Source organism: Streptomyces sp. NPDC004065 (genome assembly GCF_044903565.1).
In the GTDB taxonomy this organism is placed as follows: domain Bacteria; phylum Actinomycetota; class Actinomycetes; order Streptomycetales; family Streptomycetaceae; genus Streptomyces.
In genome coordinates this window covers 1-112,897 of the sequence record NZ_JBJDQT010000013.1, presented here as the reverse complement: position 1 = coordinate 112,897, position 112,897 = coordinate 1, and the positions used below count along the sequence as shown (strand labels likewise).

The window sequence follows — 112,897 nt, the reverse complement described above, 5'->3', positions numbered from 1 at the left end:
CCTGATCAACCCGCGCTCGGCGATCTCCGGCTCCACGGACCTGGAGGTCCGCGAGACCAAGCACCTGTTCCTGCTCCAGTCCAAGCTCCAGCACGAGGTCGAGGAGTGGGTGGCGCGCCACGAGGCGCACTGGCCCCAGCTGGCCTCCTCCATCGCCCGCAAGTGGCTGAACGAGGGCCTGCACGACCGCGCGATCACCCGCGACCTGGACTGGGGCGTCCCGGTGCCCGCGGACACCTGGCCGGAGCTGGCGGCCGAGGGCAAGGTCTTCTACGTCTGGTTCGACGCGCCGATCGAGTACATCGGCGCGACGAAGGAGTGGGCCGACCAGGACCCGGCCGCCCGCGACTGGAAGTCGTGGTGGTACGACGTCGACGACGAGGTCCGCTACACGGAGTTCATGGCGAAGGACAACGTCCCCTTCCACACCGTGATGTTCCCGGCCACCGAGCTGGGTGTGCGCGAGCCGTGGAAGAAGGTCGACTACGTCAAGGCGTTCAACTGGCTGACGTACTACGGCGGCAAGTTCTCCACCTCGCAGAAGCGGGGCGTCTTCACCGACCACGCCCTGGAGATCCTCCCGGCCGACTACTGGCGCTACTTCCTCATCGCCAACGCCCCCGAGTCCGACGACGCGTCCTTCACCTGGGAGCACTTCACGGCCACGGTGAACAAGGACCTGGCCGACACCCTGGGCAACTTCGTCAACCGCGTCCTGTCCTTCTCCCGCAAGCGCTTCGGCGAGGAGGTCCCGGCGGGCGGCGAGCCCGGCGAGGCGGAGGCGCGCCTGGGTGAGGAGATCGCCCGTCTCCTCGCCGAGTACGAGGAGCACATGGAGGCCCTCCAGTTCCGCAAGGCGGCCGCCGCGCTGCGCGCCCTGTGGTCGGCGGGCAACTCCTACCTCGAGGAGAAGGCCCCCTGGCTGGAGATCAAGACGGACAAGGACGGCGCGGCGCTCACCCTGCGCACCGCGATGAACCTGATCCACCTCTACGCGGTCGTCTCCGAGCCCTTCATCCCGGCGACGGCGAAGGCGATGCGGGCCGCGTTCTCCCTGCAGGACGACACGGCGACCTGGGTGACCGAGGACGAGGCGAAGTCCCTGACCTCGCTCCCGGCCGGCACCCCCTTCACCGTGCCCCCGGTCCTCTTCGCCAAGCTCACGGACGAGGACCTGGCCGCATACAAGGAGCGCTTCGGCGGCGAGGCGTGACCCGGCAGGCCGGGAAGCCGGCCGCGTAACGCCTCCACCACGTGCGGACGAGGCCCGGAACCCGACCCTGACGGGTCGGTCCGGGCCTCGGTCCGTTCCCCGGACCGCGTGAACGTTTATTCGCCCCCCGGAAGAGTGAATGCCCCGCGATCGCCCGGAAAACGGCTTCTTGATCAGCCTACGTTGCGCTCATGGTCACATCAGCTCACGAGGGCATGCACCGCATCTTCCAGGAGCGGCCCGAAATCCTCACCCCCGTGTTCGGGGTGCTGGGTGTCCCGTTGCCTGGAAAAGCCACCGTGGACGCCATCACCACCGACGCGACGGAGACACGGCCGCTGGAGCGTCGCCTGGACACCGTCCTGCGGGTCGGCCCGTCCGACGGGGACGACTTCCTGCTCGCCATCGAGTCACAGTCGAAGAAGGTCGAGAGCAAGGAGTCGAGTTGGGCCTACTACATCGCCTACCTCCAGGCCAAGCACAGGCTGCCGGTACTGCTTCTGGTCGTCTGCCAGGACCCCGCCACGGCCAAGTGGGCGGTCGGCCCGTTCGACTGCGGGACCCGGGGCTGGACAGCCCTGCGGACGTTTCCGCTGGTCGCCGGGCCGCACAACCTTCCCGTGATCACGGATCCCCGGACGGCGGCGAAGAACCTCGCCCTGGCGGTGCTCTCCGCCCTGGCTCACGCCCGCAGCCCGGAAAGCGAGGCCATACTGGAGGCGATCGACCGTGCCCTTCAGGAAACACTGCAGACCGACCCTGAGACCGCCGGCTACTTCTACGAGTTCCTGGACATCAACCTGGGTGACACTCCAGCCGGAGAAAAATGGAGGGAAATCATGTCTTTCGTCACTTACTTCCCCGGCCGAGGCACGGTCCGTGAGACGGCGTACCTCGAGGGCAAGGCCGAAGGCAAGGCCGAAGGCAGAGCCGAAGGAGAGGCGAAGGGGATCCTGCTCGTACTGGAGGTGCGCGGTATCCCCGTACCGGACGCCGTGCGCGAGCGCATCACCACCTGCACCGACCTGGACCGTCTCGACGCCTGGCTGGAGCGCGCCCGCACGGTCACCCGTGCGGAGGACCTGTTCGACGGGGACGCGGACACGCCGGAGGACACCGGTGACCGAGCCTGACCAGCCCCCACCCACCGACGCCGGGAAGGAAGAGGAAGAGGAAGCGGAGACAGGGGGGCAGCCGGAGCTGGCCGAGCTCCTCCAGTTCACGATGACGTGTCTTGCCCTGGGGATCCCCGCGAACAAGGTGCTGGCCGACTTCTACAGCGGGCTGGAGGACCTCAGACAGAGCGGCTCCGTCTCCATGCGGGAGCTGGCCGACCTGCACGCCAAGGTGGCGGGCAACGTGGAGCACGTCGGGCAGTGGACCCAGGGGTTCGTCGCGGGCTACGTCTCAGGATGGTCGGCGGCGGTCCTACGCCTCATGGAGACGCGGGACATCGAGGTGGAGAAGGACATGCGCCGTGCGATCACCACGTGCCCCGACGCCGGTTTCCTCACCCGCCTGTTCGACCGTGCGGTCACCGTCACCTCTGCAGACGAACTGCTCGGCCTGTTCGCCGCGGAACGCGCGACCCGGCACTGAGCGAGCGGGCCCGGAGTCCACGTCAGGACTCCGGGCTCCGCCGATCGAGGGCTCAGCTTCCGGACGCGTACGTCACGAAGTCCGCCCACGCGTGCGGCGCCAGCGCGAGGCGGGGGCCGGCGTCGCAGTACTTGGAATCACGGACGTGAATCGCGCCAGGAGTGGTCGCGACCTCCACACAGGAGTTGCCGTCGCCGCTGCTGCTGTAGCTGCTCTTGAACCACGCCAGCGCGGGGCCATCGCTGGGGGTAGGGTTGCCGCTCATGATTCTCCAAGCATCTGCTCGATGAACGCCCGCGACTCTCGGGGCGTGAGCGCCTGGGCCCGGATCATGCTATAGCGCAGGTCAAGGATGCGGATCTGCTTCGGATCAGTCACCGGGCGGCCGTTGAACGCCCCCTCGGAGCGCCCTACCGCCGTACCGTCCGAGAACTTCAGCGTCTCAATGATGCCGCCCGTGCCGAAGTGTTCCTCGACGTCTGTCGGCATGACCTGGACCGACACATTCCGCAACTCCCCCAGCTCAAGCAAGCGTTCGAGCTGTCGGCGCCACACCATTCTGCCCCCGACCGGGCGCCGGAGCGTCGACTCTTCCTGGACGAAGCTGAGCGTCGGCGCGGGTGACCGCTCGAAGATTGAACGGCGGGCCAGGCGCGCTGCCACCATGCGCTCTGTCTCCTCGTCCGAGTAGGCGGGAAGCCACGCGCCAAACAGCGCCCGCATGTGCTCCTCGGTCTGCAACAGACCCGCGATGTTGCTGTTCTCGTACACCCCGATCTCGACCGCACGGGCCTCCATCTGCGCCAGATCCCGCACCTTCTTCGGGTACCGGACCTTGGCCACGTCCTCCTTCATCGCGGCGAGCAGCCCGCCCGCCCCCAGCACCTCGTCCGCCCTGTCCAGATACTCGGGCCGGGGAATCCTCTTCCCGCTCTCGATCTTGTAGACGAGGTCCTCGCCGTACCCCACGGCCTTCCCGAAGTCGCCGGCGCGCATCCCCACGGCCTCCCGCCGCAGCTTCAACTGCCGCCCCACGGTGGCGACCACGGCCACGCCCCACTCGTCGTCCGGGTCCACCTCCCACCCCGGCTCGTCAGCCTCGGTCCTCAGCTGCCGTACCTCGCCGTCCACCGACATGCGCGCACCCCTCCGTCGTACCGCCTCACACCAGCCACGCCCTACCCGTACGCGACGGCCCGACAGGCCCGGACACCACCGGACAACGACCGGACAGTCACCGTACGCAACCACGGCGTCACTCCCCACGGTAAGCACATCCGGCCACGCTGAGTCACGTGAATCAGAAACTCACCGCCCCCGAACACCCCCTGCGCAACTTCAGCGTCCTGCTGTCCCCCACGCCCCGGGGCGCCCGCCTCGCCCGTCTGCTCGCCACCGAACAACTGCGCACGTGGGGAGTCCCCTTGGACCCGGCGCGGCTTGTCGTGGCCGAACTGGCGAACAACGCCGCCACCCACGGCCGCGTCCCCGGCCGGAACTTCCGGCTCCTGCTCTACGTGATCGGCGAGACCCTCCGCATCGAGGTCACCGACACGCGCAGTGACCGGCTTCCGCACCCACCCCCCGCCGGCCCGACCGCCGAATCCGGCCGCGGCCTGACCCTCGTCGCCGCTCTCGCCGACCGCTGGGGAGTCACCCACAGCCTGCCGCCCCGCAAGACCGTCTGGGCCGAACTCACCCTCCCCGCCCCGGAGTCACCGGAACACGACCGCCCACGCTCCGGTCCGGCCTGCGCTCCCCATGCACTACCCACTGGGGAGAAAGCACCCCGCCAAGCCCCACCCCTCCCTCCCGCCGGGCAAACTCACTCCCGCGAGTGAATATGCCCAAGTGAGCTGGATCCGGGACCGGTTGCCTGCCCTACGCTCGGCGCCAGCAGCACCCGACAACCCCAGAGACATGGAACGGCCCTCGCCGGGACTGGCATTCCCAGTGCGAGGGCCTGACCACCGAGGAAGAACGGACCTTCCCGATGGATACCGAAAACCCTAGCGCGCCCGCGCCCGCCCAGTCCCGTATCCGGGGCAAGAACCACCCCGACGGGCACCGGACCGCCGGCGTCGTCCACGACCACGTCCGCCACAGCGAGAACTTTACGGTGATCGGCAACGACCTGGCCCAGCACCGGGAGCTGTCCCTGCTCGCCATCGGACTGGCCTGCTACATCCAGTCGGTGCGGCCGGGCACCGCCGTCGACATCAAGACCCTCGCCGCCCGCTTCCCCGAGGGCCCGACCCGCATCGCCGCCGCGCTGCGCGAACTCGAAGCCCACGGCTACCTGCGCCGCACCCGCGAGCGCACCCCCACCGGCCGGATCGTCACCCGCACGGTCTCCTGCAACCGGCCCGGACACCGCGCCGCCCGGGAGACGACCACCCGCAAGCCCGCCGCCCGGCGCGCGGCGCCCGACGAACCCGCGCCCCGCAAGCACCGCCTCCCCGCCGTCCCCCGGCCCTCCTTCCCCGCCGCCGCCCTCCTCCAGACCGCCGTCGACGTCCTCGCCGGCCTGCGCCGCCACGACCCCCGCCTGCTCCTGTCCGCCGCCGACGCCGAACACCTCGCCCCGGGCGTCGCCGCCTGGCTGGAGCGCGACCTCACCCCCACCGCCGTACGCCACGCCCTGACCGCGAACCTGCCGAACGAGCCCCTGATCCGCCCCGCCGCCCTCCTCGCCCACCGCCTGACCGCCCAGCTCCCGCCCCCACCGCCCTTCCGTCCACCGGCCCCGCCGGCCCCCGAGCCCCGCCATCCCCTCCAGACCTGCGACGGCTGCGACCGCGCCTTCCGGGCCCCGGCCCCCGGCCGCTGCCGCGACTGCCGACCCGATCGATCTCCCGGGGGCCACCTAGCATGAAAGCGACGATCCTTGCCCCTGGGCACAGACGACGAGGAGCGAGCGCCATGACCATCGCCCCGGACAACCCGCAGCAGGGCGCCTCCCACCTGTACCGGGCCATGCGTGACTTCGTGGAGTCCACGGAGGGCGACCTCCCCGGCAAGTTCGAGATCACCAAAGAAGGAATCGTCCTCGACATGATGTCGCCTGTGCGGCCGCACGAGCTCACCGCGCTCCGCCTCCGGAAACGCCTGGAGAAGGTCATGCCCGAGGAGATCGTGGCCCACACGGGCGAACCGGACGTCGAGGTGGAGCCGGAAGGCATCATGCGCCGCCCCGACATCATGGTGATCGCCGAGGCGGACATGGAGGGGCAGGGGGCGTTCGACCCTCGTACGCTCATCGCCGCCATCGAAATCGTCTCCCGGTCCAACCCGGACAACGACTGGGTGACCAAGTTGCGCGACTACCCCCTGATCGGCGTCCCCGTTTACGCGATCTTCGACCCCCGCACCGGCACCGGCGCCGTCCTCACCGACATCCACCCCACCCCCGACGGCCCCCGCTACGCCACCCGCAAGGACTTCGTCTACGGCGAGGACGTCACCATCGCCGACTGGACCATCTCCACCAAGGACCTGCCCCGCTACGAAGAAGGCAGCAACGAGCAGTAGTGAGGCCCACCGACGGCGTACAGCGCCCCCTCCTGATTACGGCCCGGCCCGATACCCTGGCTGGGGTACTCCTTCAGGACACCATGAGCACACTGCCCGATCACGGCCGCGAGCTGATCCGAGTGGGAATACGCCTTCGGCGCTGAGGAAACCGCGCGTACGGCACCCGCCGCTTCCTCGGCAAGCACGCCGGCCCGCGGCTGCCCGTGGCAGCGGAAAGGCGCCCGGGGACGCGAGGTCCCGGGCGCCTTCGTGGGCCGTGGGCCGGTTACTTCGGCTGGGGCTTGCGTACCGTCAGGTGGAGTTCGCGCAGGCGGGACTCCTCCAGTTCCGTCGGTGCGCCCATCATCAGGTCCTGGGCGTTGCCGTTGAGCGGGAAGGCGATGGTCTCGCGGATGTTCGGCTCGTCGGCGAGCAGCATCACGATGCGGTCGACGCCCGGCGCGATGCCGCCGTGCGGCGGGGCGCCGAAGCGGAAGGCGCGCAGCATGCCCGCGAACTTCTCCTCGACCGTCTCACGGTCGTAGCCCGCGATCTCGAAGGCCTTGAGCATGATGTCCGGCTCGTGGTTCCGGATCGCGCCGGAGGACAGCTCGACGCCGTTGCAGACGATGTCGTACTGCCAGCCGAGGATGTCCAGCGGGTCCTGGGTCTCGAGGGCCTCCAGGCCGCCCTGCGGCATCGAGAAGGGGTTGTGGGAGAAGTCGATCCGGCCGGTCTCCTCGTCCCGCTCGTACATCGGGAAGTCGACGATCCAGCAGAAGCGGAAGACGCCCTCCTCGAAGTGGCCGGCGCGCCGGGCGGCCTCCACCCGCACCGCGCCCATGATCTTGGAGACCTCGTCGAACTCGCCCGCGCCGAAGAACACCGCGTGCCCGGCGGCCAGGGACAGCCGCTTGGTCAGCTCCGCGACGTTCTCCTCGGTGAGGAACTTGGCGATCGGGCCGGTCAGCGTGCCGTCCTCGCCGACCCGCACCCACGCCAGGCCCTTGGCGCCCTGCTCCACCGCGTACTCGCCGAGCTGGTCGAAGAACTTGCGGGGCTGGGAGGCGGTGTCCGGCACCGGCAGCGCGCGCACGTGCTTGCCGGCGAACGCCTTGAACCCGGAGCCCTCGAAGACGTCGGTGACATCCACCAGCTCCAGCTTGGCCCGCAGGTCCGGCTTGTCGGAGCCGTACTTCAGCATCGCCTCGCGGAACGGGATGCGCGGGAAGGGCGAGGTGACGTGGCGGCCGCCCCCGAACTCCTCGAACAGCTCGGTCATCAGCTTCTCGACCGGCTGGAAGACGTCCTCCTGCTCGACGAAGGACATCTCGATGTCGAGCTGGTAGAACTCGCCCGGCGAGCGGTCGGCGCGGGCGTCCTCGTCGCGGAAACAGGGCGCGATCTGGAAGTAGCGGTCGAACCCGGAGATCATCAGCAGCTGCTTGAACTGCTGCGGCGCCTGGGGGAGCGCGTAGAACTTGCCCGGGTGCACCCGCGAGGGCACCACGTAGTCGCGGGCGCCCTCGGGGGAGGTGGCGGACAGGATGGGCGTCGCCATCTCGTTGAAGCCCATCGCGGCCATCTTCTGGCGCATGGCCGAGATCACGGCCGTACGCAGCATGATGTTGCGGTGCATGCGCTCGCGGCGCAGGTCCAGGAAGCGGTACTCCAGGCGCCGCTCCTCGTTGACCCCGTCCTCGGCGTTGATCGTGAAGGGCAGCGGGGCGGCGGCGCCGAGCACCTCGACCTCGCCGACCTCGATCTCGATCTCACCGGTGGGCAGGTCCGGGTTCACGTTCTCCGTTCCACGTGAAACCACCTGGCCGTCGACCCGGACCACCGTCTCCTTGGACAGCTTGTCCAGGGCGTCGTAGGCGGGCGTGCCGGGACGGGCGACGAGCTGCGTGATCCCGTAGTGGTCGCGCAGATCGATGAAGAGGATGCCGCCCAGGTCGCGCCGATTGTGCAGCCAGCCACTGAGCCGGACGCCGGTGCCGACGTCAGAGGCGCGGAGCTCGCCGCAGGTGTGGGACCTGTACCGATGCATCGTCGTTCATCCAGTCTTCGCGGATCGGGGATCGCCGGGGCGCTCCCGGCTCGTCCGGGCGGGCACGGCCCGGACCCGTCAAGGGTACCGGCCGGGCCACGACCGGCTCGCCCTTATCGCCCGTCACCCCCGCCTGCCGCCCGTCACCCCCACCCGTGCACCCGTCACCCCCACCCATGCACCCGTCACCCCCGTCCGTGCGCCCGTACGTCATCGGTGGCAGTGTCCGATCGCATCTTCTTACAGTGGGGCAATGCGCACTGGTGAGCCCCTGCCCGCCGTGGGGGACGTCCTCGCCTCCCTCGCGACCGGGGTGTGGCACTGGGACACCGCCACCGGACTGGTGGCGGTCGACGCCGAGGCCGCCCGGCTGCTCGGGCTGCCCGAGCGGGCGACCACCCTGACGGAGGCCCAGGTACGCGCCCGTCTGCACCCGGTCGACTGGAACGAGATCACCGGCGTGGTGCAGCTCGCCGCCGCCGAGGGCACGCTCGCCGAGGTGCGCGTCCGGATCATGGACGAGCGCGGCCGGATCATCCGGGTGGTGCGCAGCCGCTCCAAGCCCGCCTTCGACGCCCACAAGAGGGCGTACGAGCTGATCGGCACCCTCCAGGAGGTCGCCGAGCCCACCCCGGGCTCCCCGGCCGGGCGCAGCGCGGTCACCGGTGACTGGCGGCGCTCGCGGGAGGCGTTCCTGCTGGACGCCGGCCGGGCGCTGGCCGAGGCGCGGTCCACCGCGGAGGTGCTGCGGGTCGCGGCCGGCCTGTCGATGCCCGGATTCTCCCCCGACGGGCTGGCCGTGTTCGGGGTGGAGGGCGACCGGCTGACGATCATCGGCCACCACGGCCAGCGGCCCGGCGACGAGGGGCCGTTCGTGCACATGTCGCTGGAGACGGACTATCCGGCCGCCGAGGTGGTCCGCACCGGCCGGGCCGTGTATCTCTCCTCCCCCGAGGAGTACAAGTCCCGCTACCCGCTGACCTGGCCGCTGGCCCAGCGCTTCAACCGGCAGTCCTGGGCGTTCCTGCCGCTGACCGCCTCCGGCCGCACGATGGGCGCGTGGATGGCGGCCTTCGCCTACCCGGTGGCCTTCACGCCCGACGAGCGCTCGGTGCTGACCACGGTGGCGCGCATGCTGGCGCAGGCCCTCTCGCGGGCGGGGACCGCCGAGTCCGAGCGCGAGCTGAGCGAGGGACTGCAGCGCTCGATGATGCCCACGCTGGGCCCCGAGGTCCCGGGCATGGACCTGGCGGCCCGCTACGTCCCCACCGGCGGAGGCCTGCAGGTGGGCGGCGACTGGTACGACATGATCCCGCTGCCCGGGGGGACCTCCAGGGGCGGGCACCGGCGCCGCGAGGGACGGTTCGCCCTGGTGATGGGGGATGTGCAGGGCCACGACGTGCGGGCCGCCGGGCTGATGGGGCAGCTGCGCATCGCCCTGCGCGCCTACGCCTCCGAGGGCCACCGCCCGGACGCGGTCCTCACCCGCGCCTCCCGCTTCCTGCACGGCATCACCGAGGCCGACGACACCGGCGATCTGCGCTTCGCGACCTGTCTGTACGCCGCGGTCGACCCCCACAACGGCGTGCTGGAGGTCGCCCGCGCGGGACATCCGGAGCCGGTGATCCGCATGGCGGACGGCACGGTGCTGCAACGGCCCACGGCGGGCGGGCTGCCGCTCGGCGTCGACCCGGACGCCGACTACCCGACGACCCGGTTCACGCTGCAGCCCGGCGAGACCATGATGATCTGCACGGACGGCCTGATCGAGACCGGCGGCCACGACCTGGACACCGGCTGGCAGCGCATCCGCACGATCCTGGAGCGGCACGAGGGCGACACCGAGTCGCTGGCCGACGCGCTCGTGCAGGCGGTGCACGGTCCCTCCTCGCACCACACCACCGGCCCGCTGGTCGACCGCCGCGAGGACGACATCGCCGTCCTGCTGCTGAGCAGGCGCCGCGACCGGGCCGACGGCGCCGCGGTGCGGGTCCAGACCCGGCGCACCCTGCTGACGGTCGCGCAGGCCGAGCCCGAGCGGGTCGCGGTGGCCCGCCAGCAGCTGCGGGAGCTGCTGCACGACTGGTCGTCCGAGGAACAGGTGGACTCGGCGGTGCTGCTGCTGTCGGAGATGCTCACCAACGTGCTCGTGCACACCGACGCGGACGCGCTGCTGATCGCCGACGTGAGCGGGGACAAGGGCGAGCGGCGGATGCGGGTGGAGGTGTCGGACGCCGGCGACGACCTGCCGCACAAGCGCAGGCCGGGCGAGCTGGCCTCCTCCGGGCGCGGCCTGGTGCTCATCGAACTGCTCGCCGACGCGTGGGGCGTGGACCCGCGGGGGCAGGGCAAGAGCATCTGGTTCGAGCTGTACGAGCGGCCGGCGGACAAGTCCTGACCACCTGGTCCTGACCACCTGGTCCCGGCCCCGGCCGCCGGCGGACAAGTCATGACCCGTACGGCTCCCCCCTTGCGGCTCCCCTGGGCCTCTACCCCTCCCCGGCGGCGTCCCGCGCCGCGTACCGGTCGTGCAGCTCGTGCGCGACGCCCCAGGCCGCGGCCGTCAGCGGCACCGCCAGCAGCATCCCCACGATCCCGGCGACCGACGCGCCCGCGGTGATCGCCAGCAGCACCACCGCGGGGTGCATCTGCACGGTGCGGCTCTGGATCACCGGTTGCAGCACGTGTCCCTCCAGCACCTGCACGGCGAGCACCACGCCCAGCGCCCACAGCGCGATCACGAACCCCCGGTCGGCGAGGGCGACCAGCACGGCGACTGCGCCGGAGAGGAACGCCCCGAGGTAGGGGATGTACGCGCCGACGAAGACGAGCGCGCCGAGGCCGAACGCGCCCGGCACCTTCAGCACGAGCAGGCCGACCGTGATGCACACCGCGTCGATGAGCGCGATCAGGGTGGTGCCGCGCATGAAGCCCTCCACCGCCGCGAAGGCCCGGTGCGCCATCGCCTCGGCGGCGTCGGCGCGGCCGTGCGGGGCGAGCGTGCGCAGGGCGCGGGCCGCCCGGGGGGAGTCGCGCAGGAAGAAGAAGACGAGCAGCAGGGCCAGTACGGCCATGGCGAGGTACTCGCCGACCACGCTGACCCCGCTGATGACGTTGGAGGCCGCGGTGCCGCCGAACCGGCTCAGCAGCTGCCTGCCGTGGGCGGCGAGGTCGTCCAGCGAGGTCCCGGCCGCGCCGAAGCGGGCCGCGAGGGCCCTGGCGGCGGCCCGCAGCGAGGAGACGATCTGGTCCCCGCTGTCCACCAGGGCGGCGACCACGATGTACACGGCCCCGCCGACGACCACCACCACGGCGACGCAGGTCACCGCCGCGGCGATCGAACGGTTGACCCCGGCCCGCACCAGCCGCGCGAACAGCGGCCGCAGCAGCGCCGTTCCGAGCAGCGCCAGCAGGACGGGCGTGACGGCGGTCCGGAACGTCACGCACAGCCGCACCGCGACCCAGACCACGCCGGACACCAGCAGCACGACGGCGCACCAGGCGGCGAGGCGCCGGACGGACTCGGGCAGCACGGACACCCCACCAGCGCACCACGCCCCGGCCGTCCTGTCCCGCACGGACACCCGCCCGGGTGACGCCGCCCACACGACCCCGCGCGGTGATCGGGGGACACCGTAGGGTGTACCTAAAGGTTTCCCAAAGTTATGCCCAAGAGACAGGGGGGGACGGCCGTGGGTGCTCCACGCCTGAGCAGTACACCGTTGCCGGGGATAGGTGTCCGCTACGACCTCACCACCCGGGAGCGCCGCCGCCTGTCGGTGGTCGCGCACCGCGACGGGACCCGGACGGTGAACGCCTACCGCACGGACGACCCCGACGCGTGCGCGCTGTCGGTGCGGCTGACCGCGGGGGAGACGGAGGCGCTGATCGACGCGCTGAAGCCGTCCCACCACAGCCCGAACCTGCTGTCCACCACCGAGCTGGGCCTGGTGGCCGAGCGCATCGAGCTGGCGGTCACCTCGCACTGGAACGGGCGGCTGCTGGGGGAGACCCGGATGCGCACCGAGACCGGCGCGTCCATCGTGGCCGTACTGCGCCGGGCCGAGGCGATCCCGTCGCCGGCTCCGGACTTCCGCCTGGCCGGAGGCGACACGCTCATCGTGATCGGCACCCGCGAGGGCGTGGAGGCGGCCGCCGCGATACTCGGGCGGGAGTGAGCGTATGCACTCCTCCCCCGTCTTCCTGATCGAATTCGGCTGCATCATCCTCGGCCTGGGGCTGCTCGGCCGTTTCGCGGGCCGCTTCCAGATCTCCCCCGTCCCGCTCTACCTGCTGGCCGGGCTCGCCTTCGGCGAGGGCGGGCTGCTGCCGCTGGGCGCCAGCGAGGAGTTCGTCGCCACCGGCGCCGAGATCGGCGTGATCCTCCTGCTGCTGATGCTCGGCCTGGAGTACACGGCCAGCGACCTGGTCTCCAACCTGCGGACGCAGTACCCGGCCGGCCTCGTCGACGCCGCGCTCAACGCCCTGCCCGGCGCCGTCATGGCGCTGCTGCTCGGCTGGGGCCCGGTCGCCGCCGTGGTCCTGGCGGGGGTGACCTGGATCTCCTCCTCGGGCGTGATCGCCAAGGTGCTCGGCGACCTGGGCCGGCTGGGCAACCGGGAAACACCGGTCATCCTCAGCATCCTGGTGCTGGAGGACCTGTCGATGGCGGTCTACCTGCCGATCGTCACCGCGCTGCTGGCGGGCGCCGGGTTCGCCGCCGGCAGCGTGACGCTGGCCGTCGCGCTCGGCGCGGCCGGACTGGTCCTGCTCCTCGCGGTGCGCCACGGCCGGCACATATCCCGCTTCGTCTCCAGCGACGACCCGGAGAAACTGCTGCTGGTCGTCCTCGGCGTGACCCTGGTGGTGGCCGGACTCGCCCAGCGGCTCCAGGTCTCGGCGGCCGTGGGCGCCTTCCTGGTCGGCATCGCCCTGTCCGGCGAGGTCGCCGAGGGCGCGCACAACCTGCTGGCGCCCCTGCGCGATCTGTTCGCCGCCGTCTTCTTCGTCTTCTTCGGCCTGCACACCGACCCGGCCAGCATTCCGCCCGTGCTGCTCCCGGCGGCGCTGCTGGCCGTGATCACCGCCCTGACGAAGATCGCCACGGGGTACTGGGCGGCGCGCCGGGCCGGCATCTCGGCCAAGGGACGCTGGCGGGCCGGCGGCACGCTCGTCGCCCGCGGCGAGTTCTCCATCGTCATCGCCGGGCTCGCCGTCACCGCCGGCATCGAGTCGTCCCTCGGCCCCCTGGCCACGGCGTACGTCCTGATCCTGGTGGTCGTGGGCCCGCTGACCGCCCGCTGGACCGAGCCCGCCGCCCGGTGGCTGACGCTGCGGCTGGGCAAGGCCCCCCGGCTCGAGGACGCGGGGACCGGGACCGCGATCGCGGAGCACGAGCCCCTCGGCGACCAGGACACGGTCGGCCGCCCCTGAGCCCGGCGTCCCCACGCCACGCCTCCGCCGCAGTCGGCGCCGGCCCACGGCGGCACCGACCCGGTCCACCACACCAGCTCCGTCCACCGCCCGCACCGACTCCGTCCGCCACCGCGCAGGCAGCGCGCGAAGGCGCGCCCGGCGCGGACCCCGCCCCCGTCACCCCCCGTCCTCACGCGCATGAGCCCCGTCCGTTCCGGGCGGGGCTCATGCGCGTGCGCACGGGGGGTGCGCGGTGGTGCGGTCAGTCCTGCGGGCCGGACTCCGTCATCCCGTGCACCGCCGGGATCGTGCCCAGGCGGCCCTTCTGGAAGTCCTCGAAGGCCTGCATGAGCTCCTCGCGGGTGTTCATGACGAACGGGCCGTAGTGGGCCATCGGCTCGCGGATCGGGCGGCCGCCCAGGAGGACGACCTCCAGGTCCGGCGTGCGGGAGTCCTGCTTCTCGTCCGCGCGGACGGTCAGCGAGGAGCCCGCGCCGAAGACGGCCGTCTGGCCGAGGCGGACCGGACGGCGTTCCGCGCCGACCGTGCCCTTGCCCGCCAGGACGTACGCGAGGCCGTTGAAGTCCTCCCGCCAGGGAAGGGTGATCTCCGCGCCCGGGGCCAGGGTCGCGTGGATCATCGTGATCGGGGTGTGCGTGATGCCGGGGCCCGCGTGCCCGTCCAGCTCACCGGCGATGACCCGCAGCAGCGCGCCGCCGTCGGGGGAGGTGAGCAGCTGGACGCTGCCGCCGCGGATGTCCTGGTAGCGCGGGGCCATCATCTTGTCCTTGGCCGGGAGGTTCACCCACAGCTGCAGGCCGTGGAAGAGACCGCCGGACATGACCAGGTGCTCCGGCGGCGCCTCGATGTGCAGCAGGCCCGAGCCCGCCGTCATCCACTGGGTGTCGCCGTTGGTGATGGTGCCGCCGCCGCCGTTGGAGTCCTGGTGGTCGAAGATCCCGTCGATGATGTAGGTGACGGTCTCGAAGCCGCGGTGCGGGTGCCACGGGGTCCCTTTCGGCTCCCCGGGCTGATACTCCACCTCACCCATCTGGTCCATCATGATGAACGGGTCGAGGTGGCGGTAGTTGATCCCGGCGAACGCCCGGCGCACCGGGAAGCCCTCGCCCTCGAAACCGCTCGGCGCGGTCGTCACGGTGAGCACGGGCCGGGCCACCGCGTCGGCCGGCGCGGCCACACGGGGGAGCGCCAGCGGGTTCTCGACGGTCACTGCAGGCATGTCGGTACCTCCTTGTGCGGCCAACTTTAGTTGAGCGTTGAACTTTCTGCTACCGGCAACAGAAGGAGCCCGGAGGACATTCCCTCCGGGCTCCCGTGCCGTGCCGGTTCAGCCGTACATCCGGCGCATCGCGAATTCGACCATCTGTTCGACGGCCTTCGCGTCGAAGACGATCCGGTGCTCCCCCTCCATGTCGAGCACGAAGCCGTACCCGGTGGGGAGCAGGTCGATCACCTCGGCGCCGGTGATCACGAAGTACTTCGACTCCTTGCCCGCGTACCGGCGCAACTCCTTGAGCGAGGTGAACATCGGGATCACCGGCTGCTGGGTGTTGTGCAGGGCGAGGAAGCCGGGGTTGTCGCCGCGCGGGCAGTACACCTTGGACGTGGCGAACACCTGCTGGAAGTCCTCGGCGGGCATCTGCCCCGTGGTGAACGCCCGCACGGCGTCCGCGAGCGAGGGCGGCGACGGCTCGGGATAGAGGGGCGCCTGCTGGCCGTACCCGCCGACACCACCGGGCATCTGCTGCTGCGGCGGGACGTATCCCTGCTGTGCGGCACCGCTGTCCATCGGCTGCCCGTATCCGTACATGCCGCCAAGCCTACTGACCCGCGCCAGGGGCCGTTCACCCATGGCGCGCACGGGCGCGAGAGGGCTCGGTCACAGATCACGGGCACGGGGTTGCTTCTTATTACCGACGGGTAGCATCATCGGAGCTACTTGTCCGTACGTGAACCAGTTGCGAGGAGTCAGTGCCTCGCCGAGTCCTTAGCGGGAGCCGTGGCCATGGGGCACTACAAGTCCAATCTGCGCGACATCGAGTTCAACCTCTTCGAAGTACTCGGCCGCGACAAGCTGTACGGCACGGGTCCGTTCGAGGAGATGGACGTCGAGACCGCGAAGAGCATCCTGGAGGAGCTGACCCGCCTGGCCGAGAACGAGCTGGCGGAGTCCTTCGCGGACGCGGACCGCAACCCGCCGGTCTTCGACCCGGAGACCAACACCGCGCCCGTCCCGGCGTCCTTCAAGAAGAGCTACCAGGCCTTCATGGACTCCGAGTACTGGCGTCTCGGCCTGCCCGAGGAGATCGGCGGCACCACCGCTCCCCGCTCACTGATCTGGGCCTACGCCGAGCTCATCCTCGGTGCCAACCCGGCCGTGTGGATGTACTCCTCCGGCCCCGCGTTCGCCGGCATCCTCTTCGAGGAGGGCAACGAGGTCCAGAAGCACATAGCGAAGATCGCCACCGAGAAGCAGTGGGGCTCCACGATGGTCCTCACCGAGCCGGACGCCGGCTCGGACGTGGGCGCCGGCCGCACCAAGGCCGTGCAGCAGGAGGACGGCTCCTGGCACATCGAGGGCGTGAAGCGCTTCATCACCTCCGGTGAGCACGACATGTCGGAGAACATCCTCCACTACGTGCTCGCGCGTCCCGAGGGCGCCGGCCCCGGCACCAAGGGCCTGTCCCTCTTCCTCGTCCCGAAGTACCTCTTCGACTTCGAGACCGGCGAGCTGGGCGAGCGCAACGGCGTCTACGCCACGAACGTCGAGCACAAGATGGGCCTGAAGGCCTCCAACACCTGCGAGATGACGTTCGGCGACAAGCACCCCGCCAAGGGCTGGCTGATCGGCGACAAGCACGACGGCATCCGCCAGATGTTCCGCATCATCGAGTTCGCCCGCATGATGGTCGGCACGAAGGCGATCTCCACCCTCTCCACCGGCTACCTCAACGCGCTGGAGTACGCCAAGGAGCGCGTCCAGGGCCCGGACCTGGCCAACTTCATGGACAAGACCGCGCCCAAGGTCACCATCACCCACCACCCCGACGTGCGCCGCGCCCTCATGACGCAGAAGGCGTACGCGGAGGGCATGCGCGCCCTGGTGATGTACACCGCCTCCGTCCAGGACGCCATCCAGGTCAAGGAGGCGGCCGGCGAGGACGCCAAGGCCGAGCACGCGCTCAACGACCTGCTCCTGCCGATCGTCAAGGGCTACGGCTCCGAGAAGGCCTACGAGCAGCTCGCCCAGGCGCTGCAGACCTTCGGCGGCTCCGGCTTCCTGCAGGAGTACCCGATCGAGCAGTACATCCGCGACGCCAAGATCGACACCCTCTACGAGGGCACCACCGCCATCCAGGGCCAGGACTTCTTCTTCCGCAAGATCGTCCGCAACCAGGGCGCGGCGCTGAACTCCCTCGCCGAGGAGATCAAGAAGTTCCTGGCGCTCGGCACCGGCGGCGCGGAGCTGGCCGGCGCCCGCGAGCACCTCGCCAAGGCGGCCGTCGAGCTGGAGGCCATCGTCGGCCTGCTGCTGACCGACCTCGCGGCCACCGAACAGGACGTCAAGAACATCTACAAGGTGGGCCTGAACACCACCCGCCTGCTGCTGGCCTCCGGTGACGTGGTCGTCGGCTACCTGCTGCTCAAGGGCGCCGCGATCGCCGCCGAGAAGCTCGAGACCGCCTCCGCCAAGGACAAGGCGTTCTACCAGGGCAAGATCGCCGCGGCGAAGTTCTTCGCGGCCAACGTCCTGCCGGGCGTCACCCTGGCCCGCAAGGTCTCCGAGAACGTCGACCTGGAGCTGATGGAGCTGGACGAGGCCGCGTTCTAGAGCGCGTCGCGCAACGTCGCGCGACACGGCCCGGGCCCCGCGCCCGAGGCGCCCGTCGCCGTCGTCGCCCGAGGCGCCCGTGGCCGTCGCACGAGGGTCCGCTCCCGCCGGGAGCGGACCCTCGTCCGTCGTTAAGGTGAACCCATGAGTACAAGCCAGCGCTTCGACCGCGGCCACACCGACGACCTGATGTCCTTCCTGGCGGCCAGCCCGTCGCCGTACCACGCCGTGGCGAACGCCGCCGAACGGCTGGAGAAGGCCGGCTTCCGGCAGGTCGCCGAGACGGACGCGTGGGACGGCACGAGTGGCGGCAAGTACGTCCTGCGCGGCGGCGCGATCGTGGCCTGGTACGTCCCCGAGGGCGCCGCGCCGCACACGCCCTTCCGCATCGTCGGCGCGCACACCGACTCGCCCAACCTGCGCGTCAAGCCGCTGCCCGACACCGGGGCGCACGGCTGGCGGCAGATCGCCGTGGAGATCTACGGCGGCCCGCTGATGAACTCCTGGCTGGATCGCGACCTGGGCCTGGCCGGCCGGCTCACGCTCCGGGACGGCTCCACCCGCCTGGTGAACGTCGACCGCCCGCTGCTGCGGGTCCCCCAGCTGGCCATCCACCTGGACCGCACCGTGTCCACCGAGGGCCTGAAGCTGGACAAGCAGCGCCATCTGCAGCCCGTGTGGGGCCTCGGCGACGACGTCCGCGACGGCGACCTGATCTCCTTCCTCGAGCAGGAGGCGGGCCTGCCGGCGGGCGGGACGGCCGGCTGGGACCTCATGACGCACTCCGTCGAACCGCCCGCCTACCTGGGCCGCGACCGGGAACTGGTGGCCGGCCCGCGCATGGACAACCTGCTGTCCGTGCACGCCGCCACCGCGGCCCTGGCGGCCGTGGCGACCGCCGACGGCGCGGCGTCCCTGCCGTACATCCCGGTCCTGGCCGCCTTCGACCACGAGGAGAACGGCTCCCAGTCGGACACCGGCGCGGACGGCCCGCTGCTCGGCACCGTGCTGGAGCGCTCGGTGTTCGCGCGCGGCGGCTCCTTCGAGGACCGGGCGCGCGCCTTCGCCGGCACCGTCTGCGTGTCCTCCGACACCGGCCACGCCGTCCACCCCAACTACGCCGAGCGGCACGACCCCACGCACCACCCGCGCGCGGGCGGCGGCCCTATCCTCAAGGTCAACGTCAACAACCGCTACGCGACCGACGGTTCGGGCCGCGCGGTGTGGGCGGCGGCCTGCGAGAAGGCCGGCGTGCCCTTCCAGTCCTTCGTCTCCAACAACTCCATGCCCTGCGGCACGACCATCGGCCCGATCACCGCGGCCCGGCACGGCATCCGCACCGTCGACATCGGCGTGGCCATCCTGTCCATGCACAGCGCCCGCGAACTGTGCTCCGCCGACGACCCGTTCCTGCTGGCCCGCGCCCTGACGGCGTTCCTGGAGGGCTGAGCGGACCCGCCCGGCGCGCACCCGCCCGGCGCGCACCGGGCCGCCCCGTGCGGATGGGCGCCGTCTCACCGGCCAGGCCCGGCGCGGCTGGGCGCCGGGGCCCAACGGCGAAGCGGCCGCGGCGGTCTGGCGCATGCTCACCCGGCGTGGGGGTACCCGGAGTCCACCGGAAGGGACCGGAACAGACCGGAACCACCGGACCCGACACCGGACTAGGAGGCGACACTCATGGGCCTCGGCGGGTGCATCATCCTCATCGCCGTGGGAGCCATCCTCACGTTCGCGACCGACTGGCACATGCAGGGGGTCAACCTCGACCTGGTCGGCGTCATCCTCATGATCGTCGGTCTGATCGGCGTCACGACGTTCAGCAGCATCGCCCGGCGCCGCCGTGTGATGGTGCCGCCCACGACCACGGTCGTCGAGGAGGAACGGCACCACCACACGCGCGACGGCTACAGCGACGGATACGGCGTGTGAGCCCACGCCCGCCCCACCTGGCACACCGGTGCCGCCCCGCCGGCGGCCCCCACGCCTCAGCCCGTCGGCCTACCCCTCGCGTCGGGCGGGGCGCGCCGGGGAAGCGGTGAGGGCATGAGATTCCTCGTGCGCGACCGCATCCTCGGGATCGGTGACGACTACTGGATCGAGAACGAGCGGGGCGAGAGGGTCTTCCTCGTCGACGGCAAGGCCATGCGGCTGCGGGACACCTTCGAGCTGAAGGACACCGAGGGCCGGGTGCTGATCGACATCCGCCGGAAGATGCTCTCCCTGCGCGACACCATGGTGATCGAGCGGGACGGCCGGGACCTGGCGACGATCCGGCGCAAACGGCTGTCGCTGCTGCGCAACCACTACCGCGTGACCCTGGTGGACGGCACCGAACTCGACGTCCACGGCAAGATCCTCGACCGCGAGTTCGCCGTCGAGTACGACGGCGAACTGCTGGCCGTGATCTCCCGCCGGTGGCTGAGCGTGGTGGACACCTACAGTGTCGACGTCGTACGGGAAGACGCCGATCCGGCGCTGCTGATCGCGGTGGCGGTGTGCGTGATCCACCTGGCGGACCGGGAGCGGGCGGAGCGGGGCTGACCCGTCCTGCCCGGTACGGCGAGCCCGGGTTCGGCGGGCGCGGGTACGGCGGGCCCCGTGGACCCGGGCACGGCGGGCCCCGGCGGGCGCGGCCGGGTCCCGGCGGGCCCGGGCCGCGTGCGGGGCCGGCTAGCGGCGCGGGGGTTCCAGGCCCAGGACACGGTCCTTCAGGGCGGGGAACTGTTCCCGGGTGGCGGCCACCCGGCCCGGGTCGAACTCGACCGTGAGCACCTCCTCGCCCGCGCCCGCCTCCGCCAGCACCTCGCCCCAGGGATCGACCACGACCGAGTGACCCGCCTGGGGGACCCCGGCGTGCGTCCCGGCCGTTCCGCACGCCAGTACGAACGCCTGGTCCTCCACCGCCCGCGCCCGGGCCAGCAGCGTCCAGTGCGCGCGCCGGCGCTCGGGCCAGCCGGCCGGGACCACCAGGGTCTGGGCCCCGGCGTCGACGAGCCCGCGGAACAGCTCGGGGAAACGCAGGTCGTAGCAGGTCGCGAGGCCGAGGGTGGTCTCCGGCAGGCGCACGGTCACCAGTTCGCGCCCCGCCCCCATCAGCACGGCCTCGCCCCGGTCGAAACCGAAGCGGTGGATCTTGCGGTACGCGGCCGCCAGGTCCCCGGAGGGACCGAAGACCAGGGAAGTGTTGTAGAGCGGGCCCTCGGGGTCCCGCTCGGGGATCGAGCCGGCGTGCAGCCAGACGCCCGCGTCGCTCGCCGCCTTCGCCATGGCCTCGTACGTCGGCCCTTCGAGCGGCTCGGCCTCCTCGCCGAAGCGTTCGAAGGCGAAGGCCCCGGTCGTCCACAGCTCCGGCAGCACGACGAGATCCGCCCCGGCCTGCTCACGTACCAGCGCGGCCGCCCGCCGCCGGCGCGATTCGACCGATTCGCCCTCGTCCACGGCAATCTGGATCAGCGAGGCGCGCACACTACCACCGTCCTGGCATTCGAGTCGTCCACACGGGCCTACGATCGTCACACGAAAGCACTGCCGGGGTGCCTCACAGCAGCGTAACTTGGGGGTCTCCCCCTGCTCGCAGCGGAGCGAGAGCCTGGGGGGAGGAGTCCAAGACGCCCGCCGACCGCCGCCACCTCCCACTGGCAATGCCGCGACAACCTGCCCGTGTACCGACCGCCGAGGGGTCCCGTTCCGTGAGTCTGCATCCCACCCTCCAGCCCTACGCCGATGCCTGGACCCACTCCGTCGAGGCGATATCCGAGCTGGTGCAGCCGCTCGTGGAGGGCGAGTGGAACCGGCGGACCCCCTGCCCCGGCTGGTCCGTCCGTGACATCGTCTCGCACGTCATCGGCATGGACTGCGAGCTGCTGGGCGATCCGCGGCCCATCCACTCGCTGCCGCGCGACCTGTTCCACGTCACCAACGAGCACCAGCGCTACATGGAGATGCAGGTCGACGTCCGCCGCCACCACACGGCGCCGGAGATGACCTCCGAGCTGGAGTACACGATCATCCGCCGCAACCGCCAGCTGCGGAACGAGAGCCGCGACCCCGGCACCAAGGTGCGCGGCCCGCTCGGCGCGGAGATCACCCTGGAGGAGGCGATGCGCTACCGCGCCTTCGACATCTGGGTGCACGAACAGGACCTGCGCGCGGCCCTCGGCCGTCCCGGGAACCTGGACTCGCCCGGCGCCCTCATCACCCGCGACCACCTGCTGGCCGAGCTGCCGGCCGTGGTCGCTGAGGCGGCCGGCGCCCCGCGCAGCTCGGCGGTGGTCTTCGACGTCCACGGCCCGGTGGAGTTCCTGCGCACGGTCCGCGTGGACATCCAGGGCCGCGGCACCCTCGAGACGGCCCCGGCCCTCGGCCCGGCCGCGGCCCTCACTCTCGACTGGGAGACCTATGTCCGCCTGGCCTGCGGCCGGGTCACCCCGGAAGCGGTCGCGGACCGGGTGAAGACCGAGGGCGACCAGGACCTGGCGACGGCGATACTGCGCCACTTCACGGTGACGCAGTAGCACGCCCGTGCCCGCACATCCGGGTACGGGCACGGGCAGAGCCCGGGCACGGGCGGCCTGAGCGCCCCTTCCGCACCCGGGCACGGGGGCACGGACACGGCGGCGTGAGGGCCACGCCCGGCGCCCGGCGGCGGCTTTCGGACGGGGCCACGGCAGCGGGTCCGCCCGGGGCCGCCGCAGGCGGGTCCGGGCCAGGCCCCACGGGCGGGCGGCGGAGCCCGGCAGCCGCGGCCCCGGGCGCGCCGCACCCGCGCCGGACGCCACGCCTACGCCGGCACGTGCACCGAGGACACCCTGCTCGCGACGAGCCGCTCCCGCTCCCGCGCGGCCGCCCGCCCGCGCAGCCGCAGAATGCGGCTGACCCCCAGGGCCTGCAGCACGAACACGGAGGAGAAGGCGACGACGTAGTCGTCCCCGGTCGCGTCCAGCAGCACGCCGACGGCGAACAGCGTGGTCATGGAGGCGATGAAGCCGCCCATGTTGGTGATCCCGGACGCCGTGCCCTGCCGCTCGGGCGGATTGGCCGGCCGCGCGAAGTCGAACCCGATCATCGACGCCGGCCCGCACGCCCCCAGCACCGCGCACAGCGCCACCAGCAGCCACATCGGCGCCCGCCCGCCGGGGTACGCCAGCGTCAGCGCCCACAGGAGCGCGGTCGCCGCCACCGTGCCCAGCGCGAGCGGCAGCCGGGCCGCGTGGTGGCGGGCGACGATCTGCCCGTAGACGAGCCCGACGGCCATGTTGGACAGCACGACGAGGGTCAGCAGCTCCCCGGCGGCCGCCCGGCCGAGGCCCTGCGCCTCGACCAGGAACGGCAGCCCCCACAGCAGCAGGAACACCATCGCCGGGAACTGGGTGGTGAAGTGCACCCACATCCCGAGCCGGGTCCCCGGCTCCCGCCACGCCGCGGCGATCTGCCGGCGCACGTAGGCGGAGCCCTGGTGGGGCAGCGGCTCCGGCTCGTGCCCCTCGGGATGGTCCTTCAGGAAGAGCACCAGCAGCACCAGCACCACCACTCCGGCGAGCGCGCTGCCCGCGAACGCCGCGGTCCAGCCCAGCCCGTGCAGCAGCCGCGCCAGGACCAGCGTGGAGACCAGGTTGCCCGCCATGCCGGCCAGACCGGCGAGCTGGCCGACCAGCGGCCCGCGCCGCGCCGGGAACCAGCGGGTGCCCAGGCGCAGCACGCTGATGAAGGTCAGGGCGTCCCCGCAGCCCAGCAGGGCGCGCGAGGCGAGCGCGGTGCCGTACGACGGCGAGAAGGCGAAGCCGAGCTGCCCGGCCGTGAACAGCACCGCGCCCAGGCCCAGCACCTTCTTGGTGCCGAGCCGGTCGACGAGCAGGCCCACCGGTATCTGCATGCCGGCGTAGACGAGCAGCTGGAGGATGGAGAACGTGGACAGCGCGGAGGCGCCCACGTGGAAGCGGTCGGCGGCGTCCAGGCCGGCGACGCCCAGCGACGTACGGAAGATGACGGCGACGAAGTAGACGGCGACGCCGATGCTCCACACCGCGACGGCACGCCGGCCCCCGGGCGGGTCACCGGGCAGCGCGGGGCGCGACACCGAGCCGGCGGCCCCGGAGTCCCCGGAGGCCGAACGGGCTGAACAGGCTGAACCGGCCGAACCGACCGAACCGGCCGGACCGGACTGTGCGGAACGCCCGGAGGACGGATCGGACGAAGCCCCGGACGGCGAATCGGACGGGGACCCGGAGGGCGAATCGGACGAGGACCCGGGCGGGAGACCGGAGGACGAACTCACCGGACCTCACCCCGCGCCAGATGGGAGAACCAGCTGACGTGCCGGTGGACGACCCCGACGGCCGCGTCGGCGTCCCCCGCCCGCAGCGCGTCCAGGATCTCTTCGTGCTCGGCGAGCGTCTTGGCGATCCGGTCGGGGTGGGAGTGCATCACGGCGACGCCCATCCGCAACTGCCGGTCGCGGAGCTGGTCGTAGAGCCGGGAGAGGATGTCGTTGCCGCCGCTGCGCACGATCTCGGCGTGGAAGCAGCGGTCGGTGACGGCGGCCGCGGCGAAGTCCCCGGCGGCGGCCTGCTCCTTCTGCCGGGCCAGCAGCTCCTCCAGCCGCTCGATCAGCCGGGGCGCCGCCGGTACGGCCTTCCTGGCCGCGTGCTCCTCCACCAGCTGCCGGGTCTCGACGACGTCGGCGATCTCCTGCGCGGAGACCGGCAGCACGAGGGCTCCCTTTTTCGGGTACAGCTTGATGAGCCCCTCCACCTCCAGCCGCAGCAGCGCCTCGCGCACGGGCGTGCGCGACACACCGACGGCCTCGGCCAGCTCGCCCTCGGTCAGCAGCGTGCCGCCCTCGTAGCGGCGCTCCAGGACGGCTTGTTTGACATGGGTGTACACACGGTCGGCAGCGGGGGGCTGCTTCACGGACTGCTTCACGGCCAGGCTCATGCCCACAGCATAGATACATCACGTACGCATGACGTGTTCCGTCCGGCATGCGGACCTCCCCGGTCCGTCCGGAAAGCTCCTCAGCGACCGCACAACCATCTGTGCTAGTTACGAGTCAGACAGATGCGGCCCCCCTTCGTGGGCACCCAACGGGCACTCAATTCGGCCGCACCATAGGGGCATTCGACGTATTCGGGGTACATCACTTGAAAACCGGCATCCAGGCCACCCACCGCCTCCGCAGAGCCGCCGCCGTCGCCGTCACCACGGGCGCCGTGCTGGCCACCGGGGCGCTCACCACCGTTCCGGCGCAGGCCGTCACCGCGCCGTCGATCGTGGCCAAGGGCGGCTACGCGATGAACAACGCGAACGGCTCGACGCTGTTCACGAAGAAGGCGGACACCCGGCTGTCCACCGGCTCCACCACGAAGATCATGACGGCGAAGGTCGTGCTGGCCCAGCCGAAGCTCAACCTCGACGCGAAGGTCACCATCCAGAAGGCGTACAGCGACTACGTCGTGAAGAACAACGCCTCCCAGGCCCACCTGATCGTGGGCGACAAGGTGACCGTCCGCCAGCTGCTGTACGGCCTGATGCTGCCCTCGGGCTGCGACGCCGCGTACGCGCTGGCCGACAAGTTCGGCTCCGGCTCGTCGCGGGACGCGCGCGTGAAGTCCTTCATCGGCAAGATGAACAGCGCCGCCACGAGCCTCGGCCTGAAGAACACCCACTTCGACTCCTTCGACGGCATCGGCAAGGGCAGCAACTACTCCACGCCGCGCGACCTGACGAAGATCGCCAGCAGTGCGATGAAGAGCAGCACCTTCCGCACGATCGTGAAGACCAAGTCGTACACGGCCAGGACCGTCACCAAGACGGGCAGCACCCGCACGATGGCCACGTGGACGAACACCAACACGCTGCTCAGCAGCTACAAGGGCGCCATCGGCGTGAAGACCGGCTCCGGCCCGGAGGCCAAGTACTGCCTGGTCTTCGCCGCGACCCGGAACAACAAGACGGTCATCGGCACGGTCCTGGCCTCCTCGTCCATCTCGCAGCGCGCGACGGACGCCACGAAGCTCCTCAACTACGGCTTCGCCCGCCTGGGCTGACCCACCCCGCCGAAGAGAAGGGCCCGCCGCGCACCGGCGGGCCCTTTCGCACGCGCGACTTCACGCGCCTTCACGCGCCTTCACGCGCGGCTTCACGCGCGCCTGCACGCGCAGCGCCCGGAGCGCCGCCCCAGGTGCCCGCCCCGGCGTGGCGAGGGCGCACGATCGTATGATCCTTGTCCGAACGGGAGTTGGTGCCGGCACAGGGGGGAGTACGGCATGGCGGTGCGCGAACCCGGCGGAGCACACGGCGCCCACGGCGCGGACCTGCGGGTGTCCGGCAAGGACCTGACGAGGCTCGCCGACGACCTGGACGACATGCAGGACCACCTGGACAAACAGGTGAAGCGCATGGACGGGCTGGTGGACCGTATCGAGGCGGGCTGGAAGGGGCCGGCGGCGACCGCGTACCGCGTGTTCCACCGCGCGGCGGCCGAGGACGCCGTCCGCATCCGCGAAGTGATGAAACTGCTGGAGCAGGCCGTGCGGATGAGCCGGGACGGCTTCTCCCGGCACGACCTGGACGTGCTGCAGCAGATGCGGTCCGTCCACGTGGACGTCGGCAGCGAGGCCGACCGGCTGTCCACTCCCGGTCCGGCCGCCGCACCGCAACCGCCGCGCAGCAGCCTCGACTCCTACTGAGGACGACGACAACACGCCATCGACACAAGGGGGAACATGTCGACCGGGCCCGCTGCCGACGACCACATAGCCGTCTCCTTCGCCACCCTCCACGAGCTGGCCACCGAGCTGGAGGACATCCTCAAGAAGCTCAACGGCAAGCTGGACGACCTCTACGACCGCGTCGAGCCGGTCGTCCTGTCCTGGAACGGCGAGGCCCGCGAGGTCTTCGTACAGAAACTCGACGAGTGGGACCATTCCGCCCAGGACCTCCAGGCGGCCCAGAAGTGGCTCCACGAGTACGTCACCACGGGACACGCAAACTACGCGGCGGCTCACAAGGCGGTCCTGCGCGGGTGGGGGGCCGCCTGATGGCCACGCCTCCCCCGCCGCAGCCGGCCCCGTCCGCGAGTCCCCCGGCCGGAGCGGGCGCAGGGGACGGCGACGACCCGTCGCCCCGGCCCGAGCCCGAGCCCAGTCCCGGCCCTTCGCCGGACCCCGACCCCCAGCCCCCGCCCCCACCGCCCACCGGACGGGACGGTCTGCCCTCGGACGCGCGCCGCCGCTGGGAACGCGACCAGCTGAAGCAGCCGCCGCCCGGCAGCGGTGGCGGATTCGACGTGAAGCCCGGCCACGTCTACTACACGTCCGCGGTGATCCGTGACGAGCAGGTCGGCTTCCACAAGAGGGCCACCCGGCTGGTGCACGACGTCGATCACCGCCAGGCGGCGGGCAAGGGCAGCGGCGCCGACGACTTCGCCGCCGCCTACGACGACGTGGCCAAGGAGTTCCTGGAGACCTGGTCCAGGTGCGTGGCCGGCATCGGCGGCGTGTCGGTCGGACTGACCGTCACCGCGAACCACTACCAGGCCGCCGACTGGTCCTCCCGGGGAATCCAGGGACCGCCCCCTCGCCGGGATCCCCCCATCGGCGTCGGCAAGGCGTCCTACGGCCCGGTCGCGTCGATCAAGTGGACCGGTACCGGGGACGACTCGGACGTGCCTTTCGTGGCGGCCATCGGCAACGTCCCCGACTTCCTGGCCGACCTCATCAGGCCGGCCATCGAGGAGGGACTGCGCCTCGGCAAGACCCACGAGATCACCCCGGGAGCTCGGACCGGCGACCTTCGCACCATCGGGGACGCCTGGGCGGCCGCCGGGGAGTCGGCCGGAAAGTCGGCCGATGCCTTCACCGGGCACATCGAGTATCTGACGGACAGCGGCAACAGCGACTGGCAGAGCGCGATGAACGCCTTCTGCCAGTCGATCTGGGGCAGCACCGCGTGGGGCGGCCGCCGCGGCACGGACAACGAGGCGGTGCCGCCGTCCCAGCCGGGCGGCCGTGACTGGCGTACGAACCCGAAGGCGGCGCCGTCGGCGCGCCGGCCGGTCATCGAGGTGCTGCAGAAGTCCGGCAAGGAGATCAAGCAGATCTTCCACGATGTCGCGGACGCCGCCGAGAAGTGCCGGAGAACCACCGAGCGTCTGGCGGTCGAGGCCGCGAAGGCGACCGTCAGGGACATGACGCCGGACGGCTTCTCGTGGGAGGAGTTCACGAAGCTGTCGGCGTACGCCACCTTCGCGGAAATCGTCCTGAAGTTCCGCTCGCACATGGACAAGTCGGGATGCGACGCCGCCGTCGAGGCCTGCCACAAGGCGTTCCACGACGGCGCGGACAGGCTGCGCAAACTGCTCCCGGAACTCCACGAGGCGGCCATCAGCGCTCCGGCCTACGAGGCGGAGGAGGCCCGCGCGGAGGCGTTCGGGGCGCGCTCCCTGACCGACTTCAAGCCGGGGCATGTGTGGACGCGGCCCGGTGACACGGACGACGGCGTCTACCGGGTGGACCTGGCGTCCACCGAGTGGCTGGAGAACTCCCACACCGCCTCGAAGCACGTCGGCCTCACCGACGACCAGCTGGCGCAGCGTCTGCGCGACGACCTGAAGAAGCCGCCCCGGCCGGGAACCGCCTGGCCGTACGGCCAGCCCAAAATCGCGGAGGCTTCCTCTTTCCGGGACATGGAGTCCGCACAGAAGCTGACTCAATACAATCTGGACAAGAATGACAACAGGATTTCGGACTGGATCAAGAGCAAGCCGGCGAACGGTGCGCGGCTGGACGTGAGCGTTTCGGAAACACCGTACGGCCACAGCGGACGCAGCATCGACAAGAGCGAGATCCAGAACGACCCGTTCCCGGCCGGCAGAGCGAGATACGTGGACGGTGTGGAGACCCGGCTCGTCTACAACGACGACCTCGATCCCCCTTTCACCGTCATGACGTCGATGCCGAAGAATCTGACCCAGAAGGCAGGAAGTTAGTATGACGCCCACCCACGGGAAAGCTGTCGAATACTGGCAGCTGGCCGGAGCCCGTACGCTTCTGTCGCCGTACGAGGGGTGGAGCAAGAGGATCCCCGACGACGCCGCCGAGTGGCGGGAGCACCTGTTCACTCTGGTGCGCGGACTGCGCACCGCGAGCGTGGACGGCGCACGGCATCCGGCCGAGATCTCCGCGGAACTGCGGCTGGCCGCGGACCTCTTCGAGGCCTTCCCCGACGGTTCGCACAAGGCGCTGAAGAACCTGCCCCGCGCGGCCACCGAGGAGCGCACACCCGGCGTCCTGCGCGAGATCGCCGACTACGTCGACAACTGGGGCGCGGACCTGGAGACGTTCTGCGCAAGGCCCATGGACACCTGGGAGTTGAGTCTCCGCTTCCCGCGCTTCAGTCAGATTCTGCCCATCTATTTCGGCCAGGACGGCGTCGCGATCAGCGACGACATGCACGACGCCACCTCCGAGGAGGGCATCCGCATGTACATCGAGGAGACCCATCCCCGATGCCCGTGGGACCTGCCGAGCGTGGTCGCCGAGTGCTACCAGGCCGTGGCCGTCTTCCACACCGAGGAGCAGATGGACCGGTTCTTCAGTTCGGCGGCCATGGCCGGCGGATCGGGCACGGAGGACTTCACCGACTTCTTCCCGCTCTTCGCCCGCCTGTGCATCGAGCATCTGCGAGAGTCCCACTCACCCCTGTGGGAGCCGCGCAAGTAGACATCGGGAACACCGGGACAGAACCGAGCAGGAGACGATCGACCCGCCATGCGCACCCGTTCCGCCACCTACCCCGACCGCGAGACCGCCCAGTGGGCCACCCAGCAGGTCGTCACCGCCAACGAACAGGTCATTCACCGCTGGCTCGCGCGGTCCACACGCTCCCGGCTGACCATCGAGGCGTCCTGGCCCTCCCGGCGCGAACCGGTCGGACGGGTGCTGTTGCAGGCCATGATGCTGGCCGGCCGGGGGGCGGTGGACGTGCGGGCCGCCCGGGTGATCCTCCGCCGGGACCCCTCCCGCCCCCACGGCTTCGCCGTGCACGCCACTTTCCCGATCCACCTGTAGCGGAACCCACGCGAAGGCTGACGCCCGTGCCCCTGAGCCCCCTCGAACACGACCGCCGTTACGGCGAGCTCGACCAGGTCCTGCGCGCCTACGCCGGGCAGCCCGCCGACGACACCCCCGAGCGGCCCGGCCAGGCCCTCACCGCCTACCTCCGCCACACCTGGCACACCCGCCCCTGGGCCCTGGCCACCGCCGAACAGCAGCTGCGCGAGTACGCGGACAACCCGCCCGGCCGGCTCCGGCTGCGCCTCGGCGAGTTCTACGCCGTCCCCGACGTCGGCCTGCCCGAGGACGGGATCCAGCAGTGGCTGCGCTGCCTGGCCGACCACATCAGGCACAGCATCGAGGAGGGCGAGGTGCCGCCCCCGGCGGCGCCCGCCACCCACTGGGAGTGGCACGCCCGCTTCCCCGAGCTGGGCCAGTTCCTCGGCGGCTGGTTCTCCCAGGACATGCCCGACGAGTTCGACGACCACGACGCCGCCGTCGACGACTACCGGGCCGGCACCGACCCCCAGGTGACCGCCCGTCTCGTCGGCGAGCTGCGTGAACTGCTCGCCCTGGACCTCGAGGAGTCCGACTACGCCCTGGCCGTGGCGGAACTGGGCATGGAGGTCGACCCGCCCGCGCCCTTCTCCCCGAGCGGCTGGCTCGCCCTGGTCGCCGGCCGCCTGAGCGGCCCGGGTCCGGACCACGGGTCACCGTCGTGACACGCGCCCCGGCCCCCGCCGCCTCGCGGCAGCCGGGGGCCGGGACGGCCGAGGGGACGGCCGCGGGGTGTGCGCGGTCGTCCCCTCGGGTCGGGCCGGGCTGTGCGGGCGGGGGCGTCAGGCCCAGGTGATCAGGCGCTTGGGCTGCTCCAGGATCGCCGCGACGTCCGCCAGGACCTTCGAGCCCAGTTCGCCGTCGACCAGGCGGTGGTCGAAGGACAGGGCCAGGGTGGTGACCTGGCGGGGCTTGACCTTGCCCTTGTGGACCCACGGCTGGGGCCTGATCGCACCGACCGCGAGGATCGCGGACTCGCCGGGGTTGAGGATCGGCGTGCCCGTGTCGACGCCGAAGACGCCGACGTTGGTGATGGTCACCGTGCCGCCCTGCATGGCGGCGGGAGACGTCCTGCCCTCCCTCGCCGTCGCCACCAGCTCGCCCAGCGCCTGGGCCAGTTGCGGCAGGGTCTTGGCGTGGGCGTCCTTGATGTTGGGGACGATCAGCCCGCGGGGGGTGGCCGCCGCGATGCCCAGGTTGACGTAGTGCTTGAGGACGATCTCCTGGCCGGCCTCGTCCCAGGAGGCGTTGATGTCCGGGTTGCGCTTGATCGCCACCAGCAGGGCCTTGGCGATCAGCAGCAGCGGGTTCACGCGCAGGCCGTTGAACTCCTTGTCCTGCTTCAGCTCCTCGACCAGCCGCATCGTGCGCGTCACGTCCACCGTCACGAACTCCGTGACGTGCGGGGCCGTGAACGCCGAGCCGACCATCGCCGCCGCCGTCGCCTTGCGGACGCCCTTGACCGGGACACGGGTCTCGCGCGCGCCGTCGTACGTCACGGCCGGCGCGGGGGCGGCCGGCGCGGCCGCGGGAACGGGCGCCGGCGCCGTCACGGGCTCGGGCGCCGTCCGCGGGGCGGACACGGTCGCGGCCACCGCCGCGTGGACGTCCTCGCGCGTGATGATGCCGTCCGGGCCGGACGGGACCACCGTCGACAGGTCCACGCCCAGGTCCTTGGCCAGCTTGCGCACCGGCGGCTTGGCCAGCGGGCGGCCGGCGACGGGCGCGGGCGCCGGGGACACGGCGGGCGCGGGCGCGGCGGCCGGGGCGGCGCCGTGGCCGTTCAGCTCGGTCTGGACGGCGGCGGACGCCTGGGGGACCTTCACCTCCGGGCCCTTGCGCGGGCGGCGCCTGGTCGAGGACGTGGAGACGCCGTAGCCGACCAGGACCGGCTGGCGGCCCTCCGGCTTGGGCTCCTGCTCCGCTTGCTGCGGCCGGTCCGGCGCCTGGGCGGGCACCTCGGCCGGGGCGGTGCCGCCCGCGACCGCCACCGCGATGATCGGCGTGCCCACGTCCACCGTGGTGCCCTCGGGGAAGTGCAGCTCACGCACCACGCCGTCGTAGGGGATGGGCAGTTCGACGGCGGCCTTGGCCGTCTCGACCTCGCACACCACCTGCCCGTCGGTGACGGTGTCGCCGGGCTGGACGTACCACTTGAGGATCTCCGCCTCGGTCAGGCCCTCGCCGACATCCGGCATCTTGAACTCGCGCACGGACGCTTCGGTCATCGTCGTCACGAACCTCTCCCTCAGTACGCCAGCGAGCGGTCGACGGCGTCGAGCACGCGGTCCAGGTCCGGCAGATACGTCTCCTCCAGGCGCGCCGGCGGATACGGCGCGTGGTAGCCGCCGACCCGCAGGACCGGCGCCTCCAGGTGGTAGAAGCAGCGCTCGGTGATCCGCGCGGCGATCTCCGCGCCGGACCCGAAGAACACCGGGGCCTCGTGGACCACGACGAGACGGCGGGTCCTCTCCACCGACGCCTGGACCGAGTCGAAGTCCAGCGGCGAGACCGAGCGCAGGTCCAGGACCTCCAGGGACTTGCCCTCCTCGGCCGCCGCGGCGGCGGCCTCCTGGCAGAGCTTGACCATCGGGCCGTAGGCGGCGAGCGTGAGGTCGGTGCCCTCGCGGACGACCTTCGCCTTGTGCAGCGGGTCGGGGATGGCCTCGGTGCTGACCTCGCCCTTGTCCCAGTAGCGCCGCTTGGGCTCGAAGTAGATCACCGGGTCGTCGCTCTGGATGGCCTGCTGCATCATCCAGTACGCGTCCGACGCGTCGGACGGGGAGACGATCTTCAACCCCGCCACGTGCGCGAACAGCGCCTCGGGGGACTCGGAGTGGTGCTCGACCGCGCCGATGCCGCCGCCGTAGGGGATGCGCACGACGACCGGGAGCTTGACCTTGCCCAGGGAGCGGGCGTGCATCTTGGCGAGCTGCGTGACGATCTGGTCGTACGCAGGGAAGACGAAGCCGTCGAACTGGATTTCCACCACCGGGCGGTAGCCGCGCAGGGCGAGGCCGATGGCGGTGCCGACGATGCCGGACTCCGCGAGCGGGGTGTCGATGACGCGGCTCTCGCCGAAGTCCTTCTGCAGGCCGTCCGTCACCCGGAACACACCGCCGAGCTTGCCGACGTCCTCGCCCATGACGAGGACCTTCGGGTCGGCGTCCAGGGCGCGGCGCAGCGACTCGTTGATCGCCTTGGCCAGGGCCATCTTCTCCGCAGCCATGTTCAGACCCCCTCTGCGTCCGCGAACGACGCCTGGTAGGCGGCGAACTGGGCGCGCTCCTCGTCGACGAGCGCGTGCCCGTCCGCGTACACGTTCTCGAAGATCGCGAAGTGGTCCGGGTCCGGCATGGCGCGGACCGCCTCGCGTACTCGTTTGCCCAACGCCTCGCTCTCGGCCTCGAGTTCCGCGAAGAATCCCTCGTCCGCGTGGCCGGCCGCCTCCAGGTGGCGGCGCAGGCGCAGGATCGGGTCCTTCGCCTCCCAGGCCAGGCGCTCCTCGTCGCCCCGGTAGCGGGTGGGGTCGTCGGAGGTGGTGTGGGCGCCCATGCGGTACGTGTACGCCTCGACCAGGGTGGGGCCCTCGCCGTTGCGGGCCCGCTCCAGGGCCCACTTGGTCACCGCGAGGCAGGCCAGTACGTCGTTGCCGTCGACGCGGACGCCGGGGAAGCCGAAGCCCTGCGCGCGCTGGTAGAGCGGCACGCGGGTCTGCTTCTCGGTCGGCTCGGAGATCGCCCACTGGTTGTTCTGGCAGAAGAAGACGACCGGGGCGTTGCAGACCGCGGAGAAGGTGAAGGACTCGGCCACGTCGCCCTGGCTGGAGGCGCCGTCGCCGAAGTAGGCGATGACCGCGGAGTCCGCGCCGTCCTTGGCCACGCCCATCGCGTAGCCGGTGGCGTGCAGGGTCTGGGAGCCGATGACGATCGTGTAGAGGTGGAAGTTGTTGCTGTTGGGATCCCAGCCGCCGTTGTTCACGCCGCGGAACATGCCGAGCAGGTTCGTCGGGTCCACCCCGCGGCACCAGGCGACGCCGTGCTCACGGTAGGTGGGGAAGACGTAGTCGTCGTCGCGCAGCGCCCGGCCGGAGCCGATCTGGGCGGCCTCCTGGCCCAGCAGCGAGGCCCACAGGCCCAGCTCGCCCTGGCGCTGCAGGGCGGTGGCCTCGGCGTCGAAGCGGCGGGTGAGCACCATGTCGCGGTAGAGGCCGCGGAGCTCATCGGGGGTGACGCCGGCGACGTACTTGTCGTACGCGGCGTTCTTGACGCGCTTGCCCTCGGGCGTCAGCAGCTGTACGAGATCGGGGTCCGCGCCCTTGGCGGCGCCGCGGCTCCTGGTGCCGGTGGTGCCGGCGGATTTGGTACCGGTCGACCCGGCCTTGCTCCCGGCGCTGCGTCGCGGTGTGCGCGCGGCAGTGCTCTCCACGGTCACGTGTGCTCCTCCGTCGGTCCGGCCCCCGGGGTTGCCGGCGGGCCTGGGGGTCCCCCCCGCTCGCGGGAGCCGGGGGGAGGCTCACCTGCCCGACCACCGGGCACGGGGTGGGTGCCACTCGGCCGGGAACAGGCGTGACAGGTGCCCCGGCGAGCGCCCTGCAACAGTCACGTTACCCAGTGCTCCACATTTCTGTGAAACCCCTCCTGACCTGCGTTTTTCCTTGGATTTCCAAGTATTTTCCGCTTGGACGTCCAAGTATTTCGCCGGTATTCGGGGCAGCCGCTGGTCACAGCCTCGCAGGGGGCCGGAACACCGGCACGTTATCCCGTGATTCCGGCCACGGGAAGAGCCGAACGGGGCCCTGAGGCCGTCCGGGGCTGCTCCCTGTGGGGGACGGCGCCGCGCCGCCGGGGCTCCAGGGGGGTTCCACCGGGGTTCCGGCGGGGTTCCGGCGGGGTTCCGGCGGGGTTCCGGCGGAGGCGGGTAGGGGGCGTGCGGGTGGCCGAACGGCGTACGACACGATGTGACCGAAAGCGATCAACGGCGACTGTGTGTGACAAGCCGCAGCTCACGGCCCCTTCCGTGTGCCCTACCATCTGGCGCGTGCCGCGGTCTTGTGTACCACCCCCTGCATCCCACGCGCCCCCGCTGAGCGCCTTGCTGCGCCAGTACGCGGCCGGTTCCGCCCTCACCTGCGAGCCCGTCGACCAGGGTCTGCTCAACCGGGGGTACCGGCTGTGCACGACCCGCGGCCGGTACTTCCTCAAGCACCACTTCGACCCCGACACCGCCGACCCCGCGGCGATCGCCCGGCGCCACCGCGCCACCCAGCGGCTGGCCGACCTGGGCGTCCCGGTGGCGCCGGCCCTCGCCGGGCGCGACGGCCGTACGGTCGCCGTGGTCGGCGGGCACGCCTACGCCCTGCACCCCTGGATCGACGGCGGGCACCGGCACGGCGGCCAGCTCACCACGGGCCAGTGCGCCCGCCTCGGGGCGCTGCTCGGCGCCGTGCACGCGGGCCTGGAGCGGGTGATGCCGCCCAAGGGGCGCACCCGCCCGGCCACGAGCCCGCACCCGGTGAAGAGCGCCGACCCCGCCGACACCTTCGCGCTCATCGACGACCTGCTCGCCCAGGTCCGCCGCCACCGCCCCGCGGACGCCTTCGACGAACTGGCCCGCCACCGGCTGCTGGAGCGCCGGGCCCTGCTGGAGCAGCACGCGGGCCGCAGGCCGCCGCCCGGCGGGCCCGTGGGCTGGGTGCACGGCGACTTCCACCCCTTCAACCTGCTGTACCAGGGGGACGCGCCCGCCGCGATCGTCGACTGGGACCGGCTCGGGGTGCAGCCGCGCGCGGAGGAGGCCGTGCGGGCCGCCGCGATCTTCTTCGTCCGGCCCACCGGCACCCTGGACCTGCCCAAGGTCAGGGCCTACGCGCGGGCCTACCGGCGCGCGGCCGGCGTGGCCCCGGCGGAGCTGGCCGCGGCCGTGCACCGGGTGTGGTGGGAGCGGCTGAACGACTTCTGGATGCTGCGCTGGCACTACGAGCGCGGCGACACCCGCGCGGACCCGCAGTTCCCGGCCGCCTCGGCGCTCGTGGTGTGGTGGAGCCGCGAGTACGACGCGGTGTGCGGGGCGTTCACGGGGTGACCGGGGGCGGCGCCCGACGGCGCGGGCGGCCTCGCGCGTGCAGCGAGCGGCTTTGGCGGGGGGACGCACGCGCGCGTGGGCCCCGGTGGGGGCGCCGTCACGTCCCCCCACAACGTCGCGCGGCCCGTCCCCAGGGGCTCCGCGGGGGAGCGCTGGGGACGGGCCGGGGCCGCGTGGGTGAAGTGCCGGTCAGCCGTTGCCGAGGGGGCCCGCGTCCGCGCCGGTGGTGTCACCGCCGCTGGTGTCCGTCGAGGGCGGGTTCGAGGGCGGGGTGACCGGGGTCGACGGCGTCTCCTGCGGCTTGGAGCTCGGCGGGGCCGAGGGCTGCTCGGGCGACTGCTCCGGCGCCGACTGGGACACCGAGTACGACGGCCGGTAGGACGGGGTGTCGTTCCAGCCGGAGCCGCCGGAATCGGTACCCGGGCCGGTCTGCGTGTCCGGCGGCCCGCTGGTGACCGTGTCGCTCGGCTCCGCGCTGGGCTCCCGGTTCTCGGTGGACTGGCTGATCGACGGCGACTTGGTGGTGTCCGTGCCGCCGCCCCCGCCGCCGGTGTCGCCGGCCTTCTGCAGGGCCAGCGCCACACCCGCCGCGACGGCGATCACCGCGAGCACGGCGAGAATCCACAGCTTGCCGCGGCCGCTGCCCCGGTTGCCGTGCCCCTCGAAGCCGCCGTCGTCGCGGTTGCCGTAACCGCCGGGCAGGATCGGCGCGGGGATCTGGGTGGTGCCGGGACCCGGGTCGCCCGGGTGCGGCATCACCGTCGTGCCGGCGAGGCCCCCCGCCGGGGTGTGCCGGCCCTCGTGCACCTCCACCGGGCCGGTGTTCCAGGTCCCGGTGTGCCCGCCCTGGTCGTAGAGCATCTGCAGGGCGTACTGGACCAGGCCGCGCATCTCCTCGGCGGTCTGGAAGCGGTCGTCGGGCTCCTTGGCGAGGGAGCGCATCACCAGACCGTCCAGCTCGGGCGGGCAGCCGCCGTCCGACACCTGCGACGGCGGCACCGGGATGTCCTGGACGTGCTGGTAGACCACCGACAGCGGCGTCTCACCGGTGAAGGGGGGCCGCAGCGCGAGGAGTTCGTACAGCAGGCAGCCCGTCGCGTACAGGTCGGAGCGGTGGTCGACGGCCTTGCCGAGGGCCTGCTCCGGGGAGAGGTACTGCGGGGTGCCCATGACCATACCGGTCTGCGTCATCGTGGTGGACGCCCCGTGCAGGGCGCGGGCGATGCCGAAGTCCATCACCTTCACCGCGCCGTTGTCGGTGATGATGACGTTGGCGGGCTTGATGTCGCGGTGCACGATGCCGTGCTGGTGCGAGTAGGCCAGCGCCTCCAGGACGCCGGAGACGATGATCAGCGCCTGCTCGGGCCCGGGCGCCTCGGCGTTGAGCAGCAGATCGCGGATGGTGCGGCCCTCGACCAGCTCCATCACGATGTACGGCACCGACTGGCCGCCCACGAGGTCCTCGCCGGAGTCGTACACCGCGACGATGGCGTGGTGGTTGAGCCCGGCCACGGACTGCGCCTCGCGCGTGAAGCGGGCCTTGGAGACGGGGTCCTCGGCCAGGTCCGCGCGCAGCAGCTTGACCGCGACGGTGCGCCCGAGGCGTACGTCCTCGGCGGCGAACACCTCGGCCATCCCGCCCCGGCCGAGCCTGCGCGTCAGCCGGTACCGGCCGTCGCCGACCAGCCCTGCGTTGCCCCATGCCTCGGGCGCGTCCGACATGCCGCCGCCAGTCGCGTCTGGGTCGGACGGGCCCTGGGCGCGCTGCGTCTGTGCCATCGGTCCTCGCCGTCGTTTCTGCCCGCGGTGCGCGCGGTGTTGTCACGGTCTCCGTCGGCCACGCTACAGGCTCAGCGGGGGCCGCCGGTCCAGGATGCTTGCGGGGACCGGTTCGAGACGGACCGGTCATCAAACCTCGTGCGGGTACCGGGGTGCAAATCGTGTGTACCGGCCGTACGCCCGCTGTAACGCTTCCGCGACGCTTCTTTCGCGTACGGTCACGGAACGGGCACCGAGCTTGACGTGTCGGTGCCCTGGGGCAGACTTGGCCGGGAATACCACGTTCGATCACCGGAATCCGGTCACGGAACCGGCCGACGGAACAGCCGGCACAGTCGATCGCGGGAGCGTCGCGGGAGATGGGACAGCCGCTGCCACCGCGCCTATGGGGGACGCAGAACATGAGCCAGGACGGCGCACAGGGCCGGTTCGCGGGGCGGGCGCTGGCCGGCGGCCGCTACCAGCTGCGCGACTTGCTCGGCGAGGGCGGCATGGCCTCGGTGCACCTCGCCTACGACTCCGTGCTCGACCGTCAGGTCGCGATCAAGACGCTGCACACCGAACTCGGCCGGGAGCAGGCCTTCCGCGAGCGCTTCCGCCGCGAGGCCCAGGCAGTGGCGAAGCTCACGCACACCAACATCGTCTCGGTGTTCGACACCGGCGAGGACGATCTGGACGGCATGACGACGCCGTACATCGTCATGGAGTACATCGAGGGCCGGCCGCTGGGCTCGGTGCTCGAGGAGGACGTGCGGCGCCAGGGCGCGATGCCCGCCGACAAGGCCCTGAAGGTCGCCGCCGACGTGCTCGCCGCGCTGGAGATCAGCCACGAGATGGGCCTGGTGCACCGGGACATCAAGCCGGGCAACGTGATGATCACCAAGCGTGGCGTGGTCAAGGTGATGGACTTCGGCATCGCCCGTGCCATGCAGTCGGGCGTCACCTCCATGACGCAGACCGGCATGGTCGTCGGCACCCCGCAGTACCTCTCCCCCGAACAGGCCCTCGGCCGGGGCGTGGACGCCCGCTCGGACCTGTACTCGGTCGGCATCATGCTGTTCCAGCTCGTCACCGGGCGGCTCCCGTTCGACGCCGACTCGCCGCTGGCCATCGCGTACGCGCATGTGCAGGAGGAGCCGGTCGCACCCTCCTCGGTCAACCGCTCGCTGCCCCCCGCGGTGGACGCGCTGGTCGCCCGGGCACTGAAGAAGAATCCGAACGAGCGCTTCCCGAGCGCCGAGACGATGCGCGACGAGTGCCTGCGGGTCGCGGCCTCCTTCCAGCCCGCACCGCCGAGCATCGTCCCCGGCGCCCACACGCCCAGCGGCGCGGGCGTCGGCTCCGCGGTGTTCCCGCCGGTGGACGCGGCCCCGGGCCCGTCGGGCAGCGTGCAGACGCCGTACCAGCCGGCCCCGGCGACCCCGAACCCGTACAGCGGCGCCGGCCCCGTCGGCCCCCCGGCGCCCTCTCCGGCCTACGGCTATCCGCAGCAGTCCGGTTACCCGACGCCCGGTCCGTCGCCGTACGCCCAGCAGCAGGCCTCGACCCCGCCGCCGTACACCGTCTCGCCCCAGCACACGCCCCCGGCGGGCGGCCGGGCGGGCGGCGGGCGGAGCAGCAGGCCGGTGGTCATCGGCTCGGTCGCCGTGGCCGTCATCTCGATCGCCGGCCTGATCACCGGGCTGGTGCTGAACTCGGGCGGCAGCGACGACGGCGCCAAGGGCGGTGGCGGCACCGCCCGCGCCTCGACCTCGGCGGTGCCGGGTCACCGCGGGCCGGACACGTCGAAGACGATCGAGAAGACGGAGTGCTCCGAGCCTCAGGAGTCGTACAACGACCCCGACAAGATCCGCGTGCCGGACTTCCAGTTCAAGTACATCGGGTCGGTCAAGGAGTGCTTCCAGGCGGCCGGCTGGCGCATGAAGATCAAGTACGAGGACGAGAACACCTACGGCCAGGGCGCGGTCATGGACCAGTTCCCCTCGGCGGGCACGGACGTCGACCCCAGGAACATGCCCGAGATCGAGCTCAGCGTCTCCACCGGCAACCCGCCGTCGTCCTGATCGGCAACCCGCCGTCGTCCTGATCGGCAACCCGCCGTTGCCCTACGCGGCAACCCGCTGTTGCTCTGATCGGCAACCCGCCGTTGCCCTGACTGGCAGCCCGCCGTCGCGCCGGCCGGCGGGGCGCGCGCGGACGCGCGGCCCGCGGGCGTGGGTCCCGCGGGCGCGCGACGCACGGGCACGCGGCCGGGAAGGCCCGGAAGGCCTACAGGTACGGGCCGCCCGAGCGGCCACCCGTACGCGGGTCGTCACCGCCCTCGTGGCCGATGCCCGACGGCAGCGCGCGGCGCATCTGCTCCAACTGGGCGCGGGCGGCCATCTGCTGGGCGAACAGGGTGGTCTGGATGCCGTGGAAGAGGCCTTCCAGCCAGCCCACCAGCTGAGCCTGGGCGATCCGCAGTTCCGCGTCGCTCGGGGTTCCCTCGTCCGTGAAGGGCAGGGAGAGCCGCTCCAGTTCCTCCACGAGCTCCGGCGCCAGACCGTCCTCGAGCTCCTTGACCGAGCTCGCGTGGATCTCCTTCAGCCGGGCCCGGCTGGCATCGTCCAGCGGAGCGGCGCGCACCTCCTCCAGCAGCTGCTTGATCATGCTGCCGATGCGCATGACCTTCGCGGGCTGCTCCACCTGCTCCGTCACCGGGGTCTCTCGGGCGTCGTCGTCCCCACCACCACCACCGCCGCCGGTGCCCAGCGCCAAGCCGTCCTGTCCCACGACCAGGATCTGCGGATTCTCCGGCGACCGTTCGTTCCTCGGCATCTCCATGCCGCCATTGTCCCGCACCCGTGCGTCCGGCCTCCGGGGTGCCCCCCGCGCGGGACGTTCCGCCACCTTGCCGGGCCGCTCCGCCGTCCCGCCGGGCCGCTTGCCGGGCCGGTGGGGGCCCGCGCGAGGAGCGCCGGCTGCCGGTGGTGGGCCGGCGTGACCGGATCGTGCGGCGGGTTGGGCCCGGTGGGCGAACCCGGAATGCCGGATCGGTCCGGTGATGTGAGTGTGGTTCCACTGATCCGCTGACCGGGCACCGTGAGGGGGTCCCCGTCGTGACTCCAACGCTGCGCGTCGCCCTGCGCGCGACGGAACTGCTGGCCGTCGCCCTGGGCGCGCTCGCCCTGCCGTGCGGCACCGCCACGGCCCACGGCGCCGCCGAGGCGTACGGCGCGGCGCGGTTACACGGCACCCCGCCGGGGTACGGCCCGGTCCGGCTCCACGGCGGTCCGCCCGGGTACGGCCCGGTCCCGCCCCACGGCACCCCGGCACCCGGCACCGCGTCCGGGCCGCCTTCGCCCGCCGCGCCGCACGGCACCGCGAGCGGGCCGGCCGCGTCCGGGAGCGCCACCGCCTCCCGCGGTGCGGGGTCCGGGCCCGGGCAGCCACCGGGGTCCGGATCGCGTCCGGCCACCGCCTCCTCCGCCCCCGTCTCGCGCTCGCCGCTGCCCGCGCCTTCCGCCGCGCACTCCTCGTCGGGGTCCCGCCCCTCCCCGTCCGGCCCCGCCGTCCCCGCCGTCCCCGCCGCCCGCTCCTCGGCCTCCTCGGCGTCCGCGCCCGCCGAGGACGCCTCGCGGGCCGGCAGCCTGGCGGGCGAGGGGCGGCAGCGTCCCGGGCGGTCGCAGGACCCGGAGGCGGACGCCGAGGACGACGGCGGGGCCGGGCGGCGGGGCCGGGGCGACCGGGGCGGGCACGACCGGGGCGGGGACGCGGGCGACGGAAGCGCCGTGCCGGAGGCGACGGCCGCCACCCAGGCGGCGGACGAGGCCGTTCCGGTGCCGTCCACGCCCGCCGACGGGACCACCCCCGGGCCGGCCGCGCAGGCCGAACCGGCCACCGGGCGCGTGCTGCGCATCCTGCCGCTCGGCAGCGGACTGGTGCTGATCGGGCTCGGCCTGGGGCTGGCGTTCCTCGCCCTCAGGGTGCGCAGGAGCTGAGCCCGGCGCCCGCCCGGGCCGCCCCCTCAGCCGTCACTCCGCACCCTGTACCCAGCGCACCCCGTACCTGCACCCCCGCTCACGGCACGACCAGCAGCACCTTGCCGATGTGGCCGCTCTCCTCCACGATCCGGTGGGCGGTCGCGGCGTCGTTCATCGGCACTTCCCGGTCGACGACCGGACGGACGTACCCGCCGTCGAACAGCGGCCAGACATGCTCCCGTACGGCCGCGACGATGGCCGCCTTCTCGCTCAGCGGCCGGGCCCGCAGCGAGGTCGCGGTGATCGCGGCCTGCTTCCTCAGCAGGGTTCCGATGTTCAGCTCGCCCTTCACCCCGCCCTGCAAGCCGATGATCGCCAGCCGGCCGTTGACGGCGAGGGCCTCGACGTTGCGGTCCAGGTACTTGGCGCCCATGTTGTCGAGGACGACGTCGGCGCCGGCGCCGTCCGTGGCCCGCCGGACCTCCTCCACGAAGTCCTGCTCGCGATAGTTGATCAGGACGTCGGCGCCCAGCTCCGCGCAGTGGTCGAGCTTCTCCTTGGTGCCGGCCGTGACGGCGACCTTGGCGCCGACCGCCTTGGCGAGCTGGATCGCCATGGTCCCGATACCGCTGGAGCCGCCGTGCACGAGCAGCGTCTCACCCGGCCTGAGATGGGCGACCATGAAGACGTTGGACCAGACCGTGCACACCACCTCCGGCAGGGCGGCGGCGTGCTTCACGTCCACCCCCTCCGGCACCGGCAGCAGCTGCCCGGCCGGGACGACGACCTTCTCGGCGTAACCCCCGCCGGCGAGCAGGGCGCAGACCTCGTCGCCCACCGCCCAGCCGGACACACCGGAGCCGAGCGCGGCGACCCGCCCGGAGCACTCGAGGCCGGGGTACCGGGAGGCGCCGCGGGGCGGGTCGTAGAAGCCCTGCCGCTGGAGGATGTCGGCGCGGTTGACGGCACTGGCCACCACCTCGACCAGGACCTCGCCCTCGCCGGGCACCGGGTCCGGCACCTCGGCCCACACCAACGCCTCGGGCCCGCCGGGTTCGGGAATCGTGATCGCATGCATGGCGCCGACGCTACTCCTCGCCCGCCGCCCCGCCGCGGGGCACGGCACGGTCAGTCCGGTGACATCGGCCGGATGTCCGGGGTGACCCGCCGGGCCGGCGTGGCACGGACGATGGTGATCACACGGTCCGTCAACTGCAGGGTGCCGACCGCGGGATCGTCGAACCCGAGCACCCGGTGGCCCCGTACGACACTCACCACGAGGTCGTCCACCTCCCGCGGGCCCTTGCCCACCTCGGCCTTTATGACGGGCCGCTCCACCAGGTCCAGGCCGCTGCCCTGCTGGATGAGGTCCTCCATGACCATGCCGGCGGCCGGGCTGAGCACGGACAGCCCGAGCAGCCGGCCCGCGGCGCTGGCGCTGGTGATCACGGCGTCCGCCCCCGACTGCCGCAGCAGCGGTGCGTTCTCCTCCTCACGCACCGCCGCCACGATCTTCGCCGCGCGGTTGAGCTGCCGGGCCGTCAGCGTCACCAGCACGGCCGTGTCGTCCCGCTGGGTGGCGACGATGATCTGCCGGGCCCGGTGCACCTCGGCCCGCTTCAGGACCTCGCTGCGCGTCGCGTCCCCGATCACTCCCGCATAGCCGTCCGCCGTGGCCGCCTCGACCACCTTGGCGCTGGGGTCGACCACGACGACCTGCTCCTTCTTCAGCCCCGTCGCGCAGACGGTCTGGATCGCCGACCTCCCCTTCGTGCCGAAGCCGACGACGACGGTGTGGTCGCGCAAGGTGGACCTCCAGCGGTTGAGGCGCCACTCCTCACGGGTGCGCTCGGTGAGGACCTCGAGGGTGGTGCCGACGAGGATGATCAGGAACAGCACGCGCAGGGGTGTGATGACGAGGATGTTGGTGAGCCGGGCGCTCTCGCTCACGGGGGTGATGTCGCCGTACCCGGTGGTGGAGAGCGTCACCGTGGCGTAGTACGCAGCGTCCAGGAGGTCGACGGAGCCGTCGGCGTTGTCGTGGTAGCCGCCGCGGTCGGCGTAGACGACGAAGATGGTCACGAGCAGCACCAGCAGCGCCATGGCCAGCCGCTTGCCGACCTGGCGCAGCGGGCGCTCCACCACCTTCTTCGGGAGTTCCACCCGGTGGGTCACGAGATGTTCGTCCGCCTGGCGGGCGATCGCGTCATGGCCCGGAAGTTTCACGTGAAACACACTCCGATGCCCGCGGCCGCCCAGGGCAGGTCGAGCAGCTCCGTCTCCTGCCCCTGCCGGGCGCCACCGGGCGGTACGACGGCGAGGGCGTCGGCCGCGGCCACCCCGCGCAGCATGGCGGGACCGTTGTAGTGCAGCGGAACCGCGTGGTCGCCGCGCAGCACCACCGGCACCAGCCGGGTGTCGTACGGATGGCCGTGCACCGCGTCCTTCAGCGGCAGCGTGTACGGCTCGGGGGCCGGACGCGCGGCGAGGGTGCGCAGCAGCGGCTCGGCCAGCGTGAGCAGGCCGGAGACGGCCGCGAGCGGGTTGCCGGGCAGGCCGACGAGGTGCCGGTCCTCCGCGAGGCGGGCCAGCAGCATCGGGTGGCCGGGGCGCACCTGCACGCCGTCCACCAGCAGTTCCGCGCCGATGCGGCGCAGGGTGGGGTGGACGTGGTCGACGGGGCCGGCCGCGGTGCCCCCGGTGGTCACGACCAGATCGGCCCCGGACGCGGTGACCGCCCGGTACAGGGCCTCGGCGTCGTCCCCGACCGCCCGGACGGCGGTGACCTCGGCGCCCAGCGCCCGCAGCCAGGGCGGCAGCATGGGGCCGAGCGCGTCCCGGATCCGGCCGTCCTGCGGCAGTCCCCGGGTGAGCAGTTCGTCGCCGAGCACGAGGACGTCGACGCGGGGCCGGGGCACGGCGGTCAGGGTGTCGTAGCCCGCCGCCGCGGCCAGGCCGAGCACGGCCGGGGTGACCAGGGTGCCCGCGGGCAGCAACTGGTCCCCGCTGCGGCACTCCTGCCCACGGGGGCGGATGTCCTGACCGTGCTGCACCTCCCGGGTGGGGTGCAGCCGGCCCTTGGCGTCCGTGCGGCCGTACTCGCTGCGCAGCACCGCCGTGGTGTCCAGCGGGACACGGGCCCCGGTGGCGATGCGGACCGCCTCGCCGTCGGTCAGCGGGTCCGGCAGCGCGTGACCGGCCAGCGCGCCCTCGTCGCGTACGTCCCAGGGGCCGGGGCCGGACACCGCCCAGCCGTCCATCGCGGAGGTGTCGAACGAGGGCAGGTCGGTGAGCGCGCCGAGGGGGGCGGCCAGGACGAGGCCCAGGGCGGCGTCCAGGGGGACCGACAGGGGCGGGCGGCGGGCGCCGGCCCGGACGGCGCGGGCCGCGGTCCACCGTGCCTGCGGCCAGGGCGTGGCCCGGTGACCGGCGTCCGGACGGTGCCCGGAGTGCGCGGTGTGCGGGGCGTGGGCGTGGGCGCCGGCGGCGGACTCGGGCGCGGGACCGCTGCCGCGGGCCGGACCGGAGCCGCGTTCGCCGCCGGTGTCGCCGTGGGCTTCCTTCACGAGGGCGAGCGCCTCCTCGACGTCGAGGTCCTCGAGGTCGTCGACGGCCTCGCCGGTCCGCCCTCCGCGGGCGGTCATCCCGCGTCCGGACGGGCGTCGGGGGTGGCGCCGGGGGCCACGTCGGGCTTGTCGCCGGTGCCGTCCTCGTCCGCCCAGCGCAGCGCGAGGGCGGCGGCCTTGCGGGCGGCCTCGGCGACCGCTTCGGGGCCCGCCCCGGCCCGGGCCGCGGCGTAGCCGACGAGAAACGTGGTCAGGGGCGCCGCGGGCCGGGCCACACCGTGGGCGGCGTCGCGGGCGAGGTCGAGCAGGACGCCGGTGTCGACGTCCAGGTCGATGCCCAGCTCGGCCTTGACTGCGGAGATCCATTCGTCCAACACGTGCCCATGCTCCCTGATGCGTGCCCTGGCGGTGGCGATGTCGTCCCAGGTGTCGCAGTCGAACGACGCGACGTGGTCGGGGACGCGGATGAGGTCGAGTGCGGCGGTGAGCCGGCGCAACGGCAGCCCGGCGAGGGCCGCGCCCGCCCCCGGGCCGTCCGGGAGCGCGGAACCCTCCGGCGGCGCGGAACCGTCCGGGGGCGCGGAGCCCTCCGGGGACGGGGAGCCGGAGCCGGACGGGGGCGCGGAGCCCTCCGGCGACTGGTGGCCCTTCGGGGACTGGTGGCCCTCCGGGGGCTGGTGGCCTCCCGGGAGCGCGGCCGGGGCGAGGGCGGCGAGGCCGCGGCGCAGCGCGCGGGCGCGGTAGGCCGCCACCAGCGGCTGGTCGCGGCCGTCGGCGTCGGTGAGCAGCGCGCCGTCGGCCGGGCCGGTGCGCAGGGCGGTCAGCAGCCGCCGCACCGTGGCCGGCCGGAGGAAGGGCAGGTCGGCGGAGAGCACCACGACGTACTCCGCCGTGGTGCGGCGCAGCCCGGCCTCCAGGGCGGCCAGCGGGCCGCCGCCGGGCGGGTCCTCGCGCGCCCACAGCACCGGGCGCGCGGTCGGCCGGGGATCGGCCACGACGACCGTGGTCCGGGCGTCGGCGCAGGCGGCGAGCACACGGTCGATCAGGGCGCGGCCGCCGACCCGGGTGCCGGGCTTGTCCGCGCCGCCGAGCCGCCGCGCGGCGCCGCCGGCCAGGACGACGGCGTCGTAGTCCCGCGCGTCGCCACGGGCCGGTGCGCCGGGTGGCTCGAAGGAGGTCACCCCCCGAGTATGCGTCCCGCCCTCGGCGCCGGAGCAACGAGGGCGGGGCCTGGCGTCACAGCGTGCGCAGCAGCACCGCCGGCTGTTCCACGCAGTCCGCCACATACCGCAGGAAACCTCCGGCCGTGCCGCCGTCGCACACCCGGTGGTCGAAGGTGAGCGAGAGCTGCACGACCTGGCGCACCGCCAGCTCGCCCTCGTGCACCCACGGCTTGGGGACGATGCGCCCGACGCCGAGCATGGCCGCCTCGGGGTGGTTGATGATCGGGGTGGAGCCGTCGACGCCGAACACCCCGTAGTTGTTCAGCGTGAACGTCCCGCCGGTGAGTTCCCCGGGGGTGAGGGTGCCCGCCCGGGCCGCCTCGGTCAGCCGGGCGAACTCGGCGGTCAGCGACTGCGCGTCCCGCGCGTGCGCGTCCCGTACGACCGGGACGACGAGCCCGCGCTCGGTCTGCGCGGCGAAGCCCAGGTGGACCTGGTCGAGCCGGACGACCTCCCTGGCCTCGGTGTCGACGGTCGAGTTGAGCTCGGGGTAGCGGGCGAGCGCGGCCGTGCAGATCCGGGCGAGGAGCGCGAGCAGGGAGATCTTCGGTCCCCCGGCCGCGTTCATGGCGGCACGCGCCCGCATCAGCTCCGTGGCGTCGGCGTCCACCCAGCAGGTCGCGTCCGGTATCTCGCGGCGGCTGCGGGACAGCTTGTCCGCGACGGCCCCCCGAACGCCCTTGAGGGGGACACGGGTGCCGGACGCCTCCGGCCGCGCCCCGCGGACCCCGGCGCCGGACGGCGCGGGCGCGGCGGGCGTGGCGGGCGTGGCCGTGGCGGAGGCCGGCTGCGGCGTGCGCGTGGCCGCGCCGCCCGCCGCTCCGGTGCGGAGCGCCTCCTCGACGTCCGCGCGCAGGATCAGCCCGTCGGGTCCGGAGCCGGACAGCTGCCGCAGGTCCAGGCCGTTCTGCCGGGCGAGCCGGCGCACCAGCGGCGAGATCACCGGGACGGGCCCGGCGGCGTGCTCGTCGCGTCCGGCCGGGCGCCGCTCGGGCCCGGTCCGCGGCGCCGCGGCGGCCTGGGTGCCCGAGGATCCGTTCACGGGCGCGGGCCCGGGTGCCGGCGTCCCGTGCGCGGGCCGCGCGGCGGGTGCCGGGGCCGGGCGGACCCTGCGGCGCCGGGCCGGGGGCGCCCCGGTGCCGTAGCCGACCAGGACGTTGCCGGAGCCCTCGGACTCGCCGGCGCCGCCGGCCGGTTCGCCGACCGCGACCGTCAGCAGCGGGGCGCCGACGGGCAGTTCCGTGCCCTCCTCGCCGTAGCGGGCGGTCACCACACCGCCGTAGGGGCAGGGCACCTCGACCATCGCCTTGGCCGTCTCGACCTCCACCACCGGCTGGTCGACGGCCACGACGTCGCCCACCTCGACCAGCCAGCGGACGATCTCCGCCTCGGTGAGCCCCTCCCCGAGGTCGGGCAGCTTGAACTCCAGCACCTGCGCCATCAGCTCTCGGCCTCCCACTGCAGACGCGCCACGGCGTCCAGGATCCGGTCGACGCCGGGCAGGTGGTGCCGCTCCAGCATCGGGGGCGGATACGGCAGGTCGAACCCGGCCACGCGCAGCACCGGTGCCTCCAGATGGTGGAAGCAGCGCTCGGTGACACGGGCGGCGATCTCCCCGCCCGGACCGCCGAAGCCGCCCGACTCGTGCACCACGACCGCGCGCCCGGTGCGCCGCACCGACGCGCACACCGTCTCGTCGTCGAAGGGCACCAGCGAACGCAGGTCGACGACCTCCAGGTCCCAGCCCTCGGCGCGGGCCGCCTCGGCGGCCTCCAGGCAGACGGGCACCGACGGTCCGTAGGTGATCAGCGTCGCGCTGCCGCCGGTGCGCCGCACCACGGCGCGGCCGATCGGCTCCACGGCCTGCGGGTCGTCCGGGTTCCAGGCGTCCTTGGACCAGTACAGCCGCTTGGGCTCGAGGAAGATCACCGGGTCGTCGGAGGCGATGGCGGCCCGCAGCAGCCCGTAGGCGTCGGCGACCGTGGCGGGCGTGACGACATGGAGCCCCGGAGTCGCCATGTAGTACGCCTCGGAGGAGTCGCTGTGGTGCTCGACGCCGCCGATGCCACCGCCGTAGGGCACGCGGATGGTGATCGGCAGCGGCATCTTCCCGCGGGTGCGGTTGCGCATCTTGGCGACGTGGCTGGCGAGTTGCTCGAACGCCGGGTAGGCGAAGGCGTCGAACTGCATCTCCACCACCGGGCGCAGGCCGTACATGGCCATGCCGACCGCGGTGCCGAGGATGCCGGCCTCGGCCAGCGGTGTGTCGGTGCAGCGGTCCTCGCCGAACTCCTTGGCGAGGCCGTCGGTGATGCGGAAGACACCGCCGAGGGTGCCGACGTCCTCGCCCATGACGTGCACGGCGGGGTCGGCGGCCATCGCGTCGCGCAGCGCGCGCGTGAGGGCCTGGGCCATGGTGGCCGGCTTGAGCGCGACGGTGGTCATCGGGCCGCACCCTCCGACTCGTGCTCGGCCGCGAGCTCGGCCTCCAGCAGGGCCTGCTGCTCGCGCAGTTGGGGCGTGGGCTCGGCGTAGACGTGCGCGAACAGGTCGGCCGGGTCGAGCTGCGGGTCCTGGTTCATGCGCTCGCGCAGCCGTGCCGCCATGGTCTCGGCCTCCTCGCGGGCGGAGGCGGCCGCGTCCTCGTCGAGCAGGCCGCGCCCGGTGAGCTCCCGCTCCAGGAGCAGGATCGGGTCGTGCTCGCGCCAGGCCTCGACCTCGGCGTCGCCGCGGTAGCGGGTGGCGTCGTCGGCGTTGGTGTGCGCGTCGACGCGGTAGGTGATCGCCTCCACGAGGGTCGGGCCGCCGCCCGCGCGCGCCCGCTCCACGGCCTCGGTGAGCACCTCGTGGACCGCGGCGGCGTCGTTGCCGTCGACCAGCCGGCCCGGTATGCCGTACCCGACGGCCTTGTGGGCCAGTGAGGGGGCGGCGGTCTGCTTGGCCAGCGGGACGGAGATGGCGAAGCCGTTGTTCTGCACCAGAAAGACGACGGGCGCCTGCCAGACGGCGGCGAAGTTCAGCGCCTCGTGGAAGTCGCCCTCGCTGGTGCCGCCGTCGCCGACCATGGCGAGCGCCACCACGTCGTCGCCCTTGAGGCGGGCGGCGTGGGCGAGGCCCACGGCGTGCGGCAGCTGCGTGGCCAGCGGGGTGGACAGGGGGGCCACCCGGTGCTCGTAGGGGTCGTAGCCGGTGTGCCAGTCGCCGCGCAGCAGCGTGAGGGCCTCGACGGGGTCCACGCTGCGGGCCACGACGGCGAGGGTGTCGCGGTAGCTGGGGAACAGCCAGTCGCGCTCCTCCAGGGCCAGCGCCGCGGCGACCTCGCAGGCCTCCTGGCCGGTGCTGGACGGGTAGACGGCGAGGCGGCCCTGCTTGGTGAGGGCGGTGGCCTGCGCGTTGTAGCGGCGGCCGAGCACCAGGTGCCGGTACAGACGGCGCAGCAGCTCCGGGTCGGCCTTCGCGGCGGCCGGGGTCCCCAGGATCCGGTGGGGCTCCGCGTCCGGCAGCAGCGGCGCGGGGTCGGTTCGGGGCTGCCAGGCGGGCGGCGGCGATGGCCGGTACGCACCCCGCTGCTCCATGACCGTCATGACGGGCACCTCCTCGTGGGAGCGGCTACGGGAGGCGCGTCGACTGTGAGGCGCCTCACCAACCGATTGTTCGGTCGTCGGCACATTTTGGCTACAGGCGCCCCCAGGCTGTGGACAAACGGTTCTCCGCGGCATGGGATGGGCGCAGTACGTCCACGGCGAAGAGGCGGGGGGACATGGCACCTGAACAAATGGCCGAGACTCCGGACGGCGCGGCTCCGACGTCCCGCGCGCTGGACGCCATCGACCAGGACATCCTGCGGATGCTCCAGACCGACGGCCGCGCCTCGATACGGTCGGTCGCCGAACGGGTCCATGTCTCGCGCGCCAACGCCTACGCCCGGATCAACCGCCTCATCGAGGCCGGCGTCATCCGCGGTTTCGGGGCGCGGGTCGACCACGAGCGGGCCGGGCAGAGCACGTCCGCCTACATCACGCTGAAGATCGTGCAGAACTCCTGGCGCACGGTGCGCGAGCAGCTCAGGCGGCTGCCGGGCGCCTCCCACATCGCACTGGTCGGCGGCGACTTCGACGTGCTCCTGCTGGTGCACACGCCGGACAACCGGGCCCTGCGCGAGCTGGTGCTGACCCGGCTCCAGGCGATCCCCGAGGTGCTCAGCACGCGCACCCTGCTGGTCTTCGAGGAGGAGGACCTGGAGCCCCAGGGCTGAGTCCGGGCCGGCGCCGGAGGCACAGGGCTCAAGATCCCGGCCGGCGCCGGAGGCACAGGGCTGAGATTCCCGGCCGGCGCCGGAGCCACAGGTTCCGGACCACGGACCGGCGTCCCGACGAGGCAGCGGGACGGGGACCGGGACAGGACGGGGCCGAGGCGGCCGCCCCGCCCGCGCTCATCCCGGCGGCGCTCATCCCGGCGGCGCGCCCTCACCCGTCCCTGCGCAGTCCCCCGAAGACCAGCCGGCCGACCGCCTCGGCCACCTCGCGCTCGCTCATGCCGCGCCCGTCCGGCCGGTACCACTCGACGATCGAGTTGATCATCCCGAAGACGAGCCGGGTGGCCAGGCGCACCTCCACGTCGCCGCGCACGTCGCCCTCCGCGGCCGCCGACCTGAGCAGCTCGGCGACCCGGTGGTCGAACTCGCGGCGCCGCTCCAGCGCCCACCGCTCGGTCGCGGTGTTGCCGCGCACCCTCAGCAGCAGCGTCACGTACGGCAGTTCGGCGATGAGCACCTCGACCATGCGCCGCACGACGTACTCCAGGCGCTCCACGGCGCGCCCCGTGCGCGCCTGCTCCTCGTCGAGGATCGCGAACAGCCCGTCCAGCGCCCGGCTCACCGCCCGGCGCAGCAGCTCCTCCTTGCCGGTGACGTGGTGGTAGATCGAGGACTTGGAGATGCCGGCCGCCCTGGACAGGTGCTCCATGGAGGTGCCGTCGTAGCCGCGCTCGTTGAACACCCGCACGGCCACCGACAGCAGCGTCTCGGGGGTGTACGTGTCGCGTCTGGCGGTGGTCATGAGGTGCCCTCCCGCTTGTCCGTGGCGTACGCGTGGCGGTACAGCGCGAGCGACGGCGCGTAGCGTCCGGACGGGTCACGCAGATGCAGGTCGTCCAGGAGGCCGTAGGCCCAGGTGCGGCCGAGCCGGCGGCTCCACTCGAAGGGGCCGAGGGGGTAGTTGACGCCCAGGCGCATCGCCGTGTCGATGTCCTCCTCGGTGGCCACCCCCTTGGCGACGGCGTCGTGCGCCAGGTCGACGATCCGCGCGACCGTGCGCGCGACGATCATGCCGGGGACGTCGCCGATGACGCTGACCTCCTTGCCGAGCGCCTGGAACAGGCCGGTGGCCTCCGCCAGCGTCTGCGGCGCGGTGTCCTGGGAGGCGGACAGGGCGATCCGGGTGGCCCGCCGGTAGTCGAGGGCGAGGTCGAAATAGACGACGTCGCGGAACTCCACGGAGGTCTGCCCGTCGGCCAGGACCAGCTGGCCGCCGCTCGGCAGCACCAGGCGGGTGCCGTGGTCCTCGTCCTCCTCACGGACCGGGATGCCCGCCTCGCGGATCAGGGCGAGCAGCTCGCAGGCCGGTCCCAGGTCGCCCTCGGCGACCACGTGGGCGGGGGGCCGCGCCCGCTCGGCGGTGTGCGGCTCGGGGCGCTCGGCGCCGTCGCCGTAGTCGTACCAGCCGTGCCCGCTCTTGCGGCCGAGCCGGCCCGACTCGACCAGGCGCCGCTGCGCCAGCGACGGCGTGAAGCGCACGTCCTGGAAGAAGGACTGCCACACCGAGTGGGTGACGGACTCGTTGACGTCCTGCCCGATCAGGTCGGTCAGCTCGAAGGCGCCCATCCGGAAACCCCCGCACTCGCGCAGCACCGCGTCGATGGTGGCGGGGTCGGCGGCCTGGGCCTCGTAGACGGCGAAGGCCTCGGCGTAGAAGGGGCGCGCGATGCGGTTGACGATGAAGCCGGGGGTGTCCGCGCAGGCCACCGGGGTCTTCCCCCAGGCGCGGGCCGTCTCGTACGCGCGCGTGGCCGAGGTGACGTCGGTGGCGAACCCGGAGACCACCTCCACCAGCGGCATCAGCGGGGCCGGGTTGAAGAAGTGCAGGCCCACGAAGCGGCCCGGGTGGCGCAGGGCGCCGCCGATGGCGGTGACCGACAGGGAGGAGGTGTTGGTGGCCAGCAGACAGTCGTCGGCGACGATGCCCTCCAGCTCGGTCAGCAGCTCCCGCTTGACGTCGAGGCGCTCCAGTACGGCCTCGACGACCAGGGCGCAGTCGGCGAGCTCGGCGAGGCTGCCGGCCGGCGTCAGCCGGGCCCGGGCCGCGTCCCGGTCGGCGCCGGTGAGCCGGTCCTTCTCGACGAGCCGGTCGAGCCGGGCGCCGATCGCGTCCGCCGCCTGGCGGGCCCGGCCGGGCACCGCGTCGTACAGGCGCACGGGATGGCCGGCGACCAGCGCGACCTGGGCTATGCCCTGGCCCATGGTGCCGGTGCCGACGACGGCCACGGGGCTGCTGAGGTCGAGTGCTGTCATGGGCGCGATCCTCCCGCACGGCGTTTTCCACAGACGCGGCGGACCCCCTTGTCCCGACCGATCGTTCGGTTACTCTAGCTCTGTCCGCCCGTCCCTGCCCATGGTTCCGCCCATGGTTCCGCCCAGGTCATGAGCTCGACGTGGAGCTCTTGAGACGAGGAGTTGGTCCCGCATGGCCGCCGAACTGACCGCGCACGAGCTGATCGCCAGGCACCGGCCCACCCTGGACCAGGCCCTGGAGGCGATCCGCACCCGTGCGTACTGGTCGCCGCACCCCGAGCACCCCAAGGCCTACGGCCAGGACGGCGGCCTGGACGCGGCGGCGGGCAAGGCGGCCTTCGACGCCCTCCTCGGCACCCGCCTCGACCTCGGCCAGCCCGGCACGGACGACTGGGTCGGCGGCGAGGTCTCGCCCTACGGCATCGACCTGGGCGTGACCTACCCGCACGCGGACATCGAGGTGCTGCTGCCCGCCATGAGGGCCGGACAGCGCGCCTGGCGCGACGCCGGCCCCGAGACGCGCGCCATGGTGTGCCTGGAGATCCTCAAGCGGATCAGCGACCGCACCCACGAGTTCGCGCACGCGGTCATGCACACCTCCGGCCAGGCCTTCATGATGGCGTTCCAGGCGGGCGGCCCGCACGCCCAGGACCGCGGCCTGGAAGCGGTGGCGTACGCGTACGCGGAGCAGGTGCGCACGCCCGGCACCGCGGAGTGGACCAAGCCGCAGGGCAAGCGCGACCCGCTCGTCCTCACCAAGCAGTTCACCCCGGTCCCGCGCGGAACCGCGCTGGTCATCGGCTGCAACACCTTCCCGACGTGGAACGGCTACCCGGGCCTGTTCGCCTCCCTGGCCACCGGCAACGCGGTCCTGGTCAAGCCCCACCCGCGCGCGGTACTGCCGCTCGCGCTCACCGTCGCCGTCGCCCGCGAGGCGCTCGGCGAGGCGGGCTTCGACCCCAACCTGGTCGCGCTGGCCGCGGAGGCCCCCGGCGAGGGCCTCGCCAAGACGCTCGCCACCCGCCCCGAGATCAGGATCATCGACTACACGGGCTCGACGTCCTTCGGCGACTGGCTGGAGGCCAACGCCCGCCAGGCGCAGGTCTACACCGAGAAGGCCGGCGTCAACACGGTGATCGTCGAGTCCACGGACGACTACAAGGGGATGCTGTCCAACCTGGCCTTCTCCCTGTCCCTCTACAGCGGTCAGATGTGCACCACCCCGCAGAACCTGCTGATCCCCCGCGACGGCATCCGCACCGACGAGGGCCCCAAGTCCTTCGACGAGGTGGCCGCCGACCTCGCCCGCGCGGTGGACGGCCTGCTCGGCGACGACGCCCGCGCCAACGCCCTGCTCGGCGCGATCGTCAACCCCGACGTCAAGGCCCGGCTCGAGGCCGCGGCCGGCCTCGGAGAGGTCGCCCTCGCCTCCCGCGAGGTCACCAACCCCGACTTCCCGGGCGCGGTGGTGCGCACCCCGGTGATCGTGAAGCTGGACGGCGCCAAGCCGGACGCCGAGGCCGCCTACATGAGCGAGTGCTTCGGCCCCGTCTCCTTCGCCGTCGCCGTCGACTCGGCCGCGGACGCGGTGGAACTGCTGCGCCGCACGGTCCGCGAGAAGGGCGCCATGACGGTGGGCGCCTACACCACCGACGACGAGGTGGAGCAGGCGGTGCGGGAGGTGTGCCTGGAGGAGGCCGCCCAGCTCTCCCTGAACCTCACCGGCGGGGTGTACGTCAACCAGACCGCCGCCTTCTCCGACTTCCACGGCTCGGGCGGCAACCCGGCCGCCAACGCGGCCCTGTGCGACGGCGCGTTCGTCGCCAACCGCTTCCGGGTGGTGGAGATCCGCCGGGAGGCGTAGCCCGCACCCGGGTTCCCTCAGGGCGCGGGCGCGCCCCCGGTCGCGCTCCAGTGGTACAGCGTCATCGCCACGCTGGTGGCGAGGTTGTAACTGGAGACCTGGGGGCGCATCGGCAGGGCCACCAGACGGTCCGCCCGCGCCCGCAACGCGTCGCTCAGGCCGCTGCGCTCGGACCCGAAGGCGAGGACCGCGTCGTCGGGCAGTTCCAGCCCGCGGATGTCCTCGCCGCCGGGGTCCAGCGCGAACACCGGCCCGGGCGGCAGCTCCGCCACGGCCAGCCGCTCCACCACGGTCGCGAAGTGCAGCCCCGCCCCGCCGCGCACCACCGCCGGATGCCAGGGGTCCATGGTCCCGGTGGTGACCACCCCGGTCGCCCCGAAGCCGGCCGCGAGCCGGATCACCGCACCGGCGTTGCCCAGGTTGCGCGGCTGGTCCAGGACGACCACGGGCGCCGTGCGGGGCGTGTGCGCGAGCACCCGCAGCTGCGCCTCGCGGGAGGGCCGTACCGCCAGGGCGGCCACGGCGGTGGGGTGCGGCCGCGGCACCAGCGACTCGTACGTCCCGCTCGGCACCTCGGCCAGCAGGGCGTCCAGCGTCTCCCGCACGTCCGGGGCCAGCTCGTCGGCGAGGGCGAGCGCCGCCCGCCGGTCGGCGGTCACCGCCACCGGCACCTGAGCCCCGAACCGCACCGCGTGCTTGAGCGCGTGGAAGCCGTCGAGCAGCACGGCGGTCCCGGCGAGCCGGCGCCAGACGGGTACGGGGTCGGTCATGCCGGGAAGCCTACGCGGGCGCTCTCGGCGTCCCCGGGGGAGCTCGGGCCCCCGGACGGCGGATCCCCAAAGGGCGGACCCTCGCGCCGCGGGCGGCCGGGGCGCCGCGGCAGCCGGGCCCGCGCCCGTGCCGCCCATCCACCGAGGCGCCGCAGGAACGTCGTCGGCAGGAACACCGCGTCGGCCGCGATCATCGCCAGCGAGAAGAACGGCAGCCCGAGCACCACCGCGATCACGGCGTGCTCCGCCATCATCACCGCCAGCAGGACGTTCTTCACCCGCCGGTTGAACAGCGTGAACGGGAAGGCGACCTGCACGAGCACCGTGCCGTAGGTGATGATCAACAACAGGGTGCCGTTGGACGACATCAGGTCGGCGAGCGCCGGCCAGGGAGAGAAGTAGTCCAGGTGGAGCGGGTAGTACACGGCCGTGCCGTCCTGCCAGCGCGACCCCTGGACCTTGTACCAGCCGGCCGTCGCGTAGATCAGGCACGCCTCCGCCATGATCACCAGCAGGGCGGCGTTGTGCAGGACGTTGGCGACGACGTCGAGCAGGAGCCGCACCCGGGCCGCTCCCGCACGGCGCCCGGTGAACCACCACAGCGCCTGGGCGAGCCACACCGTCCACAGCAGCGCCGGCACCAGGGCCTCGCCCCGCATCCGGCCCGCCGCGGTCACCGCGGCCAGGAACAGCCCGAGCACGCTCCACAGCACGGGCCCCGCGCGGTCGGGCGGCCGCCGCCCGGGCGCGCCCGCGGCACGCGCCCGCCCGGCCCGGCGCGCGTCCAGCGACCAGACCTGCCCGCAGCGGGTGAGGACCAGGTACAGCGACATCAGGTGCAGGACGTTGTCGCCGCCGTCGCCCACCAGCACGCTGCGGTTCTGCAGCGAGAGCACGCCCAGCATGAACAGCACGGACATCGTGCGGGTGCGCCAGCCCAGCAACAGCAGCAGGGCCGACAGCGCGGCCAGGGCGTACACGGTCTCGAACCAGAGGCCGCCCCGGAACCACAGCAGGGCGGTGAAGGCGCCGTTGTCGGAGACCAGTTGCTCGGCGAGGTTCCAGCTCCACGGGGCGTCGGGGCCGTACAGCTCCTGGCGGTGGGGGAACTCGCGCACCAGGAACAGCAGCCAGGTCGCGGAGAAGCCGATGCGTATGACGGCCGTCTGGCGCGGGCCGAGGGCCGCGTCGGTGACCCGTGCGGCACCGGCGCGGGCGCGGAGCGCGAGCCGGTTCACCGCACGCCCCCGTCCGCCTCGGCGGCCGGGACCACCCACCAGGGCAGCTCGCGGTAGGCGGGCGCCGCCGAGACCTTCTCCCCGCTCCACGGGGGCGGGGCCACATTGGTGGTACGGCCGCGGACCTGGACGCGCTGGATCACTCCGGCGCCGCCCGCCGCGTGGTCGCGGTCCAGGCGCAGCACCACGATGCGGCGCAGGTAGTGCTCGGCCAGCGCGCCGCGCAGCCCTAGGGGCCGGTTCTCGCCGTCGTGCGTGGCGCCGTAGAAGTCGAAGGCGCGGCGCAGTTCGTTCTGCTGGGTGTGGCTGGGCAGCGGGTTGCCGTCGATGGCCCGGCCGTCCTGCGCGGACAGGTCGTACCAGCCGGTGGTGCGGATCACGCCGCCCGCCGTGCGGACCTCCGCGCGCGCCTGGACGGCGATGTTCTGCTGCAGCGGGTTGGGCGCGAACAGCTTCCAGTTCTGCTCGAACTCCGGGTAGACCCACTCGTTCACGGCCCGGCCGTGCTGCCGGGTCACCGTGTTGGACGGCGCCACGTGCAGGAACACCATGCCCAGGTGGACGCAGACGGCCACGGCGACCACCGCGAGCGCCAGCGCGGCGAGGCCCTGGTACACCGGCGGCAGCGCGGCCACCCCGGCCGCGGGCGCCGACGGGGCGCCGGGATCGGAGGGCGGCTGCCCGCCGGGCTCGGGCGGGAGGTGGTGCCCGGGCGGAAGGTCATTCCCGGGCCGGACGTCGGGCCCGGGCGGTGTCTCGGCGCGGGGTGCCGGTACTGGTGCCGGCGCGGATGCGGGCGAGGGCGCGGATGCCGGTGCCGGCGCGGATACGGGTGCCGGCGCGGGTGCCGGGCGAGTGGCGTCGTACCCGGACGCGGACGGAAGGCCGTGCCCGGGCGGAGGGTCGTCCCCGGGCCGGACGTCGGGCCCGGGCGGTGTCTCGGCGCGGGGTGCCGGTACTGGTGCCGGCGCGGATGCGGGCGCCGATTCGGGTGCGGGCGCCGATTCGGGTGCGGGCGCGGATTCGGGTGCGGGCGCGGATGCGGGTGCCCGGCCGGGCGCCGGGCGTGGGGCGTCGTGCGGGCCGGCGGGCCGCGGTATCGCCGGGCCCTGGGGCCCGGACCGGTCCGGGGCGTCGCTCCCCTCCGGCCCGCCCCGCCCGGCCGGGGCGTTCGAGCCCTCGTCGTACGCGTCCATTCCGCCCCGTTCCCCGGTTCGCTCCGCAGCGGCCGCCCGGCCGCCGCCGGCACCCTGCCGCCGCGCGCGTCGCTCCCGGGCGCCGACCGGAACGGTACTCAGACCCGGCCGCCGGGCACACCCCCGGCACCGCACCGGCGCCGCGGACGAAAGCCGGGCCCGGCCCGGTCTCACAGCACGTGGCCGGGCTCTCCCGCGTCGGTCACGACGGGCCGGCCGGAGGCCGCCCACACCTGCATGCCACCGTCCACGTTCACCGCGTCGTGGCCCTGCTGGGCCAGGTACATCGCGACCTGGGCGGAACGGCCGCCGGAGCGGCAGATCACGTGGATCCGCCCGTCCTGCGGCGCCGCCTCGGTCAGCTCGCCGTACCGGGCGACGAACTCGCTGATGGGGATGTGCAGCGCCCCCTGGGCATGACCCGCCCGCCACTCGTCGTCCTCGCGGACGTCCAGCAGGAAGTCGCCGTCCTTGAGGTCCGTGACCCCGACCGTGGGCACACCAGCTCCGAAATGCATGGTGCCGACGCTACCCGAAGCTCCGGCCGGCGCGGTTCCCGGGAAACGTCTCACTCCCGCGTCACTCCCGCGCGAGCAGCGCCGTGAGCTCCGCCTCCCGCTCCGCCACGTCCTTGCGCAGCCGCTCGGCGATCTCCTCGAGCAGCCGGTCGGGGTCGTCCGGGGCCAGCCGGAGCATCGCGGCGATCGCGCTGTCCTCCAGCTCCTTGGCGTAGTGGGTGAGCATCTCCTTGCGCCGGGACAGCCACTCCAGGCGGGCGTACAGCTCCTCGGCGAGGCTCGGGCCCGGCTCGGCCGGCTTCGGCCCGGCGGCCCACTCCTCGGCCAGCTCGCGCAGCTCGTCCACGTCGCCGCGGGCGTAGGCCGCGTTGACCCGGGTGAGGAACGCCTCACGCCGCTGACGCTCGTCCTCCTCCTGCGCCAGATCCGGGTGGGCCTTGCGGACCAGGTCCCGGTACAGCCCGCGGGCCTCCTCGCTCGGGCGCACCCGCTGCGGGGGCCGCACCGGCTGGTCGGTGAGCATCGCGACGGCCTCCGGGAACAGGCCCTCCCCGTCCATCCAGCCGTTCAGCAACTCCTCCACACCGGGGATCGGCTGCAGCCGGGCCCGCGCCTCGGCGGCCCGGCGCAGATCCTCCGGGTCACCGGTGCGGGCGGCCTTCGCCTCCGCGATCTGCGCCTCCAGCTCCTCGAGGCGGGTGTAGAGCGGGCCGAGCCGCTGCTGGTGCAGCCGGGAGAAGTTCTCGACCTCCACCCGGAAGGTCTCCACCGCGATCTCGTACTCGATGAGCGCCTGCTCGGCGGCCCTGACGGCCCGCTCCAGCCGCTCCTCGGGCCGCGGCGCGGCGTTCTCGGACGCCGTCCGGTCCGCTCCGGCGGCGTCACCCTGTTCAGCTTCCGGCGTCGTCACCCGACCAGCGTAGCGCCGCACCCGGCGCGGCCCGCCCCACCGCCCGCACGCCCGTCCGGGCGCGGCCCGCCCCACCGCCTGCACGCCCGTCCGGGCGCGGCCCGCCCCACCGCCCGCACGCCCGTCCGGGCGCGGCCCGCCCCACCGCCCGCACGCCCTCCTGGCACGGCCCGCCCCACCGTCTACACGCCCATCTCGGCGGGGATCCGCCCCGCCCGTACGGCCGTCACCAGCCGGGCATGGTCGGCCTCGGTGCGGTCGGCGTAGGTGACGGCGAACGCGGCCACGGCCTCGTCCAGTTCCTCGTTCTTGCCGCAGTACCCGGCGATCAGACGCGGGTCCGCGCTGTGGGAGTGGGCGCGGGCCAGCAGGGCCCCCGTCATGCGGCCGTAGTCGTCGATCTGGTCGGCGGCGAGCGCCGCCGGGTCGACGCTGCCCTTGCGGTTGCGGAACTGCCGCACCTGGAAGGGCCGCCCGTCCACCGTGGTCCAGCCGAGGAGTATGTCGCTCACCACCTGCATCCGCTTCTGGCCGAGCACGACCCGCCGTCCCTCGTGCGTCACCTCGGGCACCTCGAAACCGGCCGTCGCCAGGTGCGGCACCAGCGCGGACGGCCGCGCCTCCTTCACCTGGAGCACCAGCGGCTCACCGCGGTGGTCGAGAAGCAGGACGACGTACGAGCGCGTGCCGACACTGCCGGTGCCGACCACCCGGAACGCGACGTCGTGCACCGCGTGGCGGGCCAGCAGCGGGAGACGGTCCTCGGACAGCGTGGTCAGGTACTGCTCCAGCGACGCGGCCACCGCCGCGGCCTCCGCGTCCGGCACCCGGCGCAGCACCGGCGGGGCGTCCACGAAGCGGCGTCCGCCGTCCTCGGCCGGCTCGGTCGACCGGGCCGCGAACCGCCCGCTGGTGTTGGCCCGCGCCTTCTCCGAGACCCGCTCCAGCGTGCCGAGCAGGTCGTGGGCGTCGCTGTGGGAGACGAGTTCCTCGTCGGCGATGGCGTTCCACGCGTCCAGGACCGGCAGCCTGGCCAGCAGCCGCATGGTGCGCCGGTAGGCACCCACCGCGTCCCGGGCGGCCGCGCGGCAGCTGTCCTCGTCGCAGCCGGCCTCACGGCCCGCGAGGACCAGTGAGGCGGCGAGCCGCTTGACGTCCCACTCCCAGGGGCCGGGCACCGTCTCGTCGAAGTCGTTGAGGTCGATGACCAGGCCGCCGCGGGCGTCGCCGTACAGGCCGAAGTTGGCCGCGTGGGCGTCACCGCAGATCTGCGCCCGGATCCCGGTCACGGGCGTGCGGGCCAGGTCGTACGCCATGAGGCCGGCCGAGCCGCGCAGGAAGGCGAACGGCGTCGCCGCCATCCTGCCCACCCGGATCGGCGTCAGCTCGGGCAGGCGGCCCAGGCTGGACTCCTCCACGGCCGCCACGGCGTCCGGACGTCCCGGGTCCGCATCGAACGCGGCGTGCGCGGAGCGGGCGACGCGCTCGCGCAGCGCCTTGCCCTCGGCCTTGGGCGAGCCGTCGGCGGGCCACCGCGCGAACCCGGGCACCACCGGCACCCGTCCGCCACCACGCCGGCCCTCGAGGGCACCCGCGCCGCCGCCCGCACCCGGGGCCACCGCGGCCCCGGCGCCCTCCGCGGCGGCGACCCCCGCCTCGCCGTCCATGCCGTCCATGCCTTCCTGGCCCGCCTTGCGGTCCATACCCCCCACGCCTTCCCTGCCCGCCACGCCCGGCTCCGCCGCGACCTCGCTCATCCCGACGCCTCCCCGTCCCGTACACGTCACCACGACGACGCGCTGAAGGTACAGCGGGGCAGACCCGGCGTACACGGGGGTCGGCCCCGGAAGCCGCGATGGGTCGGTGCGGGCGGGGTTCGGGCGGGGGTGCGGGCGGAATGCGGGCGGGGCGCGTGCGCGCGATCCGCCCGGGGCCCGTGCACCCTGAGACCTTCCTCACAGCGGTACGCCGGCCCCCCGGCGGACAAGGACACGGCGGACAAGAACAAGGCGGACAACGCGAAAGCCCCGTAGGTCCGAGACCTACGGGGCTTCCGTCTTGTGCGCGAGGGGGGAGTTGAACCCCCACGCCCTTGCGGGCACTGGAACCTGAATCCAGCGCGTCTGCCTATTCCGCCACCCGCGCATTGGGTGTGTCCTCCGGCTCCGCCCCTTGGGGCCGGCGCCTTCCGACACCCAGAACATTAGCACGCCGCGCAGGGTGGGTTCACCTCGCTTTCCCGGGGCATGGGACCCGGCAGGGGACGGGACGCGCGAGGTCACGGCCCCGGCCGGGGACGGCCGGGGACGCGGCGCGCACGGCCCGGAGCACGGAGCCGGCGGAAGGCGGACCCCGGAAGCCGGGAGCCGGACGCCGGCCCGGGCGACCGGACGCCGGGCGCCGGCCCGGCCCGGGCGGCCGAGGCCGTCCGGAGCCCCCTGCTCCGTATCAGCGCGAGCCTGTTCACGTATCAACCTCGTACCGGTACCGCCCGTCTCCCCAGGAGCGGAACGGCTCCGCCTCCGGGTGCGGGACACTGGTCTGCGGCCACCTCTACGATCCTGGGCAGAAGTACGGCGCCGGAACACGGCGCGCGCGTGCTTCGCCGGGTTCGGGGAGGAGCCCGGCAGGGAACCTCGACGGGGCCGACAGGGGGAACCAGCCGATTCACCGGCGCGTGGATACGATCAGTAAGCAGTACCAGGTAAGCAGTACGCAGCACGACGGCAAGACCCGCAGCGACGGCAACGACGGAGGAGGTGCCCCATGGGAGTCCTGAAGAAGTTCGAGCAGCGTCTCGAAGGTCTGGTCAACGGCACCTTCGCCAAGGTCTTCAAGTCCGAGGTCCAGCCCGTGGAGATCGCGGGTGCGCTCCAGCGCGAGTGCGACAACAACGCCACCATCTGGAACCGCGACCGGACCGTCGTCCCCAACGACTTCATCGTGGAGCTCAGCGCGCCCGACTACGAGCGGCTGAGCCCCTACTCCGGCCAGCTCGGCGACGAGCTGGCGGGCATGGTGCGCGACTACGCCAAGCAGCAGCGCTACACCTTCATGGGGCCGATCAAGGTCCACCTGGAGAAGGCCGACGACCTGGACACGGGTCTGTACCGGGTGCGCAGCCGCACCCTCGCCTCCTCCAGCAGCCAGCAGGCCCCCGCGGGCCCGCCCGCGCCGGCCGCTCCGGCCGCACGGCCCGGCGTCCCGGGCGGGTACGGATATCCGCCCGCCGCGGGCCCCGCGGGCGCGCCGCCCATGCCGGCCGCGCCGCCGCCCGGCCGTCCCGGCGGCTACGGTTATCCGCAGCCCGCCGCCCCGCGGCCCCCGCAGGGCCCCGCCGCCGGCGGGCGCCCCCGCTACTGGATCGAGATCAACGGCAACCGCCATCAGATCTCCCGCCCGACGCTGGTGCTGGGCCGCAGCACCGACGCCGACGTGCGGATCGACGACCCCGGCGTATCCCGCCGGCACTGCGAGATCCGGACCGGAACGCCCTCGACGATCCAGGATCTCGGGTCCACCAACGGCATCGTGGTGGACGGGCAGCACACCACCCGCGCTACGCTCCGCGACGGCTCGCGGATCGTCGTGGGCAGCACCACCGTTATCTATAGGCAAGCCGAAGGGTGAACCGGGGGCAATGTCAGAGCTGACCCTCACGGTCATGCGGCTGGGTTTCCTGGCCGTACTGTGGCTGTTCGTGATCGTGGCCGTGCAGGTCATCCGCAGCGACCTGTTCGGTACGCGCGTCACCCAGCGAGGCGCCCGCCGGGAGGCGGCGCGGCCGCAGCAGGCCGCGCGCCAGCCGGCCGCGCCTCCGCAGCAGCGCGGTCAGCAGGGCGGCGGCCGGCAGCGCCGCAACGCCCCCACCAAGCTCGTGGTGACCGAGGGAACCCTCACCGGCACCACCGTGGCGCTGCAGGGCCAGACCATCACGCTGGGCCGGGCGCACGACTCCACGATCGTGCTGGACGACGACTACGCCTCCAGCCGGCATGCCAGGATCTACCCGGACCGCGACGGCCAGTGGATCGTCGAGGACCTCGGATCCACCAACGGCACGTACCTGGACCGGTCCCGGCTGACGACCCCCACGCCGATTCCGCTGGGCGCGCCGATCCGCATCGGCAAAACCGTCATCGAGCTGCGGAAGTAGTGCTACGTCATGAAAGAGCGCGAGCGGAGCGAGCACGCCGCGGCGGCCGGCACCCCGGGCCCCGGCGCGCTCCCGACCGGAGGGTGGGCACCGTGCGGATGTACCCGGAGCCGACGGGCGAGGTGCGCATGAGTCTGTCACTGCGCTTCGCCGCCGGATCGCACAAAGGCATGATCCGCGAGGGCAACGAGGACTCCGGTTACGCCGGGCCGCGCCTGCTCGCGATCGCCGACGGCATGGGCGGCCAGGCCGCCGGCGAGGTCGCCTCCTCCGAGGTGATCTCCACCATCGTCGCCCTCGACGACGACATCCCGGGCTCCGACATCCTCACCTCGCTCGGCCAGGCCGTGCAGCGCGCCAACGACCAGCTGCGCTCCATGGTCGAGGAGGACCCGCAGCTGGAGGGCATGGGCACCACGCTGACCGCCCTGCTGTGGACCGGGCAGCGGCTCGGCCTCGTGCACGTCGGCGACTCGCGGGCGTACCTGCTGCGCGACGGCGTGCTGACACAGATCACGCAGGACCACACCTGGGTGCAGCGCCTCGTCGACGAGGGCCGCATCACCGAGGAGGAGGCCAGCACCCATCCGCAGCGCGCCCTGCTGATGCGCGCCCTCGGCAGCGGCGAGCACGTCGAGCCCGACCTGTCCATCCGCGAGGTCCGGGCCGGCGACCGCTACCTGATCTGCTCCGACGGCCTGTCGGGCGTCGTCTCCCACCAGACGATGGAGGAGACCCTCGCCAGCTACCAGGGCCCGCAGGAGACCGTGCAGGAGCTGATCCAGCTCGCGCTGCGCGGCGGCGGCCCGGACAACATCACGGTGATCGTCGCCGACGTGCTCGACCTGGACACCGGCGACACCCTCGCCGGGCAGCTGTCCGACACCCCGGTCGTGGTGGGCGCGGTCGCCGAGAACCAGAACCACCTGAACGACAACGGCATCATGCAGACCCCGGCCGGCCGCGCCTCCGGCCTCGGCCGCCAGGCGCACGGCCAGGGCGGCGGCGAGTTCGGCCCGCCCGGGTCCGGGGACACCACCGGGTACGTCCCGACGGCCGGCTTCGGCGTCTACGGCGACGAGGACTTCACCAAGCACCGCAAGGGCCGCAGGTGGCTGAAGCGGTCCTTCTACAGCGTCCTGGCGCTCGCCGTCATCGGCGGCGGACTGTACGGCGGCTACCGCTGGACCCAGACGCAGTACTACGTCGGCGCCAACGACGAGCACGTGGCGCTGTACCGGGGCATCAGCCAGGACCTGGCCTGGGTGAAGCTGTCGAAGATCGAGCGGGACCACCCCGAGATCGAACTCAAGTACCTGCCGCCCTACCAGCAGAAGCAGGTCAAGGCCACGATCGCCGAGGGCGGTCTGCGGGAGGCCAGCCGCAAGGTGGACGAGCTGTCCGTGCAGGCCTCCGCCTGCAAGAAGGAGGCGCAGCGCCGCGCCGCGGGCACGCAGGACACCAAGACGGCCCAGGGCCGGACCAGCGGCACCAAGTCCACCGCGGGCACCACGGGAACCACCCGCACCGCCTTCACGTCCAAGGCGACACCGACGCCGGATCCATCGGCGCCGTCGAAGTCCCCGTCGTCCCCGTCGTCCCCGTCCACGTCTCCGTCCACGTCCGCGACCGCGCCCACTCCCAGCCCCGGCCCCACTCTCTCGGAGGAAGAGCAGAAGGTCGTCTCGCTGTGCGGTAAGCAGTAGGCAAGCCGTGAGAGGCCCCGTCACACGATGAGCAGTACAACCAACCCGCCGACGCACCACACGTCCACGATCGGCGCCATCGGCGCGCCGAGCCGCCGCAACACCGAGCTGGCGCTGCTGGTCTTCGCCGTGGCGATCCCGGTGTTCGCCTACGCCAACGTGGGCCTGGCCATCAACGACCAGGTGCCCGCCGGCCTGCTGAGCTACGGCCTGGGCCTCGGCCTGCTGGCCGGCGTCGCCCATCTCGTCGTCCGCAAGTTCGCCCCGTACGCGGACCCGTTGCTGCTGCCGCTGGCCACCCTGCTCAACGGCCTCGGTCTGGTGGTCATCTGGCGTCTGGACCAGTCCAAGCTGCTGCAGTCCATCGACCAGGCGGGCACGGCCGCGCCCCGGCAGCTGCTGTACACGGCGATGGGCATCGCCCTGTTCATCGTGGTGCTGATCTTCCTCAAGGACCACCGCGTCCTGCAGCGCTACACCTACATCTCCATGGTCGGCGCGCTGTTCCTGCTGCTGCTGCCGCTGGTGCCGGGCCTCGGCGCCAACATCTACGGCGCCAAGATCTGGATCTCGGTGGCCGGCTTCTCCATCCAGCCCGGTGAGTTCGCCAAGATCGTCCTGGCCATCTTCTTCGCCGGCTACCTGATGGTGAAGCGGGACGCGCTCGCGCTGGCCAGCCGCCGGTTCATGGGGCTGTACCTGCCGCGCGGCCGCGACCTGGGCCCGATCCTGGTGGTCTGGTTCATCTCCATCCTCATCCTGGTCTTCGAGACGGACCTCGGCACCTCGCTGCTGTTCTTCGGAATGTTCGTCATCATGCTGTACGTCGCCACCGAGCGGACCAGCTGGATCGTCTTCGGTCTGCTGATGTCCGCGGCCGGCGCCGTCGGCGTGGCGAGCTTCGAACCGCACGTGAAGATGCGTGTCCAGGCCTGGCTGGACCCGATGAAGGAGTACACGCTCAGCCGCGCCGGCGTGGGCGGCCACTCCGAGCAGTCGATGCAGGCGCTGTGGGCCTTCGGCTCCGGCGGCACCCTCGGCTCCGGCCTGGGCCAGGGCCACTCCGACCTGATCCGGTTCGCCGCCAACTCCGACTTCATCCTCGCCACCTTCGGCGAGGAGCTGGGCCTGGCCGGGATCATGGCGATCCTGCTGATCTACGGGCTGATCGTGGAGCGCGGCGTGCGCACCGCGCTGGCCGCCCGCGACCCGTTCGGCAAGCTGCTGGCCATCGGCCTGTCCGGCGCCTTCGCCCTGCAGGTCTTCGTCGTCTCCGGCGGTGTGATGGGTCTCATCCCGCTGACCGGTATGACCATGCCCTTCGTGGCGTACGGCGGTTCCTCCGTCATCGCCAACTGGGCCCTCGTCGGCATCCTGATCCGGATCAGCGACACCGCGCGCCGCCCGGCGCCCGCTCCCGCCTCCAACCCCGACGCCGAGATGACCCAGGTGGTCCGCCCGTGAACAAGCCCCTGCGCCGGATCGCGATCTTCTGCGGCCTCCTTGTCCTCACCCTGCTCATCCGCGACAACTGGCTCCAGTACGTCAAGGCCGACACCCTCAGGACCGACGACAACAACCGCCGCGTCACCATCGCCCGCTACTCCACCCCGCGCGGTGACATCATCGTCGGCGGCACCCCGATCACCGGGTCGACGGAGACCAGGAGGAACGGTCTCAACGACCTGAAGTACAAGCGGACGTACAAGAACGGCGCCATGTGGGCGCCGGTCACGGGGTACGCCTCGCAGGCCTTCGGCGCCAACCAGCTGGAGTCCATCGAGGACGGCATCCTCACCGGCAACGACGACCGGCTCTTCTTCCGCAACACCCTGGACATGATCACCGGCAAGCCGCAGCAGGGCGGCAACGTGGTCACCACGCTGAACGCGGCCGCGCAGAAGGCGGCGTACCAGGGACTGAGGAACGTCGGCGGCAAGGGCGCCGCGGTCGCGCTGGACCCGTCGACCGGCAAGATCCTCGCCCTGGCGTCCTACCCGTCCTACGACCCCTCCTCCTTCGCCGGCAACTCCGCCAAGGACGCCGAGGCGTGGAAGAAGCTGCAGAAGAAGGACAACCCGGCCGACCCGATGCTCAACCGGGCGCTGCGCGAGACCTACCCGCCGGGCTCCACCTTCAAGGTGGTCACCGCGGCCGCCGCGCTGGAGAACGGGCTGTACAAGTCGGCCGACACCCCCACCGACTCGCCGCTGCCGTGGACCCTGCCGCACACCCGGACCGAGCTGAAGAACGAGGGCAACATCCCCTGCAAGAACGCCACCATGCGGGAGGCGCTGCGGGTGTCCTGCAACACCGTCTTCGGCAAGATGGGCTACGACGTCGGCAAGGAGAAGATGATCGAGCAGGCGAAGAAGTTCGGGTTCGACTCCGAGCAGTTCACGCCGGTGCGCTCGGCGGCCTCCATCTTCCCCGAGAAGATGGACGACCCGCAGACCGCGCTCAGCTCCATCGGCCAGTTCGAGACCGCCGCGACGCCGCTGCAGATGGCCATGGTGGCCTCCGCCGTGGCCAACGACGGCAAGCTGATGAAGCCGTACATGGTCGACTCGCTGCAGTCGCACGGCCTGGACCCGGTCACCAAGACCGAGCCGCAGGAGCTGAGCCGGCCGCTGTCGGCGGAGAACGCGCAGATCCTGCAGTCGATGATGGAGACGGTCGTCAAGGACGGCACGGGCAAGAACGCGCAGATCCCCGGGGTCACCGTGGGCGGCAAGACCGGTACCGCCCAGCACGGCGTCGCCAACAGCGAGAACCCCTACGCGTGGTTCATCTCCTACGCCAAGCTCCCCGACAACAGCTCGCCGGTGGCCGTGGCGGTCGTGGTCGAGGACGAGAACGCCAACCGCGACGACATCTCCGGCGGCGGGCTGGCGGCGCCCATCGCGAAGAGCGTCATGAAGGCGGTCATCGACTCCAAGAAGTGACCCCTGTCACGTCCCCTTCACATCGGTGCACGTTGCGATACCGGTCCTGTATCGGGTGACGAGCTTGGCCAGGTCACACAGAGCGAGCCGGGTACGGTAGGCCCGGACGGCACCTCCGACGGCATCATGTGGTGCCGGTCGGGACCGACGGAGAGGGCTGGTAGGTAGCTATGGAAGAGCCGCGTCGCCTCGGCGGCCGGTACGAGCTGGGCCAGGTGCTCGGCCGTGGTGGCATGGCGGAGGTGTACCTCGCGCATGACACCCGCCTGGGCCGCACCGTGGCGGTGAAGACGCTGCGCGCCGACCTGGCGCGCGACCCTTCCTTCCAGGCCCGGTTCCGCCGGGAGGCCCAGTCGGCCGCCTCGCTCAACCACCCCGCGATCGTCGCGGTCTACGACACGGGCGAGGACTACATCGACGGGGTGTCGATCCCGTACATCGTGATGGAGTACGTCGACGGCTCCACTCTGCGTGAGCTTCTCCACTCCGGCCGCAAGCTGCTGCCCGAGCGGGCCATGGAGATGACCATCGGCATCCTCCAGGGCCTGGAGTACGCCCACCGCAACGGCATCGTGCACCGCGACATCAAGCCGGCCAACGTCATGCTGACGCGCAACGGCCAGGTCAAGGTCATGGACTTCGGCATCGCCCGCGCCATGGGCGACTCCGGCATGACCATGACCCAGACGGCCGCGGTCATCGGCACCGCCCAGTACCTCTCCCCGGAGCAGGCGAAGGGCGAGCAGGTCGACGCCCGCTCGGACCTGTATTCGACGGGTTGCCTGCTCTACGAGCTGCTGACGGTCCGGCCGCCCTTCGTGGGCGACTCCCCCGTCGCGGTGGCCTACCAGCACGTGCGCGAGGAGCCGCAGCCGCCGAGCGTCTTCGACCCCGAGATCACGCCCGAGATGGACGCGATCGTGCTGCGGGCGCTGGTGAAGGACCCGGACTACCGCTACCAGTCCGCCGACGAGATGCGCGCGGACATCGAGGCCTGCCTGGACGGCCAGCCGGTCGCGGCCACGGCCGCCATGGGCTCGGTCGGCTACGGCGCCTACCCGGACGACCAGCCGACGACGGCGCTGCGCTCCGAGCCGGGCGCGGCCGCCGCCACGACGATGCTGCCGCCGATGAACCCGGACGACGGCGGTTACGGCTACGACGAGCGCCCCGACCGCCGCCGCCAGCAGAAGAAGTCGAACACCTCGACGATCCTGCTGGTCGTCGCCGGCATCCTGGTCCTCGTCGGCGCCATCCTGATCGGCAAGTGGGCCTTCAGCGGCAACAACGCGAGCAACGACACGGTGCCCGTGCCGAACTTCGTCGGACAGACCAGGTCGGACGCCCAGGACTCGGCGGCCAACGTCGGCCTGAAGGTGACGTTCACCCCGAAGACCTGCGACAACCAGCCCAAGGGCCGCGTCTGCGACCAGACCCCCGAGCCCAGGACCCAGCTCAAGAAGGACGAGACCGTCTCCCTGACGCTGTCCACCGGGGCGCCCAAGGTCCAGGTGCCCAGCGTGGTGGGGCTGAGCCTGGACGAGGCCAAGGCCAAGCTCGAGGGCGACGACTACAAGTTCAAGGTGCAGACCAAGTTCCGGGAGTCGACCGAGGACCCGAACACCGTTCTGGAGCAGAACCCGGTGAACGGCAAGGAGGTCCAGAAGGGGACCACGATCACCCTCACGGTCGCCAAGGCGGTCGAGAAGGCCACGGTCCCGGACGTCTCCAACCAGTCCTGTGAAGCCGCCAAGCAGCAGATGCAGGCCAACGGCCTCACCGGCGAGTGCACCGAGGTGGAGACCAACGACCCCAACCAGGTCGGCAAGGTCATCCAGACCGCCCCGGCGATCGGCACCCAGGCCGACAAGGGCTCCAAGGTCACGATCCAGATCGGCAAGCAGGCCCAGCAGCAGAAGACCCCGGTGCCCCGGGTGGTCGGCCAGACGGTGGCGCAGGCCCGGCAGACCCTCCAGGCGGCCGGCTTCACCAACATCCAGTTCGCCCCGGGCAGCAACGGCGACGACAACGCCTTCGTCGTCCGGCAGGACCCGAACGGGAACCAGCAGGTCGATGACCCCGCGAACACCCCGGTCACGCTGACGACCATCGGCGGCGCCGGTGGCGGCGGGGGCAACCAGGGCGGCGCCAACAACGGCGGCAACGGCAACGGCGGCATCTTCGGCTGACCGCCCGCCCCCGGCGGCCCTCCGGCCCGGCCGGTGTGACGAAAGCCCCGGCTCCCCCTCGCAGGAGGGGGAGCCGGGGCTTTCGTCACACCGGCGGTCGTCGCGTCAGCGCAGTTCCCTCGGCGGGGTGCGCCTGGCGTCCACCTTGTCCACGCGGACCAGTTTCCCCCAGACCACGTAGCGGTAGCGGCTCGTGTACACCGGGGTGCAGGTGGTCAGGGTGATGTAGTGGCCGGCCCTGGTGACGCCCGACTCCTTGGGGACCGGGGCGAGGACCTGGACGTTGAACTTCGAGGTCTCGGGCAGGATCCCGTAGACCTTGTAGACGTACCACTTGTCCCGGGTCTCGAAGACGATCGGGTCGCCCTTCTCGACCTTGTCGATGTTGTGGAACTTCGCGCCGTGGCCGTCCCGGTGGGCGGCGAGCGTGAAGTTGCCCGCCTTGCCGGCCGTCGGCAGGACCGCCTTGACCGGGTCGACGTAGTAGCCGGCCACCCCGTCGTTCAGGACGTCCGTGGAGGTGCCCTTCTTGACCAGGACCTCGCCGTTGTGCATGGACGGCACGTGCAGGAAGCCGATGCCGTCCTTGGTGTCGAGCGCGCCGGGGCCGCCCGGGGCGGACTGGGCCCACTCGTCGCGGACCCGGTCGCCCTGCCGGTCGGCCCTGCGGTCCGCTATGACGTTGGTCCACCAGAGGGAGTAGACGACGAACAGGCCGAGGACCAGTCCCGCCGTGATGAGGAGTTCACCGAGGACGCTGACCGCCAGGGCCAGCCGGCCCTGGCCGCGGCGGCGTGCCGCCGGTCCGGTGTGGGTGTGCTCTGCCGTGTCGTCCGTGGTCGCTGCCACTGTCCCCTCTGCCCTTAACTGACGAGCGCATCCGGCTTGCCCTTGCTGCGCGGCCGTTCCTCGACCATCTTGCCCCAGACGATCAGCCGGTACTTGCTGGTGAACTCCGGGGTGCAGGTGGTGAGCGTGATGTAGCGGCCGGGCCGGGTGAAGCCCGATCCTGCGGGAACGGGGTCGAGGACCGCGGTGTTGGCCGGCGATGTCACCGGCAGCGTGGACGCCGTCTTGTACACGAAATAGGTGTCCTGCGTCTCCACGACGATCGCGTCACCCGGCTTGAGCCTGTTGATGTACCGGAAGGGTTCGCCGTGGGTGTTGCGGTGGCCCGCGAGCCCGAAGTTGCCCGTCTTGGCGTCCGGCATGGCCGTGTTGAGGTCGCCCTGGCCGTAGTGGCCGACCATGCCCTTGTCGAGCACCTTGCTCTTGCTGGTGCCCTCGGCGATCGGCACCACGACGTCCAGGGCGGGGATGTGCAGGATGGCGAAGCCCTGCCCCGGCTCGAAGGAGCCCGGGTTGCGCTTGCCGCTCGCCCAGTCGTTCTGCAGCTGGTGGGCCTCGTTGCCGGCCTGCGCGTGCGCCCGGACGTTCGTCCACCACAGCTGGTAGGTGACGAACAGCAGCATCAGCACGCCGGTGGTGATGAACACCTCGCCGACGGCCCGGCTGATCACCACCCCGGCGCCCGGCCGGCGGGCCCGCGCCCGGCGGCGCGCCTCCACCCGGGACAGCGGCGCGGACGGCCCGCCGTCCCCGGGCCGCGGCTCGGCGGTGCCGGCGGCGCCGCCGTGACGGCCGTGGCGGCGCCTGGCGGCCTTTCTGCGGGCCGCGCGCCCGCCCGGTGCGACTGGGGTGGCGCGCGGGGCGAATGAGGCGTCAGAGGGCGGCTCGGGGAGCCTGAGCGCCATCGTCTCCTCGTCCACCCCGGGCCCGTACGGCGCCTCCGGGCCGCCCGTGCCGTACGGCGCCTCCGGCTCGCGCACGCCGTAGGACGCCTCCGCCCCGCGATTGCCGTACGACGTCTCCGCGCCGCGCATGCCGTACGACGTCTCCGGGTAGTCCGCGTACGACGTCTCCGCCCCGCGCGTGCCGTACGGCGCCGCGGTGTACGGGTCCGGGGAGGCGCCGTAGCCCCCGGTGCCGTACCACTCGGCGCCGGACTCGCGCTCGGGGCGCAGCGCGGTCACGCCGTGGCCCTGCCCACCACCGGGGCGAGCCCCGCCGACCTCGACACGGCATCCTGGTCGCCGCACTCCGCCAGCCAGTTGGCCAGCATCCGGTGCCCGTGCTCGGTCAGCACCGACTCGGGGTGGAACTGCACGCCCTCCACGGGCAGTTCCCGGTGGCGCAGGCCCATGATGATGCCGTCGTGGGTGCGGGCGGTGACCTCCAGCTCGGCGGGGACGGTCGCGGGCTCGGCGGCCAGCGAGTGGTAGCGGGTGGCCGTGAAGGGGGAGGGCAGTCCGGCGAAGACGCCCTTGCCCTCGTGCTCCACCGGCGACGTCTTGCCGTGCAGCAGCTCGGGCGCCCGGTCCACCACGCCGCCGTAGGCCACCTGCATCGACTGCATGCCCAGGCACACGCCGAAGACGGGGACCCCGGTGGCGGCGCAGTGGCGGACCATCTCCACGCACACGCCGGCCTGCTCCGGGGTGCCCGGGCCCGGGGACAGCAGCACGCCGTCGAAGCCGTCCTGGGCGTGCGCGGGCGTGACCTCGTCGTTGCGCAGCACCTCGCACTCGGCACCGAGCTGGTAGAGGTACTGGACCAGGTTGAAGACGAAGCTGTCGTAGTTGTCGACGACGAGAATCCGCGCGCTCACTGGTTGTCCACCGTCACATCGTTGAAGGGAAGCAGCGGTTCGGCCCACGGGAAGACGTACTGGAACAGGACGTAGACCACGGCCAGGACGAGCAGCAGTGAGATCAGCGCCTTGAGCCACGCGTTGCCGGGCAGATGCCGCCAGATCCAGCCGTACATGCCGTCCCTTCCGTCTTCCCACGGCACCGGATTCACGCCGTACGCCACCAGACTAACGGCGCAGCGCCTCCGGTTTCCCGGCCTCCGCGGGCCCGGTGGAGGCCAGGTGCGCCCAGACGATCAGCCGGTGACTGTGCCCCCATTCCGGATCGCACGTGGTCAGCGTCAGATAGCGTCCGGGACGCGTGTACCCGGACATACGTGGCACAGGGTCGATCACCTCAACGTCGGTGGGAAGGGTTTTGTGAGGGCCTTTGTCGATCCGGTACGTGAACCAGGTGGTGCCGTCCGTCAGGACGACGGCGTCCCCGGGGCGCAGCCGGGGGAAGTCCTTGAACGGGTCGCCGTAGGTGCGCCGGTGGCCGGCCACCGCGAAGTTGCCGGTCCCGCCCAGCCGGGCCGTGCCCGCGTAGTGGCCGAGGCCCTTCTTCAGGGTGGCGGTGGCGGTGCCCTCGAGTACGGGCTTGTTCCACGTGGAACCGAGCCGCGGTATGTACATGATCGCGAAGGGCCGGCCGGCGGTGTAGGGGGCGGCTCCGCGCGGACCGTGGGCGGCGGACGGTCCACCCGCCGCGCGCTGGGCCGCCTCCCTAGACCACTGCCGGTGCAGCTGGTCGATCTGCTCCCGCATCGCGGTGTCCGCCCGTGCCCCGGTCCAGAACAGCGTGTAGAGGACGAAGAGCACGGTGAGGCAGCCGGCGGTGACACAGAGCTCGCTGACGGTCCTGACGATCACGCGCACCGGCGGCTCCTGCGCGGGAGGGCGGCTACTTCACGGGCTTCGCGTAGTGCAGGTCCACTGTGCCCGAGTAGCCGGGCAGCGTCACCGTGCCGTCCTCGGTGACTTTCCAGCCCAGGCCGTAGACGTTGACGTACACCATGTAGTTCTGGATCGCCGGGGAGTCCGCGAGCGCCTGCCGCAGCTTCTCCGGGTCGCCCACCGCCGTGATCCGGTACGGCGGGGAGTAGACGCGGCCCTGGAGGATGAGCGTGTTGCCGACGCAGCGCACCGCGCTGGTGGAGATCAGCCGCTGGTCCATGACCCTGATGCCCTTGGCCCCGCCGTTCCACAGCGCGTTGACCACCGCCTGGAGGTCCTGCTGGTGGATGACCAGGTAGTCGGGCTGGGGCTCGGGGTAGCCGGGGAGCTTGGCGGTGGCGTTGGGCGGGGCGTCGTTGAGCGTGACGGTGACGGCCTTTCCGCGCACCTTGCGCGTTCCGGCGCTGTCCTCCAGACCGGCCAGTTTCTCGTCCTGCGCCCTGGTGCTGCCGTCGTCCCGTTCGGCGAGGGACTCGACGTCGCCGCGCAGGGCCGCGTTGGACTCGTCCAGCTCCTTGTTCTTACGGCTGCGCTCCTGGATCAGGTCGGACAGTTTCAGCAGGGACGTGTCCGTGCGGATGTCGGTGCCCTTGGCCGTGTTGAAACTGGTGAAGAAAATGAGGCCCGCGAGGGCGAAGACGGCCACGGTGAGGATCCGCACGGGCCGGAAACGGCGCGTGCGGGCCGGACCGTTCCCCGTCCCGGGGGAGTCGGCGGAATTGCTCAACGTACCCTTATCTCCTTCGGCGCCGCGGAAGCACTACGCTAACGGACGCCCGGGGGAGCGCTCAGAGTCCCCTTGTACGCTGCCCCGAGCAACCCAGTTCCCTGCGCGGCCACGCAGCGCATCGACAGGAGAGACCCTCGTGCCGAAGTCACGTATCCGCAAGAAGGCCGATTACACGCCGCCGCCCGCGAAGCAGGCAGCGGCCATCAAGCTGGAGAGCCGCGGCTGGGTCGCGCCGGTGATGCTGGCCCTGTTCGTGCTCGGCCTGGCCTGGATCGTCCTGTTCTACGTCACCGACGGAACGCTGCCCGTCGACGCGCTGGGCAACTGGAACATCGTGGTGGGCTTCGGTTTCATCGCGGCCGGATTCGGCGTCTCCACCCAGTGGAAGTAAGCGCGCCGGCCCGCTGAGCACAGCTCTGCCCAGGGGTATCCGCTGAGTTATCCACAGGCTTGTGGAATTGCCTGGGGAAAAGCCGACGATCTGTGGATAACCCATCGGGCGTTGACGCCGGTACGACTGTCCCACTACTCCGCGGAACGCCGTACGCCCCCTGCCTGACCTGCGCAAACACGGGTCAGCGACAGGGGGCACACACGTTCCCGCACACTGTGCACAAGATCCGGCACACACTGTGGACAACGGCCGCCGCTCAGACCCGCTCAGACCAGCTGAGCGGTCCTGAGCAGCGTCATCACCACGACCACGGCCAGCACCACCGCACAGGTGCCGTACTGCACCAGGGCCCGCCGCCGGCGCGGGGCGTGCACCATCGCGTAGCCGACGACGACGCCGGCCACCAGGCCGCCGATGTGCGCCTGCCAGGCGATGTTGCTCCAGCCGAAGGTGAGGATCAGGTTGATCACCAGCAGGGCGATGATCGGCCGCATGTCGTAGTTCAGCCGGCGCATCAGCACCGCGGTCGCGCCGAACAGGCCGAAGATGGCGCCCGAGGCGCCCAGGGAGGGCTGGTTCGGCGCGGCGAGCAGATAGCTGAGCGCGCTGCCGGCCAGTCCGGACACGAAGTAGAGCGCGAGGTAGCGGGCGCGGCCCAGGGCCGCCTCCAGCGGACCGCCGATCCACCACAGGCTCAGCATGTTGAACAGGATGTGGACATAGCCGCCGTGCAGGAACATGGCGGTCAGCAGCCGGTACCACTGTCCGTGGGCGACGCCCTCGACGGAGCCGAGCAGCGGGACGTAGGCCGAGCCCAGCAGCTCCAGCCGCTCGGTGAAGCGGTCCCCGAGGGAGAGCTGGACCAGGAAGAACGCCAGGTTCAGCCCGATCAGCACCTTGGTGACCAGCCTGGGGTCGGCGGTGACCCGGCCCCCGGCCAGGGTGCGCGGCCGGCTCGCGGCCGGCGCGTGGCCCGTGCCCGAGCCGGCGCGCACGCAGTCGGGGCACTGGAACCCGACCGAGGCGTCCACCATGCACTCGGGGCAGATCGGCCGCTCGCAGCGGGTGCAGCGGATGCCGGTCTCGCGGTCCGGATGGCGGTAGCAGGTGGGCACGCTCCCGGCGTCCTGCGGGCTCCGGTCCGCCGGGCCCTGCGGGCTGCCTGGCGCCTGGTCCATGGGGATCCCCTCACCTCACGTCGTGGGCCGTGCGCGCCGTGCCGCCCACAGCGCACCGCCCCGCCCATCCTTACGGACGAGCGGGGCGTTTGGTTCCCTTCGGGAGCTGTCGGGCCGGGCGGTTTCCCTTCGCAGCCGCCGGGCCGGGCGGCTCTGCTCGGGGGCTGCCGGGCCGGGCCCGCACGGCTGCCGCCGGAATCAGCCCTGGCGGCGGTCCACGACGACCGACTCGATGACGACGTCCTTCAGTGGCCGGTCGGTGCGCGGGTTGGTCTGCGTGGTCGCGATGGAGTCGACGACCTTCTGGCTGGCCGGGTCGGTGACCTCGCCGAAGATGGTGTGCTTGCGGTTCAGCCAGGCCGTCGGGGAGACCGTGATGAAGAACTGCGAGCCGTTGGTGCCCGGGCCCGCGTTGGCCATCGCCAGCAGGTACGGCTTGTTGAAGGACAGCTCCGGGTGGAACTCGTCCTTGAACTGGTAGCCCGGACCGCCCGTGCCGTTGCCCAGGGGGTCGCCGCCCTGGATCATGAAGCCGCTGATCACCCGGTGGAAGACCGTGCCGTCGTACAGCTTCGCCGTGGACTTCTCGCCGGTGGCCGGGTGGGTCCACTCGCGCTCGCCCCGGGCGAGCTCCACGAAGTTGCGGACCGTCTCGGGGGCGTGGTCCGGCAGCAGCCGGATCTCGATGTCGCCGTGGTTGGTCTTCAGGGTGGCGTAGAGCTGCTCGGCCACGATCTGCCTTCCGTTGTCTTCCTGTGACCACCCGATCCTCGCACGGTGGCTGCCGTACGTCGCCCGCCGAGGACGCACCGGCACTCATCCGCCCGAACCGGTTGCGGAAATCCCGGCCGGTCCTCCCGGGCCGGGAGCGCGGCGCGGCGATCCGTGGCATTGTCGACGACAGGCTCCCGTTGCCCCGTATTCGTCCGCTATCGCACCCGATACCCGTCCGCTACCGCACCCGATCCCACCCGACCGCCTCCCGGCGCTCCCGACCGGACGGGACGGGCCCCCGGGGCCCGGGTCGCGCGATGTGACCCGGATGCCCGCCCGCACATGCCCGCGGGCGCGTCCGCAGGCATGATCCGTAAAAGGGTGGAAAGTCGAATTACCGTACGCCACCGAGGAGGAGGAACCCGTGACCCGCATCGACAGCGTGCGCGCCGCGACCGGCTCGGCGAAGGACAGCGTGCTGCACGCCGCGGAAGTGGTGGCGCCCTACGCCGACACGGCCAGGGAGAAGGCCGCGTACTACGCGCAGGAGGCACGTGGGCGGCTCGCGCCGAAGGTGACGCTCGCCGCCGGCCAGGCCCGTGCCCGTTACGGCACCCATGTCGCGCCGCGCCTGGAGCTGGCCCGCGCGCAGGCCCTGGCCCATGTGCCGCCCAAGGTCGACCAGGCCGCACACGAGGCCGCCGAGCGCACGCGCAGGGCCGCCCGGCAGGCCGCCGAGTACTCCAGGCCGAGGATCGAGCAGGCCGTCGCCTACTCACGGCCCCGTATCGAGCAGGCGGTCGCCGCCGCGACGCCCGTCGCGGACGAGGCCGCCGCGCGCGGTGCCGCCGCACTCGTGGCGCTGCGCGGTCAGGTGCCCGCGGAGAAGATCCAGAAGCTGGCCCGCAAGCAGCAGCGGCGGGCCCGGACCGGGCGCGTCGCGAAGGTGCTCGCGTTGGCGGGCGTCCTCGCGGGCGGCGCCTTCGCCGCCTGGAAGTGGTGGGACAAGCAGGCCAACCCCGACTGGCTGGTGGAGCCGCCCGCCGCCACCGAGGTGCCCGAGTCGGGGCGCCTGACCTCGGTGGACGGCACCGGACAGGCCGTGCTCGACCCGGAGGTGCAGGCCAAGGAGGCCGAGGAGGCCGCGGCCGACCGCAACGAGGAGGGCTGAGCCGCCCGGCCGCGCGCGCCCGGTCCCGCGCCGGCCGCGCGGCGGCCCCGGCCGAGTACGCGGGGAGGAGGACCTGTGGGTCCCCTCCCCGCGGTGCTGTGTCCGGGACCGGCGGTCCGCCGCCCTGACGGTCCGGCGCCCCGCCGGCCGGTGCGCCCGCCGGCCCGGTGCGCCCGCCGGGCAAGGACCTGCCGCCCCGCTCTCCTCCACCACCGGCTCCGCCGCCGACCTGATGGTCCACCAGGTCGGTCACGTCATCGGCCCACCGCACCGCCCGGACACCCCGGCCCGCGGCCCGCGCCCCCGCCCGGCTCCGCTCGCCCGCACACGAAGAAGCGCCCTCCCGGCCAGCGTTTTCGCAGGTCGGGAGGGCGCCCGTGCCAGTGGAGCCTAGGGGAGTCGAACCCCTGACATCTGCCATGCAAAGACAGCGCTCTACCAACTGAGCTAAGGCCCCGGGAGGCAGGCGTCCGGCCGGAGATCCTCCACCGGCCGAGTGCCGCAGACCAGACTACCGGGTCACCCCCCACATCTCGCAAAAGGATTGGGGTCCCCGTGAGCAACCACTCTCCGTAAGATGCTCCCGCGTGGTTCGCTACAGCGAACCGCGGTTCTCGGGGAAGCGATGGGGAGACGCAATGGACGCCGCACAGCAGGAAGCCACCGCAAGAGCGCGGGAACTGCAGCGGAACTGGTACGGGGAGCCACTGGGGGCGCTCTTCCGCAAGCTCATAGACGACCTCGGGCTCAACCAGGCCCGTCTGGCGGGCGTGCTCGGGCTGTCCGCCCCGATGCTGTCGCAGCTGATGAGCGGTCAGCGCGCCAAGATCGGCAACCCCGCCGTGGTGCAGCGGGTGCAGCTGCTGCAGGAGCTGGCCGGGCAGGTGGCCGACGGCAGCGTCAGCGCGGCCGAGGCCACCGAGCGCATGGAGGAGATCAAGCGGTCGCAGGGGGGCTCGGTACTCAGCAACACCACGCAGACGACGGGCAGTTCGGGCGCGCCCACGGTCAAGCGGGTGGTCCGCGAGATCCAGTCGCTGCTCCGCTCGGTCGCCGCCGCCGGCGACATCCTCGACGCCGCGGACTCCCTCTCCCCCACCCATCCCGAACTGGCCGAGTTCCTGCGGGTCTACGGCGCCGGCCGCACCTCCGACGCGGTCGCGCACTACCAGTCCCACCAGAACTGACGACGGGGCCGGGCGCCGGGCGGCCGGCAGGGGGAGGAGCGTCGCACAGCCATGGGTGAGGTGTTCGCCGGCCGGTACGAACTGGCCGACCCGATCGGACGCGGCGGCGTCGGCGCGGTCTGGCGTGCCTGGGACCACCGCCGCCGACGGTACGTGGCCGCGAAGGTGCTCCAGCAGAGCGACGCGCACTCCCTGCTGCGCTTCGTGCGCGAGCAGGCGCTGCGGATCGACCACCCGCACGTGCTGGCGCCGGCCAGCTGGGCCGCCGACGACGACAAGGTCCTGTTCACCATGGACCTGGTGGCCGGCGGCTCGCTGGTCCACCTGGTCGGTGACTACGGCCCGCTGCCCCCGGCGTTCGTCGCCGGCCTGCTGGACCAGTTGCTGTCGGGGCTCGCCGCGGTGCACGCGGAAGAGGTCGTGCACCGCGACATCAAGCCCGCCAACGTGCTGCTGGAGGCGACCGGCACCGCTCGCCCCCGGCTGCGGCTGTCCGACTTCGGCATCGCGATGCGGCTGGGCGAACCACGGCTGACCGACACCAACCTCGTGGTGGGCACGCCCGGTTGGCTCGCGCCCGAGCAGCTGATGGGCGCCGAACCCGACTTCCCCGCCGACCTGTTCGCCGTCGGCCTGGTCGCCCTCTATCTGCTCCAGGGCGCCAAGCCGGACGCCAAGGCGCTGGTGGAGTACTTCGCGGAGCACGGGACGCCGAGCGCGCCCCAGGGCGTTCCCGAACCGCTGTGGCAGGTCGTGGCCACCCTGCTCCAGCCGGACCCGGAGGCCCGCTTCCGCACGGCGACGGGGGCGCGCAAGGCCCTCGCCTCGGCCGCCGAGCTCCTGGACGAGCCCGGCCCCGACGACGAGCTGATCGAGATCTTCGACCAACTGGGCCCACTCCCGCCCGGTTTCGGCCCGGACGGCCCACTGAGGCGCGACCGGCCGGGCGCGCCACCCGCACCGGCCCCGGCGGGCACGGGACCGGATGCGGGAACGGATACGGGGGCGGATGCGGGAACGGGCGCGAGCGCGGACGCGGATGTGGGTCCGGGCGCGGGCTCGGGTATGGACGCGGGCCCGAGTACGACGGGCGCAGGTGCGAGGGGCGCGGGCACGACGGACTCAGGTACGGGCACGAGCAGGGGCTCGGGCCCGGCTCCGGACGCACGGGCGGCTTCGGCCCCGGCTGCCGGCACCGGCACCGGCACCGGCGCGGATGCGGGTGCGGGTGCGGCGCCCGGAACGCGTTCCGCCGCCCGCCCGGTCCCCGGCGCCGAACCGGGCTCCGCACCGGCCGAAGCGCACGCCGGGCCCCCGTACGGGCCCCTGTACGCCCCCACCGGCAGCGGCCGGGACGCGGACACGGGCCCTGGCGGCGGCACCGGCAACACCGACAGCGGCGCCGATACCAGTACCGGCACCGGTGGCCCGGACTCCGACCCCCGGCTCGACCTGCGGTGGGACTCCAGTGCGACGACCGTGCCGAACGGCGCCCGGCGGCCCCTCGCCGAGCCCGGACCGCCCGCCGGGATGTCGGACACCGGCAGCTTCCACCTGCCGCCGCCCCACACCGGCGCTCATCACCCCGGGGGCGGCCCGTCCGCCGCGCACGCCCCCGCACACGCGCTGCGCTCCCCCGGCCCCCGCACACCGCCGCACCCCACCGGTGCGCACCCCGCCGCGGCCGTCCCCCCGCGCGCCGACACCGTCACGGCCGCGTACACCGCCGAGGTCCCGCGGTCCCCCGTCCCGGCACCGGCACCGTCCCGGCACCGTGCCGCACGCCCCCGGCGTCCCGGCCCGCCCGCGAGGGTCGCGGTGCCGCTCCTGCTGCTGGCGCTGGCCTGCTACGCCGTCGGTTTCTTCGCCCTGACCCGCATCTGACGCGACCCTGCGTACGGCCTCACCCGCCCCGCCGAGCCCCGGTCACCCGGCGACCGCCCGACCGGACCACCCGCCACCCGACCGGGCCCTCGGACGACGGAACGGAAGCGACGACGGAGTCACCGCGCCACCGCGCTCCACGGCACCGCGCCACCGCGCCCTGCACGGCCCTGCGCCACCGCGCCCTACGGCACGGCCCCCGCCGCCCCCACCCGGCGCCGGGCGACCGCCGTCCACACCCCGAGGACGGTCAGGAGCACGGTCCCCGCGCCGATCCCGCCCACCGCCAGCGCCCGCCACGCCGCCGAGCCGCCGCCCGCCCCGGCCGGTGTGGCCGCCTGCCGGTCCCGCGCGGTGACCTCGAACAGCTTCTCCGGCCGCGAGGCACCCGCGTACCCCGGTCCCGGACGCGCGCTCCCGTCCACCCGCACCCGCAGCCGCAGCCCGAACGGCCCCGCGCCGAACGAGTCGGCCGCCTGGGCGGCCAGGTGCACCACCAGGTAGTACGAGCCGGCGAACCGCATGGCCTTGACCTGGTCGGCGAAGCCGTAGCGGTTGGCGTAGGAGACCGGGGGCAGGGGCGCGAGCGTCGCGGCGGCCGGCCGGCCGGCGTACCCGGCGTAGGCCTCCTCGACATAGCCGCGCACCGGGTTGTAGAGCGACAGCGTCAGCGCGCCGTCGGCGTAGCCGCTCCCGCTCGAACCCTCCAGCTCCGCCACGGCGTTGAGCTGCTGTCCCCAGTCGACCGGCACCTCGTAGAAGAGGGTCTGCCCGGGCCGGATCCGGTCCCGCCAGACACCCTGCCCGACCGTGCTCGCACGGGCGAAGCCGGGGCCGCCCGCCCGCTGCGTCTGCGGCCCGGTGGCCGGCCGCGGCGGGGCCGAGTTCCAGGACTGCGGCGCGCTCGTCGCACCGCCGGACCGCAGGGGCGGCTCGAAGGCCGCGGTCAGCTCCAGGGGCCAGGCGTCCGCCGAGGAACCGGTGGCGTCGACGCGCTCGACGAGCACGTAGTACGCGCCCGCGCCCTGGCACAGCGCATGGCCAGGGGAGGCTTCGCGCACGCCCCACGCGGCGACGGGATGCGGGCTGCGGCTCGCGCCGAAGCGGGTGGCCTGGACGGAGCAGGAGGTGCCCTGGGCGTCCTGCACGGAGACCCGCAGCCCGTCGGTCGCGGCGACCGTGGTGCCGGCGCCGGGCACGGCGGTGGCGGAGACGTAGGCGGTGGTGCCGGCGTCCAGGTCCAGGCGGTAGTACAGCCTGCCGCCCGGCGGCAGCGAGCTGCGGTAGCCGTGGCCGGGCTCCAGCGGGCGGGCGTCCGCGGCGGTGCTCGCTCCGGCGACGGTCCGGTCGCCGTCCGAGAAGGCGTACGGGCCCGGCGTCCCGGCGGCGACGGCGCTCGGTCCGGGCACGGCCGCCGCCAGCGCGAGCACCGCCGCGGGGACGGCCAGGCGCGCGGCGGAGGGGGCCGCGGGACGGCGCCCGCGCCCGACGCGCCGAGCGCGTCGCGCCCCGGCCCGCCGCTGTGTCCCGTGCCCCGTCATCTCGCGCCACCCCTCGCGTTCGCCGCTTCGGACGTCACCCATCGTGCCCCGCGGGCCGCCGGGCCATCCGGGCAATGCGCGCAGGCGTCCGAAACGTCCGGCTCACGGGTGAGCGCTACCTCACACCTCCCGCCCGCGCAACACAAGGCCCCGACCGCTCTCGGCGATCGGGGCCTGTTCAGGACCGGATGTCGGTGCTCACGAACCCGTGGGCACGGAGTCAGTCGCCTCCGTCCACAGATCCTGCTCGGCGCGATCCGCCTGGATCTGGCGGTACACGAGGAGCCCGCCGATGGCGGCCAGTGCGACCAGGAGAAGCTTCTTCACCGCGCGACCTCGTCTTTCCTTGACGTAGGGGACCTCTGGCGCCCGACTATACACACCGGCCGAGACCGATCGGTGACCTGCGTCGGCGCTCAACTGTGCTGCCGGGGAGCGCAGTAGAGGCGGACCCGGCCGCACCGGCCGCAGGGTGATCGGCCCGGCACGGACGGTGACTTTGCCCCCTCTCCTCCCGGCTCCGCACTTTTTGGCCGCTCATGCGCCCATCCGAGTGGTGTTCATCCGAAGAGCGACGCGCCACGGGCGTCGGTCCACCACTTCGCGAGCCTCATACACATCATGAGCAAAGTACGCAAATCGCCCAACCCGAAAGTGAGGGGCCATGGACCAGCACAAGGTCATGAAGCTGTGGACCGCCATCGTCACCGCTTTTCTCGCGCTCTGCACGGCGCTCGGACTCTGCACCACGAACGCCGCCGCGGCCACGGCCGCCCCGCAGCCCGAGACGGCGCCCAAGAGCACGAGCACCGCACGCGTGCCGGCGCAGATGACGTATCAGCATCCCTGGTCCAGGAGCCACACCCGGTTCCTGCCCCCCACGATGAAACAGCGCATCCGCGCCGAGGCCCACGGCAAGACCCCCGGCTGCCGCCACCGCGCACCGGCCGACGCCTCGCCCCTCGCGACCGACCCGGACTGCGCCCCGCCCGCGCCTCCCGTCCGGCCCACCATCCCCCTGCAACGCTGACAGTGCCGCACCGGCCCGGCCGGTGCCCGACGTCACCACCCATGACACGACGGCGAACTGCGTACAGCACCACGGCTCGCACGAGGACCCCCGGTCACCACGACCGGGGGTCCTTTCCTGGTGCGCGCGGAGCCGGCGGGCCGCGCCTTCGTCCGCCGTCGTCGGCGTCAGGTCCCGGTCCCGGACATTCAGCGGTGGGCCTTGGCCTTGACGCCGGGGACGCTCGCGCACACCGCCTTGGTGATGACCTGGAAGGTGATCCCGGTGGTGTTGCGAATGGTGCCCCGCCAGGCGGTGGCGCTGGTCGGCTGGGTCTCGTAGACGTACACACCACTGCTGACGAAGTTGTCGGCGGTGATGCCGCCGCCCGTGACCACGGTTCCGGGCGGACAGGTGGCGGTGACGGTGCGGAAACTGTCGGGAGCGCACGTCGCCGAGTTGGACACCTGGACGTATTGGACGGGCGGCTTGGGGTTCCGGTGAGGGGAAGCGGCCGCGAGAGCGGGAGTGCCGGTACTGAGGGCGAAGAGAGCCGGCAGGGCAGTGAGGCCGGCGGCCACCACTGCCGTGCAGCGGAGAAGCGGACCGAAGCGGCGTCCAGCGCGCATGGCCGACCTGCTTTCTGTGTCGGACTACGCACTATTCGGGCGGTCTTGGCGGCCCCAAGCGGGGCGGCTCCCTCATGGTGCGCCGGGCACATCACGAACAGGACAGACACACCAATATGATCATCTTCTTGGCGTAACTGGTTCCGACCGTCGCTGCTGGTGTCCCTCGTGGATGCCGAAAGACCCCCGGACCGATGATCCGGGGGTCTTCTCGCTGGTGGGGCTAACAGGATTTGAACCTGTGGCCTCATCCTTATCAGGTCGATCATGCCGGGGCTGCGACGTTGGCCAACCGGCTTTGTGCTTGGGCCGATCGTCCCCGGAGGTCCGGCGCCGACCGTCGCTGTTCGCCCTTGTTGGTGTCAGCCGCTGATGTCAGACACTGGATGGGCTCTTGACGGGTTTGGGACTAGGTCGTATGTGGCAGCCCTTGTTGTCCCGCTAGGACGCAGCGGGGAAAGGGCGCTAGAGCGCTCAGCCTGGGGCATCTTCCAGCGGGAGGTGGTCGCGGTAGTACTGCGACTCCAACCACTCCTCCTTCACGAAGAGTGGGCGCGTCAGGCGCGCTTCCCCGACCTGCTGCGAACGCAGAAGAAGTCCGAGATCGGTCAGAGAGAGCGACCCGTCAGGGGTGTAGAGCACCCAGTTTCCGTGCTCGGCGGCGTGTTCCAGGAGGAACTGGTGCCCCTGTGCTGGATCGCGGCCTGCAAGCGGGAAGCCTGCCAGGAAGACCTGCGGACCGGTGACTGCATCAAGCGCGACGCATGCAAGCTTGCCCGCGTCGTAGAACGCCTTCACCCCGCACGGGAAGTCTTCCTGCCCGTACGGACCGCCAATCCGTGCCTCCGGCTCGGAGACCAGCAGTGCCTCGGCGACTTCGGCTGGAGACATCCCGAACCGAAGCGGGCCCACGCCACCTTCGGCCCGCAGCTCCCAGCGCTCGCGCTTCGCATCTGCGCTCATCCACCCCACCCATACGTTTGACCGGCCCGAACCCTATCCCCGCACCCACCACTCACCCCAGCTCCCATCCCGTCCGCCGTCGACCCACACACCGTGGAGCGGGCGTGGTCCAGGGGCGTCAAGGTGGAGCGCGCCACTGTACGAACGACCTTGACGCCCCTGGGCCGCGTCTGCTCGGCTCTGCCTGGGTCGACGGTGGACGGGATGGGAGCTCCCCGCGCGCCCCACTACGGACCCGCGGACGGGAACGGCGCCCCCTCCATCCCGGTGCCGGCCGATCCCCCGCCGGAGGCATTGCCTTGACCGCGGGCCGCACTATGCGGTTATCGACTCATGGCTACCGGCCCTATCCACATGTGGGCGCGCGTCGGCGCAGCGCGGGCGGAGCGGGCCGGAGGCAGGAGCGGCGCCCGGAGCGGAGCCGGGAAGCGCGCCCGGCGGAGCGGAGCGCAGCCGGGGCTTGATGAGGTAGAGAAATCCGTAACAGGTCATGGCCGATACGGGTCTTGGTGCTGGTCATGCCTCCGTGTTGGTCTGGTCGTGGACACGCACAAGGGGGCAAGGTGGAGCCGTTACCGGAAGACTTGGCACGGAACCGGCCGGGTGACGCGGTGCGCCGCAAGATCCGGGAGTTGCAGCCGAACCCTGTGCTGAGGTTGGTCGACCGATGGCGCCCCGGTTCGCAGATCCGCAGTTGGTCGGACGGGCTGACGGGAGAGCGGCTTACCGCGCGGCAGCTGGACAGACTTCGGGGCCGTGGCTGGTTCAGCCTGCACGCCATCCAGTGGGCGAGCGGCGCGGACATCGACCACCTTGCCATCGGACCCGCCGGCGTCTTCTCCATCAACTCCAAACGGCACCGGGGTAAAGCCGTCTGGTACGGCGACACCGCCATCACGGTGAACGGCTCTCCGACGCGGCACATCGCGATCAGTCAGTCTGAAGCCCTACGCATCTCGCGTGCCTTGTCCCGGCACTGTGGGACCGACGTGCCCGTTCGTCCCGTGATCTCGGTGGTGCACGCGGCCAAGCTCACGGTCAAGGGCGCTGATCCGCCGGTACTCGTGCTGGCCGTCGAACAACTCGGCCGGGTGCTGTCGGGGCTGTCGTCGACGCTCTCGCCCGACCAGGTGACGCACATCTACGGCGTGGCCCGGGACGGTCGTACCTGGTCCGGTTGATCACGCGTCGAAGTCGTACTCCAGGATGTACGAGGCGGCGTCCAGCGTCATTTCGTTGATCTCGACGGGGCGGCCCTCGTCCGCGAAAGCGGTGCGGCAGATGAGGATGACCGGCGTACCCGCGGACATGCTCAACTGCGCCGCCTCGTCCTTCGTCGGCATGCGGGAACGGATCTCCTCGCGGAAGTGCACCGGCTTGTAACCGAGTTCGGCAAGCCTGGCGTACGTCCCGCCGGGGCCGGTGTCCTCCTGGGTGATCGCCGACCCGGCCACCACGGAAGTGGGCAGGTAGCTCGTCGCGAGTAGCACGGGCTTCCCGTCCAGGACGAAGCGCCGGCGTCGCACGCACACCGTCTCCTCGTCGGCCAGGTCCAAAACCGCGCTGATGCGGTCGGGGGCGGCCTCCTCGGACACGGCGACCTGGTCCACCTCGAGCGCCCGGTTCTCGATGTCCGCAGACCAGATGGAACGGCCGCTGCCCCACTGCTCTTGGGAAAGCCGCTGGATGCCTCGGCGTCGCAGAGGCCGGAACGCTCGGACGAACACGCCGGCGCCCTTGCGGGCCTCGGCAACGCCCTCGTCCCGGAGCACGCTCAAGGCTTGGCGGGCCGTCATGCGGGCCACGCCGTGCGCGGCCATCAGCTCGTTCTCGCCCGGAAGCCGATCACCGGGACCGTACTCGCCCGACTGGATCGCCTCGCGCAGGGAGTCCGCGATCCGCTGGTACTTCGGCCGACGGTCGTCGTCGGTGTTGGCCATCCGGAACCCTCCTCTCTTCTCTAGACAGCCTAGGCCATGGGTAAGGCACTCGCTCTCTGCGTGTAGCCGCAAACCGCCTTTGCCAACATCTCTAGACATCCTGCTTGACATCTCTAGAGATGCACCCTCACAGTAGAGATGTCTAGAGAGGTCGCGTCGGGCGACCTCCAAGAGCGAGGGAAGTGCTCTATGCCGTCGTTCAAGATCGACCTTTCGACCGCTGTGGTCTTCGTAGCGACCGCACCGACGCCGAAGCTCGCCAACGCCAAGACGGGTGAGCGCGCGATGGACCGGGAGACCGGGGCGCCGCTGTCGACGGTGGGCCTGCTGGTCTCCGATGAAGGGGAGGGAAACCTCTACCAGGTCACCATTCCGGAGACCGGCTATCAGGACGGCCTCACGCCGGGCATGCCGGTGAAGGTGGTCGGCCTCAAGGCACGGGACTGGGAGAACGAGTTCAACGGTCAGAAGCGGCACGGGATCTCGTTCCGCGCGGTCGCGATCACCCCGGCGGCCTGACCATGGCTGACCTGACGGTGTGGGTGGAGGCCACGGGAGCCTTATCGGGGGCCGGCGGTCTCGGGTATGCGAAGGTCCGCGCGCCGCGCGTGTACTGGTCGCTGGTCGGGCTGCCGGTCGCCTGGGGCCGGTTCGCCCTCTCCTACCGCTCCACGATGGACGTGTGCGGGCTGACGGTGCAGCCGTCTCGCCTGCGGGCGTTCCTCACGCGGAACATGGCCCGGCGCGAGGTGCTCCCGGTCCCGCCGAAGGTGCGCCGGGTGCGGGGCACGTCGACGGGGCTGCGGGTCACCCTGCGGCTGCCCGCCGGCCTGGAACCGGCCGACCTGATGGCCGCCTCGGAGCGGCTGCGGCACGCCTGGGGCGTCCACTCGGTGACGGTCGTCGAGACCAAGCCCGGCCATGTTCAGCTCCGGATGACCGGCTATGACGTACTCCGCCGGGTCCGGCTGCCCCGGGGCGCTCGACCGGAAGGTCTGTCCGTGCCGGTGGCGCTGCGGGAGGACGGGACGGCGTTCGTCCGCGACTACCGCAAGGTGCCCATGGCGCTGACGCTCGGCGCGAACAACTCCGGCAAGTCCGTCTATCAGCGCAACCTCATCAGGGGCCTGGCGCGACTGCCGGTGGCGCTGGTCGGCATCGACTGCAAGCGCGGGGTCGAGCAGTCCGCCTACGCGCCCCGGCTGTCGGCCCTGGCCACCACGCCGGACGATGCCGCATCCCTGTTGGACGTGCTGGTCGACGAGATGGGATCCCGCTTCGACCTGCTCAGCGCCCACGGTGTCTCGGACATGTGGGAGCTGCCCGAGGCGTTGCGGCCAGTGCCGGTCGTCGTCCTGGTCGATGAGGTGGCGGAACTGTTCCTGATCTCCTCCAAGAAGGATGAGGAACGTCGGGAGCGGATCGTCACCGCGTTGATCCGGCTGGCGCAGATGGCCCGCGCAGTCGGGATCCATCTGGAGATCTGCGGGCAGCGCTTCGGCTCGGAGCTGGGCAAGGGGGCGACCATGCTGCGCGCCCAGCTCACCGGCCGGGTCGTGCACCGGGTCAACGACAAACAGACCGCCGAAATGGGCCTGGCGGACGTGGCCCCGGATGCCGTGGTCGCCGCCAGCCTCATCCCAGCGGAGCGCCCCGGAATGGCGGTCGCCGCCGACTCCTCCGGGGGCTGGGCGAAGATCCGCACCCCGCACACCTCACGCGAGGAGGTCGTTGCGGTGTGCCGGGAGTTCGCCCACCTGGTCCCGGACCTTCCCGCCCTGGACTCTTATCGGCCGCACGTGCCCGCCGGGGCCCCGGCATCGGGTCCGTCCCTGGTCAAGCCGCTGCCGGTCACGGAGTAGGGAGTGATCGCCGTGAACCGCTCGGTCCGCCCGGATGCCGTCCTGGTGCAAGCCGTGATCGCTGGTGCCCTGTCCTTCGCGCACCTGCACGACCTGGCGGCGGCGGCCGGACAGTCCGGATGGAAGGCATGGGCCTACCCGGTCTCGGTCGACCTGCTGTTGGTCGCCGCCTGGCGTCGGCTCCGCGCCGGCCGGGACCGCTCATCCTGGACCTGGTTCGCCATCGCCTTGTGCGCGTCATTGGGCGCCAACGTCGCCACCGCGGGCCTGCTCGACCTGCACCACGTGCCCGCCTGGCTGCGCATCCTCGTGGCCGGCTGGCCCGCCCTCGCGTTCCTCGGCGGCACCCTCCTCGTCCACGCGCCCACCCCGGCCTCGACCACCCAGGCCCCGGAGCCGAGGCCGGACGACGAACCGGCCGCGCCGGAAGTCGAGATGCTCCGTACCGACACGCCCGGCCCGGCCCCGACCTCCGCCCCGGCGGCGGCACTGGCACCCGCACCGGCCAAGCCGCCCGCCGCTGGCCCGGCCGTCCCGCCGGCCCTGCTCGACCACGCCCGTTCGATCGCCGACGCGCACCGGAGCAGCACGGGCGAGCAGATCACCGCCGACGCGCTCACCGCGCGGCTCGGCCTGCCCACCCCGACGTGCCAGGCGATCGCCGCTCAGCTCCAACTCACCTGACGCGGAAGGAGAACGCTCCATGCCCCAGACCTTCAACCGCGCCGCCGACTACGTGGACGCGGCACGCCAGATGGCCGACTCCGGCCGCCCGACCCTGGCCCGGCTGCTCGCCGAGGAGGCGGCCGACCGCACCCCGAACTCGAGCGAGGCGGCCCGCATCCTCGACGGGTTCCCCGGCCACAGCCTGAGGCGGGAGAGCTGACGTGGCCGCCTACCGCCGCTTCCGCGACGTGCGCCGCTTCGGTCCGGTCACGGTCGGCACCTACCACGACGGCAGGGGCCGCACCCGCCACACCGCCGCCTGCACCGCGCCCGGCTGCGGCTTCTCCACCGACCACCGCGACCGCGCGGCCGCCGAACTCGCCGCACGCACCCACCGCTGCAACCCCTGACAGGAGATAGATCCCGTGCTCACCCCGAAGTACCCGCCCCCGGACACCGCCCCCACCGCCCCGGCGCCGGCCTCGGCGCCCGCGGTCGACCGCACCCCGGCCGCCACCACACCGGCCCCGGTCACCCCGGCCCCGAACCGGCCCACCATCCAGCTCACCCCCGGCACCGCCCTCGCCCTCGTCGGCGGCGGCACCGCCGTGGTCCTGGTCGTCGGCGCGGTCCTGGTCTCCATGCTCCTGGCCGTCGCCATCACCGGCGTCTCGGTCGCGGTCTGCGCGGTCGTCCTGCGCTCGCTCGTCCAGGACCTGCACAAACACCGCTGAACGGCCCCCGGAGCGGCCTCGGTCGCCAAACTTCCGCCGCTCCGGGCGCCTGCACCCCTCATCAGATCCAACGGACCCGAAAGGGAAGCCCATCATGCCCCAGCACGCCCGAAACACGCGCGTCTGCCGCGACTGCGACGGCTTCGCCTCCGTCGCCATCACCACCGGCACCCGCGCCACGATCCGGATCACCTGCCCGGCCTGCAAGGGCACCGGCCGCACCACGCCGGTCCCGGTCCTGGCCCGGACGGAGAGGTGAGCGGACCGTGCTGACCTACGTCGACTTCTTCGCCGGGGTGGGCGGCTCCTCCTGGGGGGCCTCCCTGGTGCCCGGTATTCGTCCCGCCCTGGCCGCCAACCACTGGGAGCGGGCGATCGAGTCGCACAGCGCGAACTTCCCCGACACCGACCACTTCCGTGGCGACCTGCACGACGTGGACGTCGCCGGCTTCCCGGCCGCTGATGTGTTCTGGGCCTCCCCGGAGTGCCCGCAGTGGTCGAACGCCCGCGGTCGCCGACGCGACTTCGACAAGCAACCCGACCTGTTCGGCGAGACCCTGCCCGACCCGGCCGCCGACCGCTCCCGCGCACTGATGTGGGACGTCCCCCGCTACCTGGAAGCCTGCACGGCCAAGGGCCGCCCCGTCCTGGCCGGCGTGGTGGAAAACGTCATCGACGTGCGGGCCTGGGACCTGTGGCACACCTGGCGCGGCACGATCCGCGAGCTCGGCTACGGCACGCGTCTGATCGCGCTGAACTCCATGCACGCCCGCCCGGTCCGCACCCCGTACGCGCCGCAGTCCCGCGACCGCCTCTACCTGGCCTACTGGCACCGCTCACTGGGACGGAACCCCGAGTGGGACAAGTGGCTTCGCCCCTCGGCGTGGTGCCCGGTGTGCGAACAGCACGTCAGGGCGGTGCAGGTGTTCAAGAACCCGCGCAAGGACATGGGCCGCTACCGGCAGCAGTACCTCTACCGCTGCCCCCGTGCCACCTGCCGCAACACGGTGGTGGAACCCACGGTGCTGCCCGCCGCCGTCGCCATCGACTGGAACCGCCCCGGCACCAGGATCGGTGACCGGCCCGACGGGCTCTCGCCCAAGACACTGGCCCGCATCCGGGCAGGACTCGACCGCTACGCGCTCCCGGTGACCGTGCCCGCCGGCGGCACCTGGCGCACCGAACCGTCCCCCGTCACCGCACCGCTGCCCACACGGACCACGCGGGAGAACGACGCACTCGCCGTCCCGCCCCTCCTGGTCCCGGTGGAGGGCCGCCACGGCAAGCAGGCCGCCCCCGTCGCGGAGCCGCTGCGCACGCAGACCGCGCGCAATGAGACGGGCCTGGCCTGGCTGCCGTTCATCGCCGAACTCCGCGGTGGCCACTCCGACGCCCGCCCGGTCCTGGACGCCCTGGCCACGGTGACCGCCTCGGGCAACCACCACGGCCTGGTCACCCCGGCTCAGCCGGTGCGCTGGGACAGCGTCCTCGTGCCCTACTACGGCAACGGCACCGCCCGCCCGGTCACCGCCCCCCTCGGCACCCTGCCCACCCACGACCGCTACGGCCTGGTCACCGGCGAACACGTCGACCTGGACCAGGTGCTCTTCCGGATGCTGGAGCCCTACGAGATCGGCCGGGGCATGGCCTTCACCGACACCTACCGCGTGCTGGGCACCAAACGCGAACGGGTCCGCCAGTACGGCAACGCCGTCACACCCCCCGTCGCCGAAATCCTCGTCTCCGCCCTGGTGGAAGCCATCACCGGCACCGACCTCGACCGGGAAACCGATGCCCCCGCCCCTGAGGCGGTGATGGCCGCGTGACCGACACCGCCACCATGGCGGGCCTGGACCCGGTCACCCTCGCCGACGTGCTGAGGCTGGCCGGGTCTGACGGCTTCGACCGCATCCAAGACCAGATCCGCCGCACCGGCGGCTGCACCGACCCCATCCGCCTACAGGGCTCGAGGGTCACCCGCGACCGCGGGACCGGGCATGTCCTGCACTCCTACTCGACCGACACCGAGCCAGGCGGCGTCCTCCGCGTCGCGTGCGGCAACCGGCGGGCCTCCCGCTGCCCCGCCTGCGCCTGGACCTACGCCGGGGACACCTATCACCTCATCCGCGCCGGCCTCGTCGGCAACCCCGCCAAGGGCACCCCTGAGACCATCCGCCACCACCCGCGGGTGTTCGCCACCCTCACCGCGCCCTCGTTCGGCCCGGTCCACAACCGGCCCGGAAACCGGCCCTGCCGCTGCGGCACCCGCCACCGCGAGGACGCCCCCGAGCTGGGCACCCCGCTCGACCCGGAGTCGTACGACTACGCGGGGGCGGTGCTGTGGAACAACTACGCATCCGACCTGTGGCGGTACTTCACGATCTACCTGCGCCGCGAGATCGCACGCCGCGCCGGGCTGACACAGAAGGCCGCCCGGCAGTCCTCGCGTGTCTCCTTCGGCAAGGTCGCCGAGTATCAAAAACGCGGGGCCGTCCACTTCCACGCCGTGATCCGCTTCGACGGACCCGAGGGACCCGACACCCCTCCGCCGGCCTGGGCCACCCTCGACCTGCTCACCGACTCCATCCGCGCCGCCGCTGCCCGCGTCGCCGTCGACGTGCCCCGGGCCGGGGAGCAGCCCGCCCGCACCCTGCGCTGGGGCGAGCAGATCGACGTGCGCCCGATCCGCGCCTTCGGCGACGGCCAGGAGATCACCGAACAGGCCGTAGCCGCCTACGTCGCCAAGTACGCCACCAAGGCCGCCGAGACCACCGGCACCGTGGACCGGCGCATTGGCAACAAGGAGGCCCTGGCCCTGCTCGGCGTGCCCGACCACCCGGCCCGGCTCATCGCCGCCTGCCTCGACCTGCACCCGCTCTACCCGGACCGCAAGCTCCGCAACTGGGCACACATGCTCGGCTTCCGCGGCCACTTCTCCACCAAGTCCCGCCGCTACTCCACCACCCTCGGCGCGCTGCGCCAGGTCCGCGCCGACTACCGCGCCGCCCAGCAACGCCAAGCCCTCGGCCTGCCCGACCCCGACGACGAGGAAGCAACCACGCTCACCCTCGCCCACTGGGTCTACGCCGGCCACGGCCACACTCCCGGCGAATCCTGGCTCGCCGCCACCATCCGCCGCGACATCCAGCACAACCGCGAGATCGCCCGCGAAGAACTACCCGCCCTGCTCGACCTGGAAGGAGCCGCTGCATGACCACTGCTGCCCCGGAGCTGCTGACCGTGCCTGAGGTCATGGCACGGCTGAAGGTGGGTCGGACGAAGGTCTACGACCTGATCCGTACGCACCGCCTCGTCTCCATCAAGGTCGACGGATGCCGGCGCATCCCGGATCACGCGGTCCGCGACTTCATCGCCGGGCAGATCGGGGAGGCTGCCTGATGGCGAAGCGTCGTCCCAACGGCGGCGGCACGATCACCAAGCGGTCCGACGGCCGGTACCAGGGCGCCGCCTATGTGACCGACACGGACGGCAACCGGGTGCGCAAGTACGTGTACGGCCGGACGTGGGATGAAGCGAACGAGAAGCTCGGCAAGCTGCAGGACCAGGAACGCAACGGCATCCCGGTGCCGTCCCGGTCCTGGACACTCGGCGAGTGGCTGGCCTACTGGCTGGAGCACATCGTCGCCCCGGAGCGCGAGCACAACACGTACGTCAAGTACGAGTCCAAGGTCAGGCTCTACCTCGTGCCCCACCTCGGGAAGAAGCCGCTGGCCAAACTCACCCCGGCACAGATTCGCGCCTTCATGGCCACACTGACGCGAGAGAAGGTCGGTGCCTCCGCCCGCTTCGAGGTCCTGCGCGTCCTCCGCAACGCCCTCAACCGTGCCTTGCGTGAGGAGCTGGTCACGCGGAACGTCGCCCTGCTGGTCGACATGCCCAAGGTCAGCAAGGACAAAGGCACGGCGTGGAATGCTCGGGAAGCCATCGACTTCCTGCGCTCGGTCCGCGCTCACCGCCTCTACGCGGCCTGTGTCCTCGTCCTGGTCCTCGGTCTCCGCCGCGGCGAGGTGCTCGGCCTGCGCTGGCAGGACATCGACTTCGAGGCCGGCCACTTCACCCCGGTCAAGCAGGTGCAGCGGGTCAAGGGCGTGGGCCTGGTCCTCAAGGATCTCAAGACGGAGTCCTCGCAGGCGGTGCTCCCTCTCCCCAAGTTCTGCGCCCGTGCTCTGGAGGAGCGCCGGGAGCTCCAGGAGTTGGAACGGAAGATAGCCGGTGAGCACTGGTCGCAGGAGCCGGACCATGACTTGATCTTCTCCTCCGAGCATGGCGGCATGATCGATCCGGTGGGCTTCTCCCGCACCTTCGATCGCCTCGTCAAGCGGGCTGGCGTCCGCCGCATCACGGTCCGCCTCGCCCGGCACACCTGCGGGACCCTGCTCGCCTTTCTGAAGGTGCACCCCAAGGTCGCACAGGCGATCCTCCGGCATAGCCAGATCAGCATGACCATGGATGTCTACACGCACGTGGTTGGCGACAGCGAGCGGGAAGCCGTCGCGATGCTCGCCGAGCTGCTGGAAGATCCGCTCATCGGCTGACAAGCTCGGCGGGGTAATACCGGGATAACCCGGGAGTAGCTTCCGCCGCTGATGTCAGCCTTGGATGTCAAAGACCCCCGGACCAGGTGATCCGGGGGTCTTTTCGCTGGTGGGGCTAACAGGATTTGAACCTGTGGCCTCATCCTTATCAGGGATGCGCTCTAACCAACTGAGCTATAGCCCCGCCGCGCTCTGCGGTGTGTGTCCCGCGCGCTGACCCCTGAAGATTAGCGCACGAGGTGGGCAGTCCCAAAATCGGTTGTCCGGGGACCGCAGGGCGGACGCCGGCGGCCGTCGCGCGGCCGTGCGGCGGGCCCGTTCACTCGTCCTCGGCCAGCGTCAGCTCGATGCCGCCGACGAAGCCCGCGGAGAGGTTGTAGATGAACGCGCCGAGGGTCGCCAGGGCCGTGGCCAGGACCACGTCGATGACGGCGATGATCGACGTGAACACCAGCACGTGCGGGAGCGACAGGAAGGACTGCAGGTCGAAGCCGTTGGACTCGTTGGAGCCGGTGGCCTCCGAGATGGTCCCGCCGACCGTCGAGAACACGCCCATCGCGTTCATGACCATCCACAGCACCGCGGCGGCCACGATGGTGCAGATGCCCAGGGCGATGGAGAGCAGGAAGCTGACCTTCATCACCGACCACGGGTCGGCCTTGGCCACCCGCAGCCGCGCCTTGCGGGTCCGCGGGACCGTGCGGGCGCCCGTACGCGGCCGGCGCACGGCCCCCGGCGCGCCGGCGGCGGCCGGGTAGGCCTGCGGCGGGTGGTACGGCCCCGCGGGCTGCTGCGGCCCGCGCTCGCCGGGCAGCGGTGAGGCGGGCTGCTGGCCCGGCTGGGCGGCCGCGGGCTGGGCCTGCGGGCCTCTGGTGTCCGTCACCGTTTCTCCCTGGGGTCCGTGAGTGTGCGACGAGTGCGAGTCCGCGGGCGGCTTGATCGCCTTCAGGTTGGTGGTGTGCGAGTCCTGCGCACGCGCGGCGGAGCCACGGCCGCCGTCCGTCTCCGTACCAGTGGAGGTACCGGCCGATCCGGCGCCCGTGGCTCCGCTCACGATGACTCTCTCCTCGTGCTACTCGTCCGAGGGCGCCTCGCCCTCGTCCGTGCCGGCCTCGACGGCGTCCTCGGCGGTCTCGTCCACGGCCACGTCGCCGTCGACTTCCTCCGCCTCGCGCCCCGCCTCGGCGTTCCGTGCGATGCCGACCACGGCATCGCGCTTGCCCAGGTTGATCAGTTGGACGCCCATGGTGTCACGGCCCGTCTCCCTGACCTCGTTGACTCGCGTACGAATCACACCGCCCGAGAGTGTGATGGCGAGGATCTCGTCGTGCTCCTCCACCACCAGCGCGCCCACGAGTGAACCGCGGTCCTCCACGATCTTGGCGGCCTTGATGCCGAGGCCGCCGCGGCCCTGGACGCGGTACTCGTCGACCCGGGTCCGCTTGGCGTACCCACCATCGGTCGCAGTGAACACGAACGTACCGGGTCGGACAACATTCATCGAGAGCAGCTCGTCGCCCTCGCGGAAACTCATGCCCTTCACGCCCGAGGTCGCACGGCCCATGGGGCGCAGTGTGTCGTCCGACGCAGTGAACCTGATCGACTGGGCCTTCTTGCTGATCAGCAGCAGATCGTCGTCGGCCGAGACGAGCTCGGCACCGATCAGCTCGTCATCGGTTCCGTCCTCCCGCTCGCGCAGGTTGATCGCGATGACACCGCCGGAGCGCGGCGAATCGTAATCCTTCAGAGGCGTCTTCTTGACCAGACCGCCCTTGGTGGCGAGCACCAGATACGGCGCGGCCTCGTAGTCGCGGATCGCGAGGATCTCGGCGATCGCCTCGTCCGGCTGGAAGGCCAGCAGGTTCGCCACGTGCTGGCCGCGCGCGTCCCGCCCGGCGTCCGGCAGCTCGTAGGCCTTGGCGCGGTAGACCCGGCCCTTGTTGGTGAAGAACAGCAGCCAGTGGTGCGTGGTGGAGACGAAGAAGTGGTCGACGATGTCGTCTTCCTTCAGCTTCGCGCCGCGCACGCCCTTGCCGCCGCGCTTCTGGGCGCGGTAGTCGTCGGTCTTGGTCCGCTTGATGTAGCCGCCGCGGGTGACCGTGACGACGATGTCCTCCTCGGCGATCAGGTCCTCGATGGACATGTCGCCCTCGTAGGGGATCAGCTTGGTCTGGCGGTCGTCGCCGTACTTCTCGACGATCGCGGCCAGCTCCTCGCTGACGATCCCGCGCTGGCGGAGCGGCGAGGCGAGGATCTCGTTGTACTCGTTGATCTTCGCCTGGAGCTCGTCGTGCTCCTGGACGATCTTCTGGCGCTCCAGGGCGGCCAGCCGGCGCAGCTGCATCTCGAGGATGGCGTTGGCCTGGATCTCGTCGATCTCCAGCAGCCCCATCAGGCCGCCGCGCGCGACCTCGACGGTCTCGCTGCGCCGGATCAGCGCGATGACCTCGTCGATGGCGTCCAGGGCCTTCAGCAGACCGCGCAGGATGTGGGCGCGCTCCTCGGCCTTGCGCAGCCGGAAGCGCGTACGGCGGACGACGACCTCGATCTGGTGGGTCACCCAGTGCCGGATGAACGCGTCCAGGGACAGCGTGCGCGGCACGCCGTCCACCAGCGCCAGCATGTTGGCGCCGAAGTTCGTCTGCAGGTCGGTGTGCTTGTAGAGGTTGTTCAGGACGACCTTGGCGACCGCGTCCCGCTTGAGGACGATGACCAGGCGCTGGCCCGTGCGGGAGGACGTCTCGTCGCGGACGTCCGCGATGCCGCCGATCCTGCCGTCCTTCACCAGGTCGGCGATCTTCTGCGCGAGGTTGTCCGGGTTGACCTGGTAGGGCAGCTCGGTGACCACCAGGCACTGGCGGTTCTGGATCTCCTCGACCTCGACCACCGCGCGCATGGTGATCGAGCCGCGGCCGGTGCGGTACGCCTCCTCGATGCCCTTGCGGCCCACCACGAGCGCGCCGGTCGGGAAGTCCGGGCCCTTGATCCGCTCGATCAGGGCGTCCAGGAGCTCCTCCTGGGAAGCCTCGGGGTGCTCCAGGCACCACTGGGCGCCGGCCGCGACCTCGCGCAGGTTGTGCGGCGGGATGTTGGTCGCCATGCCGACCGCGATGCCCGCGGAGCCGTTGATCAGCAGGTTGGGGAAGCGGGAGGGCAGGACGGTCGGCTCCTGGGAGCGGCCGTCGTAGTTGTCCGTGAAGTCGACGGTCTCCTCGTCGATGTCGCGGACCATCTCCATCGACAGCGGCGCCATCTTGCACTCGGTGTAGCGCATGGCCGCCGCCGGGTCGTTGCCCGGCGAGCCGAAGTTGCCGTTGGAGTCCACCAGCGGCATCCGCATCGCCCACGGCTGCGCCAGGCGCACCAGGGCGTCGTAGATCGAGGAGTCGCCGTGCGGGTGGTAGTTGCCCATGACGTCGCCGACGACACGGGCGCACTTGTAGAAGCCCCGCTCGGGGCGGTAGCCGCCGTCGTACATGGCGTACAGCACCCGGCGGTGGACGGGCTTGAGGCCGTCCCGGACGTCGGGCAGCGCACGCGAGACGATGACGGACATCGCGTAGTCGAGATAGGAGCGCTGCATCTCCGTCTCGAGCCCGACGGGCTCGACGCGCATCGCGACGTCGCCGCCCTCTTCCGGGGTGACAGGAGTGTTCTCGTCGGCCATTGCTGGTGAGGATCCTTCCTGGTGCGGTCAGCTGAGACCGACTCAGATGTCGAGGAAGCGGACGTCCTTGGCGTTGCGCTGGATGAACTGGCGGCGGGCCTCGACGTCCTCGCCCATCAGGACCGAGAACAGGTCGTCGGCCTGGGCGGCGTCGTCGAGGGTGACCTGGCCGAGCACCCGGTGCTCCTGGTCCATGGTGGTCACGCGCAGCTCTTCGGCGTTCATCTCGCCGAGGCCCTTGAAGCGCTGGATCGAGTCCTCCTTGATCCGCTTGCCGCGCTGGCGGCCGAGCTCGATCAGGGCGTCGCGCTCACGGTCGGAGTACGCGTACTCGACGTCCTCCCGGCCCCACTTGATCTTGTACAGCGGGGGTCGGGACAGGAACACGTGCCCGGCCTCGACCAGCGGCCGCATGAAGCGGAACAGGAAGGTCAGCAGCAGGGTGTTGATGTGCTGGCCGTCGACGTCGGCGTCCGCCATCAGGATGATCTTGTGGTAGCGGAGCCTGTCGATGTCGAAGTCCTCGTGCACGCCCGTGCCGAACGCGGAGATCAGCGCCTGGATCTCCTGGTTCTGCAGGATCTTGTCGAGGCGCGCCTTCTCGACGTTGAGGATCTTGCCGCGGATCGGGAGGATCGCCTGGTACTCCGGGTTGCGGCCGGACTTGGCCGAGCCGCCGGCGGAGTCGCCCTCGACGATGAAGATCTCGCACTTGGACGGGTCGTTGGACTGGCAGTCGGCCAGCTTGCCGGGCAGCGACGCGGACTCCAGCAGGCCCTTGCGGCGGGTCAGGTCGCGGGCCTTGCGGGCCGCCACCCGGGCGGTGGCCGCCTGGATGCCCTTGCGGATGATGTCCGCCGCCTCGTTCGGGTTGCGGTCCAGCCAGTCGTTGAGGTGCTCGTAGACGGCCTTCTGGACGAACGTCTTCGCCTCGGTGTTGCCCAGCTTGGTCTTCGTCTGGCCCTCGAACTGGGGCTCGCTCAGCTTGACCGAGATGATCGCGGTCAGGCCCTCGCGGATGTCGTCGCCGGTGAGGTTGTCGTCCTTGTCGCGCAGCAGCTTCTTGTCGCGCGCGTACTTGTTGATCAGCGAGGTCAGCGCGGCGCGGAAGCCCTCCTCGTGCGTGCCGCCCTCGTGGGTGTGGATGATGTTGGCGAAGGAGTACACGCCCTCGCTGTAGCCGCTGTTCCACTGCATCGCGACCTCGAGGGACAGGCTCTTGTCCTTGTCCTCGGCCTCCAGGTCGATGATCGTGGGGTGCACCACGTCCCCCTTGCGGGAGTTGAGGTACTTCACGAAGTCGACGATGCCGCCCTCGTAGTGGTACGTGACCGACTTGACCTCGTCCTTCTGGTCGGCGCCCGCCTCGTCCGCGCCGGCGGTGGCCTTCGCCGACTCGCGCTCGTCGGTCAGCCGGATCGTCAGGCCCTTGTTGAGGAACGCCATCTCCTGGAAGCGCCGCGAGAGCGTCTCGAAGGAGTACTCCGTGGTCTCGAAGATGTCCGGGTCGGCCCAGAAGGTGACCGAGGTGCCGGTCTCCTGAGTCGCCTCGTGCCTGGCCAGCGGAGCCGTCGGGACGCCCATCTTGTATTCCTGCGTCCACCGGTAACCGTCGGTGCGCACCTCGACGGAGACCTTGGAGGACAGCGCGTTCACCACGGAGACGCCGACGCCGTGCAGACCGCCGGAGACCGCGTACCCGCCGCCGCCGAACTTGCCGCCCGCGTGCAGCACGGTCAGCACGACCTCGACGGCCGGCTTCCCCTCGGAGGGGACGATGCCCACGGGGATGCCACGGCCGTTGTCGACGACGCGCACGCCGCCGTCGGCGAGGATCGTGACGTCGATCGTGTCCGCGTAGCCGGCCAGGGCCTCGTCGACGGAGTTGTCGACGACCTCGTACACGAGGTGGTGCAGGCCGCGCTCACCGGTGGAACCGATGTACATACCGGGGCGCTTGCGGACCGCGTCCAGGCCCTCGAGGACGGTGATGGCGCTGGCGTCGTACGAGGCCGTGACCTCACCGTTCGAGGAGTCGGCCCCGTTCGCGGCGGCGTCGGTGGACGGAATGTTCTCGTTGGGGTTGCCGGAATCGGCCACGAAGCGCCCTTTCTGGCACAGCACGAGCCGGGCTCGTCGGCAGGTTGCCGGAGCGGCTGCGGCATGTTGCGTTGGTAAGCCTTGATCAGCGTTGCTCAGCTTTTCCCGGGCGGTCCCCACGTTCGGGGCGGGATTGTCTTCCAGTCTACCGGTAGCGCCGACACTGATGGGGGTTTGCGGGTACCTGAGTCCGCATGTGGCGCCCTGAACCGGTCTCGGCCGGGTCCCGATATGCGGAAGGGGGCTCCAAGAGGCTCACAGCGGCACTCAGCGCTTCCGGCCGTCAACCCTTCGCTACTCAGCGGTCAGGTAGGGATTCGCAAGAGCGTGCGGTTGCACGGCGGACGCTTCCCGCGCCCCCGCGGACACCCCTCCGTGACCGGGCGCTGACCGGGCGATGTGAAATCCGTCACCCGTACGTGTCGCCGGGCCCGGTGCTCCCCGGAGCGCGCAGCGGGCCGTACCGGCGGGCGCCGCCGCCCGGGCCCTGCACCTTGATCAACCGCACCGCGCCGTGCCCGAGGTCCTCGTTGAGACGGGCCACCAGCGTCGGGGCGAGCAGACGCAGGTTCGTCGCCCAGGCCGTGGAGTCGCAGCGCACCGTCAGCACCCGCTCGTCCTCGTCGTACTTCTCCGGGACGCAGTGCCTGGCCACGTCCGCGCCCACGATCTGCGGCCAGCGCCCCATCACCCCGCCCACCGCCGCGGGCGTCTCCCACCCGCGCTCGGTGATCAGCCGGTTGATCGCCGCGCCGAGCGCCATCGGATCGCGGCCGTCGGCGCGCGCCCCGGAGCGCAGACCGCCGCGCCGCGCCTGCTTGCGCTGCTGCGCCGCGTCCCCGCGTGCGCGTGCCGCGTCCTTCGCGGCACGCAGCGCCACCCGCGCGAGATCGACGCCGGACGGCTCGGCCGGCTTCCCCGGCCGCCCGGCGGGCGCCGCCGGCTGCCCGGGCGCCGCGCCCTGCCCGGAGGGCGTCCCCGGCCGCTCGGCCGCGGGGCCGTCGGTGCTCATGCGCGCTCCACCGCCCCGTCCGCCACGGTGAACCGGGTGCCTGTCAGCACGTGCGGCACGTCGTCGTCGACGGCCGCGGTCACCAGTACCTGCTCGCCGGGCGCGACCAGTTCGGCCAGCCGCTCGCGGCGGCGGGCGTCCAGCTCGGCGAAGACGTCGTCGAGGATCAGCACCGGCTCGTTGCCCTCCGCGCGCAGCAGGTCGTAGGAGGCCAGGCGCAGCGCCAGGGCGTACGACCAGGACTCCCCGTGGGAGGCGTAGCCCTTGGCGGGCAGCTGGCCGAGCTTGAGCACCAGATCGTCGCGGTGCGGGCCGACCAGGGTCACGCCCCGCTCGATCTCCTGCTTGCGGGCGCCGGCGAGCGCCTCCATCAGCTGGGCGTACAGGTCCTCGCGGGTGTGCGCCTCGCCGGGCGCGGACGGCTTGTACTCCAGTCCCACGGGGCCCCCGCCGGGCGCCAGCTGCTCGTAGGCCTTGTCGGCCAGCGGGTGCAGCGCCGCGATCAGGTCCAGGCGCCGGGCGAGCAGTTCGGCGCCCGCACGGGCCAGGTGCTGGTCCCACACGTCCAGGGTGGACAGGTCCATGGAGCGGCCGCCGTGCCGGCGGGCCAGCGCGGCGGACTTCAGCAGTGTGTTGCGCTGCTTGAGGACGCGTTCGTAGTCGGAGCGCACCCCCGCCATGCGCGGCGAGCGAGCCGTGATCAGCTCGTCCAGGAACCGGCGCCGCTCACCGGGGTCGCCCTTGACCAGCGCGAGGTCCTCGGGGGCGAACAGCACGGTCCGCACGATCCCCAGCACGTCGCGCGGCCTGCCCTGGGAGGAGCGGTTGACGCGGGCCCGGTTGGCCCGGCCGGGGTTGAGCTCCAGCTCGACGAGCTGCTGCCGCTCGCCCTGTCTGACCTGCGCGCGGATCACGGCGCGCTCGGCGCCCATGCGGACCAGGGGGGCGTCGGAGGCGACCCGGTGGCTGCCGAGCGTGGCCAGGTAGCCGATCGCCTCGACGAGGTTGGTCTTGCCCTGGCCGTTGGGGCCGACGAAGGCGGTGACGCCCGGGCCGAGCGGGACCTCGGCCCGGGCGTACGAGCGGAAGTCGGCCAGCGACAGATGCGTGACGTGCATGGTCGTACGCCGACCTCCCCCGGCGTCGTGGACCGCTGGGCGGTCCTGGGAACTACTTCTTCGTGACCGCGTGGCCGCCGAACTGGTTGCGCAGCGCGGCGATCATCTTCATCTGGGGCGAGTCCTCCTGGCGCGAGGAGAACCGGGCGAACAGCGAGGCCGTGATCGCGGGCAGCGGCACGGCGTGGTCGATGGCGGCCTCCACGGTCCAGCGGCCCTCGCCGGAGTCCTCCGCGTACCCCCGCAGCTGCTGGAGGTGCTCGTCCTCGTCGAGGGCGTTCACCGCCAGGTCGAGCAGCCAGGAGCGGATGACGGTGCCCTCCTGCCAGGAGCGGAAGACCTCGCGGACGTTGTCCACGGAGTCGGCCTTCTCCAGCAGCTCCCAGCCTTCGGCGTAGGCCTGCATCATCGCGTACTCGATGCCGTTGTGGACCATCTTGGCGAAGTGGCCGGCGCCGACCTTGCCGGCGTGCACCGCGCCGAAGTCGCCCTCCGGCTTCAGCGCGTCGAAGACCGGCCGCACCCGGGCGACGTGCTCCTCGTCGCCGCCGTACATGAGCGCGTAGCCGTTCTCCAGGCCCCACACGCCGCCGGAGACGCCGCAGTCGACGAAGCCGATGCCCCTGGCGGCGAGCTCCTTCGCGTGCCGCTCGTCGTCGGTCCAGCGGGAGTTGCCGCCGTCCACGACCACGTCACCGGGCTCGAGCAGCTCGGCGAGCTCGTCGATCGTGTTCTGGGTGGGCTCGCCGGCCGGGACCATCACCCAGACCACGCGCGGCCCCTGCAGCTTGCCCACAAGCTCCTCGAGGCTGTGGACATCCGCGAGGTCCGGGTTGCGGTCGTATCCGATGACGGTGTGGCCCGCGCGGCGTATCCGCTCGCGCATGTTGCCGCCCATCTTGCCGAGGCCGACGAGACCGAGCTCCATCAGTTGCGTTCCTTAGGTTGCAGGCGTGGCGTGGGGGCACTTTCGTCTTTCGTACCCGCGTACGAGCCTAAACCCGGACGGTCGCGCACATCCGTGGGCATACCCGCTCATACGTGGCCCCGACCTGCGGCTTCGCGCAAACGGCCGTCGACGGCCGGGCCGGGCGTCCCCGGCGGACGCCCGGCCTGTGGACGACGTCAGCCGCTCAGCCGGACCGGCATGATCAGGTACTTGTAGGCGTCGTCCGCCTCCGCGTCCACCGCCGGCTTGCCGCTGAGCAGCGCGGGCTTGGTGGACGTGGTGAAGGACAGCTGCGCCACCGGGGAGTCGATGGCGCTCAGACCGTCCAGCAGGAACGTGGGGTTGAAGGCGATGGAGATGTCGTCGCCCTCGAGCTGGGCGTCCACCCTTTCCACAGCCTGTGCGTCGTCGCTGGAGCCGGCCTCCAGGATGAGCACGCCCTGCTCGAAGCTGAGGCGCACCGGGGTGTTGCGCTCGGCGACCAGGGCCACGCGCTTGACGGCCTCCACGAAGGGGGCGGTCTCGATCACGGCGACCGAGTTGAACTCGGTGGGGAACAGCGTGCGGTACTTGGGGAGGTCGCCCTCCAGCAGGCGCGTGGTCGTACGCCGTCCCGCGCCCTCGAAACCGATCAGGCCCTCACCGGCGCCCGAGCCGGACAGCGCCAGGATCACCTGGTCGCCGCTGGTCAGCGCCTTGGCGGTGTCCAGCAGCGTCTTGGCGGGCACCAGGGCGACCGCGGAGGCGTCCGGGTTCTCCGGCTTCCACAGGAACTCGCGGACCGCGAACCGGTAGCGGTCGGTGGAGGCGAGCGTCACGGTGTCGCCCTCGATCTCGATGCGCACACCGGTGAGGACGGGCAGCGTGTCGTCGCGGCCGGCGGCGATCGCGACCTGCTGCACCGCCGAGGCGAAGACCTCGCCGGGCACCGTGCCCGTGGCGTTGGGCATCTGCGGCAGGGCCGGGTACTCCTCCACGGGCAGGGTGTGGAGGGTGAAGCGGGAGGACCCGCAGACCACCGTCGCCCGTACACCGTCTGTGGAAATCTCCACGGGACGGTTGGGCAGGGCGCGCGAGATGTCGGCGAGCAGGCGGCCCGAGACGAGGACCGTGCCCTCCTCCTCGACCTCCGCCTCCACCGAGACCCGCGCGGAGACCTCGTAGTCGAAGCTGGACAGGCTCAGCTGGCCGTCCTCCGCCTTGAGCAGCAGGCCGGCGAGAACAGGCGCCGGCGGACGGGCCGGAAGGCTGCGTGCCGCCCAGGCCACTGCCTCCGCGAGTACGTCGCGTTCCACCCGGATCTTCACCGTAAGCCGCCTCCTGCTGTTGCTGCTGAGTCCTCTGCTGCTGAGTCCTCCGACTCGGCGTCACGGCCCACTGCGAAGGGAAGGACGCCGGGGACCAGTCTGACGTACCGCACCGACAGTGGGTGCCTGTCGGGGTCAAGTCGCTCCGAGGGGCGGCCGGGCCCGGGAGCGCGAGTTGTGCACAGGTCCCGCTTCGAAACGGATTCCGCACTCTTACTGGTTGGGAGTAGTAGTAGGGCCTGTGGATACCGTGGATAACCACGTTTGCCCTGCTCAGCGCGGGAATTTTGTCCACCGGCCCTGTGGGTGGCGACAGTGGACAACCCGGGGCCTCTGTGGAGAACGGGAAGTTCTGCACACACCGCCCACAGCCTCGGGGCAGTTCTCCCCAGCTGCGTCCCCAGGTTTACCCACGTTTCCCACACCCCAATCCGGCACCCTGGTGTGACGGCTTTCACTCGACGCGGTGAGCGGACGCGTCGCCTTGCCGAACAGTGGACAGCGGTGTGGAGAAGCCGCCGATCACTGGGGACAACCGGCCGCCCCCTGTGGGTTGCCCGTGGACAACTCCGTGCACAGCCTGTGGATCCCTGTGTCGTCCACAGCCTGTGGAGGGGCTTCGTCCACGATTCCACAGGCCTCTGAGCTGCGCGGACGGGGGTGGGGCGGGTGCGGCTGTGGACGCGGTCTGGACAACTTCGCGGTCCCCAGGATGTGGACGGGAAAAAGCTGCCGAATCTGTGGAGGAAGGCCGTAACCCCGGTGTGCATTCGAACAGCGGACACCGCCGGGAACAGACCGGCCGCCCTGTCCCGGGTGCGGCTCGGTCCGGGTGCGGCTCGGGCGGCGCCCGGGGCGGACGGGCCGGACCGGGTGCGGCTCGGTTGTGGGGCTCGGGGAGAACCGGCCCGTGCGGACCGCGTGCGGCTCGGGCGGTGGTGCGGGGAGGACCGGCCCGTGCGGACCGTGTGCGGGCACGAGAAAGGGCGTCCGGGACCGGTCCCGGACGCCCTCGCCGGCGTGCGCGCGGCCGTCAGCCGCGCTCGCGGCGGCTGACGTCAGCCGTTCTTGATGCGGTTGGTCAGCTCGGTGACCTGGTTGTAGATGGAGCGCCGCTCGGCCATCAGCGCGCGGATCTTGCGGTCGGCGTGCATGACCGTGGTGTGGTCGCGGCCGCCGAACTGCGCGCCGATCTTCGGCAGGGACAGGTCGGTGAGCTCACGGCACAGATACATGGCGATCTGGCGGGCCGTCACCAGCGCCCGGCCCCGCGAGGTGCCGCACAGGTCCTCCACCGTGAGGCCGAAGTAGTCGGCCGTCGCCGCCATGATGGCCGTCGCCGTGATCTCCGGCGCGGAGTCCTCGCCGCCCGGGATGAGGTCCTTCAGGACGATCTCGGTCAGGCCCAGGTCCACCGGCTGCCGGTTGAGCGAGGCGAACGCCGTCACCCGGATCAGCGCGCCCTCCAGCTCGCGGATGTTGCGCGAGATCCGGGAGGCGATGAACTCCAGTACCTCCGGCGGGGCGTTGAGCTGCTCCTGCACCGCCTTCTTGCGCAGGATCGCGATGCGCGTCTCCAGCTCGGGCGGCTGGACGTCGGTGATCAGACCCCACTCGAAACGGTTCCGCAGCCGGTCCTCCAGCGTGACCAGCTGCTTGGGCGGCCGGTCGCTGGAGAGCACGATCTGCTTGTTGGCGTTGTGGAGCGTGTTGAAGGTGTGGAAGAACTCCTCCTGCGTCGACTCCTTGTCCGCCAGGAACTGGATGTCGTCGACGAGCAGGATGTCCATCTCCCGGTACCGCTTGCGGAAGCTGTCGCCCTTGCCGTCCCGGATGGAGTTGATGAACTCGTTGGTGAACTCCTCCGAGCTCACGTACCGCACGCGCGTGCCCGGGTAGAGGCTGCGGGCGTAGTGCCCGATCGCGTGCAGCAGGTGCGTCTTGCCGAGCCCCGACTCCCCGTAGATGAACAGGGGGTTGTAGGCCTTGGCGGGCGCCTCCGCGACGGCGACCGCGGCCGCGTGCGCGAAGCGGTTGGACGCGCCGATGACGAAGGTGTCGAAGAGGTACTTCGGGTTCAGCCGCGCCGTCGGCTCGCCCGGACCGGCCGCCGGGGCGGGCTGCGCGGCCAGCGGACCGGGGGCGCCGGTGGTGGGCAGGCCCGGTCCCACGGGACCGCCGCGGTGCACGTGCCCGGAGCCGCCCGGCGACTCCGGCGGCTCCCGGCGGCCGGCGTCGCGCTGGTCGTAGTCCCGGCGGTCGTAGTCGGAACGGCCCCCGTCGTAGTCCGGCCGCGGCTGCTCGTATTCGGAGCGCGCGTCGTAGTCGGGGCGCGGCTGGTCGTAGTCCGGGCGCGGTTCGTAGTCGGACCGCGGCTGGTCGTAGCCCGCGCGGTCCGCCGGCTTGGGGCGGTAGTCCTGCGACGTCCCGTAGGCGTCCTGCGACGCGCCGTACGACTCCTGGGGCGAGGCGTAGGGGTCGCGCTCCGGGAAGCCGAGCCGCTGCTGCTGCCAGCCGTAGTCCTCCTGCTGGGGACGCGGCCAGGCGCCGGGCTCGGGGCGCTGGTACTCGGCGTACTCCGCGGGGTAGGCGGGGCGCGCCGTGGGGAGCTGGTCCGAGCCGTCGCCCACCTGGTGGCCGGTGCGCGGCGGCGGCAGCTGGTCCCCGTCGGCGCCGGGCAGCCGGTCGGCGCGGCCCGTGGGGGCGGGGGCCCCCGGACGGCCCGGACGGGCGGGGCGGTGGCCCCCGGCCCGGTGCCGGCCGTAGCCCTCGTAACCCCCCTGGCCGGTGGGCAGTTCCTGCTCCTCGTAGCGCGCCGGGGCCTGCGGCGCGGGCGGAGCGGGCGCCGGCGACTCGCCGACGGAGCTGTCCACGGTGATCGCGATACGGATCGGCCGGCCGCACTCACGGCTCAGGGTCTCGCTGACGACGGGCGCCAGACGCCCCTCGAGCACACCCTTGGCGAACTCGTTCGGCACCGCGAGCAGCGCGGTGTCCGCCACCAGGGCCAGCGGCTGGCAGCGCCGGATCCAGTGCTCGTCCTTCGTCTCGACGCCCTGACCGCGGCCCTCACCGAGGAGCTGCTCCAGTACTCGTGGCCACACTGCGGCAAGATCGGCAGGTACGTCAGCCACAGGGCACGCTCTCTCACAGGTCCCTCGAACGTGTGATTCGGGGACGGGTCGGGATGTACATCGGGGTGGATCGGGCGGACCGGCGGGTGCAAACCCGCCGGGGCGGGGACAAGGGAACGAATCGGAGTCCAGTCACGGTAGTCAGGGCGGCCCGTAGGGTTCAAGTTGTTGTCCCCAGGCTGTGGACAGTGTCTCCCGGTGGCCGCTGGTTTGACCGGATGGCCCGGCCGCGCGTACCGTAACCAGGTCGAGTTGTCGATGGCTGCTGCCGCCTGCCTCCGAAGGGCACAGATCGCGCAAGGTGATCGGTAAGCGGTGCACTCGGGCGTAACTGCGAGCTACTCGTGGGCGCACGGTGACAGCCAGGACGGCACCCCGCAACCACCGATTCTTTTCTGGAGCCCCCGAGTGAGCAAGCGCACCTTCCAGCCGAACAACCGTCGTCGCGCGAAGACCCACGGCTTCCGGCTGCGGATGCGCACCCGTGCCGGCCGCGCGATCCTCGCGTCCCGCCGTAGCAAGGGTCGCGCCCGTCTGTCCGCCTGATCCCGGTCAGGTCATGACGTCGTGCTGCCCACCGAGAACCGGCTGAGGCGGCGCGAGGACTTCGCGACCGCGGTGCGGCGAGGGCGCCGGGCAGGACGCCCGCTCCTCGTCGTCCACCTTCGTAGCGGTGTCACGGACCCGCACGCGCCTGGGGAGAGCGCTCCCCCGACGCGTGCGGGTTTCGTCGTGAGCAAGGCAGTGGGAGGCGCGGTCGTGCGCAACAAGGTGAAGCGCAGACTGCGTCATCTGATGCGTGACCGGGTCGCCCTTCTGCCCCCCGGTAGCCTGGTAGTCGTACGAGCGCTGCCCGGCGCGGGCGACGCCGACCACGCACAGCTGGCCCGAGACCTGGATGCCGCCCTTCAACGACTGCTGGGAGGGGGCGCGCGATGAAGTACCCGCTACTGGCTCTGATCAAGCTGTACCAGTGGACGATCAGCCCGTTGCTCGGACCGGTGTGCAAGTACTACCCGTCGTGTTCCCACTACGGCTACACGGCCATCGACCGGCACGGCGCGATCAAGGGAACGGCACTGACCGCGTGGCGCATCCTGCGGTGCAATCCGTGGTCGCTGGGCGGTGTGGACCATGTCCCGCCGCGCAAGCGCCCGCGATGGCACGAAGTGCTGCGCAGCGCCTGGCGCGCACGCAAGGGCGGGCCCTCCGCCGCCGAAACGGCCACCGACGGTGATCTTCCGTCGAGCCCGGCCAGGAAGACCTCGTCCCATGCCCAAGGAGCATGATTAGTGGACACGATTGCCAGCCTCTTCAGCTTCATCACGACACCTGTCTCCTGGGTCATCGTCCAGTTCCACACGGTGTACGGCGCCCTCTTCGGACCCGACACCGGGTGGGCCTGGGGCCTGTCCATCGTGTCCCTGGTGATCCTCATCCGTATCTGCCTGATCCCGCTCTTCGTGAAGCAGATCAAGGCGACGCGCGCGATGCAGACGCTCCAGCCGGAGATGAAGAAGATCCAGGAGCGCTACAAGAACGACAAGCAGCGTCAGTCCGAAGAGATGATGAAGCTGTACAAGGAGTCGGGCACCAACCCGCTCTCCTCGTGCCTTCCCATCCTGGCGCAGTCCCCGTTCTTCTTCGCGCTGTACCACGTGCTCAACGGCATCGCGTCGGGCAAGACCATCGGCGTCATCAACGACCAGCTGCTGCTCAGCGCGCAGAAGGCGCACATCTTCGGCGCCCCGCTGGCCGCGAAGTTCACGGACAGCGCCGCCAAGGTCTCCTCGCTCAACGCCTCGCTGACCGATGTGCGCGTCGTGACCGCGGTCATGATCATCCTGATGTCGGCGTCGCAGTTCTACACGCAGCGCCAGCTGATGACCAAGAACGTCGACACGACGGTGAAGACGCCGTTCATGCAGCAGCAGAAGATGCTGATGTACGTCTTCCCGGTCATGTTCGCCGTCTTCGGCATCAACTTCCCCGTCGGCGTCCTGGTCTACTGGCTGACCACCAACGTGTGGACCATGGGCCAGCAGATGTACGTGATCCACAACAACCCGACCCCGGGTTCCAAGGCGCAGGCCGCGTACCTGGAGCGTCTGGGCAAGCACGTCACGCACCACGGCAGGATCCGCCGGCGCAGCGAGAAGGCCATCGTCAAGGCGATCGTCGCCAAGGGCCGCGACCGCAACGAGTTCGAGCGCAAGTTCATCAACGGTCTGAGCAAGGCGGGCCTGGCGGCCCAGGCCGACGGCACCGTGGTGCGGAGCGAGGGCGCCGTCGCGGTGCAGACCGAGGACGGTACGCCCGTGGCCGCGGCCGGCACCCCCCGGCGACAGCAGCCCAAGCGGCAGACCAAGGCGCAGCGCCAGTCGGGCGGCCCGAAGGCGGCCGGCGCGGGTGACACGGGGCCGGCCCCCACCACCTCGCTGAGCAAGTCCGGCGAGCCCCGGGACACGCCACAGGACACGCCGCCGGCCGCGGCCAAGAAGGCGGCCTCCGAGCCCGGCAACGGCGGCACCCGCAGCAGGGCCCAGTCCGGCCAGCGCAAGGGCCCGCAGCGACCCAAGTCCCCGTCCAAGAAGTAAGAAGGAGCCCATCCCGTGACGGAAGGCACCACCTCCGCCGCTGCCGAGGGCGCAGACGCCCTGACCCGCCTGGAGCAGGAAGGCGAGATCGCGGCGGACTACCTCGAGGGTCTGCTGGACATCGCCGACCTCGACGGCGACATCGACATGGACGTCGAGGCCGACCGCGCCTCTGTCTCGATCATCAGTGACACCGGCAGCCGTGACCTGCAGAAGCTGGTCGGGCGTGACGGTGAGGTGCTGGAGGCGCTGCAGGAGCTCACGCGTCTGGCCGTGCACCGGGAGACCGGTGACCGCAGCCGTCTGATGCTGGACATCGCGGGCTACCGGGCCAGGAAGCGGGCCGAGCTGTCCGAGATCGGCGCCAAGGCCGCGGCCGAGGTCAGGAGCAGCGGCGAGCCCGTGCGGCTGAAGCCGATGACGCCGTTCGAGCGCAAGGTGGTGCACGACGCGGTCAAGTCCGCCGGCCTGCGCAGCGAGTCCGAGGGCGAGGAGCCGGAGCGCTTCGTCGTCGTGCTGCCCGCCTGATCGGTCCCACGTTCCACCGGCCCCGTCTGTAGCGCAGACGGGGCCGAACTTTGTCAGCCTGGTAGTTCTGGTGGTCGGCGCTGGACGCGCTGATGCGGTACGGAAGGACGGTCCCCGTGACGGAGGCAGCGGAGCTCCCCCCTGCGCCCGAGCAGGCACATGAGGTGTTCGGTGAACGCTTCGCGGATGCGGTCCGGTACGCCGGTCTGCTGGCAGAGGCAGGAGTGCAGCGAGGGCTCATCGGTCCGCGTGAGGTGCCCCGGCTCTGGGAGCGGCATCTGCTCAACTGCGCGGTGCTCTCCGAGGTCGTCCCTGAAGGTGTGACGGTGTGCGACGTCGGCTCGGGCGCCGGCCTGCCGGGCATTCCTCTCGCGCTGGTGCGGGAGGACCTGAGGATCACGCTGCTGGAGCCGCTGCTGCGGCGCACCAACTTCCTCACCGAGGTCGTGGAGCTCCTGGGCCTCGACCATGTGACGGTGGTCCGCGGCCGCGCCGAGGAGGTCATGGGCAAGCTGCCGCCGGTGCACGTGGTGACCGCCCGGGCGGTGGCTCCCCTGGACCGCCTTGCCGCCTGGGGCATTCCCCTCCTGCGCCCCTACGGCGAGATGCTCGCCCTCAAGGGGGACACCGCGGAGGAGGAGCTGAAGAGCGCGGCGACCGCCCTGAGCAAGCTGGGCGCCGTGGAGACGTCCATCCTGCATGTGGGCGAGGGCGTCGTGGACCCCCTGTCCACCGTGGTGCGGGTCGAGGTCGGGGAGAGCCCGGGCGGAGTACGCTTCGCCGCCAAGCGGGCCAAGGCGGCCCGCACGGGACGTGCGCGCCGCCGCCGCTGAGCAAGAGCCACCTCCGTCGGGTGGAACGCACCGGCCGCATGCGAAGGGGGCGCCCTCCCTGGATGGCGGTTTCTAGGAGTCGTCGCAACACGTGGTCGTGTTGATCAGGCCGCGAGCAGTTTATGCAGGCGCTCGGCTGGGGTTTCCCAGCCGAGCGTTTTGCGTGGGCGGCCGTTCAGCTCAGCGGCGACCGCGTCGAGGTGTTCGCGGGTGTGGACCGAGAGATCGGTGCTCTTGGGAAAGTACTGCCGCAGCAGGCCGTTGGTGTTCTCGTTCGAGCCTCGTTGCCAGGGGCTGGCCGGATCGCAGAAGTAGACCGGGATGTTGGTGGCGACGGTGAAGGAGCCGTGGGCGCCCATCTCGCTTCCCTGGTCCCAGGTCAGGGACCGTCGGAGGTGGGCGGGCAGGGTCTGGACCGTGG

General features: G+C 72.1%; 106 protein-coding genes and 3 tRNA genes (1 of these 109 cut by a window edge). 55 read left to right on the top strand and 54 right to left on the bottom strand.

All coding sequences use genetic code 11. The annotated features are described in order from the left end of the window. From metG to ACI2LW_RS16420, 3 genes are all read left to right on the top strand, one after another. On the top strand, positions 1 to 1,213 hold the 3' portion of the coding sequence (gene metG / locus ACI2LW_RS16430) for a methionine--tRNA ligase (protein ID WP_404731875.1). 500 nt of this gene lie to the left of the window's left edge; only the last 1,213 of its 1,713 coding nucleotides appear in the window; the start codon falls outside the window, past its left edge; the stop codon is at positions 1,211 to 1,213. A gap of 191 nt (positions 1,214 to 1,404) precedes the next feature. After that, positions 1,405 to 2,346 (top strand): hypothetical protein, encoded by a 942-nt coding sequence (locus ACI2LW_RS16425; RefSeq protein ID WP_404731874.1) that lies wholly within the window; start codon positions 1,405 to 1,407, stop codon positions 2,344 to 2,346. After that, positions 2,333 to 2,812, top strand: a complete 480-nt coding sequence (locus tag ACI2LW_RS16420; RefSeq protein WP_404731873.1) for a hypothetical protein — start codon at positions 2,333 to 2,335, stop codon at positions 2,810 to 2,812. Before ACI2LW_RS16425 ends, ACI2LW_RS16420 begins: the two co-directional genes overlap by 14 nt. A 52-nt stretch (positions 2,813 to 2,864) precedes the next feature. Here ACI2LW_RS16420 and ACI2LW_RS16415 read toward each other — a convergent pair whose 3' ends face one another. Both ACI2LW_RS16415 and ACI2LW_RS16410 read right to left on the bottom strand, forming a co-directional pair. Continuing rightward, complete coding sequence (locus ACI2LW_RS16415) at positions 2,865 to 3,077, bottom strand: DUF397 domain-containing protein (RefSeq protein WP_404731872.1); 213 nt, start codon at positions 3,075 to 3,077, stop codon at positions 2,865 to 2,867. Further along, positions 3,074 to 3,949 carry a helix-turn-helix domain-containing protein gene (locus ACI2LW_RS16410; protein ID WP_404731871.1) on the bottom strand — a complete coding sequence of 292 codons (876 nt, stop codon included), beginning with the start codon at positions 3,947 to 3,949 and terminating at the stop codon, positions 3,074 to 3,076. Before ACI2LW_RS16410 ends, ACI2LW_RS16415 begins: the two co-directional genes overlap by 4 nt. A gap of 158 nt (positions 3,950 to 4,107) precedes the next feature. Here ACI2LW_RS16410 and ACI2LW_RS16405 point away from each other — a divergent pair, with 158 nt between their 5' ends. The 3 genes from ACI2LW_RS16405 (at position 4,108) to ACI2LW_RS16395 (ending at position 6,343) form a co-directional block, all read left to right on the top strand. Then, positions 4,108 to 4,653, top strand: a complete 546-nt coding sequence (locus tag ACI2LW_RS16405; protein WP_404731870.1) for an ATP-binding protein — start codon at positions 4,108 to 4,110, stop codon at positions 4,651 to 4,653. A 152-nt stretch (positions 4,654 to 4,805) separates the two neighbouring features. Further along, positions 4,806 to 5,687 carry a helix-turn-helix domain-containing protein gene (locus ACI2LW_RS16400; RefSeq protein WP_404731869.1) on the top strand — a complete coding sequence of 294 codons (882 nt, stop codon included), beginning with the start codon at positions 4,806 to 4,808 and terminating at the stop codon, positions 5,685 to 5,687. 47 nt (positions 5,688 to 5,734) lie between these two features. Continuing rightward, entirely contained in the window at positions 5,735 to 6,343 is a 609-nt protein-coding gene (locus ACI2LW_RS16395) for a Uma2 family endonuclease (protein ID WP_404731868.1), read from the top strand. Between the two features lie 268 nt (positions 6,344 to 6,611). On the opposite strand, the gene aspS is transcribed toward ACI2LW_RS16395, so the two are convergent. Further along, the gene (gene aspS / locus ACI2LW_RS16390) at positions 6,612 to 8,375 is read right to left on the bottom strand and encodes an aspartate--tRNA ligase (protein WP_404731867.1); all 1,764 of its coding nucleotides are present in this window, start codon (positions 8,373 to 8,375) and stop codon (positions 6,612 to 6,614) included. A gap of 253 nt (positions 8,376 to 8,628) precedes the next feature. Between aspS and ACI2LW_RS16385 the strand changes: the two genes are divergently transcribed. Further along, on the top strand, positions 8,629 to 10,773 hold the full coding sequence (locus ACI2LW_RS16385) for a SpoIIE family protein phosphatase (RefSeq protein WP_404731866.1): 2,145 nt from the start codon (positions 8,629 to 8,631) through the stop codon (positions 10,771 to 10,773). 91 nt (positions 10,774 to 10,864) lie between these two features. Here ACI2LW_RS16385 and ACI2LW_RS16380 read toward each other — a convergent pair whose 3' ends face one another. Next, on the bottom strand, positions 10,865 to 11,914 hold the full coding sequence (locus ACI2LW_RS16380) for an AI-2E family transporter (RefSeq protein WP_404731865.1): 1,050 nt from the start codon (positions 11,912 to 11,914) through the stop codon (positions 10,865 to 10,867). Between the two features lie 126 nt (positions 11,915 to 12,040). On the opposite strand from ACI2LW_RS16380, the gene ACI2LW_RS16375 reads away from it, so the two are divergent. Continuing rightward, positions 12,041 to 12,553: a cation:proton antiporter regulatory subunit gene (locus ACI2LW_RS16375; protein WP_404731864.1), complete on the top strand. Its 513-nt coding sequence runs from the start codon at positions 12,041 to 12,043 to the stop codon at positions 12,551 to 12,553. 4 nt (positions 12,554 to 12,557) lie between these two features. Continuing rightward, a complete protein-coding gene (locus ACI2LW_RS16370; RefSeq protein ID WP_404731863.1) occupies positions 12,558 to 13,808 on the top strand; it encodes a cation:proton antiporter in 1,251 nt (416 codons plus the stop codon). Positions 13,809 to 14,052: 244 nt separating this feature from the next. Here ACI2LW_RS16370 and ACI2LW_RS16365 read toward each other — a convergent pair whose 3' ends face one another. Beyond that, positions 14,053 to 15,030, bottom strand: coding sequence for a pirin family protein (locus ACI2LW_RS16365; protein WP_404731862.1), 978 nt, complete (start codon positions 15,028 to 15,030; stop codon positions 14,053 to 14,055). Between the two features lie 108 nt (positions 15,031 to 15,138). Then, positions 15,139 to 15,621: an SseB family protein gene (locus ACI2LW_RS16360; protein ID WP_404731861.1), complete on the bottom strand. Its 483-nt coding sequence runs from the start codon at positions 15,619 to 15,621 to the stop codon at positions 15,139 to 15,141. 195 nt (positions 15,622 to 15,816) lie between these two features. Here ACI2LW_RS16360 and ACI2LW_RS16355 point away from each other — a divergent pair, with 195 nt between their 5' ends. The 4 genes from ACI2LW_RS16355 (at position 15,817) to ACI2LW_RS16340 (ending at position 20,184) form a co-directional block, all read left to right on the top strand. After that, positions 15,817 to 17,643, top strand: a complete 1,827-nt coding sequence (locus ACI2LW_RS16355) for an acyl-CoA dehydrogenase (RefSeq protein WP_404731860.1) — start codon at positions 15,817 to 15,819, stop codon at positions 17,641 to 17,643. 144 nt (positions 17,644 to 17,787) lie between these two features. Beyond that, positions 17,788 to 19,092: a M18 family aminopeptidase gene (locus tag ACI2LW_RS16350; RefSeq protein ID WP_404731859.1), complete on the top strand. Its 1,305-nt coding sequence runs from the start codon at positions 17,788 to 17,790 to the stop codon at positions 19,090 to 19,092. 228 nt (positions 19,093 to 19,320) lie between these two features. After that, positions 19,321 to 19,572: a DUF6458 family protein gene (locus ACI2LW_RS16345; protein WP_404731858.1), complete on the top strand. Its 252-nt coding sequence runs from the start codon at positions 19,321 to 19,323 to the stop codon at positions 19,570 to 19,572. Between the two features lie 114 nt (positions 19,573 to 19,686). Beyond that, a complete protein-coding gene (locus ACI2LW_RS16340; protein ID WP_404731857.1) occupies positions 19,687 to 20,184 on the top strand; it encodes an LURP-one-related/scramblase family protein in 498 nt (165 codons plus the stop codon). 129 nt (positions 20,185 to 20,313) lie between these two features. Here ACI2LW_RS16340 and ACI2LW_RS16335 read toward each other — a convergent pair whose 3' ends face one another. Next, positions 20,314 to 21,108, bottom strand: coding sequence for a carbon-nitrogen family hydrolase (locus ACI2LW_RS16335; RefSeq protein WP_404731856.1), 795 nt, complete (start codon positions 21,106 to 21,108; stop codon positions 20,314 to 20,316). A 224-nt stretch (positions 21,109 to 21,332) separates the two neighbouring features. Here ACI2LW_RS16335 and ACI2LW_RS16330 point away from each other — a divergent pair, with 224 nt between their 5' ends. Then, complete coding sequence (locus ACI2LW_RS16330) at positions 21,333 to 22,157, top strand: maleylpyruvate isomerase family mycothiol-dependent enzyme (RefSeq protein ID WP_404731855.1); 825 nt, start codon at positions 21,333 to 21,335, stop codon at positions 22,155 to 22,157. Between the two features lie 266 nt (positions 22,158 to 22,423). On the opposite strand, the gene ACI2LW_RS16325 is transcribed toward ACI2LW_RS16330, so the two are convergent. Both ACI2LW_RS16325 and ACI2LW_RS16320 read right to left on the bottom strand, forming a co-directional pair. Continuing rightward, positions 22,424 to 23,719: a nitrate/nitrite transporter gene (locus ACI2LW_RS16325; RefSeq protein ID WP_404731854.1), complete on the bottom strand. Its 1,296-nt coding sequence runs from the start codon at positions 23,717 to 23,719 to the stop codon at positions 22,424 to 22,426. A 194-nt stretch (positions 23,720 to 23,913) separates the two neighbouring features. Then, entirely contained in the window at positions 23,914 to 24,564 is a 651-nt protein-coding gene (locus ACI2LW_RS16320; RefSeq protein WP_404731937.1) for a GntR family transcriptional regulator, read from the bottom strand. Between the two features lie 218 nt (positions 24,565 to 24,782). Between ACI2LW_RS16320 and ACI2LW_RS16315 the strand changes: the two genes are divergently transcribed. The 7 genes from ACI2LW_RS16315 to ACI2LW_RS16285 all read left to right on the top strand — a co-directional run bounded on the left by ACI2LW_RS16315 (position 24,783) and on the right by ACI2LW_RS16285 (position 30,418). Continuing rightward, complete coding sequence (locus ACI2LW_RS16315) at positions 24,783 to 25,688, top strand: D-alanyl-D-alanine carboxypeptidase family protein (RefSeq protein ID WP_404731853.1); 906 nt, start codon at positions 24,783 to 24,785, stop codon at positions 25,686 to 25,688. A gap of 219 nt (positions 25,689 to 25,907) precedes the next feature. Then, complete coding sequence (locus ACI2LW_RS16310; protein ID WP_404731852.1) at positions 25,908 to 26,330, top strand: WXG100 family type VII secretion target; 423 nt, start codon at positions 25,908 to 25,910, stop codon at positions 26,328 to 26,330. A gap of 36 nt (positions 26,331 to 26,366) precedes the next feature. Then, on the top strand, positions 26,367 to 26,681 hold the full coding sequence (locus ACI2LW_RS16305) for a WXG100 family type VII secretion target (RefSeq protein ID WP_404731851.1): 315 nt from the start codon (positions 26,367 to 26,369) through the stop codon (positions 26,679 to 26,681). Beyond that, positions 26,681 to 28,630 (top strand): RNase A-like domain-containing protein, encoded by a 1,950-nt coding sequence (locus ACI2LW_RS16300; protein ID WP_404731850.1) that lies wholly within the window; start codon positions 26,681 to 26,683, stop codon positions 28,628 to 28,630. Before ACI2LW_RS16305 ends, ACI2LW_RS16300 begins: the two co-directional genes overlap by 1 nt. A 1-nt stretch (position 28,631) precedes the next feature. Beyond that, entirely contained in the window at positions 28,632 to 29,363 is a 732-nt protein-coding gene (locus ACI2LW_RS16295; protein WP_404731849.1) for a hypothetical protein, read from the top strand. A gap of 48 nt (positions 29,364 to 29,411) precedes the next feature. Further along, entirely contained in the window at positions 29,412 to 29,711 is a 300-nt protein-coding gene (locus tag ACI2LW_RS16290) for an RNase A-like domain-containing protein (protein ID WP_404731848.1), read from the top strand. A gap of 26 nt (positions 29,712 to 29,737) precedes the next feature. Then, entirely contained in the window at positions 29,738 to 30,418 is a 681-nt protein-coding gene (locus ACI2LW_RS16285; protein ID WP_404731847.1) for a contact-dependent growth inhibition system immunity protein, read from the top strand. Positions 30,419 to 30,535: 117 nt separating this feature from the next. On the opposite strand, the gene ACI2LW_RS16280 is transcribed toward ACI2LW_RS16285, so the two are convergent. From ACI2LW_RS16280 to pdhA (ACI2LW_RS16270), 3 genes are read right to left on the bottom strand one after another with little or no spacing between them, the layout of a single operon-like run. Further along, positions 30,536 to 31,990, bottom strand: a complete 1,455-nt coding sequence (locus tag ACI2LW_RS16280) for a dihydrolipoamide acetyltransferase family protein (protein ID WP_404731846.1) — start codon at positions 31,988 to 31,990, stop codon at positions 30,536 to 30,538. Between the two features lie 11 nt (positions 31,991 to 32,001). Continuing rightward, the gene (locus ACI2LW_RS16275; protein ID WP_404731845.1) at positions 32,002 to 32,982 is read right to left on the bottom strand and encodes an alpha-ketoacid dehydrogenase subunit beta; all 981 of its coding nucleotides are present in this window, start codon (positions 32,980 to 32,982) and stop codon (positions 32,002 to 32,004) included. 2 nt (positions 32,983 to 32,984) lie between these two features. Then, on the bottom strand, positions 32,985 to 34,187 hold the full coding sequence (pdhA, locus tag ACI2LW_RS16270; protein ID WP_404731844.1) for a pyruvate dehydrogenase (acetyl-transferring) E1 component subunit alpha: 1,203 nt from the start codon (positions 34,185 to 34,187) through the stop codon (positions 32,985 to 32,987). A 606-nt stretch (positions 34,188 to 34,793) separates the two neighbouring features. On the opposite strand from pdhA (ACI2LW_RS16270), the gene ACI2LW_RS16265 reads away from it, so the two are divergent. Then, on the top strand, positions 34,794 to 35,837 hold the full coding sequence (locus tag ACI2LW_RS16265; protein ID WP_404731843.1) for a phosphotransferase: 1,044 nt from the start codon (positions 34,794 to 34,796) through the stop codon (positions 35,835 to 35,837). A 189-nt stretch (positions 35,838 to 36,026) separates the two neighbouring features. On the opposite strand, the gene ACI2LW_RS16260 is transcribed toward ACI2LW_RS16265, so the two are convergent. After that, positions 36,027 to 37,616: a protein kinase gene (locus ACI2LW_RS16260; RefSeq protein ID WP_404731842.1), complete on the bottom strand. Its 1,590-nt coding sequence runs from the start codon at positions 37,614 to 37,616 to the stop codon at positions 36,027 to 36,029. A 401-nt stretch (positions 37,617 to 38,017) separates the two neighbouring features. Between ACI2LW_RS16260 and ACI2LW_RS16255 the strand changes: the two genes are divergently transcribed. Further along, positions 38,018 to 39,679 (top strand): protein kinase, encoded by a 1,662-nt coding sequence (locus tag ACI2LW_RS16255; protein WP_404731841.1) that lies wholly within the window; start codon positions 38,018 to 38,020, stop codon positions 39,677 to 39,679. A 205-nt stretch (positions 39,680 to 39,884) separates the two neighbouring features. Here the strand turns inward: ACI2LW_RS16255 and ACI2LW_RS16250 are convergent, their stop codons facing one another. Beyond that, positions 39,885 to 40,439: a bacterial proteasome activator family protein gene (locus ACI2LW_RS16250; RefSeq protein WP_404731840.1), complete on the bottom strand. Its 555-nt coding sequence runs from the start codon at positions 40,437 to 40,439 to the stop codon at positions 39,885 to 39,887. A gap of 275 nt (positions 40,440 to 40,714) precedes the next feature. Here ACI2LW_RS16250 and ACI2LW_RS16245 point away from each other — a divergent pair, with 275 nt between their 5' ends. Next, a complete protein-coding gene (locus tag ACI2LW_RS16245; RefSeq protein WP_404731839.1) occupies positions 40,715 to 41,596 on the top strand; it encodes a hypothetical protein in 882 nt (293 codons plus the stop codon). 79 nt (positions 41,597 to 41,675) lie between these two features. Here ACI2LW_RS16245 and ACI2LW_RS16240 read toward each other — a convergent pair whose 3' ends face one another. The 7 genes from ACI2LW_RS16240 to pdhA (ACI2LW_RS16210) are packed head-to-tail and all read right to left on the bottom strand — an operon-like array spanning position 41,676 to position 49,951. Continuing rightward, positions 41,676 to 42,656 (bottom strand): NAD(P)H-quinone oxidoreductase, encoded by a 981-nt coding sequence (locus ACI2LW_RS16240; RefSeq protein ID WP_404731838.1) that lies wholly within the window; start codon positions 42,654 to 42,656, stop codon positions 41,676 to 41,678. Between the two features lie 50 nt (positions 42,657 to 42,706). Next, a complete protein-coding gene (locus ACI2LW_RS16235) occupies positions 42,707 to 43,804 on the bottom strand; it encodes a potassium channel family protein (RefSeq protein ID WP_404731837.1) in 1,098 nt (365 codons plus the stop codon). Beyond that, positions 43,801 to 45,222: a molybdopterin molybdotransferase MoeA gene (locus tag ACI2LW_RS16230; protein ID WP_404731836.1), complete on the bottom strand. Its 1,422-nt coding sequence runs from the start codon at positions 45,220 to 45,222 to the stop codon at positions 43,801 to 43,803. The genes ACI2LW_RS16235 and ACI2LW_RS16230 overlap by 4 nt, the downstream gene beginning before the upstream one ends. Next, positions 45,219 to 46,325 (bottom strand): NTP transferase domain-containing protein, encoded by a 1,107-nt coding sequence (locus ACI2LW_RS16225; protein ID WP_404731835.1) that lies wholly within the window; start codon positions 46,323 to 46,325, stop codon positions 45,219 to 45,221. The genes ACI2LW_RS16230 and ACI2LW_RS16225 overlap by 4 nt, the downstream gene beginning before the upstream one ends. 55 nt (positions 46,326 to 46,380) lie before the next feature. Next, positions 46,381 to 47,808 (bottom strand): dihydrolipoamide acetyltransferase family protein, encoded by a 1,428-nt coding sequence (locus tag ACI2LW_RS16220; RefSeq protein WP_404731834.1) that lies wholly within the window; start codon positions 47,806 to 47,808, stop codon positions 46,381 to 46,383. After that, positions 47,808 to 48,812, bottom strand: a complete 1,005-nt coding sequence (locus ACI2LW_RS16215) for an alpha-ketoacid dehydrogenase subunit beta (RefSeq protein WP_404731833.1) — start codon at positions 48,810 to 48,812, stop codon at positions 47,808 to 47,810. The genes ACI2LW_RS16220 and ACI2LW_RS16215 overlap by 1 nt, the downstream gene beginning before the upstream one ends. Continuing rightward, positions 48,809 to 49,951, bottom strand: a complete 1,143-nt coding sequence (gene pdhA / locus ACI2LW_RS16210) for a pyruvate dehydrogenase (acetyl-transferring) E1 component subunit alpha (protein ID WP_404731832.1) — start codon at positions 49,949 to 49,951, stop codon at positions 48,809 to 48,811. Before pdhA (ACI2LW_RS16210) ends, ACI2LW_RS16215 begins: the two co-directional genes overlap by 4 nt. A gap of 191 nt (positions 49,952 to 50,142) precedes the next feature. On the opposite strand from pdhA (ACI2LW_RS16210), the gene ACI2LW_RS16205 reads away from it, so the two are divergent. Further along, positions 50,143 to 50,622, top strand: coding sequence for an Lrp/AsnC family transcriptional regulator (locus tag ACI2LW_RS16205; protein WP_404731936.1), 480 nt, complete (start codon positions 50,143 to 50,145; stop codon positions 50,620 to 50,622). Positions 50,623 to 50,833: 211 nt separating this feature from the next. On the opposite strand, the gene ACI2LW_RS16200 is transcribed toward ACI2LW_RS16205, so the two are convergent. Together ACI2LW_RS16200 and ACI2LW_RS16195 are read right to left on the bottom strand one after the other, a co-directional pair. After that, positions 50,834 to 51,424, bottom strand: coding sequence for a TetR/AcrR family transcriptional regulator (locus ACI2LW_RS16200; RefSeq protein ID WP_404731831.1), 591 nt, complete (start codon positions 51,422 to 51,424; stop codon positions 50,834 to 50,836). Continuing rightward, positions 51,421 to 52,935, bottom strand: coding sequence for a 3-hydroxyacyl-CoA dehydrogenase (locus ACI2LW_RS16195; RefSeq protein ID WP_404731830.1), 1,515 nt, complete (start codon positions 52,933 to 52,935; stop codon positions 51,421 to 51,423). The genes ACI2LW_RS16200 and ACI2LW_RS16195 overlap by 4 nt, the downstream gene beginning before the upstream one ends. 172 nt (positions 52,936 to 53,107) lie before the next feature. Here ACI2LW_RS16195 and paaN point away from each other — a divergent pair, with 172 nt between their 5' ends. Further along, a complete protein-coding gene (paaN, locus tag ACI2LW_RS16190; RefSeq protein WP_404731829.1) occupies positions 53,108 to 54,799 on the top strand; it encodes a phenylacetic acid degradation protein PaaN in 1,692 nt (563 codons plus the stop codon). Positions 54,800 to 54,816: 17 nt separating this feature from the next. Here the strand turns inward: paaN and ACI2LW_RS16185 are convergent, their stop codons facing one another. The 7 genes from ACI2LW_RS16185 to ACI2LW_RS16155 form a co-directional block, all read right to left on the bottom strand. After that, on the bottom strand, positions 54,817 to 55,569 hold the full coding sequence (locus tag ACI2LW_RS16185; protein WP_404731828.1) for a TrmH family RNA methyltransferase: 753 nt from the start codon (positions 55,567 to 55,569) through the stop codon (positions 54,817 to 54,819). After that, positions 55,566 to 56,807: an HTTM domain-containing protein gene (locus ACI2LW_RS16180; RefSeq protein ID WP_404731827.1), complete on the bottom strand. Its 1,242-nt coding sequence runs from the start codon at positions 56,805 to 56,807 to the stop codon at positions 55,566 to 55,568. Before ACI2LW_RS16180 ends, ACI2LW_RS16185 begins: the two co-directional genes overlap by 4 nt. Further along, positions 56,804 to 57,424 carry a DUF5819 family protein gene (locus tag ACI2LW_RS16175; RefSeq protein ID WP_404731826.1) on the bottom strand — a complete coding sequence of 207 codons (621 nt, stop codon included), beginning with the start codon at positions 57,422 to 57,424 and terminating at the stop codon, positions 56,804 to 56,806. The genes ACI2LW_RS16180 and ACI2LW_RS16175 overlap by 4 nt, the downstream gene beginning before the upstream one ends. 749 nt (positions 57,425 to 58,173) lie before the next feature. After that, on the bottom strand, positions 58,174 to 58,503 hold the full coding sequence (locus ACI2LW_RS16170) for a rhodanese-like domain-containing protein (RefSeq protein WP_404731935.1): 330 nt from the start codon (positions 58,501 to 58,503) through the stop codon (positions 58,174 to 58,176). 79 nt (positions 58,504 to 58,582) lie between these two features. After that, positions 58,583 to 59,431 carry a hypothetical protein gene (locus ACI2LW_RS16165; RefSeq protein WP_404731825.1) on the bottom strand — a complete coding sequence of 283 codons (849 nt, stop codon included), beginning with the start codon at positions 59,429 to 59,431 and terminating at the stop codon, positions 58,583 to 58,585. A 182-nt stretch (positions 59,432 to 59,613) separates the two neighbouring features. After that, on the bottom strand, positions 59,614 to 61,098 hold the full coding sequence (locus tag ACI2LW_RS16160; protein WP_404731934.1) for a DUF2252 domain-containing protein: 1,485 nt from the start codon (positions 61,096 to 61,098) through the stop codon (positions 59,614 to 59,616). Positions 61,099 to 61,492: 394 nt separating this feature from the next. After that, a tRNA-Leu gene (locus ACI2LW_RS16155) sits at positions 61,493 to 61,576 on the bottom strand. Between the two features lie 621 nt (positions 61,577 to 62,197). Between ACI2LW_RS16155 and ACI2LW_RS16150 the strand changes: the two genes are divergently transcribed. From ACI2LW_RS16150 to pknB, 6 genes are all read left to right on the top strand, one after another. Then, entirely contained in the window at positions 62,198 to 63,061 is an 864-nt protein-coding gene (locus ACI2LW_RS16150) for an FhaA domain-containing protein (RefSeq protein ID WP_404731824.1), read from the top strand. Positions 63,062 to 63,071: 10 nt separating this feature from the next. Next, positions 63,072 to 63,587: an FHA domain-containing protein gene (locus ACI2LW_RS16145; protein WP_404731823.1), complete on the top strand. Its 516-nt coding sequence runs from the start codon at positions 63,072 to 63,074 to the stop codon at positions 63,585 to 63,587. Between the two features lie 128 nt (positions 63,588 to 63,715). Next, on the top strand, positions 63,716 to 65,293 hold the full coding sequence (locus ACI2LW_RS16140; RefSeq protein WP_404731822.1) for a Stp1/IreP family PP2C-type Ser/Thr phosphatase: 1,578 nt from the start codon (positions 63,716 to 63,718) through the stop codon (positions 65,291 to 65,293). A 27-nt stretch (positions 65,294 to 65,320) separates the two neighbouring features. Further along, positions 65,321 to 66,757, top strand: coding sequence for an FtsW/RodA/SpoVE family cell cycle protein (locus tag ACI2LW_RS16135; protein ID WP_404731821.1), 1,437 nt, complete (start codon positions 65,321 to 65,323; stop codon positions 66,755 to 66,757). Further along, a complete protein-coding gene (locus tag ACI2LW_RS16130; protein ID WP_404731820.1) occupies positions 66,754 to 68,238 on the top strand; it encodes a peptidoglycan D,D-transpeptidase FtsI family protein in 1,485 nt (494 codons plus the stop codon). The genes ACI2LW_RS16135 and ACI2LW_RS16130 overlap by 4 nt, the downstream gene beginning before the upstream one ends. 170 nt (positions 68,239 to 68,408) lie before the next feature. Then, entirely contained in the window at positions 68,409 to 70,427 is a 2,019-nt protein-coding gene (gene pknB, locus ACI2LW_RS16125; RefSeq protein WP_404731819.1) for a Stk1 family PASTA domain-containing Ser/Thr kinase, read from the top strand. A gap of 105 nt (positions 70,428 to 70,532) precedes the next feature. Here the strand turns inward: pknB and ACI2LW_RS16120 are convergent, their stop codons facing one another. The 6 genes from ACI2LW_RS16120 to ACI2LW_RS16095 are packed head-to-tail and all read right to left on the bottom strand — an operon-like array spanning position 70,533 to position 74,800. Continuing rightward, entirely contained in the window at positions 70,533 to 71,276 is a 744-nt protein-coding gene (locus tag ACI2LW_RS16120) for a class E sortase (protein ID WP_404731818.1), read from the bottom strand. 14 nt (positions 71,277 to 71,290) lie between these two features. Continuing rightward, positions 71,291 to 72,460, bottom strand: coding sequence for a class E sortase (locus ACI2LW_RS16115; protein WP_404731817.1), 1,170 nt, complete (start codon positions 72,458 to 72,460; stop codon positions 71,291 to 71,293). After that, the gene (locus tag ACI2LW_RS16110; RefSeq protein ID WP_404731816.1) at positions 72,457 to 73,095 is read right to left on the bottom strand and encodes an aminodeoxychorismate/anthranilate synthase component II; all 639 of its coding nucleotides are present in this window, start codon (positions 73,093 to 73,095) and stop codon (positions 72,457 to 72,459) included. Before ACI2LW_RS16110 ends, ACI2LW_RS16115 begins: the two co-directional genes overlap by 4 nt. Then, on the bottom strand, positions 73,092 to 73,253 hold the full coding sequence (locus ACI2LW_RS16105; RefSeq protein ID WP_404731815.1) for a hypothetical protein: 162 nt from the start codon (positions 73,251 to 73,253) through the stop codon (positions 73,092 to 73,094). The genes ACI2LW_RS16110 and ACI2LW_RS16105 overlap by 4 nt, the downstream gene beginning before the upstream one ends. 52 nt (positions 73,254 to 73,305) lie before the next feature. Beyond that, positions 73,306 to 73,995 (bottom strand): class E sortase, encoded by a 690-nt coding sequence (locus tag ACI2LW_RS16100; RefSeq protein ID WP_404731814.1) that lies wholly within the window; start codon positions 73,993 to 73,995, stop codon positions 73,306 to 73,308. Positions 73,996 to 74,020: 25 nt separating this feature from the next. Then, complete coding sequence (locus tag ACI2LW_RS16095; RefSeq protein ID WP_404731813.1) at positions 74,021 to 74,800, bottom strand: DUF881 domain-containing protein; 780 nt, start codon at positions 74,798 to 74,800, stop codon at positions 74,021 to 74,023. Positions 74,801 to 74,939: 139 nt separating this feature from the next. Between ACI2LW_RS16095 and crgA the strand changes: the two genes are divergently transcribed. Next, positions 74,940 to 75,194, top strand: coding sequence for a cell division protein CrgA (crgA, locus tag ACI2LW_RS16090; protein ID WP_404731812.1), 255 nt, complete (start codon positions 74,940 to 74,942; stop codon positions 75,192 to 75,194). Positions 75,195 to 75,463: 269 nt separating this feature from the next. On the opposite strand, the gene ACI2LW_RS16085 is transcribed toward crgA, so the two are convergent. Beyond that, on the bottom strand, positions 75,464 to 76,375 hold the full coding sequence (locus ACI2LW_RS16085; protein WP_404731811.1) for a rhomboid family intramembrane serine protease: 912 nt from the start codon (positions 76,373 to 76,375) through the stop codon (positions 75,464 to 75,466). A gap of 198 nt (positions 76,376 to 76,573) precedes the next feature. Continuing rightward, positions 76,574 to 77,107 (bottom strand): peptidylprolyl isomerase, encoded by a 534-nt coding sequence (locus ACI2LW_RS16080; protein WP_404731810.1) that lies wholly within the window; start codon positions 77,105 to 77,107, stop codon positions 76,574 to 76,576. Positions 77,108 to 77,513: 406 nt separating this feature from the next. Here ACI2LW_RS16080 and ACI2LW_RS16075 point away from each other — a divergent pair, with 406 nt between their 5' ends. Further along, positions 77,514 to 78,260, top strand: a complete 747-nt coding sequence (locus ACI2LW_RS16075; RefSeq protein WP_404731809.1) for a DUF5324 family protein — start codon at positions 77,514 to 77,516, stop codon at positions 78,258 to 78,260. 384 nt (positions 78,261 to 78,644) lie between these two features. Here the strand turns inward: ACI2LW_RS16075 and ACI2LW_RS16070 are convergent. Further along, positions 78,645 to 78,717, bottom strand: a tRNA-Ala gene (locus ACI2LW_RS16070). A gap of 181 nt (positions 78,718 to 78,898) precedes the next feature. Here ACI2LW_RS16070 and ACI2LW_RS16065 point away from each other — a divergent pair. Both ACI2LW_RS16065 and ACI2LW_RS16060 read left to right on the top strand, forming a co-directional pair. Beyond that, a complete protein-coding gene (locus ACI2LW_RS16065; protein WP_404731808.1) occupies positions 78,899 to 79,447 on the top strand; it encodes a helix-turn-helix domain-containing protein in 549 nt (182 codons plus the stop codon). 51 nt (positions 79,448 to 79,498) lie between these two features. Further along, the gene (locus ACI2LW_RS16060) at positions 79,499 to 81,331 is read left to right on the top strand and encodes a protein kinase (protein ID WP_404731807.1); all 1,833 of its coding nucleotides are present in this window, start codon (positions 79,499 to 79,501) and stop codon (positions 81,329 to 81,331) included. A gap of 185 nt (positions 81,332 to 81,516) precedes the next feature. On the opposite strand, the gene ACI2LW_RS16055 is transcribed toward ACI2LW_RS16060, so the two are convergent. Then, positions 81,517 to 82,872, bottom strand: coding sequence for a hypothetical protein (locus ACI2LW_RS16055; RefSeq protein WP_404731933.1), 1,356 nt, complete (start codon positions 82,870 to 82,872; stop codon positions 81,517 to 81,519). Between the two features lie 198 nt (positions 82,873 to 83,070). After that, a complete protein-coding gene (locus tag ACI2LW_RS16050; protein ID WP_003999697.1) occupies positions 83,071 to 83,199 on the bottom strand; it encodes a DLW-39 family protein in 129 nt (42 codons plus the stop codon). Positions 83,200 to 83,536: 337 nt separating this feature from the next. Between ACI2LW_RS16050 and ACI2LW_RS16045 the strand changes: the two genes are divergently transcribed. Further along, complete coding sequence (locus ACI2LW_RS16045; protein WP_404731806.1) at positions 83,537 to 83,902, top strand: DUF6344 domain-containing protein; 366 nt, start codon at positions 83,537 to 83,539, stop codon at positions 83,900 to 83,902. A 188-nt stretch (positions 83,903 to 84,090) separates the two neighbouring features. On the opposite strand, the gene ACI2LW_RS16040 is transcribed toward ACI2LW_RS16045, so the two are convergent. Both ACI2LW_RS16040 and ACI2LW_RS16035 read right to left on the bottom strand, forming a co-directional pair. Further along, on the bottom strand, positions 84,091 to 84,348 hold the full coding sequence (locus ACI2LW_RS16040) for a hypothetical protein (protein ID WP_404731805.1): 258 nt from the start codon (positions 84,346 to 84,348) through the stop codon (positions 84,091 to 84,093). A gap of 636 nt (positions 84,349 to 84,984) precedes the next feature. Next, a complete protein-coding gene (locus ACI2LW_RS16035; protein WP_404731804.1) occupies positions 84,985 to 85,473 on the bottom strand; it encodes a hypothetical protein in 489 nt (162 codons plus the stop codon). A gap of 611 nt (positions 85,474 to 86,084) precedes the next feature. Here ACI2LW_RS16035 and ACI2LW_RS16030 point away from each other — a divergent pair. Beyond that, positions 86,085 to 86,654, top strand: a complete 570-nt coding sequence (locus tag ACI2LW_RS16030; RefSeq protein ID WP_404731803.1) for a nuclease-related domain-containing protein — start codon at positions 86,085 to 86,087, stop codon at positions 86,652 to 86,654. On the opposite strand, the gene ACI2LW_RS16025 is transcribed toward ACI2LW_RS16030, so the two are convergent. Then, the gene (locus tag ACI2LW_RS16025) at positions 86,655 to 87,413 is read right to left on the bottom strand and encodes a GntR family transcriptional regulator (RefSeq protein WP_404731802.1); all 759 of its coding nucleotides are present in this window, start codon (positions 87,411 to 87,413) and stop codon (positions 86,655 to 86,657) included. A gap of 189 nt (positions 87,414 to 87,602) precedes the next feature. Here ACI2LW_RS16025 and ACI2LW_RS16020 point away from each other — a divergent pair, with 189 nt between their 5' ends. The 11 genes from ACI2LW_RS16020 (at position 87,603) to ACI2LW_RS15970 (ending at position 95,231) form a co-directional block, all read left to right on the top strand. Further along, a complete protein-coding gene (locus tag ACI2LW_RS16020; RefSeq protein ID WP_404731801.1) occupies positions 87,603 to 87,932 on the top strand; it encodes a hypothetical protein in 330 nt (109 codons plus the stop codon). 2 nt (positions 87,933 to 87,934) lie between these two features. Then, positions 87,935 to 89,275: an FtsK/SpoIIIE domain-containing protein gene (locus tag ACI2LW_RS16015; protein WP_404731800.1), complete on the top strand. Its 1,341-nt coding sequence runs from the start codon at positions 87,935 to 87,937 to the stop codon at positions 89,273 to 89,275. A gap of 12 nt (positions 89,276 to 89,287) precedes the next feature. Beyond that, complete coding sequence (locus tag ACI2LW_RS16010) at positions 89,288 to 89,959, top strand: DUF2637 domain-containing protein (RefSeq protein WP_404731799.1); 672 nt, start codon at positions 89,288 to 89,290, stop codon at positions 89,957 to 89,959. A gap of 19 nt (positions 89,960 to 89,978) precedes the next feature. Further along, entirely contained in the window at positions 89,979 to 90,161 is a 183-nt protein-coding gene (locus tag ACI2LW_RS16005; protein WP_404731798.1) for a hypothetical protein, read from the top strand. 1 nt (position 90,162) lies between these two features. Next, complete coding sequence (locus ACI2LW_RS16000) at positions 90,163 to 90,351, top strand: mobile element transfer protein (protein ID WP_404731797.1); 189 nt, start codon at positions 90,163 to 90,165, stop codon at positions 90,349 to 90,351. Positions 90,352 to 90,366: 15 nt separating this feature from the next. Next, a complete protein-coding gene (locus ACI2LW_RS15995; protein ID WP_404731796.1) occupies positions 90,367 to 90,675 on the top strand; it encodes a SpdD protein in 309 nt (102 codons plus the stop codon). 94 nt (positions 90,676 to 90,769) lie between these two features. Then, the gene (locus ACI2LW_RS15990; protein ID WP_404731795.1) at positions 90,770 to 90,934 is read left to right on the top strand and encodes a hypothetical protein; all 165 of its coding nucleotides are present in this window, start codon (positions 90,770 to 90,772) and stop codon (positions 90,932 to 90,934) included. A 7-nt stretch (positions 90,935 to 90,941) separates the two neighbouring features. Next, positions 90,942 to 92,501 (top strand): DNA cytosine methyltransferase, encoded by a 1,560-nt coding sequence (locus ACI2LW_RS15985; RefSeq protein WP_404731794.1) that lies wholly within the window; start codon positions 90,942 to 90,944, stop codon positions 92,499 to 92,501. Continuing rightward, positions 92,498 to 93,889: a replication initiator protein RepSA gene (gene repSA / locus ACI2LW_RS15980; protein WP_404731793.1), complete on the top strand. Its 1,392-nt coding sequence runs from the start codon at positions 92,498 to 92,500 to the stop codon at positions 93,887 to 93,889. Before ACI2LW_RS15985 ends, repSA begins: the two co-directional genes overlap by 4 nt. Beyond that, entirely contained in the window at positions 93,886 to 94,074 is a 189-nt protein-coding gene (locus ACI2LW_RS15975) for a helix-turn-helix domain-containing protein (protein ID WP_019527440.1), read from the top strand. The genes repSA and ACI2LW_RS15975 overlap by 4 nt, the downstream gene beginning before the upstream one ends. After that, the gene (locus tag ACI2LW_RS15970) at positions 94,074 to 95,231 is read left to right on the top strand and encodes a tyrosine-type recombinase/integrase (protein WP_404731792.1); all 1,158 of its coding nucleotides are present in this window, start codon (positions 94,074 to 94,076) and stop codon (positions 95,229 to 95,231) included. Before ACI2LW_RS15975 ends, ACI2LW_RS15970 begins: the two co-directional genes overlap by 1 nt. A 107-nt stretch (positions 95,232 to 95,338) precedes the next feature. On the opposite strand, the gene ACI2LW_RS15965 is transcribed toward ACI2LW_RS15970, so the two are convergent. The 9 genes from ACI2LW_RS15965 to dnaA all read right to left on the bottom strand — a co-directional run bounded on the left by ACI2LW_RS15965 (position 95,339) and on the right by dnaA (position 108,518). After that, positions 95,339 to 95,415: transfer RNA gene (locus tag ACI2LW_RS15965), tRNA-Ile, on the bottom strand. Between the two features lie 135 nt (positions 95,416 to 95,550). After that, positions 95,551 to 96,285, bottom strand: coding sequence for a DUF3566 domain-containing protein (locus ACI2LW_RS15960; protein WP_404731791.1), 735 nt, complete (start codon positions 96,283 to 96,285; stop codon positions 95,551 to 95,553). Between the two features lie 18 nt (positions 96,286 to 96,303). Beyond that, the gene (gene gyrA, locus ACI2LW_RS15955) at positions 96,304 to 98,898 is read right to left on the bottom strand and encodes a DNA gyrase subunit A (RefSeq protein ID WP_404731790.1); all 2,595 of its coding nucleotides are present in this window, start codon (positions 98,896 to 98,898) and stop codon (positions 96,304 to 96,306) included. Between the two features lie 42 nt (positions 98,899 to 98,940). After that, on the bottom strand, positions 98,941 to 101,022 hold the full coding sequence (gyrB, locus tag ACI2LW_RS15950) for a DNA topoisomerase (ATP-hydrolyzing) subunit B (RefSeq protein WP_404731789.1): 2,082 nt from the start codon (positions 101,020 to 101,022) through the stop codon (positions 98,941 to 98,943). Positions 101,023 to 101,407: 385 nt separating this feature from the next. After that, positions 101,408 to 102,010 carry a DUF721 domain-containing protein gene (locus ACI2LW_RS15945; RefSeq protein WP_404731788.1) on the bottom strand — a complete coding sequence of 201 codons (603 nt, stop codon included), beginning with the start codon at positions 102,008 to 102,010 and terminating at the stop codon, positions 101,408 to 101,410. Further along, positions 102,007 to 103,128 (bottom strand): DNA replication/repair protein RecF, encoded by a 1,122-nt coding sequence (gene recF, locus ACI2LW_RS15940; protein WP_404731787.1) that lies wholly within the window; start codon positions 103,126 to 103,128, stop codon positions 102,007 to 102,009. Before recF ends, ACI2LW_RS15945 begins: the two co-directional genes overlap by 4 nt. A 52-nt stretch (positions 103,129 to 103,180) precedes the next feature. Continuing rightward, positions 103,181 to 104,056 (bottom strand): phosphogluconate dehydrogenase (NAD(+)-dependent, decarboxylating), encoded by an 876-nt coding sequence (gnd, locus tag ACI2LW_RS15935; protein ID WP_404731786.1) that lies wholly within the window; start codon positions 104,054 to 104,056, stop codon positions 103,181 to 103,183. Positions 104,057 to 104,253: 197 nt separating this feature from the next. Next, positions 104,254 to 105,384, bottom strand: a complete 1,131-nt coding sequence (dnaN, locus tag ACI2LW_RS15930) for a DNA polymerase III subunit beta (protein ID WP_404731785.1) — start codon at positions 105,382 to 105,384, stop codon at positions 104,254 to 104,256. 1,058 nt (positions 105,385 to 106,442) lie between these two features. Further along, positions 106,443 to 108,518, bottom strand: a complete 2,076-nt coding sequence (gene dnaA / locus ACI2LW_RS15925; protein ID WP_404731784.1) for a chromosomal replication initiator protein DnaA — start codon at positions 108,516 to 108,518, stop codon at positions 106,443 to 106,445. A gap of 408 nt (positions 108,519 to 108,926) precedes the next feature. Between dnaA and rpmH the strand changes: the two genes are divergently transcribed. From rpmH to rsmG, 6 genes are all read left to right on the top strand, one after another. After that, positions 108,927 to 109,064: a 50S ribosomal protein L34 gene (gene rpmH, locus ACI2LW_RS15920; protein WP_003956500.1), complete on the top strand. Its 138-nt coding sequence runs from the start codon at positions 108,927 to 108,929 to the stop codon at positions 109,062 to 109,064. 21 nt (positions 109,065 to 109,085) lie between these two features. Further along, on the top strand, positions 109,086 to 109,457 hold the full coding sequence (gene rnpA, locus ACI2LW_RS15915; RefSeq protein WP_404731783.1) for a ribonuclease P protein component: 372 nt from the start codon (positions 109,086 to 109,088) through the stop codon (positions 109,455 to 109,457). Then, on the top strand, positions 109,454 to 109,807 hold the full coding sequence (yidD, locus tag ACI2LW_RS15910; protein WP_404731782.1) for a membrane protein insertion efficiency factor YidD: 354 nt from the start codon (positions 109,454 to 109,456) through the stop codon (positions 109,805 to 109,807). Before rnpA ends, yidD begins: the two co-directional genes overlap by 4 nt. A gap of 3 nt (positions 109,808 to 109,810) precedes the next feature. Then, the gene (gene yidC, locus ACI2LW_RS15905; protein WP_404731781.1) at positions 109,811 to 111,115 is read left to right on the top strand and encodes a membrane protein insertase YidC; all 1,305 of its coding nucleotides are present in this window, start codon (positions 109,811 to 109,813) and stop codon (positions 111,113 to 111,115) included. Between the two features lie 15 nt (positions 111,116 to 111,130). Further along, positions 111,131 to 111,643 carry a protein jag gene (locus tag ACI2LW_RS15900; RefSeq protein ID WP_404731780.1) on the top strand — a complete coding sequence of 171 codons (513 nt, stop codon included), beginning with the start codon at positions 111,131 to 111,133 and terminating at the stop codon, positions 111,641 to 111,643. A gap of 116 nt (positions 111,644 to 111,759) precedes the next feature. Beyond that, positions 111,760 to 112,476: a 16S rRNA (guanine(527)-N(7))-methyltransferase RsmG gene (rsmG, locus tag ACI2LW_RS15895; protein WP_404731779.1), complete on the top strand. Its 717-nt coding sequence runs from the start codon at positions 111,760 to 111,762 to the stop codon at positions 112,474 to 112,476. Between the two features lie 104 nt (positions 112,477 to 112,580). On the opposite strand, the gene ACI2LW_RS15890 is transcribed toward rsmG, so the two are convergent. Continuing rightward, the coding region (locus ACI2LW_RS15890; protein WP_404731778.1) for an IS30 family transposase at positions 112,581 to 112,897 on the bottom strand (317 nt) is incomplete at its 5' end.

Excerpts from the sequence above, each read along its gene's own strand:
- ACI2LW_RS16425 (WP_404731874.1), top strand. The coding sequence starts at position 1,405 with ATGGTCACATCAGCTCACGAGGGCATGCACCGCATCTTCCAGGAGCGG.
- ACI2LW_RS16415 (WP_404731872.1), bottom strand. The coding sequence starts at position 3,077 with ATGAGCGGCAACCCTACCCCCAGCGATGGCCCCGCGCTGGCGTGGTTC.
- ACI2LW_RS16410 (WP_404731871.1), bottom strand. The coding sequence starts at position 3,949 with ATGTCGGTGGACGGCGAGGTACGGCAGCTGAGGACCGAGGCTGACGAG.
- ACI2LW_RS16400 (WP_404731869.1), top strand. The coding sequence starts at position 4,806 with ATGGATACCGAAAACCCTAGCGCGCCCGCGCCCGCCCAGTCCCGTATC.
- ACI2LW_RS16395 (WP_404731868.1), top strand. The coding sequence starts at position 5,735 with ATGACCATCGCCCCGGACAACCCGCAGCAGGGCGCCTCCCACCTGTAC.
- aspS (WP_404731867.1), bottom strand. The coding sequence starts at position 8,375 with ATGCATCGGTACAGGTCCCACACCTGCGGCGAGCTCCGCGCCTCTGAC.
- ACI2LW_RS16385 (WP_404731866.1), top strand. The coding sequence starts at position 8,629 with ATGCGCACTGGTGAGCCCCTGCCCGCCGTGGGGGACGTCCTCGCCTCC.
- ACI2LW_RS16375 (WP_404731864.1), top strand. The coding sequence starts at position 12,041 with ATGCCCAAGAGACAGGGGGGGACGGCCGTGGGTGCTCCACGCCTGAGC.
- ACI2LW_RS16370 (WP_404731863.1), top strand. The coding sequence starts at position 12,558 with ATGCACTCCTCCCCCGTCTTCCTGATCGAATTCGGCTGCATCATCCTC.
- ACI2LW_RS16365 (WP_404731862.1), bottom strand. The coding sequence starts at position 15,030 with ATGCCTGCAGTGACCGTCGAGAACCCGCTGGCGCTCCCCCGTGTGGCC.
- ACI2LW_RS16360 (WP_404731861.1), bottom strand. The coding sequence starts at position 15,621 with ATGTACGGATACGGGCAGCCGATGGACAGCGGTGCCGCACAGCAGGGA.
- ACI2LW_RS16355 (WP_404731860.1), top strand. The coding sequence starts at position 15,817 with ATGGGGCACTACAAGTCCAATCTGCGCGACATCGAGTTCAACCTCTTC.
- ACI2LW_RS16350 (WP_404731859.1), top strand. The coding sequence starts at position 17,788 with ATGAGTACAAGCCAGCGCTTCGACCGCGGCCACACCGACGACCTGATG.
- ACI2LW_RS16345 (WP_404731858.1), top strand. The coding sequence starts at position 19,321 with ATGGGCCTCGGCGGGTGCATCATCCTCATCGCCGTGGGAGCCATCCTC.
- ACI2LW_RS16340 (WP_404731857.1), top strand. The coding sequence starts at position 19,687 with ATGAGATTCCTCGTGCGCGACCGCATCCTCGGGATCGGTGACGACTAC.
- ACI2LW_RS16310 (WP_404731852.1), top strand. The coding sequence starts at position 25,908 with ATGGCGGTGCGCGAACCCGGCGGAGCACACGGCGCCCACGGCGCGGAC.
- ACI2LW_RS16305 (WP_404731851.1), top strand. The coding sequence starts at position 26,367 with ATGTCGACCGGGCCCGCTGCCGACGACCACATAGCCGTCTCCTTCGCC.
- ACI2LW_RS16300 (WP_404731850.1), top strand. The coding sequence starts at position 26,681 with ATGGCCACGCCTCCCCCGCCGCAGCCGGCCCCGTCCGCGAGTCCCCCG.
- ACI2LW_RS16295 (WP_404731849.1), top strand. The coding sequence starts at position 28,632 with ATGACGCCCACCCACGGGAAAGCTGTCGAATACTGGCAGCTGGCCGGA.
- ACI2LW_RS16290 (WP_404731848.1), top strand. The coding sequence starts at position 29,412 with ATGCGCACCCGTTCCGCCACCTACCCCGACCGCGAGACCGCCCAGTGG.
- ACI2LW_RS16275 (WP_404731845.1), bottom strand. The coding sequence starts at position 32,982 with ATGGCTGCGGAGAAGATGGCCCTGGCCAAGGCGATCAACGAGTCGCTG.
- ACI2LW_RS16260 (WP_404731842.1), bottom strand. The coding sequence starts at position 37,616 with ATGGCACAGACGCAGCGCGCCCAGGGCCCGTCCGACCCAGACGCGACT.
- ACI2LW_RS16255 (WP_404731841.1), top strand. The coding sequence starts at position 38,018 with ATGAGCCAGGACGGCGCACAGGGCCGGTTCGCGGGGCGGGCGCTGGCC.
- ACI2LW_RS16250 (WP_404731840.1), bottom strand. The coding sequence starts at position 40,439 with ATGGAGATGCCGAGGAACGAACGGTCGCCGGAGAATCCGCAGATCCTG.
- ACI2LW_RS16240 (WP_404731838.1), bottom strand. The coding sequence starts at position 42,656 with ATGCATGCGATCACGATTCCCGAACCCGGCGGGCCCGAGGCGTTGGTG.
- ACI2LW_RS16230 (WP_404731836.1), bottom strand. The coding sequence starts at position 45,222 with ATGACCGCCCGCGGAGGGCGGACCGGCGAGGCCGTCGACGACCTCGAG.
- ACI2LW_RS16220 (WP_404731834.1), bottom strand. The coding sequence starts at position 47,808 with ATGGCGCAGGTGCTGGAGTTCAAGCTGCCCGACCTCGGGGAGGGGCTC.
- ACI2LW_RS16215 (WP_404731833.1), bottom strand. The coding sequence starts at position 48,812 with ATGACCACCGTCGCGCTCAAGCCGGCCACCATGGCCCAGGCCCTCACG.
- pdhA (WP_404731832.1), bottom strand. The coding sequence starts at position 49,951 with ATGACGGTCATGGAGCAGCGGGGTGCGTACCGGCCATCGCCGCCGCCC.
- ACI2LW_RS16205 (WP_404731936.1), top strand. The coding sequence starts at position 50,143 with ATGGCCGAGACTCCGGACGGCGCGGCTCCGACGTCCCGCGCGCTGGAC.
- ACI2LW_RS16200 (WP_404731831.1), bottom strand. The coding sequence starts at position 51,424 with ATGACCACCGCCAGACGCGACACGTACACCCCCGAGACGCTGCTGTCG.
- ACI2LW_RS16195 (WP_404731830.1), bottom strand. The coding sequence starts at position 52,935 with ATGACAGCACTCGACCTCAGCAGCCCCGTGGCCGTCGTCGGCACCGGC.
- paaN (WP_404731829.1), top strand. The coding sequence starts at position 53,108 with ATGGCCGCCGAACTGACCGCGCACGAGCTGATCGCCAGGCACCGGCCC.
- ACI2LW_RS16185 (WP_404731828.1), bottom strand. The coding sequence starts at position 55,569 with ATGACCGACCCCGTACCCGTCTGGCGCCGGCTCGCCGGGACCGCCGTG.
- ACI2LW_RS16160 (WP_404731934.1), bottom strand. The coding sequence starts at position 61,098 with ATGGACGGCGAGGCGGGGGTCGCCGCCGCGGAGGGCGCCGGGGCCGCG.
- ACI2LW_RS16150 (WP_404731824.1), top strand. The coding sequence starts at position 62,198 with ATGGGAGTCCTGAAGAAGTTCGAGCAGCGTCTCGAAGGTCTGGTCAAC.
- ACI2LW_RS16145 (WP_404731823.1), top strand. The coding sequence starts at position 63,072 with ATGTCAGAGCTGACCCTCACGGTCATGCGGCTGGGTTTCCTGGCCGTA.
- ACI2LW_RS16140 (WP_404731822.1), top strand. The coding sequence starts at position 63,716 with ATGAGTCTGTCACTGCGCTTCGCCGCCGGATCGCACAAAGGCATGATC.
- ACI2LW_RS16135 (WP_404731821.1), top strand. The coding sequence starts at position 65,321 with ATGAGCAGTACAACCAACCCGCCGACGCACCACACGTCCACGATCGGC.
- pknB (WP_404731819.1), top strand. The coding sequence starts at position 68,409 with ATGGAAGAGCCGCGTCGCCTCGGCGGCCGGTACGAGCTGGGCCAGGTG.
- ACI2LW_RS16105 (WP_404731815.1), bottom strand. The coding sequence starts at position 73,253 with ATGTACGGCTGGATCTGGCGGCATCTGCCCGGCAACGCGTGGCTCAAG.
- ACI2LW_RS16085 (WP_404731811.1), bottom strand. The coding sequence starts at position 76,375 with ATGGACCAGGCGCCAGGCAGCCCGCAGGGCCCGGCGGACCGGAGCCCG.
- ACI2LW_RS16065 (WP_404731808.1), top strand. The coding sequence starts at position 78,899 with ATGGACGCCGCACAGCAGGAAGCCACCGCAAGAGCGCGGGAACTGCAG.
- ACI2LW_RS16060 (WP_404731807.1), top strand. The coding sequence starts at position 79,499 with ATGGGTGAGGTGTTCGCCGGCCGGTACGAACTGGCCGACCCGATCGGA.
- ACI2LW_RS16055 (WP_404731933.1), bottom strand. The coding sequence starts at position 82,872 with ATGACGGGGCACGGGACACAGCGGCGGGCCGGGGCGCGACGCGCTCGG.
- ACI2LW_RS16045 (WP_404731806.1), top strand. The coding sequence starts at position 83,537 with ATGGACCAGCACAAGGTCATGAAGCTGTGGACCGCCATCGTCACCGCT.
- ACI2LW_RS16035 (WP_404731804.1), bottom strand. The coding sequence starts at position 85,473 with ATGAGCGCAGATGCGAAGCGCGAGCGCTGGGAGCTGCGGGCCGAAGGT.
- ACI2LW_RS16025 (WP_404731802.1), bottom strand. The coding sequence starts at position 87,413 with ATGGCCAACACCGACGACGACCGTCGGCCGAAGTACCAGCGGATCGCG.
- ACI2LW_RS16020 (WP_404731801.1), top strand. The coding sequence starts at position 87,603 with ATGCCGTCGTTCAAGATCGACCTTTCGACCGCTGTGGTCTTCGTAGCG.
- ACI2LW_RS16015 (WP_404731800.1), top strand. The coding sequence starts at position 87,935 with ATGGCTGACCTGACGGTGTGGGTGGAGGCCACGGGAGCCTTATCGGGG.
- ACI2LW_RS16005 (WP_404731798.1), top strand. The coding sequence starts at position 89,979 with ATGCCCCAGACCTTCAACCGCGCCGCCGACTACGTGGACGCGGCACGC.
- ACI2LW_RS15990 (WP_404731795.1), top strand. The coding sequence starts at position 90,770 with ATGCCCCAGCACGCCCGAAACACGCGCGTCTGCCGCGACTGCGACGGC.
- ACI2LW_RS15975 (WP_019527440.1), top strand. The coding sequence starts at position 93,886 with ATGACCACTGCTGCCCCGGAGCTGCTGACCGTGCCTGAGGTCATGGCA.
- ACI2LW_RS15970 (WP_404731792.1), top strand. The coding sequence starts at position 94,074 with ATGGCGAAGCGTCGTCCCAACGGCGGCGGCACGATCACCAAGCGGTCC.
- gyrA (WP_404731790.1), bottom strand. The coding sequence starts at position 98,898 with ATGGCCGACGAGAACACTCCTGTCACCCCGGAAGAGGGCGGCGACGTC.
- ACI2LW_RS15945 (WP_404731788.1), bottom strand. The coding sequence starts at position 102,010 with ATGAGCACCGACGGCCCCGCGGCCGAGCGGCCGGGGACGCCCTCCGGG.
- recF (WP_404731787.1), bottom strand. The coding sequence starts at position 103,128 with ATGCACGTCACGCATCTGTCGCTGGCCGACTTCCGCTCGTACGCCCGG.
- gnd (WP_404731786.1), bottom strand. The coding sequence starts at position 104,056 with ATGGAGCTCGGTCTCGTCGGCCTCGGCAAGATGGGCGGCAACATGCGC.
- yidD (WP_404731782.1), top strand. The coding sequence starts at position 109,454 with ATGAAGTACCCGCTACTGGCTCTGATCAAGCTGTACCAGTGGACGATC.